The sequence below is a fragment of the Hylemonella sp. W303a genome (assembly GCF_046452315.1).
In the GTDB taxonomy this organism is placed as follows: domain Bacteria; phylum Pseudomonadota; class Gammaproteobacteria; order Burkholderiales; family Burkholderiaceae_C; genus Hylemonella.
In genome coordinates this window covers 56,481-164,952 of sequence record NZ_JBKFDG010000005.1, presented here as the reverse complement: position 1 = coordinate 164,952, position 108,472 = coordinate 56,481, and the positions used below count along the sequence as shown (strand labels likewise).

Genomic DNA, 108,472 nt, shown 5'->3' with positions numbered 1-108,472 from the left:
ATGACCTTGGCCATCAGCGGCAGCGGGCCCACGCCCTCCATGGCCCAGATCACCTCGGTGACGCCCTCACCCCGGGCCTGGAGCGTGAAGGTCACGCGATTGTGCGCCTCGAAGGGTTCGTGCATGTCCAGGGACATCACCACCCGGTGAGGTGCGCTGGACTCGAGGATCACGATGCTGCCGCGTCCCACGGTGCGGGCATCTCCCTCGAAATCGAGCCCCGCGCCGGGGCCGGCAGCCGGACCTCGATAACGGGTGATCATGCCGGGATCCTTCTTCATATAGGGGTTCCAGACATTGAACTGGCGCAGGTCGTTGATCAGCGGATGAATCCGATCGGCCCCCACCTGGATGCGTAGACTGCGCTGGACCTGGAAACTGTCGGGTTGGCGCGAGGCGTAAAACAACACAGCGGCCACGGCCAGCGCGAGCACGGCGGCAATGACCAGCAGCGATTTGACGATCATGAAGCGACTCCTGGAAACGGGCCGGACATCGGCCCTGATCCCACGACGAAGGAGCGCCCCGCAGATCGACACAGCCCCTAAAAAAAAGGCCTCCCCACTGTCAAAGAAAACAGGGGCCGAATTCGCGCACTTCGATGGTCGCCCACTCGGCTGCCGGACAAGCCCGGGCGATGTCCACCGCTTGTTCGCGGTTCGCGCAGTCGAGCAGGAAATAGCCGCCCACCATTTCCTTGGCTTCGGCAAAGGGTCCGTCCAAGACCTGGACCGTGCCATTCCCGGAAACACGACCGACGCGGGTGGCCGTTCGCTGAGAAGCCAGGGACTCCGCGCCGCGCAGCAGGCCGCGGGCTTGCAACTCGGTTGCGTAATGCTGCATGCGCTCGTAAAGCAAGCGGCCTTCGGCCTCGCTTCGGGCCTCTCGTTGCCCGATGGGCTCCAGGATCAACAGCATGTAGTGCATGAGTTACACCAGGTTGGGTGATCGAATGAAATTCAGGCGGTGCGCCAGCCACGCAACAGCACCCATTGCAAGGTGCCCGCGCCCACGACCAAGGCCGCATACGAGGCCATCTGGCCGTCGTGCCCGAACTGCCAGAAACACGCCGCCAGCACGGTCAAGCCCAGCAGCCACTGGGCCAGCATCTGCCCCCACCAAGGCAGCAGGGCCGCGCGGCGTCCCAACAGCAGGCGCCCCAGCAGCGGCAGCAACAAGGCCAATGCAGCCGCTGGCGCGGCGAAATTGAGCCCATGCCAGAGTAGGAGAGAGGATGAATCAGAGGGGTTCATGGTGGACAGCGGTCGGAAGCTGCCGCAAATTTTATAATTCAGGCCTCTCGCGACTCGCATTCACACAAGAACCGTTCCATGGCCGTCTGGGCTCTCGGCATCAACCACACGACCGCGCCGCTGGATCTGCGCGGTCGCTTTGCTTTTGCCCCCGAGCAACTGCCCCCAACCCTGGACAATCTGCGCGAGGCTTTGCGTACCGCGCCACAGGGCCGACTCGCGGAAGCAGCCATCCTGTCCACCTGCAACCGGACTGAGATTTATTGCGCCAGCGAGGAGGCCGACATCACGCCCACCTTGCAGTGGCTGGCGCACAGCGGCGGCATTTCCCCGGACGAGCTGCGCAGTCACACCTACATGCTGCAGGGGGACGAAGCAGCGCGCCACGCTTTTCGCGTGGCCAGCGGCTTGGACTCGATGGTGCTGGGTGAAGCCCAGATTCTGGGCCAGATGAAGGACGCGGTACGTGCCGCGGAAGAGGCCGGCGCTCTGGGTCAAACTCTGAACCAGCTCTTCCAGCGCAGCTTCGCCGTGGCCAAGGAGGTGCGCAGTTCGACCGAAATTGGCGCGCACAGCATCAGCATGGCGGCAGCCGCCGTGCGGCTGGCAGGCAATCTTTTCGAGGATCTGAGGCAGATCCGCATCCTGTTCGTCGGCGCGGGCGAGATGATCGAACTCGCAGCGACTCACTTCGCAGCCAAGAACCCCTTGTCCATCGCCATCGCCAACCGAACCTTGGAGCGCGGCGAAGCCCTGGCCACGCGCTTCGGTGGCGAAGCCATGCGCCTGGCCGACTTGCCGGCGCGGCTGCACGAGTTCGACGCCGTCATCTCCTGCACCGCCAGCACCCTGCCGCTGATCGGCCTGGGCGCGGTTGAACGGGCGCTCAAGCAGCGCAAGCACCGTCCCATGTTCATGGTGGATTTGGCGGTGCCGCGTGACATTGAACCGGAGGTGGGCGAGTTGAGCGACGTCTACCTCTACACCGTGGACGATCTGGCGACCGTGGTGCAAGCAGGACAAGCCCAGCGCCAGGCCGCCGTGGCGCAAGCGGAGGCCATCATCGACACCGGTGTGCGCAATTTCATGCACTGGATGGACCAGCGCGATCCCGCCAATGGCGTGGTCTCGCTCATCCAGCAGCTCAACGCACAGGCGGAGCACTGGCGCGCCACCGAACTGGCCCGCGCGCGCAAGCTCATGGCCAAAGGCGAAAACACGGACGCCGTGCTTGAAGCGCTGGCGCGCGGCCTGACGCAAAAAATGCTGCATGGCGCGCTGGCAGAGCTAAACACCGGCGACAGCGCGGAACGCGAGCGCGCGGCTCAAACCATCCAACGCATTTTCCTGCGCAAAGAGCGGTAACCATTGAAAGACTTCCTGCGCCAGCAGCTGGAGCGGTATGCCCAGCGCCTCGATGAATTGAATTTTTTGCTCAGCCGCGAGGACATCATGGCCGACATGAAGCAGTTCCTCGCTCTGTCGCGTGAGCACAACGAGGTGACTGCTGTCGCGGGACGCTATGCCCAGTACCGGCAGCGCGAAACGGATTTGGTCAACGCACGCGAGATGCTGGTCGAACCGGACATGGCGGACATCGCGCAAGAGGAAATCACCACGGCCACCGCCGACCTGGCACAGCTGGAAGACGAGCTGCAACGCCTGCTGCTGCCCAAGGACCCGGATGACGGTCGCAATGCCTTTCTCGAAATCCGCGCGGGCACGGGCGGGGACGAGTCAGCCCTGTTCGCGGCCGACCTGCTGCGCATGTACACACGCTACGCCGACCAGCGCGGCTGGAAGACGGAAATCATGAGCGAGTCGCCCAGCGAACTGGGTGGCTACAAGGAAGTCGTGCTGCGCATCGATGGCAACAACGCCGAATCCCCTTCGGGCATCGGCGTCTATGGCGAGCTGCGCTTTGAGTCGGGTGGTCACCGGGTACAGCGTGTGCCCGCCACGGAGACCCAGGGTCGCATCCACACCAGCGCCTGCACGGTGGCTGTGCTGCCCGAACCCGACGAGCAGGAAGCCGTGCAGATCAATCCTGCCGAGCTGCGCATCGACACCTTTCGCGCCAGCGGGGCCGGCGGCCAGCACATCAACAAGACCGACTCGGCCGTGCGCATCACCCACCTTCCCACCGGCATCGTCGCCGAATGCCAGGACGATCGAAGTCAGCACCGCAACAAGGCCAGGGCCCTGCAAGTGCTTGCCGCGCGCATCCAGGAAAAGGAACGCAGCGAGCGCGCCGCCAAGGATGCAGCAACTCGCCGTGGATTGATCGGCAGCGGTGACCGCAGCGACCGCATCCGCACCTACAACTTTCCCCAAGGCCGCCTGACGGACCACCGCATCAACTTGACGCTCTACAAGCTCAGCCTGGTGATGGAAGGTGCGCTGGATGACGTGGTGATGGCTTTGCGGCATGCGCGCGAAGCCGAGCAGCTGGCTGAACTCGAAGTCGCTCAGCACTGAACCAACGCCCACCTGATGTGCCCGGGGCGTACCAACTGGGTACAGACGATTTGCCCCACATTCACGGGTACTTTACGTCCCAGGGTTCTAATAGGCGTCATGCAGATACAACAAGCCATCAACACCGCTTGTTCCTCCTTGGGCCTGGATCGGCGTGACGCGCAACTGCTGCTCCTGCACGCGCTCGACAGGCCCCTGGTGGACCGCGCTTGGCTGATCGCGCATGACACGGACGCGCTGGCCACCACGGCCGAGTTGCGGTACATCGAACTGGCACGGCGGCGCGCTTCCGGCACGCCGCTGCCTTACTTGACGGGCAAGATCGAATTTCACGGCATGCCGCTTCAGGTGGATGGACGCGTGCTGATCCCTCGGCCCGACACGGAAACCCTGGTCGATTGGGCCCTCGAATGCCTGCCTGACACCAACCCCAGCGATGGCCGTCCTCGTCAGATCATGGATCTGGGCACGGGCAGCGGTGCCGTGGCCCTGGCCCTGGCCCGATTCCTTGTGCAGACCGGGCGCAGCGGCGACGTCCACGCCCTGGACGTCAGCCCCGATGCGCTGGCCTTGGCCCAGGCCAATGCCGAGCGCCTGGACCTGCGGGTGCAGTTCATGCTGGGCGCTTGGCTGACCGGCATCACGGCACGGTATGACCTCATTGTGTCCAACCCGCCCTACATCGCCGAGGGGGACCCGCACCTTGCTGCCCTGGGACACGAACCGCGACTGGCCCTGATTTCAGGTCCCGATGGCTTGGATGCCATCCGCACCATCATTCGACAAGCGCCAGACAACCTCCGCGAGGGAGGATGGCTCTTGCTGGAGCATGGCTGGGACCAAGCACTGGCGGTACGCGAGTTGCTTGCACGCGCGGGTTTGGTAGAGGTGCAATCGCGCCGTGATCTCGCTGGCATCGAGCGCTGCAGCGGGGGCCGCTGGCCAGGCTGAGACCGGACAACTGCAACTTGAGCGGGCACGCCCGACTGGGGCGTTCGGTGCACGCCGAATTTGACGACTTCGGATCGCATCAATTGAGTCTGGTTTTCAATCCGAATGCGATTTCCTAAGACCTTGGTTTTGCATTTAAGCCATACCGCATGAGAATCGCGCATCCCATTTGCGCATCGGAGGCTTGTCATGCAGGGCAAACAACAAATCATCAACACCCTCAACGAGCTGCTCGCCGGCGAATTGACTGCGGTGGATCAGTACCTTCAGCACGGCGAGATGTATGCCGACATGGGCTTGCACCATTTGGCCACCCAAGCTCTTCATGAATCAGAACACGAGCGCCAGCACGCCCGCGCGCTGATCCAGCGCATCCTGTTCCTGGAGGGCACGCCCGATCTTTCCAAACGCCACGCGCTGAAAATTGGCGCCAATGTGCCGGAGATGCTCAAAGCCGATCTGGCCGTGGAATACAGCGTGACCGCGGATTTGAAGAAGGCGATCGCCATCGCGGAGCAAGCCCAGGATTACGTGACGCGTGAAATGCTGGTCGTCCAGCTCGACGATACCGAGATGGATCACGCTTACTGGCTGGAAAAGCAAATTCGACTGATCGACATGATCGGCCTGGCCAATTACCAGCAAAGCCAGATGGGTGACGCGAGCAGCGGCGCCGCCTCGACTTGAAGGATCCAACCATGCAAGGCAACAAGAAAGTCATCGACGTTCTGAACAAGGTGCTCAAGAACGAGCTCACCGCAATCAACCAGTATTTCCTGCACGCGCGCATGTTCCGCAACTGGGGGCTGGAAAAGCTCAACGACTACCAATACAAGCAGTCCATTCGGGTGATGAAGGAAGCTGACGAATTGATCGAACGCATCCTCTTCCTGGAAGGCCTGCCCAACTTGCAAGACTTGGGCAAGCTACAAATTGGTGAAAATCCAGTTGAATGTCTGCAAAGCGATCTGAAGTGTGAAACCGAAATCCAGCGCCCGCAGTTGTTGGCCGCCATCGCCTTGGCCGAACAGTGCGAGGACTACGTGAGCCGCGAATTGCTCGAAGATTTGCTGGAGCACTGCGAAGAAGCCATTGATTGGCTGGAAACGCAGCAACGCCTGATCAGCGACGTCACCTTGCCCAACTATCTGCAGACGCAGATGGGCGAATCATCCTGACGCATCCACTCCCCAATGACATAGGGGAGTTGCAACCCACGTTTGACTCGCCGAAGAACCAGGGCCGCTGACGCGGCCCTTTTTGCGGCCCATGAAGAGCAAGTGAGCCTTAGAGAGCAGCCATCCAAGTCACTGGCTGTTGTGCTCCGGGCATCTGCAAGGCCTGGCTCAGGTGCGCCAACTTGTGGCCAGGTCGGCACTGTGACCACAATGCGCGGGCACAGTCTTCGCATTTGCCGCATTGCGTAGCCACTCCCAGCTCCAGCTGGATGTCGTCAAACTCGGCCCCTGATCGCGCCGCATGGGCAATCGTGTGGTCGGAGACGCGGTGGCAAACACAGACAATCATGACATCCCATTCCAGAGGAACTGCACAGGCTCTTGAGGCCCAAATCATAACGTACACAAATGATAATGGTTTGTAATACCACCATAAACTGTGCGTCAAACAACCAAAGGCTGCCTTTTTCATGCATCTCAGCAGCTGGCTACCCTGCGAGGATTAGGGGCGGAACTTCCAACTTAGCACTCAATCGAAGAGAGTGCTAATATCTCCTGAACCGCTCTTGAAAGGAGTGCTGGAATGACCGCCATGACTGCTGTATCCACATCCTCGGCCCCCTCCGCCGCCGCGCTGGCTGTTGCCAGCCCGTGGGCCCTCGTGCCTCCCTTGGGTAATCTGGAGGCCTACATCACGGCGGTGAACCGTATGCCCATGCTGACGGCGGAGGAAGAGCAGGAGTACGCCCGCAAGTTCCGCGACAACAATGACTTGGAGGCCGCCAGTAAGCTGGTGCTGTCGCATCTGCGCCTGGTGGTTGCCACGGCTCGCCAGTACATGGGATACGGCTTGCCGCACGGCGACCTGATACAGGAAGGCAATGTAGGCCTGATGAAGGCTGTCAAGCGCTTTGACCCGGATCAGGGCGTGCGCCTGGTGAGCTACGCGCTGCACTGGATCAAGGCCGAGATTCACGAATACATCCTGAAAAACTGGCGCATGGTCAAGGTGGCGACCACCAAGGCGCAGCGCAAGCTTTTCTTCAACCTGCGCTCGAAAAAGCAGGGCTACAAGGCTGCTAGCGCGGCCGATTCCTCCCTGAACGATGGGTTGGAGTCGTCAACGCACCGCGAGACCCTGAGCGAACACGAAATCGACCAGATGGCGCGGGAGTTGAATGTCAAGCGTGAGGACGTCATCGAGATGGAAACCCGTCTGTCCGGTGGCGACGTGATGCTCGACCCCGGTCCGGGCGAGGACGGCGAGGACAGCTTCGGCCCGATTGCTTACTTGACCGACGCAGGCCATGAGCCGACCTCGATGATCGAGGCCCGCCAGCGCGACCGCCTTGCCACCGACGGCATTGCGAAGGCGCTGGACGCTCTAGACCCGCGCAGTCGACGCATCGTTGAAGAGCGCTGGCTGAAGGTCAATGACGACGCCTCGGGTGGCATGACGCTGCATGAGCTCGCAGCCGAGTACGGCGTGAGCGCCGAGCGAATCCGCCAGATCGAGGTGGCGGCGATGAAGAAAATGAAGACGGCTCTGGCAGAGTACGCCTGAGCCCGGGTCGCCAAGCTGCACCCCATTGACGTTGAGTCGAACCGCGCCGCTTGCCGCCCATCCTTTGAAAAAGCCCGGGCCTGCGCTCGGGCTTTTTTTCGTGCGCGCCAATGTCTTCAGGCACCCCATGGAATCTGGGCGATGCACGATGCGCTGCGTTGGGCTCCATCGAATCGATCTTCGGCGCCCCTCGCTGCCTAACTCCGCGAGGTGGGTCGCTCTTACTTCAGAAGTTGGCGGATATCGGCAGTCAAGGATTCCACGCTGCTGCCATAGCGGGCATAAAGGCGCAGGCGTCCTTGTGTGTCATAGAGGTACAAGCCAGCCGAGTGGTCCATGGTGTAACTTCCTGGCGCCTTGCCCTCGACCTTCTTGTAGTAAACCTTGTAATCCTTGGCCAGCGCGGCCAGTTGTTCCGGACTGCTGGCATACAGCGCGAGGAACGCCGGGTCGAAGGCCGCCATGTAATTCTTCATGATGGCGGGCGTATCGCGCTCTGGGTCCACCGTGACGAACAGCACTTGCAGCTTATCGCCCGCGTTCCCACCACCCGTGCTCAAGGCCTGCTTGACAGCGACCATTTCCGTCATCGTCGTGGGGCAGACATCAGGGCATTGCGTGTAGCCGAAGAACATGGCGACGACCTTGCCTTTGAAATCAGCCAGGGTGCGCGGCTGACCATTGTGGTCGGTCAAGGCGAAACCCTTGGCGTAGTCCGCGCCGGTGATGTCGATGGCATTGAATTGCGCCTGCTTCCCCTCAGAACAGGCGCCAAGGATCAGAACGGCGCCCAGCGCGCACAGCAGTTTTCTCATGGTGAATCTCACAACAGGTAATGGTCGAGCAGCAGCGCGGCGAAGAGTGCACTCAGGTGGATGAGCGAGAAGCGGAAGGTCTTGCGCGCCAGGGCATCGGAGTAGTCGCGCCACAGCTTGAAGGCATAAAGGAAAAAGCCCAGGCTCAGAACGCAGGCTGCCGCCAGATACAACCATGAGCTCATCCCGAACACAAAAGGCATCAGACAGGCTGCGAACAGCACCAGGGTGTACAGGAGGATCTGCAGGCGCGTGAACTCATTGCCATGTGTCACGGGCAGCATGGGCAAGCCGGACTGGCGGTAGTCCTCCACTCGGTACAAGGCCAGCGCCCAGAAGTGCGGTGGCGTCCAGAGAAAGATGATCAGGAAAAGGATCAGCGCCTCGGGTCCGACCTCCCCGGTCATCGCGGCCCAGCCCAAGACCGGCGGCATGGCGCCTGACGCGCCGCCAATCACGATGTTTTGTGGCGTCAGGGGCTTGAGAATCACGGTGTAGACCACTGCATAGCCTACGAAGGTGGCGAAAGTCAGCCACATTGTGAGCGGGTTGACCCAGACATAAAGCAGAACTGAACCCACCAAGCACAACAGCGCCGAGAACAGCAGGGTTTGCCAGTCAGCGAGCTCACCTTTGGCTGTTGGTCGCCACGCCGTGCGTTTCATCTTGGCGTCGATGCCTTGTTCCACCAGACAATTGAAAGCGGCTGCGGCCCCGGCCACCAACCAAATGCCCACGCAAGCCAAGATCATCAGGCGTAGCTCACCCCAATTCGGCAGCCCAGGCACGGCCAGCACCATGCCGATCAAAGCGCAAAAGACGATGAGTTGCACGACCCTGGGTTTGGTCAGGGCGTAAAACTGGCGAAAGATGGAGGGCGAACTCGGCGTCGCCACGGACGTGTTCATTCAGATTCCTTGGAGCGGATGCGGGGGAGGGAGGGCATGGAAGCCGACGCCATGCTCCAGACCAGCAGCACCAGCAGGGCAGCGGCGCCGCCGGTGTGCAACAGGGCCGCCAGCAGGGGCCAGCCCAGAACCACGTTCGACAGACCAGTCAAAAACTGCAGCGCCAACAATCCAGCCAGTGCCTGCCCCGTTCGGCGCCAGGCAGGCAACACCCAGAGCCGCCAAGCAAGCCAAGCCAGCAGGGCGATCACCACATAGGCGGCCAAGCGATGGGTGTAGTGGATCGCTGTCAACGCTGCGAAGGTGATGTGTTCGCCCGACCCGGTCAAACCCAGCGCCCGCCACACCTCGAAGCCTTGCGTGAAGTTCATGTCAGGCCATAGTCTGTCCTGACACAGGGGGAACTCGGTGCAAGCCAAAACTGCATAGTTGGTGCTGACCCATCCCCCAAGGGCAATCTGAACGACCAGCGCCACCAGCCCGAGAAACATCCAGATTCGCACGTTCCGCGGCATGGCAGCCGCCTTGGCACGCAGAACACCCTCGTCATGCCACTGCGCGTACCGCACCGCCTGCCAGCTCAGCAGGGCCAACAAGAACAAGGCTCCGAGCAGATGCAGGGTCACGATGGCGGGAAAAAGCTTCATCGTGACCGTCAGCGCACCGAACGCCCCCTGCACGCACACCCAGACCAGGGTCAAAGTGGCCCATCCGGGATGCAACGGCCCCGGCGCTGCGGCCGTCTCTCCATCTGAACCTTGTCCGCGCCGTCCGCGGAGATACACACGCCAAGTCGCCACAGCCAGCACCAGGATCAAGACCCCAACGCCGGTCGCCAGGTAGCGGTGAATCATCTCGACCCAGGCCTTGCCGTGGGTCACCGGCCCCGTGGGCATGACTTCCTGGGCTGCGCTGATCTGCGCGCGCGCGCCGAGCGGGCTGGCTTCACCGTAGCAGCCCGGCCAATCGGGGCAGCCCAGGCCGGAATCAGACAGGCGCGTGAAGGCTCCAAACAAGGTGAGGTCAAAGGTCAGGAACAGCGTCAGCAGCGTCAGGGCTTGCAAACGCTGCAAGGGGCCGGACTTTCCCTCGCGCCGGTGCCGCCGCCAGATCCAAATCAGCGGTAAGGCCGCGATCAGCAGACCCAAGCCCATCAGTTCAAGCACCGGGGCCCAGTCGTACAAAGCCGTGTGGGCAAAAGCATCGTGGTTCATCGCGTTCATGCTCTTACCGCCCCGTTGGCTCCCGGCCTTCCTTGTCCCAGGAGGACGACGCTCGCAACAGCCGCTCCAGGTCACGCTTGGCCTTGGGTGCGGTGTCCATCGTCATCGGCGCGGGAAAGCGCATCATCCAGTTGCCCATGGGATCCACCACGTAGAGGGGGGCCTCAAGCGACTGCCCGGCCACTGGCGTCAGCCATGACGCCAGGACCTCGGGCGCCACGCGCAACACAGTCGCCTGCTGCAAGCCAGCGCTCAAGACCTCGGACACCGGCTGGGCATCGTTGATCAGCCAGACCCAATCCATGCGGTCTTTCTCACGCCCCATGCCCTCACGCAACTGGCGCTGGAAATACAACCTCTGCTGACAAACCTCGTTGCAAGCACCGCCACCGACGCTCACCAGCAGCCATTGACCCTTGAGGCTGTCCAGCGACACAGAGCGTCCCTCCAGATCCACCGCTTGCGCCAAGGGCAGCGGGCGCTGAGGATGGATGAGTTCACCAAAGTTGCGGCGCCCCTCCGGCCGGATCACGTAGTAAGTGAAATAGGAAGCCACCACCGGCGCGGCGCACACGAGCAACACCATGAGCATCTTCCAACGGCCCACGCGCGTGCGGCGCGCCGCCTGCTCACTCTCGGCCAGCGCGGAACCCGGCTCAGGCAGTCCGTGGACGGTCAAACCGAGCACTTGGTCATGATCGGCGTGGCCCTGATCAGCGCGCGGCATCGACGCTGCCGCGGTTGCCGAATCGGAACCGGGGGAAGAAGCGTGAGAGGATTTGGAACCAGCCATATAGAAGAATGATCAAGAAGCAGAGACCGAACCACTGAAACGCATAGCCATAGTGCCGGTCCACGCCGCTGTCGGGCTTTGGCCAGTCGCGCAGCAAGCCATCGGCTAGTGCACGGTCGGGCTCCGCATTGATTTGCTGAAGGGTCAGCCACGCCAGCGGCAAACCAGTTTCCGCGCGAAAAGCGTCCAAATCCAAATTCTGCCGGATTGCACCACGTTCGGTGGCCCCCAACTCGTAAAGCCGTGCCGGTGGCGGCGACAAGATGCCGCTCACTTCCACCTGGCCCATGGGAGTCTGCAGTTCGGGCAAACGGGTTCGGTCCTCGAAGTTGCGAGGCATCCAGCCCCGCTGCACCCAAAGCACACCACCGCCCTCGAGCCTCAAGGGTGTCACCACAAAGAAGCCTGGCCGACCGTGCATCTGGCGGTTATCCAGCCAGACCGTGTGCTCCGCGAGCCAAACACCGCGAACCAGCACCCTGCGATGCAACAATGCCGTGGAGGGCTCGCGCGCGGTCACGGCGTCGGCTTCCGGACGCTGGACATTGATCAGCGGTTCGCTGGCCCGGGCATCTATGGCCGCTTGCAAGGCCTCTTTTTGCGCAGCGCGGCTCAACTGCCAGCGCCCCAACGACGCGGTCACGGCCACGCCCAGTACCGCGGCCACCGTCACCCACCAGAAGCGGGGCCCCAGCATCGGAGGAAATGCGGTCACGCGATAATCCCCGACATGAAATACATCGTCGCCCTGGCCTTTTTGGCCATCCTTGCCAGCCTGGGCTCGGCCCTGTTCTTCATGTTGAGGGACGGTCGCAACGGGCAACCCAAGACAGCCCGCATGGCGCGGGCCTTGGGGTTTCGCGTGGGATTCTCCATCCTGATCTTTCTGTGCATCCTGCTGGCCTGGAAACTGGGCTACATCCATCCGACTGGCATCAACGCCGGTCAATAGAACGTTCGGCAGACTCGCGCAAAAGACAAAAGCCGCTGATCGGCCGTCAGCGGCTTTGGGTGCTTACAGCCTAGATCAGAGCCAGTACACCAGAATGTAAAGGCCCAGCCAGACCACGTCCACGAAGTGCCAGTACCAGGCTGCGCCTTCAAAGCCGAAGTGGCGCTGAGGCGTGAAATGGCCCTTCATCAGACGCAGGGTGATGAAGAGCAGCATCAGCATGCCCACGAACACGTGCAAGCCGTGGAAGCCGGTCAGCATGAAGAAGGTGGAACCATACACACCGGACGAGAGCTTGAGGTTCAGGTCGGTGTAGGAGTGGTAGTACTCATACCCTTGCACGAACAGGAACACCAAACCGAGCAGCACGGTGATCCACATGAAGCCGATGGTCTTGGAACGATTGCCAGCCTGCAGCGCATGGTGGGCAATGGTCAGCGTCACGCCCGAAGTCAGCAGTAGCGCGGTGTTGATCGTGGGCAGCCAGAACGGGCCCATGGTCTGGAAAGGCTCAATGATGCCGGCCGGGGAAGCCGTGGCACCCGGAGCCACGCTGGGCCAGACGGCCTTGAAATCAGGCCAGAGCACGGCATTGTCCAAGCTGCCCAGGGCAGGCACGGAGTGCACTCGCGCCCACCAGAGGGCGGTGAAGAAGGCGCCAAAGAACATGACCTCCGAGAAGATGAACCAAGTCATGCTCCAGCGGTAGGAAATGTCGATCTTGTGGCCGTATTGACCGCCCTCGCTCTCAGCGATGGCATCGCGGAACCACTGGTACAGCACCACCAACCACCAGACCAGTCCCAAGGCCAGGGACCACTTGCCCCAGTCGTGTCCGTTGACCCATTGGCCAGCGCCCAAAATGACGAAGAACAGGCCAATGGACGCCATCACGGGATGGCGGGACGGACCCGGCACAAAGTAGTACGGGGCGCTGCCGTGTGCGGTGGTTGAACTCATGATTACTCCAATCCTTCGCTTGGGTTTTCTTTTGGAATCTGAAAGTTTGCGATCGCTGTAGCCTAGGCAGACACTGCGAATTTCACCGCCAGCATCAAGATGCCGATGAAGATGAAGACACCGATGATGCCTGCGGCGATCAAGTGGTAGGGCTTGAGACGTCCAATATCGTCCTGGAAATCCTTACCACGGCGAATGCCGAGGAAAGACCAGGCCACAGCCTTGGCCGTCGCCCAGAAGGACGACGTCGGTCCCCCACGGTCTTCTTGAATGACGGGGTCACTCATGAGGCCCCCTGCCCTTCTTCGGCCTTGCGAGCTGCGGTGGGCGCCGGTGGGGTCTTGCTGCCGACTTCAAAGAAGGTATATGAGAGGGTGATCGTGGTGACGTCCCGAGACAGCTTGGGGTCGATCACGAAGACCACCGGCCATTCCTTCTTCTCCCCAGGCGCCAGGGTGTACTCATTGAAGCAGAAACATTCCAGCTTGTTGAAATGCGCTGCCGCTTGGCGAGGCGCATAACTGGGGATGGCCTGGGCGGACATGCGCCGATCCTGCACGTTTTGGAACTCGTACATCACCGTGACGAGCTCGCCCGGATGCACCTGCATGGAACTTTGAGCGGGCTTGAACTGCCACGGGCCGCGGGCGTTCGCATCGAATTCAACCGTGATGGTGCGGCTCGTGTCGACCTGGGTGTTACTGGCCACTTGGGGGCGGCTCAAGCCACGCTCGCCAATCGCGAGCACGTTGATGCCGGTGAATTCACAGATGGCCTGATAGAGCGGAACCAAGGCATAGCCAAAGGCAAACATGCCCGCCACGATCACCGTGAGCTTGCCCACCATGCGCAGGTTTTCACGCCGTAGGTTCATCGCCTTGTTCCGCTGACCGATCAGTGCCCGAAGAAGACGAACTTAGCCACGAAACCACAGAAGAAAACCAAGGCCACCGAGGCCAAGATCAGGCCTAGGCGCACATTGGCTCTTTTCTGTTCAGGTGTGGTCGGCATGGCAGCTTCGTCTTTGGGATGCGTGGGTACGCTCAACCGACAATCTTCGTCGCCGTGGCGTCGAGTTTGGGCGGCGTTTCAAAGGTGTGGAAAGGCGCGGGAGAAGGAACTTCCCACTCCAGGCCCTCGGCCGCCTCCCAGGGCTTCTGAACTGCCTTTTCGCCCTTGCCGCGCATGGCGGGCAGCACGACAAACAGGAAGAAGTAGACCTGCGCCAGACCGAAGCCCAAGGCACCCACCGAGGCGATCGCGTTGAAATCAGCGAACTGCATCGGATAGTCGGCGTAACGGCGCGGCATGCCCGCCAGGCCCAAGAAGTGCATCGGGAAGAAGGTGATGTTGAAGGCAATCATCGACCACCAGAAGTGCAGCTTGCCGCGGAACTCGCTGTACATCACGCCGGTCCACTTGGGCAGCCAATAGTAGACGCCCGCAAACATGGCGAACAAGGAGCCCGCCACCAGCACGTAGTGGAAGTGGGCCACCACGTAATAGGTGTCCTGCAGCTGGATGTCGATGGGCGCCATCGAGAGAATCAGACCGGTGAAACCGCCCATCGTGAACACGAAGATGAAGCCCACGGCCCACAGCATCGGGGCTTCGAAGGTCATGGAGCCGCGCCACATCGTCGCCAGCCAGTTGAAGATCTTCACGCCCGTGGGCACGGAGATCAGCATCGTGGCGTACATGAAGAAGAGCTGACCCGTGACCGGCATGCCGGTGGCATACATGTGGTGCGCCCAGACGATGAAGGACAGGATGGCGATCGAGGCGGTCGCATACACCATCGAGGCGTAGCCGAACAGTTTCTTGCGCGCGAAGGCCGGCACGATGGCACTGACGATGCCGAAGGCCGGCAAGATCATGATGTAGACCTCGGGGTGACCGAAGAACCAGAAGATGTGCTGATACATCACCGGGTCACCGCCACCGGCGGGGTTGAAGAAGGTGGTGCCAAAATGGCGATCCGTCAACGTCATGGTGATCGCGCCAGCCAGCACGGGCATCACGGCGATCAGCAGATAGGCGGTGATCAGCCAGGTCCAGCAGAACAGCGGCATCTTCATCAGCGTCATGCCGGGCGCGCGCATGTTCAGGATGGTCACGATGATGTTGATCGAGCCCATGATGGACGAGGCACCCAGGATGTGCATGGCGAAAATGCCGGCATCCATGGAAGGGCCCATCTGCAGGGTCAGCGGTGCGTAGAGTGTCCAGCCAGCTGCGGGGGCGCCACCCGGCATGAAGAAGGACGCCACCAGCATGATGGCCGCAGGGATCATCAGCCAGAAGCTGAAGTTGTTCATCCGCGCGAAGGCCATGTCGGAGGCGCCAATCTGCAGCGGAATCATCCAGTTCGCGAAGCCCACGAAGGCCGGCATGATGGCACCGAACACCATGATCAGGCCGTGCATGGTGGTGAGCTGGTTGAACAACTCGGGGTTCACGATCTGCAACCCGGGCTGGAACAACTCGGCGCGAATCAGCAAGGCCAGCACGCCGCCGATCATCAACATCGTGAAGGCGAACAGCAGGTACAGCGTACCGATGTCCTTGTGGTTGGTCGCGAAGACCCAGCGCCGCCAGCCCGTCGGGGCATGGTGGTGATCGTCATGGTCATGGGCATGACCGGCGTGGTGGGAATGGTCGAGAACGGCGCTCATGATGACTTCCTTCTTCAACTCTTTCTATGTTCTGGCGCGGCTCAGCGCGCGGCCTTCACGTCGGAAGGCTGGACCAGGAAACCCGTCTTGTTCGACCAGGAGTTCTTGGTGTAGGTCATGACGGCGGCAATTTCCGTGTCGCTCAGCTGCCTCCAGGCTGGCATCGCGCCCTTGCCATTCAGCAAAATCGTGAGCTGCTTGCTCTTGTCGGCGTCCAGCACGACCGGCGAGCCATCCAGCGGCTTGAACGGGCCTGCGCCCTTGCCATTGGCCTGATGGCAGACCGCGCAATTCGCGGTGTAAACCTTCTCGCCGCGCGCGACGAGGTCATTCAGCACCCAGACCTTGTTGGGGTCATCGGCCTTGGCAGCCATCGCTTTTTTCTCGGCATCCACCCACTTGGTGTAGTCCTCAGCGGAAACCACCTTCACGTGAATGGGCATGTAGGCGTGCTCCTTACCGCAGAGCTCAGCGCACTGACCGTAAAAATCGCCCGTCTTTTCAGCGCGGAACCACGTGTCTCGAACGAAGCCAGGAATCGCATCCTGCTTGATGCCGAAGGCAGGCACCATGAAGGAGTGAATGACGTCGTTGGCCGTGGTGATGATGCGCACCTTCTTGTCGACCGGAACGATGAGGGGTTTGTCGACCTTCAGCAGGTAATTGTCCGTGGGCGGCGGGTTGCCCGACTCGGACATCTGGCGGTGGCTCACGTCGAGGGTGGACACAAAACCGAGGCCCTCACCCTCACCCTTGAGATAGTCATAGCCCCACTTCCACTGGTAGCCGGTGACTTTGATGGTCAGGTCTGCGTTGCTGGTGTCTTTTTGAGCGACCACGGCCTTGGTGGCGGGCAGGGCCATCAAGATCACGATGATGAAAGGCACGACCGTCCAAGCGATTTCAACGCCCACGGATTCATGGAAATCAGCCGACTTCGCGCCCTTGCTCTTGCGATGCTTGTAGATCGAATAGAACATGACGCCGAAAACGCCGATGAAGATCACCGTGCAGATGATCAGCATCATCCAGTGCAGCCATTGCTGCTCGGCGGCGATCTTGGTCACGGCGGGACCCAGGTTGAGCTGATTGACGGCAGGACCGCCAGGCAGATCATTGACAGCCGCGTGAACGGCGGCGAAACCGGCCGTCGCGGCCCAGACTCCCACGGATGCGCCAGCCGCGAGCAACAGTGAAGCCAGTTTGTCTGCAATGCTCTTCATCATGTTCACTTCTTGAAGGTCTTGAATATTCTCGGATTGCCCGGACTTTAGCGGCAACCGCGCCGGCGCGTGAGCGAAAAAATGCCCGCAGCCCGGACTGTGGCAATCTGCAGCGGCGGATTGTAGCCGAGCCCCCTCGCGGCTCAATTGCGGCGGCGCTGTAGTTGACCGCGCAACTCATCCACGGAAAGCCGCGTTTCGGGGGTGATGGCCAGCCTGCGCTCGGGCTTGAGGGCGTGACCGTAGATGATTTCGAACGTCAGCCGCAGCCGCCCCCCTTGGGCGGGGTCGGCCAGCCGCCCAAGATGGGTCAGGAGGCGCTGATGCCACCCCCTGCCTCGCAAGCCGGGAAAACGCCCCGGGTGCAAATTGCGCCCCAATTCGCGCAACTCGCGCAGAAGCCGCTTGGGGGAATCGAAGGTCAACTCGATGCGTTCCATGTCCATGACCGGCTCGGCAAACCCGGTCGCGACCAACATATCCCCCCAATCGTGCATGTCGGTGTACTCGTGCGCCGGCGGTTGCCACCCGAGGCTGGCGTAAAGCTCGCGCAATTCACGCAGGGTGTCTGGCCCGAAACAGGAGAACATCAGCACGCCATCGACATTCAGTGCCGCGTGCCACGCGCGCATCAAAGCCAGCGGCTCGTCGGCCATGTGCAGGCTCATGTTGGCCCAGAGCAGATCCACGGTCGGGCTCTGCCCAGGCGACCAAGCAGTTGGCCCCGCCACTTTCAACCAGTTTGCCCAAGTCCGCCACCAGGGGCCGCGCGCCGCGCGCCGCGCCCAGGCGGCTTCTTCGGGGATGGCCGCATGCATCGAAACGGGAACGCCAGGGTAGCGCTGGACCAGCTGCTGGTGCACGGATAAGCCGCCGCGCACTGGCTCCCAGTGCAGCCAGTTTCGTGGCTGGCGGACTATCCAGGACAGCCGATCCTCCATGCGCCGAGCCACTTCCTCGTGCAACCAAGCGGATGCGAATCGATCCTCAAGGGTGTGGGGGCGCTGGCGCCAACGCAATGCGGCGACTGGATCGATCGTCGGAGGGCGGGTATCGTTCATGGGCAGCGCGCGAGTATAGAAAGATCGGGTCGCAAGCGTCGCCGCGTCTGCCAAACTCCCTCCATGTTCCGTGACCTGCTGTCCCGACTCGCCTCAGGCCCAAGGCTGCCCAGCCAGTGCGCCATCTGCCGTGCCTGGCCTGCCCAACCTCTGTGCGCGACCTGCCTGCGACGCTTCGCGTCGCCCAGGCCTCGGTGCCGCGCCTGCGCCCTGCCGGTGGCGGAAGGCATGGACGTCTGCGCGGTCTGTCTGCTCTGGCCTCGGTTTGGCGAGCCGACCGGCGGCAAGGCACCGCTGGACCAATTGGACCGCTGCCACGCTGCGGTGGACTACGACTGGCCCTGGAACGATCTGGTCGGGCGCTACAAATTCAGCCCCGAACCCGGCTGGGCCTCCGCACTGGCCGAACTGATGCGCGCCGCGCCCGGTGCCGCAGAGGCGCTGGACAACGCGGACGCCGTGCTACCGCTGCCGCTGACCCCAACTCGCCTGCGCGAGCGAGGTTTCAATCAGGCCCTGCACCTGGCGCGTCGGCTGGCGCCCAGCAAGACCCACTCGGACTGGCTGCAGCGCCTGCGCCACACCCCAGACCAGCACAGCTTGCCTCGCGACGAGCGCCTGCTCAACGTGCAGGACGCCTTCGCCGTGTCCCCCAGTAAACGCCACCGGATTGAGGGCCGGCGCCTGCTTTTGATCGACGACGTCATGACCACCGGCGCCACCTTGAACGCTGCGGCGGCAGTGCTGCGCGAGGCTGGCGCAGCCGAAATTTGCGCCCTGGTGCTGGCGCGCACGCCCCTGGAAGGCGGGTGAACGTTGCCACGGGACGCCAGCGACAATCCGGGTCATGTTCCGCATCGTCTTGGTTCATCCCGAAATTCCGCCCAACACGGGCAATGTCATCCGCCTGGCCGCCAACACCGGCTGCGCCCTGCATCTGATTGAGCCGCTGGGCTTCGCAATGGAAGACCGCCTGCTCAAGCGCGCCGGACTGGATTACCACGAGTACGCCGAAGTACGCCGCCACGCCAACTGGGACGCCTTTTTGACCGCCGAACGGCCGGACCCCGCGCGCATGTATGCGCTCACGACGCGCGGCACACGCGTGGTCCATGACCTGGCCTTCCTGCCGGGTGACTGGCTGGTGTTCGGCGCAGAGACCAGCGGCCTCCCACCCGAGGTGCGGGCTCAATTCGCCACCGAGCGGCAGCTCAAGCTACCCATGCGTGCCGGCCAACGCAGTCTGAACCTCAGCAACGCGGTGGCAGTGACGGTGTTCGAAGCCTGGCGGCAGAACGGTTTCGCGTCCTAGCCGGTCAAGCTGCTGTCGAGCCTGCCGCGCAGCCCACTCGCAGGCTGCGCCAAAAAGAAAAGACCGCGATGGAGTAGCCGGGTTCAGGGGTAGCGGCGCACCAGGGCTTCGGCCACGCAGACCGGCTTGTCCGCGCCCTCTCGCTCCACCGTGACGTTCCAGGCCAGCTGCAGGCCACCATGCTCGATCGATTCGGCGCGTAACAACGTCATGCGTGCGCGCAAGCGGCTGTTCACTGGCACTGGGGCGGTGAAACGGACTTTGTTGAGCCCATAGTTGACGCCCATGCCGGACTCGGCGATCTCAAAAGCCATCTCGAAAAAGCGCGGCAACAAGGACAAAGTCAAAAAACCATGGGCGATCGGTACGCCGAAAGGCCCGGCCTTGGCGCGTTCCTCGTCCACGTGAATCCACTGGTGGTCCCCCGTGGCCTGGGCAAACAGCCGAATCTGTTCCTGCGTGACGGTGAGCCAGTCGCTGACGGCCACTTCCTGACCAACGCAGGCGGCCAGTTCGGCCAGGGTGCGGAATGTTCTGACGGGTGTACTCATGATGGGCCCGGGTCTCCTCTTGATTCAGCCCCTCCAGGGGAGGGTCCACTGTAACGAGAGAACCCGGGCTCAGGCGTCAAGCCAGCGACACAGCTCGGCCCACTGGGCCAGGTCTTTCTCCACCCGACCCGGCGTGACATCAAAGAGCGTCAAGCCCTGGGCGGCGAGATGCACGTAGTTCTGTGTCTCGCGCAGGCTCGCCAGCAAGGGCAGGCCCAGGCCCTCGACGAACTCACGCAAATGTTCGGCGGCCAATGTGCGTCCATGCACGCGCATGCCAACAACGCCCATCCGCAGGTTCCGGGGCGCCAACGCCTTGACTTCGTCGAGGAAGGCGCGGGTCGCGAAGATGTCGAACACACTGGCCTGCAGGGGCACGATGAGTTTGCTGGCGTGCGCCAGCGCGTCCTTGAGGCGCGCGCCGGTGAATCCGGCGGGCGTGTCAAGGACGACATGGGTGACGCCCTTGGGCAGCTTGGCCACCTTGGCCCCGCCCTGAGCCGCATCCACCATGTCCCAACCGACGATGGGCGGCACCGTTGCGGGCCGCAGACTCAGCCACAGGCGTGAAGACTGCTGACGGTCCGCGTCACCCAGCATGACGGCATGACCCCGGCTGGCGTAATACCCCGCGACCTGGGTGGACAGCGTGGACTTGCCCACGCCGCCCTTGGGATTGGCAATCACAACAATCGGCATCGGGCGCTCCCTGCTGTTGATGGCCGCCGATGGCAAGGGCCTGGCGGTCCGCAGTGATGTTAGCGCAGCGCGCCCATCCCACCACAGCCGCCGCCTTCAGGGCCGCTCGTCGCGGGCGCGCCGCTCACTCGCCTCCCAATCGTGGCCTTCCTTGCCCCGATGCGCGGTTTCCTCCCGCAATTGGCGCTCAAGCTCCTCGCGGCTGGTGCGCACGGCCTGGATGTAGTCCTTGAATTCGGCTTTTTCGCGCATGCGGGCGAAGGCATCCACTTGCCGCTCATTGGCCAGTCGGAAGCCATCGGCCATTTCCTTGGCCTCATAGGCACCCACGCCCAACACCTCCAACACATGCCGACCAAGACGCAGCGAGCTTTCGTAGACCTCTCGCTGAGCCACGTGGGCTCCGATCTTGCGCAACTCGTAGTAATGCGAGACGTCGTAGGCGCGCGCGAGCACCTGCAGATGGGGGTAGGCCTGGCGAGCACGTTCAACGATGGTCATGGCGGCCTCTTTGTCGTCCACGGCCACCACCAACACCTTGGCCTGCGCCGCGCCCGCCGCCTGCAGCAAATCAAGCCGTGTCGCATCGCCGTAATAGACGTGGAAGCCGAATTGCCGCATGCTTTCGATGTGCTGCGCGTCGCTGTCCATGATGGTGCTGACGACACCATTGGCCAGCAGCAAGCGGCCCACCATCTGACCGAAACGGCCGAAGCCCGCGATGATCACCGGGCTGTGATCCATCTCGGTGTCGTAATCCCGTTCCGACTCGTTGATGCGCCGCCGCGCGCACCGCGAGACCCAACGGCCATGCGCGATCAACATCAGCGGCGAGAGCACCATCGACAGAATGATGACTGCCGTGTAAACGGAATTGACCTCCGCCTCCATCAAGCCCACCGAAGTCGCGGCGGCGTACAGCACGAAGGCGAATTCCCCGCCCTGAGCCATCAGCACCATGCGTTCCAGGGCCATCTCGTGGCTGCTCTTCACCAGCCGCGCGACCGCATAAATGGCCGCCGACTTGAGCAGCATGTAAGCGACCACGCTGGCTAACACCAGTCGCCATTGCGCTGCGATGACAGTCAGGTCCATCGACATGCCCACGGCGAGGAAGAAGAGCCCCAGCAGCAGGCCCTTGAACGGTTCCACGTCGGCTTCGAGTTGGTGGCGAAAAGAGGACTCGGCCAGCATCACCCCAGCGATGAACGCGCCCATGGCGGTCGAGAGCCCGCCCAGGTCCATCCACAAGGCCGCGCCGAGCACTACGAGCAGGGCCGCCGCCGTCATGACTTCACGGGAGCGTGCGGCGCTCAGCAACACGAAGAGCGGGTTCAGCAACCAGCGCCCCACGGCCAGCAGCACCAAAAATGCGCCCAGGGCCAGGCCGATGTTCAGCACCCTCGCCTGCCAGCCCAACGCCACGTGCCCGCCATCGTGCCCACCTGGAGCGATGAAGGTCACGATGGCCAGCAAGGGCACGATCAGCAGGTCTTCCAGCAGCAGGATGGAAACCACCTTTTGCCCCGCCGGGCTGGCCAGTTGCTTGCGCTCGACCAGCATCTGCATCACGATGGCCGTGGACGTCAGTACAAAGCCGGTGCCCGCCACCCAGGCCTGCGCCCAATCCAATCCAAGCGCAACACCCGCGGGCGTCAGCAGCACCATCGCGAGGCCCACCTGCAGCACACCCAGTCCGAATATCTGCCGCCGCATCTGCCACAGGTGCGCGGGCCGCATCTCCAGGCCGACGATGAACAAGAACATCACCACGCCCAGCTCCGCAGTTTGCAGGATGGTGGCCGGATCATGAATCAACCCGAGCACCGAAGGGCCGATTAACAGCCCGGCGGCCAGATAGCCCAGCACGGCGCCCAGGCCCAGGCGCTTGAACAAAGGCACCGCGATGACCGCCGCCGCCAGGAGCGTGACCACGGGTACCAGATTGGGGCCATGCCCCCCGGTGGCGGCAGCGGCGGCGTGCGCTGCGTCTTGCACCGCAAGGGCGGCACTCATGCCTCGCCCCCAAGCAATTCGACCAATCGATTGCGGTAACTTCTGGCCGCTTCGGCCAACGTCACGGTGTCCAGTTGACCGGTGCCATACACGATGTGCGGCTCCAGCCATTCCATGCCGCAATAGAGGGCGGTCTGACGAATTGGTGCGCCCATCTCATGCACGGTGTGCTGGTTGTAGCCATCCCGACCGTAGGCGGCTTGCGCACCACCGGTGGTGACGGTCCAAAGCAGTCGCTTGCCTTGCAGCGCTTGCACGCGCTGGCCAGCGGCGTCATGCCCGTAAGCCCAGCCGTAGGCCAGCACCTTCTCGAACCACAGGCTCAGCAACGCGGGGGTGTGGTACCAGCGCATGGGGTGCTGCAGCACGATGATTTGGCTCTCGGCCAGCGCCGCCTGCTCCGCCGCCGCGTCGATGTGGAAATCGGGGTAGAGGGTGTAGAGGTCGCGCGTGCGAACGCCCTGCAAATCATCCACCGCTTGCCGCAAGGCCCGGTTGACGCGTGAATGCAGGGGATAGGGATGGGCGTAGATCAGCGTGAGCATGCAGCGTCGATTCTGCATCAATGCCCAGGCTGCTCGCCCACACGGAGAGATGCCGGTTCGGAAACGAACATCGCGCCGCAGCTAGCGACGTCGGCGACGTGCGCAGTGCTCAAAGCACGGTGCAGGCCTGTTCGAAACTCAGACGCCCATTGCGTGCGAACTCTTTGCTGTGGTCGGCGTAGCCCAGGTTCAGCACGAAATTGACGCTGTAGCGACCATCGGGGAAGAACTCGGCGTTGACCTTGGCGGCGTCGAAACCGGCCATGGGGCCACAGTCCAGGCCCAGGGCCCGCGCGGCAAGGATGAAGTAGGCCCCACCCAGCGCGCCATTGAGGCCGGCCATTTTGCCTGCCAGGGCGGGATTGCCTTCGAGCATCTCTTTTGCGCCTGCGCCGTGCCAGATCTGAGGCATGTGTTCATAGAACTTGCTGTCAGTGGCCACCAGCACGGTGACGGGGGCGCTGCGCGTCTTGTCCACATTGCCCGCGGCCATCAGGGGCAACAGGCGGGACTTGGCCTCCGACGTCGTGAGGAACACGTAGCGCGTGGGCTGGGAATTCATGGCCGTCGGCGCCATCCGGGCCAACTCATAGACCTGCTGGAGCAGTTGCGGAGCAACCGGTCGATCGAGGAATCCGTTGGCGGTGCGCGCGGCGAGGAACAGTTGATCGAGCGACTTGGAATCGATGGGATGTGCCATGGATCAGTACCTTGAAGCAGAGTAGCGAGTGCTCGAAATTACCCCCCGCCGCGCGTCACCGCGCGGCGCGTCCTCAGACCAGGCGCAGGTCCACGACGATGTTGCCGCGCGTGGCGTTGGAGTACGGGCAGACTTGGTGCGCGGTGTTCACCAGATCCTGCGCCACGGCGCGGTCCAGGCCCGGCAAGCTCACTGCCAGGCGGGCAGCAATGCCAAAACCCTGGGGAATCGGGCCGATGTCCACTTCGGCGTCGATCGAGGCATCGGCCGGCACGGCAATCTTCTTCATGCTGGCGACGTGCTTGATGGCGCCCATGAAGCAGGCCGAGTACCCGGCGGCAAAGAGCTGCTCGGGATTGGTGGCGCCCCCGGCACCGCCCATGGCCTTCGGCGGGGACAGTTTGACGTCCAGCAGGCCGTCGTCGCTGGTGGAACGGCCTTCACGGCCACCGGTGGTGTGGGCCTTGGCGGTGTAGACGACTTTTTCGAGAACGTTGGGCATGGTGAGCTCCTGGTTGGTGGTGGTGAAAAAACTCAGGCTCGCGCCTGGGCAGCCTGCAGGCGATCGCGCAATTGCTGCACCTGCTGGGTCAGAGATGCGATCTCGCTCAAGGAACACTGCATGGTTTCGAACATGCAAGCGGGAATAGGTTCGGCCTGGGCCTTGAGTCGGCGGCCGGCAGCGGTCAACTGGATCAGCACGCGCCGCTCATCCGCTGCGTCGCGCAAGCGGCTGATGTACCCTGCCGCCTCCAGCCTCTTGAGCAGGGGCGTGAGCGTGCCGGAGTCGAGGTAGAGCCGCTCGCCCATCTCGGAAACGGTCAGACCGTCACGCTCCCACAGCACCAGCATGGCCACATATTGGGGATAAGTCAGGCCCAACAGATCCAAGTGCGGCTTGTAGGCCTTGGACATGGCATGGGAGGCCGAGTACAGCGCAAAGCATAACTGGCGGTCCAGCTGAAGTGCGGCATCTGAAGTGAGCTTGGAGGGCGGCATGGGCTGAATTATTGCTCAAAATTAAATTTTGCGCAATACAAATACCGCACCACCCTTTTCCAGTTAGGGGATCTGCCACTCGAACATGACGCAGCCCGGCACATGGCCGAACTTGCGCCCATTCGTGCAAGGTGGAGCGCGGAGCGGGTTTCAATCCACGCTTGCGCCTGACTCCTGAACCACCTTGCGCCACTTGATCGCCTCAGCGGCGATGAACGCGTCAAACTGCCGCGGCGTTTCGTAGACCGGCTCAGCACCGAGGTCGGCGAGCTTGGCCTTCACCTCGGCCTTGCCCATGACTCTGCCCAAAGCTGTGTGCACCGCGGCGATCACGTTGGCGGGCGTCTGCGCTGGAGCGAACAGACCAAACCAAGAGGTCGCCTCGTAGCCTTTGACAAACTCGCCGATCGCCGGAGTGTCCGGCAACTCGGGAGCGCGCTTTGGCGTCGTCACCGCCAAGGGCACCAGCTTGCCCGCCTTCACGTGAGGCAAGGCGGATGGCATGTTGTCGAACATGATGTCGATCTGACCGGCCAGCAGGTCAGCCATGGCGGGTCCACTGCCCTTGTAAGGCACGTGGATCATGTCCACCCGGGCAAGAGACTTGAAAAGTTCACCCGACAGATGCACCGAGGTACCGCTGCCCGAGGATCCGAAGTTCACCTTGCCCGGATGGGCCTGCGCATAAGCAATCAGTTCGGGCACGGTTTTGTAGGGCTTGTCGGGATGCGCGACCAAAAGATTGGGCACGTTGGCTACACGCGAGATGGCCGCCATGTCCTTGATCGGATCGAAACTCATCTTCTTGTAAAGGAAGGGGTTGATGGTCTGCGTGCCCACCGCGCCCATGTACAGCGTGTAGCCGTCAGGAGCCGACTTGACCAGAAAGGCACCACCGATGTTGCCGCCCGCGCCTGGTTTGTTGTCCACAAGCATGGGCTGTTTCAGCTCTTCGCCCAGGTGCTGGCCCACCACACGCGCCAGGATGTCGGTCGCTCCGCCCGCTGCGAACGGCACGACGATGGTGATGGCCCGGCTGGGATACGGCTGGGCCTGGGCTGTCGCGCCAAAGACAAGCAAGGCCCATGCACTGGTTGCTGCCAGGGTCATCTTGGCCAAGGCACGAAGGCGCTGGATTCCTGTGAAAGTACGGCTCATGGGCTTGTCTCCTTGTAGAAATATCAGACCTTTTCGAGCACGACCGCGATGCCTTGCCCTACGCCGATGCACATGGTGCACAAGGCATAACGTCCCCCACGGCGGTGCAGCTGGTTGACGGCGGTGGTGGCGAGGCGTGCGCCGCTGGCACCCAGCGGATGGCCCAACGCAATCGCCCCGCCCCAAGCGTTGACTCGCGCGTCGTCGTCCTTCACACCCAGCAGACGCAACACGGCCAGGCCCTGTGCGGCGAACGCTTCGTTGAGTTCGATCACGTCCATTTGCTCCAACGTCAGGCCGGTCTGTTCGAGCACCTTTTGCGTGGCCGGTGCCGGGCCGATGCCCATGATGCGCGGCGCCACACCGGCCGTCGCCATGCCGACCACGCGGGCGCGCGGCGTCAATCCGTGGTGAACGGCGGTTTTTTCGTCGGCCAGCAGCAGGGCGCAGGCACCGTCGTTGACGCCACTGGCATTGCCCGCCGTGACCGTGCCCTCGGGCCTCACCACACCCTTGAGTTTGCCCAAGGCCTCGAGACTGGTCTCGCGGGGATGCTCGTCATGCGCCACCACGAGGGGCTCGCCCTTCTTCTGCGGGATCGTCACCGGCGTGATCTCAGCCGCGAGGTGGCCCGCCTTTTGCGCGGCCACGACTTTGAGCTGCGAAGCCAGCGCCATTCGGTCCTGCGCTTCGCGCTCGATCTTGAAATCCACCGCCACGTTTTCCGCCGTCTCGGGCATGGCGTCCACGCCATACTGTTCTTTCATCAACTTGTTCACGAAGCGCCAGCCAATGGTGGTGTCGTAGACGGCGTTGGCGCGGCTGAAGGCTGATTCAGCCTTGGGCATCACGAAGGGCGCGCGGCTCATGCTCTCGACGCCACCCGCGATCATCAGATTGGCTTCCCCGCTCTTGATGGCGCGCGCCGCGCTGCCCACGGCGTCCAAGCCCGAGCCGCAGAGGCGGTTGATCGTCGCGCCCGGCACTTCAATCGGCAGCCCGGCCAGCAGCAGGGCCATGCGCGCCACGTTGCGGTTGTCCTCGCCGGCTTGGTTGGCGCAGCCATAAAGCACGTCGCTCACCGCGGCCCAGTCCACGCGAGGGTTGCGCGCCATCAGTGCCTTGAGGGGCACCGCACCGAGGTCGTCGGTGCGCACGGATGACAGGGCGCCGCCGTAGCGGCCGAAAGGCGTGCGAATGGCATCGCAGATGAAGGCTTGGCGGCTCATGGAGTCTCCTCGTTGTTCTGTCGTGGGATCTGCACTCGACGTTTCAGGCTGTCGCGATGGGCAGACCCACCATCTTTTCCAGTTCGGCGTGGCTCAGGCCCTCCACCTTGTCGACGAGCCGCAGGCCCTCGGGCGTGCAGGCGAAGGTCCCCACATCGGTGTAGACGCGCTTGACGCAGCGCAGGCCGGTCAGCGGGTACGTGCATGCACGCACAAGCTTGCTCTCGCCCTGCTTGGTGAGCAAATCCATCATCACCCAAGTCTGTTTGGCGCCGATGGCCAGGTCCATGGCGCCGCCCACGGCGGGGATGGCGCCAGGTTCGCCGGTGCTCCAGTTGGCGAGATCACCCGATGCGCTGACCTGAAAGGCACCGAGCACGCAGATGTCCAGATGCCCACCGCGCATCATCGCGAAGCTGTCTGCATGATGGAAAAAGGCGCCCCCAGGCAACAAAGTCACCGGCTGCTTGCCCGCGTTGATGAGGTCGTAGTCCCCTTGCCCCGGAGCTGGCGCGGGCCCCATGCCGAGGATGCCGTTCTCGCTCTGCAAGATGATCTCCAGCCCAGGGGGGATGTGGTTGGCCACCAGCGTGGGCTGGCCGATACCCAGATTGACCACCGCGCCGTCGGGGATGTCCAGGGCAACCCGCTTCGCCAGCTCGTCTTTGCTACGTTTTTGATAGCTCATGATCGTCTTCCTCTGATCAGGCTGCCTTCTTGAAGCCGCCGGCCTGGGTCGCCACGCGCGCGATCTTCACGACCTTGCTCACGAAGATGCCGGGCGTGACGATGGCTTCCGGGTCCAGCTCGCCCAGCGCCTTGATCTCGTGCACGGTCGCGATGGTCTGTTTGGCCGCCATGGCCATCACGGGACCAAAGTTGCGGGCGGCCATGCGGTAAGTCAGATTGCCCCAACGGTCGCCGGCCTCCGCCTTGATCAGCGCCACATCACCGTGGATGGGGTACTCCAACACATACTGCCTGCCGTTGATCTCGCGGGTTTCCTTCCTGGATCCGTCTGGATTTTTGGCGATTTCGGTTCCATAGCTGGTGGGGCAGAAAAAGGCCCCAATGCCCGCGCCCGCCGCGCGCATGCGTTCGGCCAGATTGCCCTGCGGCACCAACTCCAACTCCAGGTTGCCGCTGCGGTACAGCTCATCAAACACCCAGCTGTCCACCTGACGTGGAAAGCTGCAGATGATCTTGCGCACACGCCCCGTCTTGAGCAAGGCAGCCAGACCGGTGTCGCCATTGCCCGCGTTGTTGTTGACGACCGTCAGGTCCTTCGCGCCCTGCGCGATCAGGCCGTCGATCAATTCGATGGGAATGCCCGAGGTGCCGAAACCGCCGATCAGCACGGTGGACCCGTCCTTCACATCGGCGAGCGCTTGCGCCACCGAATCAACGATCTTGTCGATCATGCAATTGCTCCTGGCCTGATAGATCCATCCCGATTTCCGAATGCTGAATTTGTTCGTATATAGAACACTTGTTCGTATAATGAATTCTAGATCACCACACGCCCCTCACCCTCATGCCTCCTGTCCAGCCCGTGACACCCGCCGAAACCCAGCGCCCCGGCGACAGTTATGTGCAGTCCTTCGCGCGTGGGCTGGAGGTGATTCGCTCCTTCAGCGCGCAGGCGCCGCAACAGACGCTGAGCGAGGTCGCCGCGCGCACAGGCCTCACACGCGCCGGCGCGCGCCGCATCCTGCTGACCCTGCAGACTCTGGGTTACGTGGACAGTGACGGCAAGCTGTTTCGCTTGACAGCGCGCATCCTTGACCTTGGTTTTGCTTATCTGTCCTCGATGCCCATCTGGAGCTTGGCCGAACCGGTCATGGAGGCGCTGGTTGAAGAGGCGAAGGAGTCCTGCTCCGCTGCCGTGCTGGACGGTTCTGACATCGTCTACGTGCTGCGCGTGCCTACCCACAAAATCATGCGCAACACCCTGGGCATCGGTTCGCGGCTGCCCGCCTATTGCACGTCCCTTGGCCGGGTGTTGCTCGCGGGGCTGGACGATGAGACGGTGCTGCGCTGCCTTGAAGCCCATCCTCCCCGCCCCCTGACCCGTCACACCACCACGGACCCGCAAACCCTGCTCATCAAGATCCAGCAGGTACGCAAGCAAGGCTGGAGCTTGGTCAATCAAGAGTTGGAAGAGGGACTGCTGTCGCTGGCGGCGCCCATCCGCGACCGCGCGGGCCGAACCATCGCGGCCCTCAACCTGAGCGGTCAAGTGAACCGCACCAGTGCCAAGGTCGCGCAGGAGACCCTGCTACCCCCCTTGCTGCGCGCGGCACAAACTCTCAGTGAACGGCTGCGCCTGGGCCAGACGGGATAATCCACCCATGTTCCAGCCCTCCCATGCCGATGTACGGCGTTTCTTCTGCGCCGTGTACGCCAAATCCCGTGCCGGCCAGCCGATGGAAGCCATCGAACAGCTCGCCAGCCAGTGGATCGAGGAACACCCCGAGTACCACGCGGACCTGAGCGACGCGGACGCCGCCGTTGCCAAAGTGTATGAAGGGGGTTACGCGGCGCAACCCGACGGCACGCACGGGGCGTCCATGAACCCCTTCCTGCACCTCTCCATGCACCTGTCCATCAGCGAGCAGAGCAGCATCGACCAGCCCCGCGGCATCCGACAAGCCGTGGAGCTGCTGGCCGCGCGGCGCGGCGATCTGCATGCCGCCCACCACGACACCATGGACTGCCTGGGCAGCATGCTGTGGGAGAGTCAGCGCGCGGGGCGAGCGCCCGATGGCGAGGCCTACATCGCTTGTGTGCAGCGCAAGGCGACGCGGGACTGAAAAGTCGGCCACCGCAGGCCACCGGGCCGTGGCCCCCCGGTCTGAAATTTGGTGGAACAAAAAAGCCGCTCAGTGAGCGGCTTTTTTCAGGGGGACAGGAAACAAGTCAGCGGAAGCGGCTTTCGGGCACGGTCTTCAGGTCCCCAGGAAGGCTGCTGATGTAATTGGCCAGCTCCTTCAACTCGGCGTTGCTGAATTGCTTGGCGATGCCACCCATCACGCCATTGACGCGGCCCCAGGTCGCATGCGGCTCAGTCTTGTAGGACTTGAGCGCCACAAACAGGTAGTCCGCCGGCTGGCCAGCCACCTTCGGGTAACTGCCGTCGATCGGCTTGGCGAAACCTTCACCATGGCAGGAAATGCAGGCGCCCTTGGTCAGCAACTCGGCGACTTTGGCCGAGGAAGCCGGCGCAGCCTTGGCAGCCACCGTCAGGTTCTGGCCGTGCGTGGAGTAGTAAGCCGACAAATCAGCGATGTCTTGCTCAGTGAGGCTCTGAGCAATGCCACGCATCGATGGATGGCGGCGATCACCCTTTTGGTAGGCATTCAGCGCGGCCGTGATGTAGGCGGCGTTTTGACCCGAAATCATCGGTACCTGGTACACCTCGGGGAACGTGGCCTTGTAGCCCGGAATACCGTGGCAGCCAATGCACATGGCGTTCTTTTGCTCGCCTGCCTTGGCGTCCCCCTTGACCCCCTGGGCCGAAGCGGAGGCAGCGGAAAAAGCCGTCACGCCCGCGACAAGCAGGGAAGAAAGCGCCAGCGCCAAATTCTTGAGGTTCTTCATTTTGCGAGGACAATCAGCCTGTGGTTGAATCGTTCGGCGGCGATTATATCTGCGGGCTCCGCGCCCGCGTTCCCACCGCGACCCCAACAGCTTGAGCGCTGTCACGATTTGCCGGCTTGTCCCTTGCACCCATGATCCGCCCATGAAATTCCAAGGCTCCAAGAACTACGTCGCCACGCCGGACTTGATGCTCGCCGTCAACGCCGCCATCACCCTGAAACGCCCCCTGTTGGTCAAAGGCGAGCCCGGCACCGGCAAGACCCTGCTGGCCGAGGAGGCTGCCAAGGCCCTGGGCATGCCCCTCTTGGAATGGCACATCAAGAGCACGACCAAGGCCCAGCAGGGCCTGTATGAGTACGACGCGGTGAGCCGCCTGCGCGACAGCCAGCTTGGGGACGAGAAGGTCAAGGACATTCACAACTACATCGTCAAAGGCGTGCTCTGGCAGGCCTTCACGGCCGATCAGCCCGTGGCACTGTTGATCGACGAGATCGACAAGGCCGACATCGAGTTCCCCAACGACCTGCTGCGCGAACTCGACCGCATGGAGTTCTACTGCTACGAGACGCGCGAACTCGTCAAGGCCAAGCACCGCCCCCTGGTCTTCATCACCAGCAACAACGAGAAGGAACTGCCCGACGCCTTCCTGCGCCGCTGCTTCTTCCACTACATCAAGTTCCCCGACGCGGACACGATGAAGCAGATCGTGGCCGTGCACTTCCCTCATCTCAAGCAGGACCTGCTGAATGCCGCGCTCAAGACTTTCTTTGATCTGCGCAACCTGCCAGGCCTCAAGAAAAAGCCCTCGACCTCCGAGTTGCTTGACTGGCTCAAGCTGCTGCTGGCTGAGGACATCCCCGTCGATGCCCTGCACAGCCAAGACGACAAGGTCATCGTGCCGCCGCTGGCTGGCGCCCTGCTCAAGAACGAGCAGGACGTGAGCCTCTTCGAGAAACTCGTCTTCATGCAGCGCCACAACCGCTGAGCCTCGCAATCGCCACACTGCGGTCAAGCCAAATCCCCATTCGCGCGCCCCACAGCCGGGTCCCGCGACGCACATCACGAACTCACCCTCAAGCAAGAAAACCCATGAACCCCCAATTTCGCCAGGCATTCAAGGAAGGGCTGGCCGATGCCACCGGATTCGTCATCGGGGCGCTGGCAGGTTGGGGCCTGGGCCTGCTGCTCGGCCTGGACTTTTTCGCCACGCCCAACGCCTGGGGTTGGCGCGAAATCGGAGGACTGGTGCTGATTGCGCTGGGCTGCGGCCTCGGCAAAACCGTGGCGCGCCGCTTCATCGCCACGCGCTAACCACCCAACACCCATCTTCACTTTCATCTTCAGGAGCAGCGAGCACCATGGCGTTTGTTGAACCCGTCACCTTCCGCGGCCTGCACGTGCGTCTCGAGCCCCTGGCGCAGCGCCACCACGACGATCTGGTGGAAGCCGTGCAGGACGGGGATCTTTGGAAGCTCTGGTACACCAGCGTGCCCACGCCCGAGGGCATGAAGGCGGAGATTGACCGCCGGCTCGGCCTGCAGGCCCAAGGCAGCATGATGCCCTTCGCCGTGGTGCTGCCCGACGCGGCTTGGGCGGGTGACTTGGCCAACCGCGCGGTCGGCATGACCACTTACATGCACATCGACGCCACGAACCGGCGCGTCGAGATCGGCAGCACTTGGTACCGCCGCGCTGTGCAGCGCAGCCCCATCAACACCGAAAGCAAGCGCCTGCTGCTGGGCCACGCCTTCGAAACGCTGAATTGCATTGCCGTGGAGTTCCGCACCCACTGGTTCAACCAGGCCAGCCGCGCCGCCATCGAACGCCTGGGCGCCAAGCTGGACGGCGTGCTGCGCAGCCACCAAATCAACCCGCATCCGGACGCCAAAGGCACGTTGCGCGACACCTGCGTTTACAGCATCATCGCCAGCGAGTGGCCCTCGGTGAAAGCCCATCTGGACTACCAGTTGAGCAAGCCGAGACTCTGAGGCGCCCCTCTCCCACCACACACGGGGAGCAAGACCATGCTCATTGACTTCTTCTACACCCTGCGCGCCGCCAAGCTGCCGGTGTCGGTCAAGGAGTACCTGACGCTGCTGGAAGCGTTGAAAGAAGGCGTGGTCGGTCCGGCATCGGGAGACGGCGAAGCGGGAGGCTACAAGGTCGATGACTTCTATTACCTGAGCCGCGCCACGCTGGTGAAGGACGAGAAGCATTTCGACAAATTCGACCGCGCCTTTTCAGCCTACTTCAAGGGTGTGGAGCTGCGGGCCGACTTCACGCAGGAGATTCCACTGGAATGGCTGCGCAAGAACCTGGAACTCCACCTCAGCCCCGAAGAGAAAGCCGCGATCGAGAAGCTGGGGTGGGACGAGTTGATGGAAACGCTCAAGAAGCGTTTCGAGGAACAGAAAGAGCGTCACGAAGGCGGCAACAAGTGGATCGGCACCGGCGGCACGTCTCCGTTCGGCGCCAACGGCTACAACCCCCAAGGCATCCGGATCGGCCAGGAGAAGGGCCGCAACAAAAGCGCGGTGAAAGTCTGGGATCAGCGCGCCTACCAGGACTACGACGACGGCCAGGAACTCGGCACGCGCAACATCAAGGTGGCCTTGCGACGGCTGCGTCGCTTCGCGCGCGAAGGCAACGAGCTGGAGCTGGCGCTGGACGACACCATCCGCGCCACGGCAGCCAATGCTGGCTACCTCGACATCAAGCTGGTGCCCGAACGCCACAACAACGTCAAGGTGCTGCTGCTCATGGACGTCGGCGGCACCATGGACGAGCACATCCAGCGCGTGGAGGAACTTTTCAGCGCAGCCAAGGCCGAGTTCAAGCACTTGGAGTTCTACTACTTCCACAACTGTGTCTATGACTTCATGTGGAAGAACAACCGCCGCCGCTTCAGCGAGAAGTTCGCGACCTGGGACATCATCCGCAAGTACAACAAGGACTACAAACTCATCTTCGTCGGCGACGCGACCATGAGCCCCTATGAAATCATCCAGCCCGGTGGCAGCGTCGAGTACCACAACGAAGAAGCGGGAGCAGAGTGGCTGCAACGCCTGACCCATGCGTTTCCCAAGTTCGCCTGGATCAACCCGGAGCCGCAGGGCGCCTGGCAATACCGACAGAGCATCTCGATCGTGCAGCAGTTGATGAACCAGCGCATGTACCCGCTGACACTGCGTGGACTGGAAGAGGCGATGCGGCTTCTGACCAAATAACGAGCACCGTGCCCGTTGCTCCCTTCACCCTCGGGAGGGGGAAGGGCCGGGGATGGGGGAGCCTACAGGCGGCCACTCGGCGGCGGGGAAGGGCATTTAGAATGCCCTTCCCCGCCGCCGTAGTTCAATGGATAGAACGAGCGCCTCCTAAGCGCTAGATACAGGTTCGATTCCTGTCGGGGGCGCCAGCCTCCATCCTCTCAGCCCAACATCGTCGCGCCGATCATGAACCTTCAAGCCACGAAATCGGACCATGGCCTGAACCTGCGCCTGCCCGAGGAATTTGTGCGCCGCCATAGCTTGCAAGACGGCGCCAAGCTCCAAGCCGAGATCGGCAAGGACGGCTCACTCACGCTGAAGCCTGCTGGCTGGGATCGCGCCGCTTTCGCAGCGGAACTCGATGCTTCGCGCGCGGCCTTGCCGGCCAGCCGGGCCGCTCTCGAGTCCCTGCGCGGCGGCCTTTGAGCTCCGCCGCGGGGCCCTCACTCCTGTCGTTTCCCCGGACCGATGATCTACGTCGACACCACCGTGATTGCCGCCCTCCTGATGCAGGAGCCCAATAGCTCGGCCGCCGCCAGTTGGTACACCGCCAGCGAGGACGAGTTGGTCTCCAGCGTCTGGACCATGACCGAGTTCAGCCAAGTGCTGGGCTGGAAACAGCGCGGCCAGCAGTTGAATACCGATAAGGCGCGTGGCGTCTGGGAGAGTTTTCAACGGTTGATTGGCAACGACCTGCGTCTCTTGCCCGTGGACGCACTGGACTACCACCGCGCCTCACAGCTGGCTCAAGATCCCGCCAGCCAACTGAGTGCCTCGGAAGCCCTGCACTTGGCATGCGCCGAACGCGCCCGTGCCCAAGGTGTTGCAACGCTCAATGAGCACCTGGCGCGACAGGCTCAGAAACTCAAGCTCAAGCCGGTACCCCTTACGGCATAAGGGCTGAATCAGGCGCCCCAGCGACGCTGAACAGCGGCAGGGTGATTTCGCGCACGAATCGCTTTTGTATCCACCCGTATCGACCTCTCACATTGTCGACACGAAGGCGAGCGATCAGACTGGCCCTCCGATACAAAGCTACAAACCCATACAAATCGCCCGATGCCAGCCGTGGTGCTAGGCACCCGCATCCGGCACACTGCCGCGGTTGTCGCTTGTCACCCGGCGCCACGCCAGTGTTTGGCGTTTCGGCCTCATGGCGCGCGACCCCTTGAACCAGCGCGGCTCGGCGTCATTCGACTGAGCCGGTTTCATTTGCCACCATGTCCAGAACCGCCAATCCAGCCAAGAAAACCAGCTCTGCCCGCGGCGGCGCAGTGCAAACGCATGCAGAGCACCAGAAGGATGTGATCAATCGGCTGCGCCGCATCGAAGGCCAGGTTCGTGGCGTGATCGAGATGATCCAAACCGAGCGCAGCAACGATGAGTTGGCGCTACAGATGTCCGCCGTGCGCAAGGCGATGGACAAGGCCTTCTACCGCCTCATTGCCTGCCATGTTCAAGAAGCCATGGGTGCGAAGCAAAGCGACACGCGCGTGAAGAAAGAGATCGAGCGGGTCACCCGGCTGCTTGAAAAATTTGGCTGATCGGCGGCTCGTCTGCTTCAAACTGCCGTCGTCGCTCAGGCACTCTGCCCAAAGGAGTGCGCAGATCGCCCTCCGGTCATTCGAGCGTGACTGCATAGAATCACCGAATGGCCAACACCCTGAGCGGCAAACTCGTCGTCGCGATCTCCTCGCGCGCACTCTTTGACTTCGAGGAAGAGAACACCCTCTTCGAGCAGAGCGACGACCGGGCCTACATGAAATTGCAGCTCGAGAAGCTCGATGTCCCAGCCAAGCCCGGCGTCGCGTTCTCGATGGTGCGCAAGCTGCTGGCCTTCAACGATGCGCAAGCGCAACGTGTGGAAGTGGCCATCTTGTCTCGCAATGACCCGGTTTCGGGCATGCGGGTCTTTCGTTCCGCGCAACATTACGGACTGCCCATCGTGCGGGGCAGCTTCACGCGCGGTCAATCGCCTTGGCGCTACCTCAAACCGCTGCGCGCAAATCTCTTTCTATCGGCCAATCCGCAAGATGTACGCGCCGCCTTGAACGAGGGCTTCGCGGCGGCCACCGTCGCGACCCATTCCGCACGGGCGGCGGATAGACACCCGACTGAAGTGCGCATCGCCTTTGACGGCGACGCCGTGTTGTTCGACGACGAAGCGGAGCGGGTGTACCAGTCCTCCGGGCTGACGGCCTTCCAGCAACACGAACAAGACAAGGCGCTCACGCCACTCTCCGCTGGCCCCTTCAAACCCCTGCTCGCTGCCCTGCACCGGCTTCAGCAGGAAGGCACGCCCAGCATGCGCATCCGTACCGCACTGGTCACAGCGCGCAGCGCGCCCGCGCACGAACGGGCTATCCGCACGCTGATGAACTGGAACATTGAGGTGGACGAAGCGATGTTCCTGGGTGGATTGGAGAAAGGGGAATTCCTGCGCGAGTTCGAACCTGATTTCTTCTTCGATGATCAGGTCGGCCACGTGAATTCCGCAGCGGCACATGTGCCAGCGGGACACGTGGACAGCGGCATATCCAACGCCTAAGCCGAGGCCGACACAGGCGCTTGGTACCGTTCCCAGCCCCGCGCCCGCAGTTCGCAGGCGGGGCAGCGGCCGCAACCGTAACCCCAGGCGTGGCGATGGCCGCGCTCGCCCAAGTAGCAGGTGTGGGTGTGCTCCACGATCAGTTCCACCAAGCGCTTGCCGCCCAGTGATTCGGCCAAGCGCCAAGTGTCGGCCTTGTCGATCCACATCAGCGGTGTTTCGATCAACAAACGCTTGTCCATGCCCAAAGACAGTGCCAGTTGCATGGCTTTCATGGTGTCGTCGCGGCAATCGGGATAGCCGGAAAAATCAGTCTCACAGACGCCCGTCACCAGGATCTGCAAATCACGCCGGTAGGCCACCGCTGCCGCCAGCGTCAGAAAGAGCAGATTGCGCCCTGGAACAAAGGTGTTGGGCAGGCCATTGGCCTGCATCTGGAATTCCGTCTCACGCGTCAGCGAGGTCTCACTCACCGCACCAAGCACGGCCAAGTCCAACAGATGGTCTTGGCCCAGCTTGTCCGCCCAACGCGGGTTGGCGCGGCGCAACTCCTCCAGCACGCGCAGGCGGGCTTCCAGCTCCACCACGTGGCGCTGGCGATAGTCAAAGGCGATGGTTTCTACGCGCTCGTAGCGGCTGAGCGCATGGGCCAGGCAGGTGGTGGAATCCTGCCCACCGGAAAAAAGAACAAGTGCTGACGTGTGCATGCATGAATATTAGGTCATGCACGCGATCGCATCGGCCTCACTCGACTTTTCCAGGCTCCTTGATCTGGGTGGGCGAGTACGTCAGAACTTCCTTGGCCACATCGCCAGGTGCATTCAATGGATCCACCTGACGGTTGGTTGCCTGCACGGGGGTCTGGGCCTGCTGCTGAACTGTCGGATTCTGGTTCGGCTGGTTCTGCAAGAAGATTTCCACGACGCGGGCACTCGCACTCCAAACCGAGGCAATGTGACGCGTCAGCATTTCCGAAAGCGGCTCCTTGGGCGGTTCTTCTTTTTCCGGCACCTTGGCGGCTTCTTCCTTGCGCAAGGTCCAGTCGCGCGCGGAGTTGTCCGAACCACTGCCTTGGGACGGATCAGATTGTGTTTGGGCCCCCGCACTGGCTTGGGCCTGCAACGCCGGGTTGATGGCGTTGATCACTCCTGGGCTCGACACCGACGCTTCAGGCGCGGGCGGATTAACGGGTGCGACCGGTGCAACCTTGGCTTGCGGTGCGACCATGACCTCGACACCTGCAGGCCACAGGGGCGGTCGATCCAGTACCGTTCGATCAATATTAGGCAGTTCCATGACTCATTCCCCCACCCCCGACCCGCCACCCGAGAGTAATAGATTTTCCTTTGGCGTATTTCGGTTTACGGCAGCAAACACAAAAGCTTGAGCCCTGAATTTGTAACTTTTCTCGTTTTTTGGAAGCTCTTTGGCAAGCATGAACCTATACGACTCAAAAAGGAAGCAAAAAACAGACCTTTCAATGCAATCAACCAAGATCAGCAGCCGTAATCCGCGTTTGGTCGCGGGTTTACCCTGACCCGATGTTCAGCAGGCGATCTCAACCCCAGGCTGCCGAATCACTCCAGCCGATCGATCCACGCGCAATTGAGCGCAAGCACCCACTAACACCAACACCATCATTCATTCGACCGTGACACTTTTGGCCAGATTTCGAGGTTTGTCGACATCGGTCCCACGCGCCAAGGCGGTGTGATAGGCCAAAAGCTGCAGCGGCACCACATGCAGCAGCGGCGAGAGCGCGCCGTAGTGCTCGGGCATGCGGATGACGTGCAGGCCCTCCCCTCTCTCAATCCGGGTGTCGGCATCGGCGAGCACGTAGAGCACCCCCCCGCGGGCACGCACTTCCTGCATATTGCTCTTGAGTTTTTCCAGCAAGGCGTCGTGGGGCGCGACGGTGACCACCGGCATGTCGGAAGTCACCAGAGCCAGCGGGCCGTGCTTGAGTTCACCGGCTGGGTAGGCCTCGGCGTGGATGTAACTGATTTCCTTAAGCTTGAGCGCGCCTTCCAGCGCGATGGGGTAGTGGAGGCCGCGGCCCAGAAAGAGGGCGTTCTGCATGCGCGCGAAGTCTTCCGCCCAGCTCATCACCTGGGGCTCCAGCGCCAGCACGGCCTGCAGAGCCACGGGCAGGTGGCGCATGGCCTTGAGGTGCTGCGCCTCCTCCACCTCGCTGAGGTGCCCGCGCATCTGGGCCAGCACCAGAGTCAGCAGGAAGAGGGCGGCCAATTGGGTCGTGAAAGCCTTGGTGCTGGCCACGCCGATCTCCACGCCCGCTCGGGTCACGTACGACAGCTTGCATTCACGCACCATGGCGCTGGTGGCGACGTTGCAGATGGTCAAGGTCTGCGTCATGCCCAGGCCTTGCGCGTGGCGCAGCGCCGCCAAGGTATCGGCGGTCTCGCCGCTCTGGCTGATGGTCACCACCAAGGTGCGCGGGTCGGGCACGGAGTCGCGGTAGCGGTATTCGCTGGCCACCTCGACCTGGGTCGGGATCTTCGCGATGCTTTCCAGCCAGTACTTGGCCGCGCAACCGCTGTAATAACTGGTGCCGCAGGCGAGGATGAGCACCTTGTCGATTTCCTTGAAGACTTTGTAGGCGCCGTCGCCGAAAAGCTCGGGTACGACACCTTCAACACCCTCCAAAGTGTCGGCGATGGCGCGCGGCTGCTCGAAGATTTCCTTCTGCATGTAGTGGCGGTAGGGGCCCAGCTCGGCCGCGCCGCTGTGGGCCTGCACGGTGCGCACAGGGCGTTGCGCCGGTTTGTGGTCCTTGCCGACGATCCAGTGCTTGCCCAACTGGATGTCCACGACGTCGCCTTCCTCCAGATAGACGATCTGGTCGGTCACACCGGCCAGGGCCATGGCGTCGCTGGCCAGGTAATTGGCGTCGCCATCTCCGTTTTCCTTCTTGCCCACGCCCAGGATGAGCGGCGACCCGGCACGCGCACCCACAACTCGGTGCGGCTCGTCCTTGTGAAAGACCGCGATCGCGTAGGCGCCGTGCATCTGTTTCGTTGCGGCCTTCACGGCCTCGAACAGATCGCCTTCGTACAAAGAGTCGATCAGGTGCGTGATGACTTCGGTGTCGGTCTGGCTCACGAACACATAGCCGCGCTTTTGCAGCGCGGCGCGCAGTTCCTCGTAGTTCTCGATGATGCCGTTGTGCACCAGGGCCACGCGCGCCGGCCGAGCGGTGGCGTCAGCCCCTGCCCCATGACTGAAATGCGGGTGCGCGTTGTGCACGGCGGGCGCGCCATGCGTGGCCCAGCGCGTGTGGGCGATGCCGGTGTAGCCCTGCACAGCGTCGCGCTGCACCTGCTCCATCAACTCCGCCACCCGCGCCGTGCTGCGCGCGCGCTGCGGTCCGCCGGACGTGTGCACGGCCACGCCGCAGGAGTCATACCCCCGGTACTCGAGGCGCTGCAAGCCCTGCACCAGAACGGGAACGATGTTGCGTTGGGAAACGGCGCCGACGATGCCACACATGAATCTGCTCGCTGATGAGTTGGAATGGCGCGATGGTAGATAAGCCAGAAAGAAATATCTCGTTGATATTCACAGATATATGACCGAAAATTCCATAAAAACCAATATAACTAAAATAATTTCATTCAGTTAATAAAAATGGAATTTATGGACTCGATCAAGCTGGACGCCATCGACCTGCTCCTGCTGGATGCCCTGCAACAAGACAGCAGCCTGAGCAACCAAGCCCTGGCCGAGCGAGCCCACATCTCGCCGCCCACCTGCCTGCGCCGCGTCAAGCGCCTGGTGGAAGAGGGCCTGATCGAACGGCAAATCGCCGTCTTGAGCGCCGACCGGCTCGCGCCCTTGGTGGGCCACGGCCTTCAAGCCATCGTGGAAATCACGCTGGAGCGCCAGGGCGAGGAAGCCCAGACGGCTTTTGAGCAGCGCGTGGTGCACGACCACGCCGTGCAACAGTGCTACCGCGTCTCGCCAGGGCCGGACTTCGTGCTCGTCGTCCAGACGCGCGACATGCCAGACTACCTGGCACTGACCCAACGCCTCTTCACCAGCGACGCCAATGTGCGCAACGTGAAGACCTACTTCAGCACCAAACGCGGCAAATTCGGTGCGCAAATTCCCTTACCCAACAGACCCTGAGCAGTTGCATCGGACGCTGAACCGCCCCGCTCCCTGGATTGCCTGCCACCTCAAGGATGCGCTGGGCCGGGGGAACCCGACGATTTCGATTTGCGCAGCAAATCATATGAGGAGTGGTCCCCCGGCCCAGCGCGTCCGGGAGCGCCCACAGACAAACAGACAGAGCCACCCCGCGACCACAGAAGCCGCTAAAGCAACTCCGCCTGCCGCGGCGGCATGGGCAAGGTGACGCTGACATGGCAGCCCGCGTCCGGCATGGCGTCAATGCGGATCGAACCGCCATGGCGCTGCGCAATCTTGCGCGCCAGCGCCAGCCCCAGGCCCAGGCCCTCGAACTGCTGGGTGCTGTGCAAGCGCTGGAAGACGTTGAACAGTTTGCCGCCCTGCGCCGGGTCAAAGCCCGCGCCGTTGTCGCGCACATGGAGGGTGGCCCATTCCTCGCCGGGAGTCCCTGGGCCGCCGGTTTCGCCCTCGATCACGATGAGGGCGGTCTTGCGCTGACGAGTGAACTTGAGCGCGTTGCCCAGCAGGTGCGAGAACAGAAGGCGCAGCAAGGCGGCGTCGCCACGCAAGGGCGGCAAGGCCGGGTCCACCCGCCACTGCACGGCGCGCAGCGGCGACAACGCGGCACCGGAGGGTTGCGCGGCGGCCGCGACGTCCCAAGCCCGCTGCTCCTGCGCCATGGCAGCGGCCTGCAGTTCCGCGAGCAACACATTGGCGTCCACGGCCACGGGATGCAAGTCGGCCCGGTCCAGCATCGCCCATTCGCGCAGGCCATCGAGCTGCCGGCCCATTTGCTGCGCCGCCTCGGTGATGGTGTCCAGAAAGCGCGTCGCCTCGCCGTTCAGTTCCCCGCTGGCCTCCTCGCGCAGCAGACCAGCGTAAGAAATGATGTGCCGCAAAGGCGCGCGCAAATCGTGCGTCACCACATAGGTGAAGTCGCCCAGGGACGCCCGCACCGCCGCCAGCTCGGCGCGCAGACGCTCGATTTCCCGGTCCGCTTTCACGCTCGCCACCTGCCGATCAAGTTTTCTTCTGGGAGTTTTTGCTCGGCCGCGTCCAACCTGGCACCGAGGCCTGGCGAGCCCGCGCGACCGTCAAGGCACCGGGCGCCGTGTTCTTGGTGATGGTGGAGCCCCCACCCACGGTGCCGCCCGCGCCAATCGTGACAGGCGCGATCAGCACGCAGTTGCTGCCGATGTGCACGTCGTCCTCGATCACCGTGCGGTGCTTGTTGGCACCGTCGTAATTGGCCGTGATGCTGCCCGCGCCGTAGTTGACTCGCGCACCCACCTGCGAATCACCGAGGTAGGCCAGGTGGTTGGCCTTGGCGCCAGCCGCCAGTGTGCTGTTCTTGACCTCGACGAAGTTGCCGATGTGCACCTCTTCACCCAGCTTGGCGCCGGGCCGCAGGCGTGCGTAAGGGCCGATCAACGCGCCCGCGCCGACCTCCACCCGCTCCCCTTCGGACGCGCCGCCCTCGATGTGCGTGTAAGGGTGAATGACCGCGCCGGCCGCGATGCGCGCGTTACCGATCACGCAGTGCGGCCCGATGCGCACGCCCTCGCCCAGCTCCACCTTGCCCGTGAAAACGCAGCCCACATCGATTTCCACGTCTTGCGCGCACCGCAACTCGCCTCGCACGTCCAGCCTTGCTGGATCGGCCAGGCGCACGCCCTGCTCCAGCAGGCCGCGCGCGATGCGCCATTGGTAGGCACGCTCCAGCTCGGCCAGTTGCAGAGGGCTGTTGACGCCCGCGACCTGCGCGGCGTCGTTGATGCGGTGGGCGATGACCGCCACGCCCTGCGCCACGGCGAACTTCACCACGTCCGTCAGGTAGTACTCACCCTGGGCGTTCTGGTTGTCCAACTTCGCCAGCCAAGCCTTCAATTGCTTGGCGGGCGCGGCCATGATGCCGCTGTAAATTTCCTTGATCTCGCGTTGCGCCTCGCTCGCGTCCTTCTGCTCCACGATGGCCTGAACCGAGCCGCCCGCGTCGCGCACGATGCGTCCGTACCCCGTCGGGTCGTCGAAAGCGATGGTCAACAGCGCCAACTTGTCGCCACCACTTGCCGCAATCAGGGCGCGCAAGGTGTCGGCCTGGGTCAAGGGCACGTCGCCCGAAAGCACCACCACCACGCCATCGTCGGGCAGCCGCGGCGCAGCCTGCTGCACGGCGTGCCCCGTGCCGAGCTGCGGCTCCTGACGCACGAATTGGAGCGCCGCCGCCGAATCGCGCGCGGTGACGCCCGCTTCCACCTGTTCGGCGCCGTGGCCCGTCACCACCACAACGCGCCGCGCCTGCAGCGCCGCGGCTGTGTCCAGCACATGTTGGAGCAGCGCTCTCCCGCCCAGGCGGTGCAGGACCTTGGGCAGGCGGCTCTTCATGCGGGTGCCCTTGCCCGCGGCCATCACGACCACGTCCACTGCGATTGAACTTGCAGTTGAACTTGCACTAGAACTTGCGCTTGCGCTTGCCATATCGAAACCCTGCTAACCCCACGTGAGAACAGGCGGCATTATCGGCGCGCGCCCAAGTGCCCCATCAGCCCCCGCGCAAAGGCCCATGAAAAAAGCCGCCAGACTCTCGTCCAGCGGCTGCTCGCACCCGGCAACAACCGGGAGCTTGGGTGTTGATCAGCAGATCAGTCAGCGTATTCGCCAGCCGCCTTGATGATGGCGCCCCACTTGGCGATCTCGGCCGAGACGAACTTCTTGTGCTCAGCCGGTTCCATGCGCTTGTCGGTCACCACCACAGCGCCCAGGCCCGCTTGCTTGCTGATGAACTCGGGGTCCTTCAGGGCCGCCTTCAGCGCGGTGTTGATGCGCTGAACCACGGCGTCTGGCGTGCCCTTGGGCGCGTACAGGCCGTGCCAAATGGTGACTTCAAAGCCCTTGAAGCCAGATTCCTGCAGCGTGGGCAGGTCCTTGAGCGCGGGGGTGGTCAGGCGCTTGGCCGTGGTCACGGCATACGCCTTGACCTTGCCGCCCTCGATCTGCGGCGTGGTGTTGGTGGTCTGGTCGCACAGCAGGTCGATTTGGCCGCCGATCAGGTCGGTGATGGCGGGGGCCGTGCCCTTGTAGGGCACCGTCGTCATCTGAACCTTGAACGCATCCTGCAGCATCAGGCCGCACAGGTGCGAGGCGGCGCCCAGGCCCGCATTGCCCAGGTTGATCTTGCCGGAATTGGCTTTGATCCAGGTTTGCAGCTCCTTGAAGTTCTTCGCCTCCATGGTCGGACGAGCGATCAGCGTCATGGGCACGTCATTGACCATGCCCAGGTAAGTGAAGTCGTTCTCGACGTTGAACGTCAGCTTGCGGTACAGCGCGGGCATAGTGGACATGCCGATGTGGTTCAACAGCAGGGTGTAGCCATCGGGTTTGGCGTTGGCGACTTTGGCCGTGCCAATCGAGCTGCCCGCGCCAGCGGCGTTGTCGATCACGATGGTCGCGCCGCCCAACGGCTTGCGCAGGGCCTCGGCCAGGTCACGTGCCACGCGGTCGGTCGGACCGCCCGCCGTGAACGGCACCACGATGGTGATGGGCTTGTCGCCAGGGAAAGACTGGGCCGAGACGGCCAGAGGGGCGAGCAGGGCCACCGCGGAAGCCGCGCCCAGAACGTGCGCAAACAAGCGTTTCATGTGAATTCTCCTCAAGGGAAAAGGGGGGAAGGGGAACGGAAAAAAGTCCCGAAGTCTAAGGCTTGCGGATTGGCGGAAGTTACTGCGGAAATCACTTAGGGCGACAATTCCCCCATGTCTTCTCCTGAAAAGCCCGCCATGCGCCGCGCGCCCCGTCCCGAGGGCTCGCAGCCACAACGTTCTTCCAGCGGCTCCACGCCCGGTTCCGGTGCACTCGCCACCACCCGATTGAACAAACGCATGGCCGAATTGGGCTTGTGCTCCCGCCGCGAAGCCGATGCCTGGGTCGAAAACGGCTGGGTCAAGGTCAACGGGCGCGTGGCCGAGATGGGGCAGCAGGTCAGCCCCACGGACCGCATCGAGGTCGACAAGCAGGCCCAGAACCAGCAGGCCACGCAGGTGACCATCCTGCTGCACAAGCCCATCGGCTACGTGAGCGGCCAAGCCGAAGACGGCCACGAGCCCGCCGTGGTGCTGGTGCAAGCGCAGAACCGCTGGCGCGAGGACCATGCTCCCCACCGCTTCAATGGCAGCCAGCTTCGGGGCTTGGCCCCGGCGGGTCGGCTGGACATCGACTCCACCGGTCTGCTGGTGCTGACACAAGACGGCCGGGTGGCGCGTCAGCTCATCGGCGAGGATTCAGAGATCGAGAAGGAGTACCTGGTGCGGGTGGTCTACCTCGGCACGCCCGCGGCCGCGAACGCACCGACCGAATTGCAGCCCATCCACGCGAGCGACCCGGTCTCCACGAATGTGCAGGCGGTCTTTCCGTCGGCCATGCTGGCCAAACTGCGCCACGGCCTGAGCCTGGACGGCCAAGCCCTCAAGCCTGCCAAGGTGGACTGGGAAAACCCCGAGCAATTGCGCTTTGTGCTCAAAGAGGGCAAGAAGCGCCAAATCCGCCGCATGTGTGAGCTGGTCGGCCTGAAAGTCGTGGGCCTGAAGCGAGTGCGCATCGGCCGTGTGATGCTGGGCCAACTGCCCCAGGGGCAATGGCGCTACCTGGCGCCGCACGAACGGTTCTGATTTCGGCGCGGCCCCCGGCGTCGGCTCTGTGCGAACCGACGCCGGTACCTCGCCTCCCATTCCCCAACAGGAACCTTCACCGCTTGGGCAGGAGCGCCTGCGCCATCGCCCTCGTTCAATCTCGCACTCGCGTTGAGGAGCGCCCCCCGCGCTTCCCCAAGGCTTGACGCACGGGGTCAGGCCGTGATCAGCGGCGCTTCCAACACTTCGATGCGCGCCTGCGGCCAACCCTCGGCCACCCATTCGGCGCCCGGGGGCAGGCAATGGCGCTGGCCCGCAGCCAGCCAGAGGTCGCCGCCGCGGTCCTGGGCGCTGTGTTCACCCGCACCGCTCTGGGTCAACCAGACCCGGCCTTCCACCACCCGCAGCCAGCGGGGCTGGGAACCGGCCGCGATGCGGGTGGCGGTGCGGGGCGGCAGGGCCCACTGCCACGGTTGTGCGGTTTGATGCATATTCGTCATGGAAACGATGTTCATGGAAACTCCTCTTAGACCGTCAGAAAGCGTCGTCTTGAGGGAAATTCTCCGCAGAGCACGCCTTGGCGTCCAATGAGGAATGCGTCGACCACTGATAACATTCCTGCATGAATCCCATCCGCCAGCGCCCGCTTTCAGTCGGCCCTTTGCGTGCTTTTGAAGCGGTGGCGCGGCGCGCCAGCTTCCGCGCGGCGGCCGAGGAACTGCACCTCACACAGCCGGCCATCAGCCGCCAGATTCGCAGCCTCGAGGAGGAACTCGGCGCGCCGCTGTTCCTGCGTGGCACGCGCCACGTGGAGCTGACTGGCGCGGGCGCCACGCTGCTGCGCGCCATCGCCCCGATGCTGGACCGCCTGGACGCCAGCGTGCGGCACATCCGCACCTCCCAGGGGCGGCGGCACGTGAGCGTGACCACGTTCGCCTCCTTCGCCTCGCTCTGGCTGCTGCCGCGCCTGGCCGACTTCCAGCGCCAGCACCCCGACATCGACATCCGCATCTCCGCCAACGACACCCTGGTCGGCCAGGACGACCCGGAGTTGGACCTGGGCCTGCGCTACTGCCACCCCAACGACGCGCCCGCCAATTCGACCCTCTTGTTCGGCGAAGTGCTGTCGCCCGTGGTCAACCCCTCGTTGCCCTTGCGGCAAGCGCAAGACCTGGCGAGTCACACCTTGATCGAGCAGGACGACCACCGCTCCACCCCCCTGCGGCAGGTCAAGGATTTGGCGCGCCACACCCTGATTGAGCAAGACGACCACCAACCGAGCGCCGAATACCTGAGCTGGCGGCGCTGGCTGCGCGAGTACGCACCGCCAGGCACCGAGCCGCGCGGCTGGATCTACCTCAACTACACCAGCCAGCAGATCCAGGCGGCCATGGCGGGCCAGGGCGTGACGCTGGCGCGCATGGCCATGATCACCGAGGCGCTGGCGCGCGGTGAACTCGTCGAGCCCTTTGGCCCGACCAAGCGACTCACCTCGCCCTACGCCTACTGGCTGGTGCGCTGGCCCAGCCATGGCAAGGAGCACCGCCCCGAAGTCACGGCCTTCGCCGACTGGCTGCTGGCCCAAGCGGCCGAGACCCGCGCCTGTCTGGGGCGGCGGCACGTGAACCTGCGGACATCCGCCGACGTGGCGTCCTTCTGGCTGCTGCCGCGCCTGGCTGATTTTCAGAGCCAGCACCCCGACATTGACGTCCGCGTCCTGGCCAGCGATGCCCCGGGCGAGCAACACCCGCTGGAGCCCGACCTGGACTTGCGCTACGACGTGCCGGATGACGCCCCGGCCCATGCCACGCTGCTCTTCACCGAGACGCTGACCCCGGTTGCCAGTCCCGCGCTGCCCGCGCGGCAGACCAAGGACCTGGCGCGACACACCTTGATCGAACTCGAAGAGGACCCGACTCAGCCCGGGGCCGCGATGTTGAGCTGGCGACGCTGGCTGGGAGAGCACGCGCCTGCGACGCAGCCGCGCCACTGGGCCCGCCTGAACCACGTCAAGTCACAGATCGAGGCGGCCACGGCAGGCGAAGGCATTGCCCTGGCGCGGATGCCCCTGGTCACCGAGGCGCTGACGCGAGGCGAACTGGTGGAGCCCTTCGGCCCTGCCAAGCGCCTGGCAGCGCCCCAGGCCTACTGGCTGGTGCGCACTGCGGGACAAGCCGGGGCAGCACGGCCCGAGGTGCAAGCCCTCATGGACTGGCTACTCGCCCAGGCGGCTCAAACCCGAGCGCGCCTGGAGGCCTGAACGCACCGCCCGAACGGGCCCCAACGCAGGTCCGGCCTCAGGCAGCCAAGGCCTGGCGGCGTGCCAACGCCATCAGCACCAAGGCCAGCAGCACCGTGGCGACGAGGACAATGCCGTAGCCGATGCTGGTGGACTCCAAGCCGAACAGGCCCACCGACAAGCCCGCGGCGATGGCTGGCACGCTGAAAGCCAAGTAGCTCAGCACAAAGAAACCCGACATCAAGGCGGCGCGCTCCTGCGGCGATACCAAAGGCACCAGGCTGCGCACCGAACCATTGAAGCCCGCGCCAAAACCCAGGCCCGCGATCAAGGTGCCCAGAAAGAACAGCGCGGTCGAGTGCAGGTGCATGCCCACCAGCGTCAGCACCAGACCGGCGGCCAACACGATCGCGCCCCCGGCCAGCACCGCCATGGGCGGGTGATTCCGCACCAGCAGGATGGCCACCGCGCCGCTGAGCACCAGGGTCGCGATCAAACCTCCGCCGATCATGGGCGCGTCGATGCCGGTGACGTAGCGCGCCAGCGTGGGCCCCAGCGAGAGGTAAAAACCGCCCAGCGCCCATTGCGCGGTATTCACCGGCAGCACCTTGCCCAGGGTCGCCCGGGCCGCGGCGGGTACGGCAACCTTCGGGCGCATCGACGCCCAGGCACCCGGCCTGCGCTCCACGGTCTCGGGAAGGAAGTAGGCCAGCCCCCCCTGCACGGCGAACAGCACCAGCAACACGTCGAACACCAAGCGCGTCGGCGCGGGCGCGAACTGCACCAGCGCGCTGGCGCCCAGCGCTCCGAGCGCCATGCCCAACATGGGGACCACGCTGTTGATCAGCGGACCGCGCGCACGGTCCAGGTCCAACAAGCTGGCACTCAGCACGCTGGTCGCGATGCCCGTGGCCAGACCTTGCATGACCCGCGCACCGATGAGCCAGGCCAGGGAATCCGCGTGCCAAAACATCAGGGTGGAAACAAACTCGATGCCCAGCGCCAACAGGATCACCTCGCGCCGCCCCCGGTAATCGGACAGGGCGCCAAACATCAACAGAGAAAACAGCTGCGCGAATGCATAACTGGCAAAGGCCACGGTGAGCATCAGCGCCGAAAAGCCCCAGGCCTCGCGGTACAGCGCGTACAGGGGTGAGGGCGCGCTGGACGCCGCCAGAAAAGTGATCGCCATCGACGCCACCAGCCAGAGTGATTGCCTAGGGCCGAGGCGCGCCCGAGTGGGATGCTGGGTGAACTCAACTTCGGCCACGGGTGCGGTAGGCGTGATGGCGGGTGGGGGTGGTGCGGACGGCATGGAAATCCCTAGTACGCTGTTAAAGCAAATTCTTTGCGTTTGCGGAATTGTGATCCTGTTTCGACGCTAACGCAAGTTCTTTGCGTTAGCATGGCCAAATGAATGTCCGACCCCTGCCCCGTCCCGGAGGCCGCAGCGCGCGCGTGCAGGCCGCCGTGCACCAGGCCACCCGCGAGCTGCTGGACCAGCGCGGCCGCGCCGCGCTCACGGTTCCGTTGATCGCCGCGCGGGCGGGTGTCACACCTTCAACCATCTACCGCCGTTGGGGCGACCTCAACGAGCTGCTGGCCGACGTCGCCCTGGAGCAGCTGCGACCCGACAGCCCGCCCGCCGACACCGGCAGCGTCGAGGGCGATCTGCAAGCCTGGGCCGAGCAATATTTCGAGGAAATGTCCTCGGTGGGCATGGCCATGGTGCAAGACGTGCTCTCCGCCCGCATGGGCAGCGAGGACGCCCCAGGCTGCGCCTGCGCGGGCATCACCGCTGGGCAAATCGCCGCCATCGTCGAGCGCGGCATCGCACGGGGCCAATCCGTGCCCTCGGTCGAGGCGGTGATGGATGGCGTGGTCGCGCCCATCGTCTACCGCCTGCTGTTCGGGCCCGCGCCAGCCACGCCGGGCCTGGTGCGCGAATGGGTGACCACCTGCATGACGCGCGCCACGCTCCAGCCTCCAGCCCAGAGTCAGCCCGTTCAACCTGCCGTGGCTTGAAAGCCTGCGGCACCGCCCATAATTCAAGGCTTTGCCCGCCACGGCCGGGGGCATGGCGACATGCGTGCGAGGTGCGCCGCGCTTCGCATGCTGCCGCCCCCGCCAGGCATTACTCCGTGTTCCACGAGCCATCACGACCATCATGAGCCAGAAACATTCCTTCCAGGCCGAAGTGGCCCAGTTGCTGCACCTCGTCACCCACTCGCTGTACTCCAACAAGGAAATCTTCGTCCGCGAGCTGGTCTCCAACGCGTCCGACGCCTGCGACAAGTTGCGCTATGAGGCCCTGAACAACAGCGCGCTTTACGAAGACGCGCCCGAGCTGCGCGTGCGCATCGCGCTGGACAAGAAGGCCCGCACGCTGACCATCACCGACAACGGCATTGGCATGAGCGCGCAGGAAGCGATTGACCACCTGGGCACCATCGCCAAGAGCGGCACCAAGGACTTCATGAGCAAGCTGGGCGCCGACAAGCAGGCCGACGCCAAGGAGCAAGGCCAGCTGATCGGTCAGTTCGGCGTGGGCTTCTACTCGGGCTTCATCGTCGCCGACAAGATCACCGTGGAATCGCGCCGCGCCGGGCTCAAGCCTGAAGAAGGCGTGCGCTGGACCAGCGGCGGCACGGGTGACTTCGAGGTGGAAGCCATCACCCGCGCCGAACGCGGCACCAGCGTCATCCTGCACCTGCGCGAGGACGAGGCCAACAGCGCCGACGAATACCTGAGCGCCTGGAAGATCAAGCAGATCATCGGCAAGTACTCCGACCACATCGCCCTGCCCATCCAGATGCGCAAGGAAGAATGGAAGGAGAGCGAGGAAGAAGGCAAGCCCGGCGAAATGGTGACCACCGACGAGTGGGAAACCGTCAACAAGGCCAGCGCCCTCTGGACCCGCGCCAAGAAGGACATCAGCAAGGAAGAGTACGAAAGCTTCTACCAAGGCATCAGCCACGACTACGAAGCCCCGCTGGCCTGGAGCCACAACCGCGTGGAAGGCAGCACCGAGTACACGCAACTGCTCTACGTGCCAGCCAAGGCGCCCTACGACCTGTGGAACCGCGACAAGAAGGGCGGCCTCAAGCTCTACGTGAAGCGCGTCTTCATCATGGACGAGGCCGAGGCCCTGTTGCCCAGCTACCTGCGCTTCGTCAAGGGCGTGGTGGACAGCGCCGACCTGCCCCTGAACGTCAGCCGTGAACTGCTGCAGGAAAGCCGCGACGTGCGCGCCATCCGTGACGGCAACACCAAGCGCGTGCTGACCCTGCTGGAAAACCTAGCCAAGCACGACGTTCCCGCTGCAGACGCCAGCGAGGAAGACAAGGCCGACGCCGGCAAGTACAGCAAGTTCTACGCGGAATTCGGCACCGTGCTCAAGGAAGGCCTGGGCGAGGACTTCGCGAACCGCGAGCGCCTGGCCAAGCTGCTGCGCTACGCCAGCACCACGAGTGACACCGCCACCGTGAGCCTGGCCGACTACAAGGCCCGCATGAAGGAAGGCCAGGAGGCGATTTACTACATCACCGCCGACACCTTGGCCGCCGCCAAGAACAGCCCCCAACTTGAAGTGTTCAAGAAGAAGGGCATCGAAGTGCTGCTGATGACCGAGCGCGTGGACGAGTGGGCGCTGAGCTACCTGACCGAATTCGACGGCACCCCGCTGCAAAGCGTGGCCAAAGGCGCCGTGGACCTGGGCAAGCTGCAAGACGAAGCCGAGAAGAAGGCCGCCGAGGAAGCCGCCGAGGCTTTCAAGCACGTGCTCGCCAAACTCAAGGAAGCGCTCAAGGACAAGGCCGAGGACGTGCGCGTCACCACCCGCCTGGTCGATTCACCGGCTTGCCTGGTCGTGAAGGACGGCGAAGTGAGCAACCAGCTTGCCCGCCTGCTCAAGCAGGCCGGCCAGAAGACCCCCGACAGCAAACCCATCCTCGAAGTGAACCCCGAACACGCGCTGGTGAAAAAGCTCGACGGCAGCGTGCACTTTCACGACCTCGCTCACATCCTCTACGACCAGGCCCTGCTGGCCGAAGGCGGACTGCCGGAAGATCCGGCGGCGTATGTGAAGCGGGTGAATGCGTTGTTGGTTTGAGTTGCTTCACGTGCCCATGAAAAAACCGCCTTCGGGCGGTTTTTTGTTAGGTGTCCAATTTCTGCGATCGACCCATGCGGACGGTTGGAAGTCAATAGGGCGGACGTTCAACGCGATGCTAGTCAGCTAGCCAGGAATAACCGATGAGTTAGGCTTCTTTGGCATGGGTGTAAAGAAACGCACGTATCTCATGAACAAGGCGCTCTTGGAGGGTGGCTCGATGGCTAGGAAAGGGTACGTCGAGCATACGCTGTACAGAATAGCGACTAGGACGGAGAACAGGCTTTCTGCCGTTGAAATAAAGCTCCCAAAGTGTCTGATGCAGGCGCCTAAGGAAAACGAGGAGCTGTTGTAGTTCACTAATGCTTGTTTGGGCGAAGAGATTCGCGATCTCATCTTGGGTTGCGACGAGCCGGTGCGCAAAGACCTTGTGCCTAAGCGGACGGTACTTCTCTTCGTAGATTTTTCGGCGAATGGATAGATGTTTTTTTAGCCTTCTGAAGTCATTCCCCGTAGGCTCGTAGACCGTCTTCAAGTATTCAGGCAACCATTCATCAGCATTTGCACTTTGGGCACGCTTTCGCTCTGCCAGGGCCTCTTTCGAGAAGATTGGAAGATCCGCGTGCGCTGAAGCCAATAGGCGAGTGACGCTATGGCTACTTGAATCTGGATCAAACACTCGGCCAAGCACAACCAATGTAGATGCTTGAAGGGCTCCCAGAGACGTGTTCCAGAAAAGTGGCGCTTCATTGAGCAAGCGGTGAATCTTCGGATCGCCCGCAGCCACGGTGTGAATAGCGTGCCAGGCGTAGAAGTATTGAATTGCGCTCTCCGCTTCCGTTCGGAAGAGTTCCAATTCATCAGCGAAGTCTAGACGCACAGTCGCCACGCCTGTTCGGGGTACTTGGTGAATGATGAGATCTGCCCGACTTTAGCCGGTTTGGAACTCGGCGACTATGCTCAGAAATGATTAGGCACCGCCCAATACGTGAGTTGATATCTGACCTAGTGCTCCAAGCAGAACCCGGTCTATTTGCCAGTGATGGTCGGCTCCTCTAGCATGGCTCCACCCAATAACAACAACGGAGACAAGACATGCCCTTCCCCACCTGGCAGCGCTTCGCACTGCCTCTGCTGCTGGCCACCCTACTGACCGGCTGCGCACAGAACCCCAGCACCATCAGCGGCGCAGCCGCGACCGAAGCCGCACCCCAAACCAGCCCCTGCCCCAAAGGCACGCCCGACAGCGCGCGTTGTCTGCGTGGGCAAGACTCGGCCGGGGCGTTTTATCTGATCGTGGTGCCCGCGCAATGGAACCAGATGCTGGTGGTGCACGCCCACGGCGGCCCGAGTCTGGGCGAGCCCAAGGCCAGCCGCGCGGACGAAGACATCGAGCGCTGGGCCATCACCGTGCGCGCGGGTTATGCCTGGGCGGGCTCGGTGTTCCGCCAAGGCGGCGTGGCCGTGCGCAGCGCGGCCGAGGACACGGAGCGCGTGCGCCGCATCTTCGTGCAGCACGTGGGCCAGCCCACGCGCACGCTGCTGCACGGCCAGTCTTGGGGCGCCAGCGTGGCGGCCAAGACGGCCGAGCTGTACGCCGGGCCCGGCATGCGCTCGTCTTATGACGCGGTGCTGCTGAGCAGCGGCGTGCTGGCGGGCGGCACGCGTTCCTATGACTTCCGGCTCGACTTGCGCGTGGTCTACCAATTCCTCTGCAACAACCATCCGCGCAGTGACGAGCCGCAGTACCCGCTGTGGATGGGCCTGCCGGTGGACAGCAAGCTCACGCCCGCCGAGCTGAACGCACGCGTGGAAGACTGCCTGGCCACGCGCAAGCCCGCCGCGCAGCGCACGCCCGAGCAAGCGCGCAAGCTCAAGACCCTCGTGGACGTCATCAAGATTCCCGAATCGTCCGTCGCGTCTCACCTGGCCTGGGCCACCTGGCATTTCCAGGACATCGTGCAGAAGCGCACCCAGGGCCGTAACCCCTTCAGCAACGACCAGGTGCGTTACAGCGGCTCGCCCGATGACGCAGCGCTCAACGCCGCCGTGCTGCGCTACTCGGCGGACCCGGCGGCCGTGGCCCGCTTCGGCGAGGACGTGGACCTGACGGGCCGCATCGCCATTCCCGTGCTGACGGTGCACGGCATCGACGACCCGACGGCCTTCGTGGAGTTGGAGAGCGCTTTCCGCCAGACCATGGAACGCGCGGGCAACGGCGCGCGCCTGGTGCAGGTGTTCAGCGACCACAACACCCACAGCTACCTGAGCGACCCGACCTATGTGGCGCTGTTCGACGCCCTGAATCTGTGGGTGGAGCGCGGCGTGAAGCCCACACCAGCCAGCGTGGCCGAGGGGTGCAAACGCGCCGAGGCCACGTTCGGCGCGGGCTGCAAGATCCGCGCGGACTACCAGCCCGCGCCGCTGGAAGCGCGCATGGCCCCGCGCCGTTGAGCCCGCCCTAAGCTCAACGCAGGCGCCAAGCCCGACCTCACGCCAGCGAGGTCGGCCAGGCCTTCAAGGTCAGCAGCGTGGCGCGCACCAGGGCCTGGCGCTGTGGCAAATCTTGCAGACGGTTGGGCGTGTCCATGTTCATCGCGAAGAACACCGGCCCTTCGGGCCATTCGACCCAACCCACCCACCAACCGATCCGTCCTGTCCAGCCGGTCTTGGCGCGCAAGAGCCAGTCCGGTCCGGCCGCGCCCACCATCACATCCTTGACCAGGCGCTGGTGGGCCACTTGGAAGGGCAGCTCGTTCAGGTACAGCCGCTTCAAGAAAGCGATTTGTTCGACGGCCGAAATCGCCAAGTCGCCCTCCACCCAAAAGGGCTGCGCACCGCTGACCGCTGCATTGCCGTAGTCCACGCGACGCAGGTACTCGGTCTCCTTCGCCGCACCGAGTTCACGGGCAAAGCGCTCGTAGACCCAGACGGTGGAGCTGCGCATGGCTGAGCGTAAGGTCTGGTCTTGGTTCCAGGCGGACACGCTGCGCTGCACGCCGTCCCAAGGGATGACGTGAAACTCATCGCGCAGCAGTCCAGCGTCCAGGGCGAACAGGCTGTGCGGAATCTTGAAGGTGGACGCGGGTGAAAAGCGTCGCTGCGTGCGCGCCCCATCGGCCACCCGCAGCGTCTGCCCGCCACCGCGGGCATCCAGCACCGCGATGCAGCCTGACACCCCCGCCTCCTTGAACAGGGCGGCCCAAGCGGGCAGGTCGAGTGTGGAAGTTTGGGAGTGCGCCAGAGGCAGGGTGCCGAGGGCGAGAGAAGAGAGGATGAAATTACGGCGGAGCATGAATGAACAATGAACGTCTTTTCCGAGACGCGCGGGATTATTCAGCATGTTGATTGGCTTTTGCGCCAGATCAACCTGCGGACATCGATGGCACGCACAATCAAGTTGGCAGTGCGCCGAATCACTCGTGCACGCGCCGGAAAGGATTGCCATGCGCAAGTCAACGAATGCTTCCGCTCGGGGTTGGATTCAACCGGTTAATACGGCCCATCTGGCCGCACTCTTCTTCGCCCTGCTTGCGGCCACCCTCACCGGCTGCGCCGTGGAATGGCAGAACCCCCAAGCCGCGCGCCAACTGGCGCGGGAGGAGCAACCGGCGGGTTCGGTCTACCTGGGCTGGCGGGTTTACCAGGATCGCTGCGCCAGTTGCCACGGCGCCGACGCCCGAGGCACGGGCAACGCGCCCAACCTGCTCACGCGCTTGCAGACCTTGGGGCCACGGGATTTCGTGAGCCTGGTGCTGTACCGCTACGACACCACGCTGCAAGGCCCACCCGCTTCGACGCGCGGCACGCGCGACGGTCAAGTGGACAGCGTGATGACCCGCCAAGGCCAGCTCTTGACCATGCCGGCCTGGCAGGACGAACCCCGGGTGAACGCGCACATCCTCGATCTCTACGCCTACCTGTCCGCGCGTTCGCAAGGGCGGCTGGGTACTGGCAAACCCTCCCCCTGAAAGGGGGCGCTGTTCGGGCTTGCGGGGAGATTGCTGGGGCGGCGAACCGCCTGAATCTAGTCTGTGCAGGGGCTGGTTTCCCGATACCGGCGTCGGTAGACTGGGCCACCGACGCTGAATCAGCATCGCTTGAGTCCATCCAGGGAGCCCCAGGGAATGCGCTTGTCAACGCCCACAGACGCGGTCCCCACCGCGCCGCGCCGCAACGACCTGCCGCCGCTGAGCCTCGCCATCGCAGTGGCTTGCGCGCTGGGCTTGACGCTCATCTGGACCATGACCCTGCAACGCATCGCTTACGAACGTGAGCAGGCGGTCGCCGCGGCGATGGAGTCCAACGCCAACCTCGCCATTGCGTTTGAACAGCAAATCTACCGCACGCTGAAAGCCGCGGAACAGGTCGCCAGTTTCGCGCGGGAGCAATACCTTAACCACGGGGACACGCTGGACTTGCAGCGGTGGGAAACACGCGGTGTGATCCGCGAGTCGATGTTCAACATCATCAGCGTGGTCGATGCACGGGGCAACATCGTGCGCAGCAGCCGCCTGCCGCTGAACGTCAACTATGCCGACCGTGAGTTCTTCATCGCGCAGCGCGACATCACACCCGACCTCGCGCACGATGTGTTGCATGTCAGCCAGCCGGTGCTGGGCCGGGTCACGGGCCGCTGGCAGATTCCGATGTCGCTGGGCATGTGGCGCGAGGACGGCCGTTTCGCAGGCGTGGTGGTGGTGTCGGTGGACCCAGCCAAGTTCACCGATTTCCATCGGCAGGCCAACCTGGGCCCGGGCGGCCTGCTGGAGCTGACCGGCTTGGACGGCACGGTGCGCGGGCGCAAGATCGATGATGAACGCAGCTTTGGCATGGATGCCCACGATCTGCCCTGGTTCCAGCGGCGCGCCATCGCCCAGGCTGGCAGCTACGTGGATGGCGGTAGCCTGGACGGCGTGCCCCGTGTCGTCAGCTTTCGCACCATGGCGGACTACCCACTGATGGTGACCGTGGGCACGGCGTTCAAGAGCGAGTTGGCGCCCTCGCAAGCAAGACGCCATGGTTATTTGTGGCTGGCGGGCGGCGTCAGCTCGGGACTGGTGCTGTTCACGGCACTGCTGATGCTGGCCCTGTCGCGTCAGCGCGCGGCCGCCGAGGCCTTGCAGGCCAGCGAAGCCCTGTTCCGGGCGACCTTCCACCAGGCGGCGATGGGCATCGTGCATCTCTCGCCCGAGGGCCGCATCCTGCTGGTCAACGAAAAATTCCGCGCCATGCTGGGCTACGACATGGCCGAGTTGCGTGAACGCACGATCTTTGAAATCGGCGATCCGCAGCGGCAACTGGAGGCGCGCCTGTACCTGCGCAAGCGCCTCTCACTCGACAGTGCCGACGCCTTGCCCGAGATGGAAAAAACCTATTTGCGCAAGGACGGCAGCCTGCTCTGGGTCTGCGAGGCTTTGGGTGTGGTGCAAGACCGGCAAGGTCGTCCGGAACGCGTGGTGGCGGTGGTGCAGGACATCACGGCGCGCAAGGCTCTCGAGGCGCGTCTATCGCACGACGCCCTGCATGACCCGCTGACGGGCCTGCCCAACCGCATGATGTTCCATGACCGGCTGGGCCAGGTGCTGGAGTCGGCGCGGCGGCGTCAGGGCATGGCCGCGGTGCTGTTCCTGGATCTGGACGGCTTCAAGGAAGTGAATGACACGCTGGGGCACGCTGCAGGTGACGAGTTGCTGAAGCAAGTGGCGCGCCGACTGGAAGATTGCATGCGCGCCGAAGACACCGTGGCGCGCATCGGCGGCGACGAATTCGGGGTGGTGCTCGCCGTCGTCGCGCAGGAAGGCGACTGTGAACAGGTGGCCGACAAGATCCTGGAGACGCTGTCACGCCCCTTCGCGCTGCCCGGGCGCGAAGTGCGCATCTCGGCCAGCGTGGGCGGTGCCTTGTTTCCCCTGCACGGTCAAAGCATGGACAGCCTGCTGGCGCGCGCAGACACCGGCATGTACGCAGCCAAGCACGAGGGCAAGGGACGCTTTTGCTGGGAGGATGAGGCACCGGACGCGGGCACCGCGTGACGCGCCCCTTGTTGCCTCCACCTGTCCGCGCGCAACGAGGGGTAGACGCGCGGCGCGCCCTGCTCAGGCCGAGGCCAGCTGCCGCAGCGTGGCGAGCAAAGCGTCGGGAATCTTCAAGCCCTCGGCGAGGGCGCGTTCGGCTTTGCGCTCGCGTTGGTCACCGGGCACGCGCACGCCTTCGTCGGCGCGCATGGCGGCAATGAGGGCTTCGATGCGCTGCGCATAGGCCGTCGTGCCCGCCATGCTGCCGGGGTCGAAGACCAGGAAAAGTTGACCCATGCGCAGGCGGTTGCCCTCGGGTTCGAAGAAGGTGTCCATCTCGGCGCCGAAGCGCGACCCCGTGAGCGTCACCACCAGCACTTCGATGATCAAGGCCAACAAAGCGCCCTTGATGCCGCCGTTGGAGGAGCCAAAGGGCAACATGGAACCGCGCAGTCCGGCTTGGGCGTCGGTGGTGGGTTGACCGTGTTCGTCCAGCGCCCACCCCAAAGGAATGGCCTCGCCCTTTTGCGCGGCCACCATGAGCTTGCCGCGCGCCACCTCGGACATGGCGAAGTCCATGACCATCGGCGGCTGGCGGTGGCCATCCCGGTCAGGACGTGGGAACACGGCCGCCAGGGGGTTGGTGCCCATCAGGGGTCGCTTGCCACCGACCACGGGCATGGCGGCTGGGGAATTGCTCATGGCGATGCCAATCAGCCCGGCACGAGCCGCCGGCTCCAGATGCCAGGCGGCGGCGCCAAAGTGGTAGCTGTTGCAGATGCCGGCCAGGGCCAAGCCCTGGGCACGGGCGCGGGTCATGGCTTCCTGAACAGCCAGCTCGCAAGCGGGAAAGGACAAGCCGTCGGCCGCATCCACCAGCACGGTGGCCGGCTTGGAAGCCAGCACCCGAGGCTGCGCTTGACCATCGACGCGGCCACTGCGCAGGTGTGAGGCATAGAAAGGTATGCGCGAGACCCCGTGCGTGGCCAGGCCTTGGGCGTCGGCGGCGACGAGGGCACGGGCGGTGGAACGGGCTTGTTGGGCGTTCGCGCCTGCGGCGCGCAGGGCTGATTCAGCCAGGGATTCGAGTTCGGCGTAGGAAATCACACCGCATCTTAACCAGGCCACACTCAGACAGGCGACCGCGCGGGCTCCAAGCCATCACTCAAAGCCATCGGCACGGCGTTGCGCCGCCGCTTCGGGCGTGGCCAGCATCTCGATGAGCAGGCGCGCGGCCAGCGGCTGCTCGGAACGTACGGTGATGGCGGCGATGTAGACGGTCGCCAGCTCGAAACTCTTGGGCAACACGCCCGCGCAGTGCACGCCAGGCGTGGCCAGGATTTCGGTCATGTGGGTGCAAACCAGCACGCCACGGGCATCGGCTGGCTCGGCTTCCGTCAGCGCCTGCAACGCGGCGCTGCCGTTGCCGAAGAAGCGCAGCTTGGGCGCCAGCTCGGGCGTGAGGCCCAGACGCTGGACCACTTGCATCAGATGCGTGCCCGCGCGGGTCTTGGCCGGATCGGCGAAGTAAATGGCACGCGCGGCCAGCAGCGCAGCTTTGAGGGCTTCGGGCGTCTCCACGCAGGGCACCGGCTCGCCAGACCGCACGGCCACGCCGGTGCGCACCAGCCCCAGGGCTCGGGCGCTCTCCGGCAGAACACGGCCCGCGACGACGAGCTCTTCGATCAGGGCCTGGGTCAGGATGAGGACATCGCAGGCTTCGCCCGCGAGCAGACGATCGCGCATCAGGCCCACCGCGCCGAAACGGGCCTCGATCGTGCGTCCGGTCTGCCGTTGAAACTCCTCGCGCAGCTTTGCTATCAACCCCCTGGCCGCGCCGCCGCTCAGGACATGGAGTGCACCCATCGCGGGTCTCCTTCTGGGCTTGTTTGTTGTCGGTCGCAACCATGCTAGTGCGGCTGCGCGCGCGCCTCTCCGAGGACTATCCCTGAAAGTCGGACTAGGGAAAGCGTGGGCCAGCGTTTCCCCGGGTTAAACCATCAACGGTTCTTCCTGCATGGCCTCGATCTGCTCTTGCAGCATGCGGGCCTGGCCTTGCCAGTAGTCGGTGCTGCCGAACCAGGGAAAGTTGCGCGGGAAGGTCGGGTCGGCCCAGCGGCGCGCGAGCCACGCGCTGTAGTGGATGAGACGCAGGGTGCGCAGCGGCTCGATCAACGCCAGTTCACGCCGATCGAAGGGACGCATCTGTTCGTAGCCATCGAGCAGGCAGGACATTTGCCCGGTACGCTGCGCGCGGTCCCCCGAGAGCAGCATCCACAGGTCTTGCACGGCAGGCCCCATGCATGCGTCGTCCAGGTCCACGAAGTGAGGGCCAGGGGCCGTGCCCGTCGACGCCTGGGTGGATGAAAGCGAGGCGGTGCCATGCGATGCGGGCGCGCGGGCCGATGACTGGTCCGACTCCAGCGGCGTCCAGAGCACATTGCCCGCGTGGCAATCGCCATGCAGGCGCAGCAGGGCCAGGTCGCGCAGGGGCTCGGTGTAGCGGGCCTGCACCAGGGCCAAGGCGTCCTCACAAGCGCCTTGCCAGGCGGATTGCGCGTCCAGCGGAATCATGCCGCTGTCCAGCAGCCAGCGCAGGGGTTCGAAGCCGAAGCGCTGAGCATCCAGCGCGGGACGCTGAGCAAAGGGCTGACGCGCACCGACCTCGTGCAGGCGCGCGAGGAAACGGCCAATCCATTCCAGCACGTCAGCATCGTCCAGTTCGGGCGCGCGCCCACCGCGGCGGGGACTGACCGAGAAGAAAAAACGCTGCGTGAAGCCAGCGCCCGCGTCAGCTTGCGCGGCGACGTCTTTGCCCCCCTCCACGGTTGCGGCGGCCTCGCAGACATGCAGGCTGCGGCCTTGCAACAGCAGGGGCGCGACCACGGGCACTTCCGCCGCAGTCAACTCAGCGGCGAAGGCATGTTCTTCCAGGATTTGAGCCTCACTCCAACGCCCGGGTCGGTAGAACTTGGCGACCACGCTGCCGCCATCGTCCAGACCGGCCAGGTAGACGCGGTTTTCATAAGAGCTGAGCGCTTGCAGACGCCCATCGCAGGGCAGACCCAGGGCGAGCAGCGCGTCCTGCACCACATCGGGAGTCAAAGCATCGTAGGGATGCGCGGAGGACGGGGAGACGCGGGCAGCATGGGACATGAGGCGGCGATTGTCGGTCATTGCCTTGCGCACGCTTCCCCGCGAGGCGGTGCGGCGGTGTGTTGCGCCGGTCTGTTGCGGCAGAGCGCAGCCTCCGCTTGAAAAGCGCAACCGACTCATATTTCGGGCAGCGCAAATCGCCGAAAAGCGGGGCCCGAGGCCTGCAAAGCCGTTTCCTTGGCGGTTTCACCGAGGGTTTGTCAGGCTTTTTCTGACAAGAGAAACCGATCTACGCCGATTCAAGATCTTGGAGGCGGCCCCTAAAGTTCGCGCACGCAATCACAAAACCGAGATTCCTCTTTTTTTTTGCGTCACAAGGAACCGCCATGCAAAGCAACCCTAACGCCCTCAATCCCTTCAGTCTGATGATGGAGCCCGAGGCCGTGATCCAGGCCATGGAACGCTCCACCGCCCTGCGCTCTCTGCGCCGCCACCAGCTGCGTCCCCTGGACAAGCCGCTGATCCCTTATTCCAGCACCCGCATCAACCCGATGCGCGAGGTGCTCGACGACGAGCAACCCGCCGTGCGCCAGGTGCGCCCCGACGCGATGGGCCTGGGTCACTGATCATTTCACCGCACCGCAGCGGTTGACCGCGCGCCGCGTGGCGTGAGGGACCGCAGCCAGGCGCGGACTTCCGGCCGTTTCTGGTCGGGCCGACACGGAAAGTCGGCATTTGCGTTTATCCTTGGCGGGCCCTGCCGCACTGACTTGCCCCGTCCGCCATGTCGCACACTCACGCACGCCCCCCCGCAGAAGGTTATGCCGGTGATGTCTCGCCCGAGCAGGCTTGGGCCTGGGTGCAAGGCGGAGAAGCTGTACTGATCGACGTACGCAGCGACGCCGAGCGCGAGTGGGTAGGGTATGTGCCGGGCGGCATCGGCCTGGCTTGGAAGCAATGGCCTGGCATGGCCTTGAACCCCGGCTTTGACGCCGACCTGCAGGCCGCAGCGGCGGCCGCGCCCGGTAAGAAGCTGGTGCTGCTGTGCCGAAGCGGCGTGCGTTCTGTCGCTGCCGCGCGGCGAGCCACCGAACTGGGCTTCGTCGCCTACAACATCCTGGAAGGCTTCGAAGGCGATGCCGATGCCCAAGGACACCGAGGCCGCGTGGGCGGCTGGCGCTACCGGGGCCTGCCCTGGAAGCAGTATTAACGCCCCGGCACTCCCGCACCGTCATGTCCTTTCTCGCCATCGACGTCGGCAACACCCGCCTCAAATGGGCCTTGTTCGAGTCCTCACGACCCGGCGCCCGGGCCCTCGCCCAGGGCGCTGAATTCCTGGATCACATCGACAAGCTGGCCGAAACCTCCTGGAGCCGTCTGCCACCGCCCCAAGCCATGCTGGGCTGCGTGGTCGCCAGCGACGCGGTCAAGCACCGCGTGGAGGCGCAGATGGAAGAGCTGTGGGACGTCTCGCCGCAGTGGGTGATCGCCAGCGCGCAAGAGGCAGGTCTGGTCAACGGTTATGACCACCCAGCGCGTCTGGGCCCGGACCGCTGGGTCGCCGTGATCGGCGCCTGGCACCGCATGCGGGCTCTGCCGGGTGCCTTGACGCAACCCCGCCCCATCGTACTGTCCATGGTGGGCACGGCCGTGACGGTGGAGGCCATCGACGCGAGCGGCAAGTTCCTGGGCGGCTACATCCTGCCGGGCCACGGCATCATGCTGCGCGCGCTGGAGTCGGGCACGGCCGGACTGCACGTGCCCACCGGCGAGGTGCGCCCCTTCCCCACCAACACCAGCGACGCGCTGACCAGCGGGGGCACCTTTGCCATCGCCGGCGCGATGGACCGCATGGTGCAGCACGTGCGCGCGCACAGCGGCGTCGACCCCTGGTGCGTGATGACGGGCGGTGCGGGTTGGAAGATGGCGCCCAGTCTCGCATCCCGCTTCGAGCTGATCGACAGCCTGATTTTTGATGGGCTGCTGCAGATCGCGACCCACCGTGGCCTGGGCCAGAAAACAGCGGCCGACGCGCCGCTGATCCAGCCGCGCTTTGCGCTGTGAGGCTTGGGTACCCCGAGGTGTTGATCTTCGATACCCGTGCCCCATGATCGGGACGGGTTCCGGCTTCAACCCTTCTTCAAGAATTCCTCGACCAGGCGCACCCAGAGGGTGGCGCCCAAGGGAATCAAGTCGTCGTTGAAGTCGTAGCTCGGGTTGTGCAGGGTACAGGGCCCCACGCCATGGCCGTGTCCACGGTGCGTGCCTTCTCCATTGCCGATGAAAGCGTAGGCGCCCGGCTTGGCCCGCAGCATGTAGGCGAAGTCTTCCGCGCCCATGGTCGGCTCCTGTCGCAGGACGTTGGCTTCGCCCACGATGCTGGCCATCACGCGGCGAGCGAAAGCGACCTCGGCCTCGCTGTTGATGGTGGCGGGGTAATTGCGCACGAACTCGAAATCGCAGCTCGCTCCGAAAGCCGCGCAGGTGTTGTCCGCGCAGACTTTCATGCGGGCTTCGATCAAATCCAGCACTTCGGGCTCGAAGGTGCGCACAGTGCCTTGCAGCTCGCAGCTGTCGGCGATGACGTTGCTGGCGTGGCCTGCGTGGATCATGGTCACCGAGATCACGCCTGCTTCGACGGGCTTGACGTTGCGACTGATGATGGTCTGGAAAGCCTGAACCAACTGCGCGGCCACGACCACCGGGTCCACCGTGTTGTAGGCCATGGCTGCGTGCCCCCCCTTGCCTTTCACCACGATCTTGAATTCGTTGGTGGAGGCCATCACCGGACCCGGGCTGAGCGCAAAACTGCCGACCGGAAGGCCAGGCCAGTTGTGCATGCCAAAGACGGCATCCACCGGGAACTGCTCGAACAAGCCTTCGCGGATCATGCGGTCGGCACCGGCACCGCCTTCTTCCGCGGGCTGAAAGATGAGGTGGACCGTGCCATCGAAGTTGCGGTTCTGCGCCAGGTGCTGAGCCGCTGCCAAGAGCATGGCCGTGTGGCCGTCGTGCCCGCAAGCGTGCATCTTGCCCGCGTGGCGACTGGCGTGGGCGAAGGCGTTGATCTCCTGCACGGGCAAGGCGTCCATGTCGGCGCGCAGGCCGATGGCGCGCGACGATGTGCCGTTGCGCACGGTGCCCACCACGCCCGTGCCGCCCAATCCCCGGTGCACCGGAATGCCCCATTCGGCAAGCTTGGCCGCCACCAAGTCCGACGTGCGGAACTCCTCGTAGCTCAGCTCGGGATGGGCGTGGATATCGCGCCGGATGCCAGCGATGCCGGCCGCCTGCACGGCGATGGAGTCGATCAGTTTCATGGTGTTCAAACCTCGGGGGGAGAGTCTAGTTCAGCGCCTGCAGGCTGTCACCCTGGCCCGCGCAGGGTTTCAGGACGGCCCAAGGTTCACGCGACGGCAGCGCGACAGCGAATCCGCGAAAATCAACGCCCATGACTGACTCGGACATCAGCGCTCTCAACAGCCAGGTGCTTTGGGCCGTTCTGGCCCTTGCCCTGGTCTTCGGCGTCATCGCGCGACGCACCCGTTTCTGCACGCTGGGCGCCATCTCGGACGTGGTGGCCATGGGCGACTGGCAACACGCCCGCATGTGGGCCCTGGCCGTCGCGACCGCGATGCTGGGATTCAACGCCATGGTGGCGCTGGGCTGGGTCGAGGCGCGCCATACGCTCTATGCCAGCCCTCGGCTGCTCTGGCTCTCCGCCCTCGTGGGCGGCGCCCTGTTCGGCCTGGGCATGAGCTTGGCCTCGGGCTGCGGCAGCCGCAACCTGGTGCGTCTGGGCGGGGGCAACCTCAAATCGCTGGTCGTGCTCTTGGTCTTGGCTGTCAGTGCCTCGGCGACCTTGCGTGGCCTGACCGCGGTGCTTCGGGTAGAGACCGTTGACCGTGTGCGAATTGATCTGCCCGCGGGCCAAGACCTGCCCTCGCTGCTGACCCTGTCGACCGGACTGCCGGTAACGACCCTGGCAGCACTGATCGGCGGCTTGCTGGCCTGCGCGCTGTTGGTTTGGGTAGTGCGCCAACCGCAAGGGCGCACCGGCGAGACGTGGCTCGGCGGACTGGGCATTGGCGCCGTGATCGTTGGCGTGTGGTGGGTGTCGGGGCGCCTGGGTTACGTCCCCGAAGACCCGAACACGCTGGAGCCCGCCTTCCTGGCCACCAACTCGCGCCGCATGGAGTCCTTGTCGATGGTGGCGCCCGTGGCCTACGCTTTTGAATGGATTCAGTTCTTCAGCGACAAGTCCCGCGTGCTGACCCTGGGCATCGTGGCCACCGTGGGCGTGGTGATTGGAGCGCTGATCGATGCGCTGGTGACGCGGGAGTTCCGCTGGGAAGGCTTTCAGGGCGTCGAAGACCTGGGCCATCACCTGCTGGGCGGCGTGCTGATGGGCGTTGGCGGCGTGGTCGCGCTGGGTTGCACGGTCGGGCAAGGCATCAGCGGGGTCTCCACCCTGTCGCTGGGCAGCTTTCTGGCCGTGGCCGGCATCGTCGCAGGTACCTTGCTCGGTTTGCGTTGGCAGCGCTGGCGCATCGAGCGCGCGGGATGAACTCTTGAGTCCAGACCTTGAACCGGACGCTTGGCGGTAGACCGACACAGAACCTCAGCGCGCTCCGGCGGCCAACGCCCAGCCTCTGGGGTTTGATCAGCCCAGGTACTTGCTGATCTCGACCGTGTCGATCTGCGCGGGGTCCATGTAGCGGCGGGCATAGGTCAGATAGATGCCCGAGCTCAGGAACAAGTCGAACAGCACGGGGTCGATGTGCCCTCGGGTCTTGAACTGGTGCAGGATCTGGACCGCCGTCGACAGTGACTTGGCCTTCTGGTAGGGGCGATCCCGCGCGGTCAAGGCCTCGAAGATGTCAGCGATGGCCATGATGCGGGCTGGGATCGACAGCTGCGCCGCCGTCAGTCCACGCGGATAACCCGACCCGGTCAAGGTCTCGTGGTGCGTGCCCGCGTATTCGGGCACGCGCTTGAGGTCGTCGGGCAGGGGCATGCTCTCCAGCATGCGGATCGTCTGGATGATGTGCTCGTTGATCTTGAAACGTTCTTCCGCGTTGAGGGTGCCACGCTGGATAGAAAGGTTGTAAAGCTCACCCCGGTTGTAGAGGTAGCGTGGCGGCTTGAGCTTGAAATCGCCCCCGTCGTCGGTCTTGTGTCGGTCGATCAAGTGGTAGGGCTGGTCGGCCAACAGGTTCTCCCGGGCGGGCAGACCGGCGCGTGGTGTTTTTTCGTGCAGCCTTAGCTCTTCATGTGACAGCCCGAGTCGGTCGTCGAAGTGGCGCAGCCAGGTTTCCTGGGCGATGGCACGCAAACGGGTGACATGCGCCTCGTCCATGCTCTCCCCCCCAAGATTGCACTCGGCCACGAAAGCGAAGTCCTCGTGCAATTGGGCCTGGCGGCGCTCGAAATCAGCGCGAGCCTGCGCGGCCGAGCCCCCGGCGAGCACGGTCTCCAGCTCACGCACCTTGGCGTCGCGCAGCAACACTTCAAATCGGGTTCGTATTTCGTGGATGCGGTTGACGATGGTCTCCAGCTTGGTCGCCTTGTCGACCACGTACTCGGGCGTCGTGACCTTGCCGCAATCGTGCAACCAGGCGCCAATGCGAAACTCGCGCCACTCCTGCTCCGTCTTGAAAGCGAAGTCGGCCAGAGGCCCTTCGCGCACGCGCTCCGCCTCTTCGGCGAGCATGAACGCCAATTCGGGCACGCGCGCGCAGTGGCCTCCGGTGTAGGGGCTCTTGGTGTCGATGGCGCCCGCCAGCATGCGGATCATCGAATCGGTCAGGTTCCTTTGGGCGTCCAGCAACTCATGGTTTTCGAGCGCCATGGCGGTTTCAGCGGCCAATGCCTCGGTGAAACCGATGATCTCCGGATCGAAGGGACAGATGGCCCCCGTGCGCGAATCCTGGGCATTGATCATCAGGATGACGCCGATCACCTTGCCGTCGCGTGGCTTGAGCGGCACCCCGAGCACGGACAAGGGCGAAATGCCTGCCGCTTCTGCCAGACGCCGCAGAGGGTCCAGATCGAGACCGTTCGCGGACGAGACACGTGCATCGTTGATGACCACGGTCGCTCCGGTTCGGGCGACGCGCTGAGCGATCCGGTCACGCGCATCGGCCCCCTCCCCGGACTTTGGCGCTTCCAGGGGCAGCTCCATGCTGCCAGCGGCCATCCGCTCGTGCGTGCTGTACGCCATGCGCAGCGTGTTGGCAGGCGTTCGCACGAACAGGGAAACCGCTTCGCAGTTGGCGATATCGCGCGCGCCAAGTAGCGCACGCTTCATCAGGGCTTGGCGATCGGTGTCACGACCGAGCGCGATGCCGATCTCAACCAGTTTCGCCAATTTGGCGCGCGCCTCGCCCAGCGCCAAGCCCGTGCGCCGCACTTGGTCACCCAGCTGGATGTTTTGGGCTTCGAGCAGCCCCAGCGCATCGCGCACCAATAACTGTGTCTGCACCCGCGCCAGCAGGATGGGTGGACTGACCGGCTTGGCGATGTAATCCGCCGCGCCCAGGGCCAAGCCCTTGCTTTCATCCTCCTCGCTGCTCATGCCCGTGAGGAAAATGACCGGAATCGCCTGCGTCCGCACGTTGGACTTGAGGCGTTCGCAAACTTCGTAGCCAGACAGGCCAGGCATCACCACATCCAGCAAGATCAGGTCCGGCAGTTCGTCCCCACTGGCCAGCGCTGTCAGCGCCTTTTCTCCACTGTTGGCCAATCTCACACGGTAGAAGTCTTTGAGCAGGTCGGCGAGCAAGGACAGGTTGTCCGCCGTGTCGTCCACGACCAAGATCGTCCTTTTTTGCATCGCTTGATCGAAGTGCCCTCCCGATGCGGCGCTTGCCTTGGGGCCATCGGATGTCGTTCTCGTCGCGGTCGATGTCATGACGTCTCTCCTCGGGTCAACAAGAACAGGTCGAGTTGCTGCAAGGCGGCGTCGAAGTCATAGGCCTTCAACGCGGCCTCCCAAGCCTTGAAGTTGTGGCCCAGCGCGCTGGCCAGCAGATCTGCCTCACGCTGCGCGAGGTCCATCGCCTCGGAATCCATCGCCGAGAGGAGTTCACGCAACTGCGCCGCCACCTCGCGCAACCTGCTCGGGTCCACCGGCGTTTGGGGCCTGAGGGTCTCAGGTTCTGGCGGCAGGTGTTCCCGCAAGCTCTTCAGCAGAGGCAGCAGCACCGCTGATAGCCCAGCGACGTGCGTCCGGAGCACGTCGTCTCCAGCTTGCTCATGCAAAGCCCGCTCCAGCGTCGCCGCGGCGGCTTGCACTTGGGTGGCGCCGACGTTGCCTGACACCCCTTTGAGCGTGTGCGCGATGCGCATCGCCGTTTCCTTGTCTTGGGCGTCCAGTGCTTGCGTCAACGCGACGAACTGATCATTTTGTCCTTCAAGGTACTTGCGCAACAAAGACATGTAGCGGTCTGCCCGCTGCATCATGCGCCTGAGTCCCGTTGTCGTGTCCAGCCCCTCGACGTCGGCCAGCTTCAGGAGCGCGGCGGATTCGGCAGCGGCAGTGGCTGCGTCAGACGGCTTCGGGGGTGACGGTCGATGCAGGGACACTGTGGCGGCTGGTGAGGCCGATGCACTTTGATCATTGCCCGACGATGATTGCGGGTCGAGCACCGTATTGGATGTCGTGGCTCGGGCTGGCAACCAATCCAGCAAGGCGCGCCAGAGTTCATCGGGCTCGATCGGTTTGGCGACAAAGTCCTGCATGCCCGCAGCCAGGCAAAGGTCCCGGTCGTGCTGCATGGCATTGGCGGTCATCGCCACGATGGGCAGTTCCGCGGGCGACAGAGTCTTGCGCAATTCCCGGGTGGCGGTGACACCGTCCATCACAGGCATCTGCATGTCCATCAGGACCAGGTCGAAGCGGGGTGTTCCTTTGGTAATTTTCTCGATTGCGATTTTGCCGTTGTCGGCGATGTCCACCAAGAAGCCCGCGCCGATCAATAACTCCTGGGCGACCTCCTGGTTGATTTCGTTGTCTTCCACCACCAGCAAGCGGGCGCCGCGCAAAGAGACCAAACGCTGCTCCAACGCCGAGGGAGCCCCCTCCACCAGGGGAACAATAGGTTCACGCGCGGCTGCGTCATCCAGCAAGCGCACGGTCGTATCAAACAGCACTGAAGGATTCACGGGTTTGATCAGCACGTCTGCGACGCCCGAGTCCTGGATCTGGTGCAGCACTTCCTCCCGGCCAAAGGCCGTGACCATCGCAATCTTGGGCTCGTCCGGCAGTTCCAAGGCACGGATGCGACGAGCGGTCTCGGCGCCATCCATGCCCGGCATTTTCCAATCCAGAAAAACGACCGCGTACGCGTCAGGCTGTCCACTGCGCTTGCGCAAGGCGTCAATTGCATCGGCGCCGTTGGAGACGGTCGTCACCGAGAAGCTCATGCTTTCCAACATCTCCTTGAGCACGAAGCAGGCGGCCTTGTTGTCATCCACCACGAGCACCGCGCGACCGCGGAGATCCCCGCGGGGCCTCAACTCGCGCATGCCGCCTTGGCCTATGCCCAGTCTCGCGGTGAACCAGAAGGTGCTGCCCCGCCCCAGTTGGCTGCTGACACCGACCGTGCCGCCCATGCGCTCAGCCAACTCACGTGAAATGGACAATCCCAGGCCAGTGCCACCATATTCGCGCGTCGTGGAGTTGTCCGCCTGCTGGAAGCTTTGGAAGAGACGACTTTGCTGCTCGACAGTGAGCCCGATGCCCGTGTCATGCACGGCGCAGTACAGCAACACATCATGCTCGGTGCGCTCGCGCACGCGCATCTGAATGGTGACTTCCCCCCGCTCCGTGAATTTGACGGCGTTGTTGGCGTAATTGATCAGGATTTGGACCAGGCGCAGTGAATCACCCACGAGGCGCTGCGGAACGTCGGGCGCAATGTCGAAGATCAGTTCCAAGCCCTTGGCATGGGCTTTTTCGGCGATCAGGTTGGCCATGTTGCTCAAGGCTTTCTCAAGCTGGAACTCCACATGCTCGATGACAAGCTTGCCCGCCTCGATCTTCGATATATCAAGGATGTCGTTGATGACCCCCAACAAGTGCTGCCCCGCCTGCTGAATCTTGCGCAGGTAGTCGTGCTGCCGCTGGCTGAGTTCCGTCTTGAGCATCAAGTGGCTCAAGCCGATGATGGCGTTCATCGGCGTGCGAATTTCATGAGACATGTTCGCAAGGAAATCACTCTTGGCCTGGGCCGCATCCTGCGCGCGGTCGCGCGCGACGCGCAGTTCGCCCTCCATGCGCTTGCGCTCGGTGATGTCCGCGATCACCCAGACACTTCCTCTATCTAGATTGCTCGGATCGATCGCCCGCCCGCGCAGTACAGCATCGAAACGGCTGCCGTCGCGTCGAAGCAAGATGAGTTCTCGGCGAAGCAAGGTTTGCGCAGCGCGGTTTTGCCCATCCTCGACGAGCTCGGTGTACAACGCTCGCCCGACCTCTTGATAGTCCTCTTCATTGACGTACCACTCTCGGGTTGGATGCCCCAGCATGCCCCCAGGCTCCACCCTGAAGATACGCTCCATGCCCGCGCTGCAACGCACGACGGTGCGATTTTTCACGAGTACGATGCCAATGTCCGCGGCGTTGAGAATGGCGTCCTGCTCCTCCTTGGCATTCTTGATTTCCTGCTCGGCGACGAGACGCGCCTGCGTCGACGCTTGCAAGCTACCAAGCGCGCCGATCACCTGACCAATTTCGTCTCGCCAGCGAGCTAGCGGTAGACGCACCTGCTGATCACCTCGGGCGATCTGTTCCAAGGCCATGGTGACTTGGGCCAACGGCTTGGACAGGCGCACACGCATCAGCCCGTAGATGCCCAGGAGCAGCAAAATCGCGATGGCCGCCAGTGCTTCTGTCAGCAGCAGTTCCCTGAGATTGCGTGCATCCAGGGCGTCAATGCGCGACTGGACACCCTGGATGGCGATGTTCCCAAGCTCGGCGATCGCATCGAGGGAGGGGCCGTACTCGCTGGAGAGCTTGACCGCGCTCATCCCGTAGTTGCCACTGGTGCGTCCTGCGGTTTCCAATTCGCGCAGCAGGTTCATGCCGTCCTGCATGAACAGTTCCTCCACCTTGCGCACCGCGGCCCGAAAGCTCTCTGCTTCGACCCCACCTTGTTCCATCACTCGATCCCGTTGCGAGATCAACTCACGCCGCAACGATTCAATCGCACCCCGAAGGTAATGAATGCGCGCCATTTCCTGGGGTAAGAGCGGGCGGTTGCCCGCGAACGCGGCGGTGAACACCGAGGACATCTGCCCTGCGTAGTCGTACAGCGCAGTGGACAGTCGAGCGATGGCGGTCCATTGGAAGAGCAGAGGATCGGAGACACTGACCAGCATCTCAACCTCGGCAATGCCGGGTTCAAGATTGTCCGGCACCTCGATCAAGCTGGTCACCGCGCGCCGGACCTCGGCGTCGCCCCGAGCACCCCGCTGCTTCGCGAGCAAGGCGTCGACGTTTTCCCGCGCCTGGGTCAGCATGCCCCGCGCATTGCGCAGCGCCTGGGTAAGACGAGCCGCCTCGTCTGCCGTGATGAGCCGCACATTGGACACAGCAGTCTGCGCGATCGACAAGGTCGAATCGGTCTCATCGCGTGCCTGGCGCAATGCAGCGTGCATCGCAGCTGATGAACCATCACCGCCCAATAGCGCATTGCTAGGGCCGCGCTCCTTGGAGATATGAACCGTCGTGCGCAACGCGAGGTCCATGAGCCGTGCAACCTCTCTCGCCTTGAGCGCATGCTCATGCTGCTGAAGTTGAGGAATGACTGCACGCCCGACCAGCACGGCGCTGGTGGCAATCACCAAACCCATGCTCAAGCTGACGAGTACCGACACGCGCATGGATATCCCCCATGACGATTCCGAGTGCTTGCGCCAGGACCTGGCAGCACTGCCCCCTAAATCAATGCGGGAAGGAAAGGATGCGCGGGCTCCGGTCTGTCAGTCTTCTTGCCTTTTATGCGCTTGCCGCTCCCCAGCATTGCCCCGAGCTCGATTGAAGCCATTATGTACTGGCGAATCAAGGCGCGTGAAAATCACAAACTTTGCACTTAATCCGCAAACAAAAAAGGCCGCGGCGAATGCCGTGGCCTTTTTTGAGTGGTTTGGTTGCGCGAGGAGGATTTGAACCTCCGACCTTTGGGTTATGAGCCCAACGAGCTACCAGACTGCTCCATCGCGCGGTAGCCTTAGATTATAACTTATTCCGCCTTGCCTTCGCCAGCTTCAGCGGGACGATCGACCAATTCCACCAGAGCCATGGGGGCGTTGTCGCCCACGCGGAAACCCATCTTGAGGATGCGCGTGTAGCCGCCCGGACGTGCCTTGAAGCGCGGACCCAGTTCGTCGAACAGCTTGACCACGCTATCGCGGCTGCGCAGTCGGTCGAAGGCCAGACGGCGGTTGGCCACCGTGGCTTCCTTGGCCAGGGTGATCATGGGCTCGACAACGCGACGCAGTTCCTTGGCCTTGGGGACCGTGGTCTTGATGACTTCGTGCTCGATGAGCGAGTTCATCATGTTGCGCAGCATGGCGAGGCGGTGCTCGCTGGTGCGGTTGAGTTTGCGGAGTCCGTGTCCGTGACGCATGGTGCTTTCCTTTCCTTATATAAAACGGGCAGCCGTGTCAGGTACTGCCCGGTGCACCCAGCCCCGTAGGGCCAGTTTTGGTTCGCTCCCCACCGAGGTGAGGGGCGCCATTCTAGATCAACGCTTCTCGAGCGCGGCCGGCGGCCAGTTTTCGAGCTTCATGCCCAGGGTCAGGCCGCGCGAAGCCAGAACTTCCTTGATCTCGTTGAGCGACTTGCGCCCCAGGTTGGGCGTCTTGAGCAACTCGTTCTCGGAACGCTGGATCAGGTCGCCGATGTAGTAGATGTTCTCGGCCTTCAGGCAGTTGGCCGAGCGCACGGTGAGCTCAAGCTCGTCGACCGGACGCAGCAGGATGGGGTCGAACTGACCGGCATTGCGCTGCGAGGGGGTATCGAAGATCTTCTCGCTGCCATCAAGCTGGGCGAACACGGCCAGCTGTTCGACGAGGATCTTGGCCGAGGCGCGCACGGCATCTTCCGCCGTGATGGTGCCATTGGTCTCGATCTCGATGACAAGCTTGTCCAGGTCAGTACGCTGCTCCACGCGCGCGCTCTCGACAGCATAGCTCACACGCTTGACGGGCGAATAGGAAGCGTCGAGAACGATGCGACCGATGGACTTGCTTTGCTCGTCCGTGTGGCGACGCATGGTGCCCGGCACATAGCCGCGGCCCTTCTCGACCTTGATCTGCATGTCGAGCTTGCCCCCCGCCGACAACGTGGCGATGACATGCTCGGGGTTGATGACTTCCACGTCGTGCGGAGTCTGAATGTCACCGGCAGTGACAACACCTTCGCCGTCCTTGCGGAGAGAAAGCGTCACTTCGTCGCGGTTGTGCAGCTTGAAGACCACGCCCTTGAGATTGAGAAGGATGTTGACGACATCCTCCTGCACGCCGTCAATCGACGAGTACTCGTGCAGAACACCAGCGATGGTGACTTCGGTAGCCGCGTAACCCGGCATCGAGGACAGCAGAACGCGGCGCAGCGCGTTGCCCAGCGTGTGCCCGTAGCCACGCTCGAAAGGTTCCAACGCGACCTTTGCGCGATTCGGACCAAGTTGCTCGACGTTGATGGTTTTGGGTTTCAGCAGACTGGTTTGCATGAAAACTTCCTGTCAATACCCCCGGCTCGTTACACCGGTAAGGCTGGTGAAGCACCCGCAGGGCGTGCGCCCGGCGGGAACGTTGCTCAATGCTCGGCTGATTAACGCGAATACAACTCAACGATCAGCGATTCGTTGATGTCGGACCCAAATTCATCACGATCGGGAGCTTTCTTGAAAGCGCCCTCGGCCTTGTCCACGTTCACTTCCACCCAAGCAGGGAAACCCACTTGTTGTGCGAGTTGCAGAGCTTCAACAACCCGGTTCTGCTTCTTGGACTTTTCACGAACGGCGATCACATCGCCGGCCTGCACCATGTAGGACGGAATGTTCACGGCCTGGCCGTTCACGGTGATCGCCTTGTGCGACACCAGCTGGCGCGCCTCGGCGCGGGTGGAGCCAAAACCCATGCGATAGACAACGTTGTCCAGGCGAGATTCCAACAGGCTCAGCAAGTTGGCGCCGGAGTTGCCCTTGCGCTGGGAGGCCTGCTCAAAGTAACGACGGAACTGGCGCTCCAGCACGCCGTACATGCGCTTGACCTTCTGCTTTTCACGCAGCTGCAGGCCAAAGTCGGACGTGCGTGCGCCAGAAATGCGGCCATGCTGACCAGGCTTGGAGTCAAATTTGGCCTTGTCGCTGATGGAGCGGCGTGCGCTCTTCAGGAAGAGGTCGGTGCCTTCACGGCGGGAAAGTTTTGCCTTGGGGCCGAGATAACGTGCCACTTGAGTTTCCTTTTCTTCAACTTCCGCAGCCTTGAGCTACGGGAGCCACCAACGCATGACGCGGGTGGCGGTGGGCTTGGTTAAAAAAGATGCGCAGGACCTTGCGGACCTGAGAACCAATCAGATGCGACGACGCTTTTGCGGACGGCAGCCGTTGTGCGGCATGGGGGTCACGTCCGAAATCAAGTTGATGCGAATGCCCAGCGCGGCGAGAGCGCGCACCGAGGACTCACGACCAGGACCAGGGCCCTTGATCTCAACATCCAGATTCTTGATGCCTTGCTCGATCGCTGCACGCCCTGCCACTTCAGATGCCACCTGGGCGGCGAAAGGCGTGGACTTGCGGGAGCCCTTGAAACCTTGACCACCGGAAGAGGCCCAGGACAAGGCATTGCCTTGACGATCCGTGATCGTGATGATGGTGTTGTTGAAGGAGGCGTGAACGTGGGCGATACCGTCAGCCACGTTCTTGCGAACCTTCTTGCGCACGCGTTGCGCAGCGGTATTGGCGGGAGCTTTAGCCATGGTGTTCTTTCAATGCCGGTTTATTTCTTCAGTGCAGCGGCGCCCTTGCGCGGACCCTTGCGAGTGCGGGCGTTGGTGCGCGTGCGCTGACCGCGCATGGGCAGGCCACGGCGATGGCGCATGCCGCGGTAGCAGCCGATGTCCATCAAGCGCTTGATGTTCATCGTGGTTTCGCGGCGCAGGTCACCTTCGATCGTGAACTGGGCAATCTGGTCGCGGATTTTTTCCTGATCGGCGTCGGTCAGGTCCTTCACCTTCTTGGAAAAAGGAATGCCGCAAGCCACGCAGATCTTGCGGGCGCGGGTGCGACCGATACCAAAGATGGCGGTCAGGCCAATCTCGGTATGCTGATGCGGCGGAATGTTGATGCCAGCGATACGTGCCATTTTCGTCCTCTTAAACTCTTGCGATCAGCCTTGGCGCTGCTTGTGGCGCGGATCCGTGCAGATCACGCGCACCACGCCGTTGCGACGGATGATTTTGCAGTTGCGGCAAATTTTCTTGACCGAAGCCGAAACTCTCATGATGCTCTCCTAAAACTACTGTGCCTACGCCTTGCGATTCACGTCATTTGGCGCGGAACACGATCCGCGCTCTCGTCAAGTCGTAAGGCGTCAACTCGACCGTTACCTTGTCACCGGGAAGGATGCGGATGTAGTGCATCCGCATCTTTCCAGAGATATGTCCCAACACGATGTGGCCGTTTTCCAGCTTGACGCGAAACGTCGCGTTCGGCAGGTTTTCCACCACCTCGCCCTGCATCTGAATTACATCGTCCTTCGCCATCTCGCATTCTCATGCACCCAGCGTGGGCTTGAAATTGGCTTTCTTCAACAGAGACTCGTACTGCTGGCTCATCAGATAGTTCTGAACCTGCGCCATGAAATCCATCGTCACAACCACCAGGATCAGCAGTGAGGTGCCACCGAAGTAGAAGGGCACGTTGTATTCCAGGATCAGGAATTCAGGCAGCAGGCAGACGAAGGTGATGTAGATCGCTCCAGCCAGGGTGAGGCGCAGGAGAATCTTGTCAATGTACTTGGCGGTCTGGTCGCCCGGACGGATGCCCGGAATGAACGCGCCGCCCTTTTTCAGGTTGTCCGCCGTCTCACGGCTGTTGAACACCAGAGCCGTGTAGAAGAAGCAGAAGAAGATGATGGCAGCTGCATACAGTGCAACGTAGACCGGCTGTCCCGGAGCGAGGCTGGCTGCAATGTCCTTCAGCCACAGCATGGAGTCGCCGCTGCTGAACCAGCTCACCACGGTCGCGGGCAGCAGGATGATGCTGGACGCGAAGATGGGAGGAATCACGCCGGCCATGTTCAGCTTCAAGGGCAGATGCGAGGATTGACCGCCGTAGACCTTGTTGCCAACTTGACGGCGGGCGTAGTTCACCAAGATCTTGCGCTGGCCACGCTCCACGAACACAACGAACCACGTGACGAGAATCACCAACGCCACGATGAAGAGCGCCGCGATGATGCTCATCGAACCGGTGCGTACCAGTTCCAACAAACCGCCAATGGCGCCGGGCAGTCCGGCGGCGATGCCGCCAAAAATCAGGATCGAGATACCGTTGCCCAGACCACGCTCAGTGATCTGCTCACCCAGCCACATCAGGAACATGGTGCCCGCCGTCAGGGTGACGACCGCCGTGAAACGGAAACCCATGCCAGGATCGATCACCAAGCCTGGAGAACTTTCCAGAGCGATTGCGATACCCAGGGACTGGAACACAGCCAGACCCAGCGTCGCGTAACGTGTGTACTGAGTGATCTTGCGACGACCCGCTTCGCCTTCCTTCTTCAATTGCTCAAAGGTGGGAAGCACGTAAGTCAGCAGCTGCATGATGATGGACGCGGAGATATAGGGCATGATGCCCAGCGCGAACACCGTGAAGCGCGACAGCGCACCACCCGAGAACATGTTGAACAGGCTCAGGATGCCACCCTGCTGTCCCTGGAAGAGCTGGGCCAGCTGATCGGGATTGATGCCGGGCACCGGGATGTGCGCGCCAATGCGGTACACCACCAGAGCGAGCAGCAAGAAAACCAGTCGGCGACGCAGGTCGCCGAACTTGCCGGTCTTTGCCAACTGAGCCGCGTTCGTAGCCACTGTTGCTTACTTTCTTCCGTCGATCCGTTGAATCAGCTCGTCCGATCAGGCCACGCTGCCGCCAGCTGCCTCGATGGCGGCCTTGGCACCAGCCGTCGCGCCGATACCGTTCAGCTTGACCGCCTTCTTGATTTCACCAGACTTGATCACCTTGACGACCTTGGCGAGCTCACCCACCAGGCCAGCTTGCTTCAGAGCAAGCAGGTCCACGCTGGCTGCACCCAACTTGTCCAAAGCGCTCAGCGTGATCTCGGCGTTGTACTTCAGCAGCGCCGACTTGAAGCCGCGCTTGGGCAGACGACGATGCATGGGCATCTGGCCGCCTTCGAAGCCCACCTTGTGGTAGCCGCCAGAACGCGACTTCTGACCCTTGTGGCCACGACCGGCGGTCTTGCCCAGGCCGGAGCCAATGCCACGGCCAACGCGACGCTTGGCGTGCTTGGCGCCAGCCGCGGGTTTGATGCTGTTGAGTTCCATCATCGGCCTCTAGAAATTTCGATTAAAGAACCTTGACCAGATAGCTGATCTTGTTGATCATGCCGCGCACCGCGGGCGTGTCCTGCAGCTCGCTCACGCTGTTGAGCTTGCGCAGGCCCAAGCCACGCACGGTCGCACGGTGCGATTCCTTGGTGCCGATGGGGCTGCGGACCAATTGAACCTTGACGGTTTGTTGAGTTGCCATGTCAGACTCCTAGTGCGCTCAAGCGGTGAACAGTTCTTCAACTGTCTTACCGCGCTTGGCCGCTACTTCGGCCGGCGTGCTGCTGTTGTTCAGCGCATCCAGCGTGGCGCGCACCATGTTGTAGGGATTGGTCGAGCCATGGCTCTTGGCCACGATGTCGGTGATGCCCATCACCTCGAAGATGGCGCGCATCGGGCCACCAGCGATGATGCCGGTACCCTTGGGAGCCGGCGCCATCATCACGGAGGCGGCACCGTGGCGGCCCATCACCTTGTGATGCAGCGTGCCGTTCTTCAGGGACACCTTGAGCATGTTGCGACGGGCTTCTTCCATGGCCTTTTGCACGGCGGCAGGCACTTCCTTGGATTTGCCCTTGCCCATGCCAACGCGGCCATCGCCATCGCCCACCACGGTCAACGCGGCGAAGCCCAGAATACGGCCACCCTTGACCACTTTGGTCACACGGTTGACCGCGATCATCTTCTCGCGCAGACCGTCCTCGGGACCCTCGGCCCCTTTGCCCTGCATTTTTGCTTGAACCTTAGCCATGTTTGCTTCCGATCTGCTTAGAACTGCAAGCCCGCTTCACGCGCGGCATCCGCCAGCGCCTTGACGCGACCGTGGTATGCGAAGCCAGAACGGTCAAAGGCGACCTTCTCGACGCCTGCCTTCTTGGCTTTCTCGGCGATGCGCTTGCCGATCAGTTGCGCGGCAGCGGCGTTGCCGCCCTTGCCTGCGCCACCCAGGGACTTGCGCACATCGGCCTCGGCGGTGGAAGCGGAGGCCAGCACCTTGGCACCGTCTTCCGAAATCACGCTGGCGTAAATGTGCAAGTTGGTGCGATTCACTGTCAGACGGGCCACGCCTTGCTGTGCAATGCGAATCCGGGTCTGACGCGCCCGACGAAGACGCTGCTCTTTTTTGGTCATCATGATGAGTATCCTTTTGAGCCTTACTTCTTCTTGGTTTCCTTGATCACCACCGTCTCATCCGCATAACGGATACCCTTGCCCTTGTACGGCTCGGGCGGGCGGATCGCACGGATTTCGGCGGCAACCTGGCCAACGCGCTGACGATCAGCACCCTTGATGATGATTTCGGTCGGGGCCGGCGTGGCCACGGTGATACCTTGGGGCATCTGGACATCCACAGGATGCGAGAAGCCCACCGACAGATTCAGCTTGGCACCCTGCGCCTGGGCCTTGTAGCCCACACCAATCAGGGTCAATTTCTTTTCAAAACCCTTGCTGACGCCCAGCACCATGTTGTTCACCAGCTGACGCAAGGTGCCGCTCATGGCGTTGGCTTCACGGCTGTCGTCAACGGGCGTGAAGCTGAGCTTACCGCCTTCGTTGCTCACCTTCACCAGCGCGGACGGTGCCAGCGACAACGTGCCGCCAGAACCCTTGACGTTGATTTGGTCGGCCTTGATGGAGACTTCCACGCCGTTGGGAACGGCGATGGGCATTTTTCCGATACGCGACATTTCAGTGACTCCTCGACATCAGGCCACGTAGCACAGCACTTCGCCACCGACACCGGAGGCGCGCGCCTTGCGATCGGTCATGACACCCTTGGGGGTGGTCACGATGGCCACGCCCAGGCCGTTTTGGACCTGAGGAATGGCGTCACGGCCTTTGTACACGCGCAGGCCGGGACGGCTCACGCGCTCGATACGCTCAATCACCGGGCGACCGGCGTAGTACTTCAGCGCGATTTCAAGCTCGGACTTGCCATCGATGGACTTCACTTGGAAGCCGTCGATGTAGCCTTCGTCCTTCAACACCTGGGCGATGGCCACCTTCACCTTGGAAGAGGGCACCGACACGGTGGTCTTGGCGACCATCTGCGCATTGCGAATGCGCGTCAGCAGGTCGGCGATGGGATCACTCATGCTCATCTTGAATCTCCTGCTTACCAGCTCGCCTTGGTCACGCCAGGGATTTCACCGGCGAAGGCCATTTCACGGATCTTGGCGCGGGCCAGCCCAAACTGACGGAACGTGCCACGCGGACGACCGGTGATTTCGCAACGGTTGCGCTGACGCGTCGGGTTGGCATTGCGCGGCAGCTTCTGCAGATCCAGGCGTGCGGCAGCGCGTTCTTCATCGCTCTTCTTGGAATCAGAAGCGATGGCCTTGAGTTCCGCGTACTTCTTGGCGTACTTGGCGACCAGTTTTTCGCGCTTGATTTCGCGCTCGATCAAAGCTGTTTTAGCCACGGGTCACCTCAGTTCTTGAAGGGGAATTTGAAACCAGCGAGCAGCGCCTTGCACTCCTCATCGGTCTTGGCCGTCGTCGTGATGCTGATGTTCAGACCACGCAGGGCATCCACCTTGTCGTATTCGATTTCAGGGAAGATGATCTGCTCTTTGACGCCGATGTTGTAGTTGCCGCGACCATCGAAGGCACGACCAGAGATACCACGGAAGTCACGCACGCGCGGCAGAGCCACGGTGACGAAACGATCCAGGAATTCATACATCTGCACACCGCGCAGGGTGACCATGCAACCGATGGCCTGACCTTCGCGGATCTTGAAGCCAGCGATGGCCTTCTTGGCCTTGGTCACGACGGGCTTCTGGCCGGCGATCTTGGTCAGATCACCAACTGCGTTGTCCATCACCTTCTTGTCAGCGACAGCTTCGGACACACCCATGTTCAGGGTGATCTTGGTCAGGCGCGGCACCTCCATGGGCGACTTGTAGCCGAACTTCTTGGTCAGTTCGGGAACAACCTTCTCGCGGTAGATTTCTTGGAAACGAGCCATGATGAGTACCTTTAGGCGACCTTGATTTCTTCGCCGCTGGACTTGTAGACACGCACGCGCTTGCCATCGGCCAGCAACTTGATGCCCACGCGGTCAGCCTTGCCCGTCGCGGCATTGAAGATCGCCACGTTGGATTGATGGATCGGCATGGATTTCTCAACGATGCCACCAGTCGTGCCCTTGACGGGGTTGGGCTTGGTGTGCTTTTTCACCAGGTTCACGCCCTCGACCACGACATGGCTGTCGTCCTTGCGCAGCGCGACCTTGCCACGCTTGCCCTTGTCACGCCCAGCCAGGACGATGACTTCGTCGCCTTTGCGAATCTTGTTCATGACGAGTCCTTCAGAGAACTTCGGGCGCCAGGGACACGATCTTCATGAAGCGCTCGGTGCGCAGTTCGCGCGTGACCGGGCCGAAGATGCGGGTGCCAATGGGCTCCAACTTGTTGTTGAGCAGCACGGCGGCATTGCCGTCGAACTTCACGAGCGAGCCGTCGCCACGGCGGATGCCCTTGGCGGTACGAACCACAACCGCGCTGTAAACCTCGCCCTTCTTGACGCGGCCACGCGGAGCAGCTTCCTTGATGCTCACCTTGATGATGTCGCCGACACTGGCGTAGCGACGCTTGGAACCGCCGAGCACCTTGATGCACAAAACGGACTTCGCGCCGGTGTTGTCGGCAACTTCCAACCGAGATTCTGTCTGGATCATTTCAATATTCCCAACTTGCACCAGCACCGAGCCGCGCGAAATGCGTCAACCCTTGCCGGACAGTCTTGGGCCCGTCGTCAACGCCACGCACCACGCGCAACGCCTCAGTTTGGGCAGATGCCAGACTCCATCGATTAACCGAAAACCAGTTCGGCGCATCTAGGTGTCTGGCGGGAAGTCCACCTGAAAAATCAGGCAGAGCCGGCTATTATGCACGAGATTTGAGGCAGCGTCAAACACCGCCCAGCAGTTGACGCTAAACCGTCGTCAACCTACGCCACGCAGGTCGGCTGCCGAGGATTGAACACGAGCGCCTGCGGCGCCCATTGCGCCCATTGCATTGGCACCGGCCGTCAAACCGGCCAGTCGCGGTAACTGCGCGCCAAGGCTTCGAAGCCGGCCAACTGCGGATCCCCCCCGGTTTCCTCCGTGAGGATTTGGGCCACGCGAGGCGCCACGCGCCCCGCCAGCTCCGCGTCCAGAAACAGCAGGCGCGACCGCCGCGCCAAGACGTCCTCGACCGTCAGTGCATACTCATACCGCGCAGCGAACCGCACCATGGCCTCGGTCAAGCCCGGCGCGAGTTCATTTCCTGCGCCCGGTAACGCGGCCAGAGCAGCAGCTTCCGCACCATAGAGGTGCGGGCCGGGCGCCGCAGCCATCCCCGGACCCAGTGACGCCTGCAAAGCCGGCGCGCCCACCAAACGCAAGTCTGCGCTCATCCCTTCGTTGCGACGCGGCAGCACGCCCGAGGTCACGCAACGCGCCAGCACGTCCTCGGCCATGGCGCGGTAGGTGGTCCACTTGCCGCCTGTCACCGTCACCAAACCGCTGCTGGCCTGCAGCACCGTATGTTCGCGACTCAGGCTACCGGTGTTCGAATCATCGCCCACCGGACGCACCAGCGGCCGCAACCCTACCCAAATGCTCAGCACGTCGGCGGGCTTGGGCGGACGCACGAGGTAACGCGCCGCTTCGCCCAGGATGAAATCAAGTTCAGAGCGCAAGGGCCGGGGCTCACGAGGCAGATCGCGCCGAGGCGTGTCCGTGGTGCCGAGCACCAGTTTGCCCTGCCAGGGCACCGCGAAAAGCACACGACCGTCGGCGGTCTTGGGCACCAACAGAGCATGATCACCAGACAGGAAGGACCGGTCGACCACCACATGCACACCCTGGCTGGGCGACACCATGGGCGTCACCGCCTTGCCTTGCCCGCCGCCATCCATCTGGCGCACGTCGTCCACCCACACACCGGTGGCGTTGACCACGCAACGCGCCTTGACCTCGTACACCGCGCCTCCGATGGCGTCGCGACACTGCAAACCCGTCAAGCGGCCAGCTTCATGCCGCAACTCAGTGACCGGGCAATAGTTGAGCAGCAAAGCACCCTCGCGCGCCGCCGTGCGCGCCAGTGCGAGCGCGAGACGCGCATCGTCAAATTGGCCATCCCAGTACTGCACGCCACCACTCAGACCTCTGGGTTGCAGACGGGGCAAGGCCGCCAGGGTGTCTCGCCGGCCCAGGAAGCGCGTCGGGCCCAAGCCCGCTTGACCGGCCAGCAGGTCATAGAGTTTCAGGCCGATGCCATAAAACGGCGTCTGCCACCACGCATAGGACGGCATGATGAACGACAACCGTGACGCCAAATGGGGCGCGTTGGCCAGCACGGTGCTGCGCTCGTGCAAGGCCTCGCGCACCAGGGCGACATTGCCCTGGGCGAGGTAGCGCACCCCCCCGTGCAAGAGCTTCGTGGAACGCGACGATGTGCCGCCGGCGAAGTCATGCGACTCCAGCAACACGACCGAATAGCCACGTGCCGCAGCGTCAAGCGCCACGCCCAGACCGGTGGCGCCACCGCCGATCACGGCCAGATCCCAGGTGGGAGACTGGGCCAAACGGTCGAACAACTGGGGGCGCGAAGTGGGATTCGGAAGTACAGACTCACTCATAGCTTTACAACAATACTGGGAACCAAGATACCCGGATCATCCCTCATTCCAGCCCCCTTTTTGATCCCGGCCGACCGTCGGCGAGGGTCTGGCGCCCCAAGGTGCGCGCGCCAGACCGGGTGCATCAACGCACTTTGCCGTCCTTCCAAGCCTGGAGCAGCTTGTCGTAGTTGATGGTCTTGCCCGTGGGCTTTTCATTCGCCAGCTTGGCCCAGGGCGCGGCATTGCTGCTGAGCCACTTGGCGGGATCGCCCTTGGGGTTGAGCTTGGGCGCGCAGCGCGCCATGCCCGCGCGCTCCAGGCGAGCCATGACTTGGTCCATTTCTTCAGCCAGGGTGTCCATCGCGGCCTGCGGCGTCTTCTCGCCTGTCACGGCCTGGGCCACGTTCTTCCACCAGAGTTGGGCCAACTTCGGGTAGTCGGGGACGTTGGTGCCGGTGGGCGACCAGGCCACGCGCGCCGGGCTGCGGTAGAACTCCACCAGGCCGCCCAGCTTGGGCGCCGCCTGCGTCATGGCCGCGGACTGAATGTCGCTCTCGCGGATCGGTGTCAGGCCCACCATGGTCTTCTTGAGCGACACGGTCTTGGCTGTCACGAACTGGGCGTAGAGCCAGGCCGCCGCCGTGCGGTTGGCGTCGTGGCCCGAGAAGAAGGTCCACGAACCGACATCCTGGTAACCGTTCTGCATCCCGTCCTTCCAGTACGGACCGTTGGGGCCGGGAGCCATGCGCCACTTGGGCGTGCCATCGGCGTTCACCACGGGCAGCCCAGGTTTGGTCATGTCGGCGGTGAAGGCGGTGTACCAGAAGATCTGCTGCGCGATCTGGCCTTGCGCGGGGACCGGGCCAGCTTCGCCAAAGGTCATGCCCGTGGCTTCCTTGGGCGCGTACTTCTTCATCCAGTCCACGTACTTGGTCAGCGCGTACACGGCGGCCGGCGAGTTGGTGGCGCCGCCCCGCGACACCGACGCACCCACGGGCGTGCACTTGTCCGCCGCGACGCGGATGCCCCACTCGTCAATTGGCAAGCCGTTGGGCGCGCCGATGTCCGCGGTGCCGGCCATGGAGAGCCAAGCGTCTGTGAAGCGCCAACCCAGGCTGGGGTCCTTCTTGCCGTAGTCCATGTGCCCGTAGATGGGCTTGCCGTCGATGGTCTTCACGTCGTTGGTGAAGAACTCGGCGATGTCCTCGTAGGCGCTCCAATTCAGCGGCACGCCCAGGTCATAGCCGTACTTGGCTTTGAACTTGTCCTGCAGGTCCTTGCGCGCGAACAGGTCGGCGCGGAACCAGTACAGGTTGGCGAACTGCTGGTCAGGCAATTGGTAGAGCTTGCCGTCCGGCGCGGTCGTGAACTTGGTGCCAATGAAATCCTTGAGGTCCAGGCCTGGGTTGGTGTATTCCTTGCCCGCACCGGCCATGTAGTCGGTGAGGTTCATCACCTTGCCGTAGCGGTAGTGCGTGCCGATCAGGTCCGAGTCGCTGATCCAGCCGTCGTAGATGGACTTGCCCGACTGCATCGAGGTCTGCAGCTTTTCGACCACGTCGCCTTCCTGGATCAGGTCATGCTTGACCTTGATGCCGGTGATTTCCTCGAAGGCCTTGGCGAGGGTTTTGGATTCGTATTCGTGGGTGGTGATGGTTTCCGACACCACCGAGATTTCCTTCACGCCCTTGGCTTGCAGCTTCTTGGCGGCATCGATGAACCACTTCATCTCGGCCATCTGACGCTCCTTGTTGAGCGTCGAGGGCTGGAACTCCGTGTCCACCCATTTCTTGGCCTCGGCCTCGCCCGCCATGGCCGGACCGGCCAGGAGGGCGATGGCCAAAGCCACCGCGGTGTATCCCGTCTTCATCATGTCTGTCTCCTCGTTGTCACTTCCCCTGAAGGTTCACGATCACGTCCGACGCAGGGGAAGCAGGGCGCCAGACGAAAACAACCATCACCCCTTTCGCATCACCCACAGCAAGAGCAACATCGACAGCACGAAGCTGATCCACACCGAAGGCTCCGACGAAAGATTCAGCCACTCCGCGAGCTTGCCGCTGAGGCCCACAAAGCCCAGGTTCACGTAGGCTGCCAGCAGCAGGCCGATGAACAAACGGTCGCCGCGCGTGGTGGCGAGCGGCAAGAATCCACGGCGCCGAGTCGTGGGCGAGCGGATTTCCCACACCGTCATGCCCACCAGCAGCAAGACGATAGAGACGAAGAAAACCGCCACGGGCGTGGTCCAGGCCATCCAGTCAAACATGGCTCCCCCCTGTAGCGCCTGCGGCGCTTCTCCCCCCCCTGCGGGGGACGCACCCAGTGGCCCGGCAAAGCCGGTTCCACGGGTGCCCTGGGTTTTGCGTCCTGAGTCGTCGCTGCGATATGGGATTCATGCCTTGTCCCTCTTCTGCTCAGACGCGGCCCATCGCGAAACCTTTCGCGATGTAATGCCGCACGAACCAGATCACGATGGCGCCCGGCACGATAGTCAGCACGCCAGCCGCCGCCAGCACGGCCCAGTCCATGCCCGAGGCGGACACCGTGCGCGTCATCGTCGCCACGATGGGCTTGGCGTTGACGCTGGTCAGCGTGCGCGCCAGCAGCAGCTCCACCCAACTGAACATGAAGCAGAAAAAGGCCGCCACACCAACCCCCGCCTTGATGAGCGGCAGGAAGATGGTCAGGAAGAAGCGCGGAAAGCTGTAGCCATCGATGTAGGCCGTCTCGTCGATCTCGCGTGGGATGCCGCTCATGAAGCCCTCCAGGATCCAGACCGCCAGCGGCACGTTGAACAACAGGTGCGCCAACGCTACAGCGATGTGCGTGTCCATCAGTCCCACCGTGGTGTAAAGCTGGAAGAAAGGCAGCAGGAACACTGCCGGTGGCGTCATGCGGTTGGTCAGCAACCAGAAGAACACGTGCCGGTCGCCCAGGAACTGGTAACGCGAGAACGCATAAGCCGCGGGCAGCGCCACGGTGACGGAAATCACCGTGTTGATGAAGACGTAGATCAGGCTGTTGATGTAGCCCGAGTACCAAGACGGATCGGTGAAGATCGTCTTGTAGTTCGCCAGCGTGAAGTCCTGCGGGAAGAACGAGAAGCTCGACAGGATCTCCTCGTTGGTCTTGAAGCTCATGTTGACCATCCAGTAGATGGGCAACACCGCGAACACCAGATACGCGATCAGCAACAGCGTGCGCTTGCGCAAGCGGGGTTCATGCATGGCCAGCCTCCTGCTTGTCCGAAGTTCCCACGCCCTGCATCCAGTTGTACAGGATGAAGCACAGCAACAAGATGATCAGGAAGTAAATCAGCGAGAACGCCGCCGCCGGCCCCAGGTCGAACTGGCCCACGGCCTTCTGCGTCAGGTACTGCGAGAGAAAGGTGGTCGCGTTGCCCGGCCCGCCGCCGGTGAGCACGAAGGGCTCGGTGTAGATCATGAAGCTGTCCATGAAGCGCAGCAGCACCGCGATCATCAGCACGCCGCGCATCTTGGGCAGTTGGATGTAGCGGAACACGGCGAACTTGCTGGCCCCATCGATGCGGGCCGCCTGGTAATAGGCGTCGGGGATGGAGCGCAAGCCGGCGAAACACAGCAGGGCCACGAGCGGCGTCCAGTGCCAGACGTCCATGACCAGCACCGTGACCCAGGCATGGGTGGGGTTGCCGGTGTAGCTGTAGTCCAGGCCCAGGTAGTCGAGCGCCGCCCCCAGCAACCCAATGTCCGCGCGGGCGTAGATCTGCCAGATGGTGCCCACGACGTTCCAGGGAATCAGCAGGGACAAGGCCATCACCACCAGCACGGCCGAGGATTTCCACCCCTGGGCCGGCATGGCCAGCGCGAGCGCGATGCCCAGCGGCAACTCAACCGCCAGCACAGCCAGCGAGAACACCAGTTGGCGCAGCAGCGCCTCGTGCAACTCGGGGTCGCGCATCACCGCGGCGAACCATTCGGTTCCCACGAAGACGCGTCGCTCGGGCGAAATGATGTCCTGCACGGAGTAGTTCACCACCGTCATCAGCGGCAGGATGGCCGAGAAGGCCACGCACACGATCACCGGCAGGATCAGGAACCAGGCCCGCTGGTTCACCGGTTTGGTCACAGCGCTCATGGCAGCAGTTCCTCCCGAACATAAAAGCAGGTGTGCGCACCCAGCAGCTGCACCCACAGGGTTCCGCCAGGCGGGGGCGGAGGCGGCGCTTCGTTGGACAGTCGTACCTTGAGCGCAGCCCCCTGGCTCAACTCGACCGTCAGCATCAGGTGCGTGCCGACGTCCTGGACCTGGCGCACCTGGGCCGGCAAGGCACCGGCCGTCCCGGGGGGGACCACGGCCAAGTACTCTGGCCGAATGCCCAGCTTGACCGGCCCTTGCGGCAGGGCCCGCTCAGCGGGCAGCGGCAGCGTCTGGCCCGCGAGCAGCAGATGGCCATCGCGCACCTCGGCGGCGACGAAGTTCATGCCCGGCGAGCCGATGAAATGGCCCACGAAGGTGTGCTGTGGCCGTTCGAACAGCGCGTCCGCCGGTCCGACCTGCACGGCCTTGCCACGGGTCATCACCACCACTTGGTCGGCGAAGGTCAAGGCCTCCACCTGGTCATGCGTGACGTAGATCAGCGTGAGCTTGAGCTCGTGGTGGATTTGCTTGAGCTTGCGCCGAAGCTGCCACTTCAGGTGCGGGTCGATCACCGTCAACGGCTCATCGAACAGGACGGCCGACACATCGGGGCGGACCAGCCCCCGACCCAGCGAAATCTTTTGCTTGGCGTCCGCGGACAGGCCGGCGGCGCGGCGGTTGAGCTGACCGCTCAGGTCCAGCATCTCGGCGATGGCGCCGACCCGCTGTCGGATCTGCTCACGCGGTACGCCGCGGTTGCGCAGCGGGAAGGCCAGGTTCTCGGCGACGGTCATGGTGTCGTAGATCACCGGGAACTGGAACACCTGGGCGATGTTGCGCTCCTGCGGGCTGGCCCGGGTCACGTCCCGGCCGTCGAAGAGCACCCGCCCCTGCGAGGGCACCAGCAGCCCCGACATGATGTTGAGCATGGTGGTCTTGCCGCAACCCGAAGGGCCGAGCAAGGCGTAAGCGCCGCCATCCTCGAACGCCATGGTCAGCGGCAGCAAGGCGTAATCACTGTCCTCGCGGGGGTTGGGCCGGTAGGCATGCGCCAAATCGAGTTCGATGCGTGCCATCTCAATGCCCCCCGGCCCGTCGCGGCGCGACGCACAACTGGCCCGCCGCATCGAACAGATAGGCCTGCGCGGGACTGAAGCACACGGTCAGCGTCGCGCCCAGCTCAAAGTAGTGGACGCCGGTGAGCTGCATCACCAGCTCGCCGACCTGGGTGGCCACATGCACATAGGTGTCTGAGCCCGAAATCTCCGCCAGCTCCAGCCGCCCCGGCACGGACACATCGCCGTCGCGCGGCGCCACCCGCAAGGCGCTGGCCCGCAGGCCCAGCGTGACGGCGCCCACCGGTCGGTCCGCAGGCAGGGGGAACGCAAAACCCGGACCACCGCGCAGGCGCAGGCCCTCGGCCGTGACGTCTGCCGTCAGCAAGTTCATGGGCGGATCACTGAATGCGCGAGCCACCCGCAAGGACGACGGCCGGTGAAAGACGTCCACCGTGGGCCCGTATTGCAGCAGTTCGCCCTTGTCCAGCACGGCCGTGTAGCCGCCCAGCAGCAGGGCCTCGGCGGGCTCGGTGGTGGCATACACCACGGTCGCGCCCTCGGACGCGAAGAGCTGGCTCAGTTCTTCGCGCAGCTCTTCGCGCAGCTTGTAGTCCAGATTGACCAGGGGTTCGTCCAACAGCATCAGCGGCGCCTGTTTGGCCAAGGCGCGGGCCAGGGCCACGCGCTGTTGCTGGCCGCCGGACAGCTCGGCGGGCAGGCGATCCAAGAAGGATTCGATGTGCAGCTTGGCCGCGAGTTCACGCACCCGGGCGTCCACGCCGGCCTGCTTGCGCAAAAGCATGGGCGAGGCGATGTTGCGTGCCACGGTCATCGACGGGTAGTTGATGAACTGTTGGTACACCATGGACACATCGCGCTTGCGCACCGGCACGCCCGTCACATCCTGGTCGTCGACCAGCACGCGGCCGGAGGTCGGCGCATCCAGACCCGCCATCAGCCGCATCAGGCTGGTTTTGCCCGCCTGCGTCGCCCCCAGCAAGACCGTCACGGCCCCGCTGCGCAACGCCAAGCTCATCGGCTTGAGCCAGGTTTCGGCGCCCACGTTCTTGCCTACGCCATCCAGTACCAGCCGCATCCCGCCCCCTTTCATGAACGAGGTCACTGCCGGCGCCACGATGCAAAGCAAGGTGGTCGGCAACTGCTCGCAATTTTTCGATTGTTATTCTTTTGCTTTCGTTTTCTGTACAGGTTTTCCCTGGAGCTATTCCTTTTCGCTCGTTTATAGTGGCCCGCTCAAAATTGAACGACCCGCATGGAGAACCACACCCCCCGTCAGCTGCGACTGATCGAATTCGTGCGCACACGCGGTTCGGCCACGGTGGAACAGCTTGCCGAGGAGCTGGGCGTGACCTTGCAAACCGTGCGGCGCGACATCCAGCGCCTGGCGGAAACCGGCACGCTGGCGCGCTTCCATGGCGGTGCCCGCGTCCCCAGCTCCACGACCGAGAACATCGCGCACCAGCAACGCCAGCAACTGCACGCGCAGGGCAAGGCGCGCATCGCGCGCGCCATCGCGCGGCAAGTGCCCAATGACTGCTCGCTCATCCTGAACATCGGCACCACGACCGAGGCCATCGCCCAGGCCCTGCTGCAGCACACGGGTTTGCGCGTGATCACCAACAACCTCAACGTGGCCCACATCCTGTGCGGCAACCCCAGCTGCGAAATCATCGTGGCCGGTGGCATGGTGCGGCCCCGAGACCGCGGCATCGTGGGCGAGGCGGCCGTGGATTTCATCCGCCAGTTCAAGGTGGACATCGCGCTGATCGGGATTTCGGCCATCGAAGCCGACGGCTCGCTGCGCGGTTACGATTACCGGGAGGTCAAGGTGGCCCAGACCATCATCGCGCAATCGCGCGAGGTCTGGCTGGCCGCCGACACCAGCAAGTTCAACCGCCCCGCCATGGTTCAGGTCGCGACCTTGTCGCAGATCGACCGGCTGTTCACTGATGCCGAACCCCCAGCTCCTTTCCCAGCCCTGCTGAACGACGCGGATATCCAACTGGAAATCTGCACCTGATCCACCTCGTCACGACCCAAGCTACCCATGACCTACCTGCTGGCACTCGACCAAGGCACTTCCAGCTCCCGCAGCATTGTCTTCAACGAACGGGGACAAATCGTCGCGCTCGCGCAGCAGGAATTGCCGCAGATTTATCCGCAACCCGGTTGGGTCGAGCACGACCCCATGCAGATCTGGCAGACCCAGCTCGCCACCGCGCGCGACGTGCTGCGCAAAGCCAACATCAGCGCCTCGGCGGTGCACGCCATCGGCATCACCAACCAACGCGAGACCACGGTGGTGTGGAACCGCAAGACCGGACGGCCCATCCACCACGCCATCGTCTGGCAGGACCGCCGGGCGGAACCGGCCTGTGCCCGGCTGCGCGAGCAAGGCCACGCGCCGCTGATCCACGCGCGCACGGGTTTGCTGGTCGACGCTTATTTTTCGGGCATGAAGCTGCAGTGGATCCTGGACCACGTACCCGGCGCGCGGCAGCAGGCCCTGGCCGGTGAACTGGCCTTTGGCACCGTGGACAGCTGGCTGATGTGGCAGTTGACGGGCGGCGCCATGCATGCGACGGACGTGAGCAATGCCTCGCGCACCATGCTGTTCAACGTGCACACCAACCGCTGGGACCCGGAGCTGCTGGCCCTGCTCGACATTCCTTCGCAGCTGATGCCCGAAGTCCGTCCGTCCAGCGCCGACTATGGCCAAGTCAGTGCCGACCTGCTGGGGCATGCCATCCGCATCGGCGGCGTCGCTGGCGATCAGCAAAGCGCCCTGTTCGGCCAGGCTTGCTTCCGCGCGGGCATGGCGAAAAACACCTACGGCACGGGCTGCTTCATGCTCATGCACACCGGCACCACCTTCCAAGCGTCCAACAATGGTTTGTTGACCACCAGCGCGGCGCAGGCCAGCCCACAGGCCGAATTCGCCATCGAGGGCAGCGTCTTCGTTGGCGGCGCGGTGGTGCAGTGGCTGCGCGACGGACTGAACGCCATCAAGGCCAGCGGCGAAGTGCAGGGCCTGGCGGAGAGCGTGCCCGATGCGGGCGGCGTGATCCTGGTCCCCGCATTCACCGGCCTGGGCGCGCCCTACTGGAAAGCGGACGCGCGCGGCCTCATCACCGGCCTGACGCGGGGCACGACCTTGGCGCACATCGCGCGCGCCGCGCTGGAGAGCATCGCATTCCAAAGCACCGCCCTGTTGGAAGCCATGAGCCGGGACGCCGTGTCCGCGGGCGGCAGAGCGGTCAGCGAATTGCGCGTGGACGGCGGCGCCTGCGCCAACGACCTGCTGATGCAGATCCAGGCGGACCTGTTGGGCATCCCCGTGGTGCGGCCAGAGGTCATCGAGACCACCGCCCTCGGGGCCGCCTACCTGGCGGGCCTGAGCACGGGCCTGTACGCGAGCACGGACGAACTCAGCCAGCTCTGGCGCGCTGAGCGCACCTTCCTGCCCACGCTCGGACGCGCGCAAGCCCGCGCCCGCATGGACCAGTGGGAACACGCGGTGCGCCAGGCAACGGCGGACTGAGACGACCCGCCGCTGCGGCGACAATCCTTCTTTTTGAACCGGCCTCGGCCCGCGAGGCCACGCCAGGAAGGAAGCTCCGGATGATTGACCCCCGCACCGCCATCGCATTCATCGGCGGCGGCAACATGGCCAGCGCCATCATCGGCGGCCTGCTGCAGCAAGGCACGCCCGCTGCGTCCATCGACGTGGTCGAGCCGCTGCCCGCCGCACGTCAGGCGCTGGTCGACAAATACCAGGTGCGCGCGCATGAACAGGCCGGCGAATTCCTGCGGAACGCCGGTCTGGTGGTCTGGGCCGTGAAGCCGCAGATCTTCAAGGAAGTGGCCCTGGCGCTTGCCCCCACTGTGGGCCAAGCCCTGCACCTGAGCGTGGCCGCGGGTATCGCCAGCGACAGCATCGCCCAGTGGTTGGGCAATGAACGCATCGCACGCGCCATGCCCAACACGCCGGCCCTGATCGGGCTGGGCATGACCGGGCTGTACGCCCGCCCCACGGTCAACGCCGCCGAGCGCCAGCAGATCGAACGCATCGCCACCGCGGTAGGTGACGCCGTCTGGGTGGAACGCGAGCAGTTGCTGGAGGCCGTGACCGCCGTCTCAGGTTCCGGCCCTGCCTACTTCTTCTACGTGCTCGAAGCCATGACGGACGCCGGCGAGGCGCTGGGCCTCAGCCGCGAGCAGGCCTACCGCCTGGCCGTGCAGACCGCTCGCGGCGCGAGCGAGCTCGCGAGACAATCCGACGAACCTGCCGAGCTGCTGCGCCAGCGCGTCACCTCCAAGGGCGGCACCACGCACGAGGCCATCAGCACGCTGGAAGCGGGGGGCCTGAAACCATTGTTCGCGAAAGCCATGCAGGCCTGCGCCCGACGGGCCCGGGAATTGGGCGAAGAGTTCGGAAAGGGTTGAAGCCGGTCCAGAACAGGTCACTTCTTCACAACCAACCTTTGAATCACGGGTGATAGCATTTCAGCACATTGGTTACTAGACCTTCCTCACCTCTGCACACCCATCATGAAATCAAGCTGTTTTCTTGCCCTGGCTTGCACTTTGGCGCTTGTTTCCGGTTATGCCCATGGACAAAACCTGCAAAGCGAGATCTCCAGCCCTGTAAGGAACAGAGATGCCACGGAAGTTCTCCCTCAGTTTTCCGGACAGTACGTCGTCACAGACAGCCGCCTGGATCGACTGAAAGTGGCATCGGTTGAATTACTGATCGAGAAGGAAGTACCCACACTAAGGTTTCTTGCGGCGGATGGAGCACTCTTGACGGCTATACAGGCTAACGATTGCGCTGGTGATTTGGTCAACAAGAACACTGGGCGGATGTATCTCGCATGCTTCGGACCGAAGCCTAGCGCTGGCTTGCCTCAGTTTTTTACGTTCTCCCTTGTCCCACCAGACTACGTGGAAAAATCAGGTGGCTTGATACCGGCATATAGCCCGATGCCTGTCAGTGATGGTTACTTGGTCCGATACCACTTGGGACCAGATCGCTCTTTGACTAAGGTGCTGGCACTACGCCGGGTCTCAACGCCATAGTTGCTGGAATCTCATATCAAACCCAGCACCACCCCCGCGAACACGGTGAAGCCCAGCCAGTGGTTGAGGCGGAAGGCACGAAAGCACCCCTCGCGCGTGCGATCCCGAATCAGCCGGTGGTGCCAGACGACTTGCGCGACGGCGACCAGCAGCGTCGCGCCCCAGACCCAGGGGTGCAGGCGGTCGATCAGCAGCACGGTCCAAATCAGCAAGTACAGCAGGTAGAAGGCCGTGATCGCCACCACGTCGAAACGCCCCAGGGTGATGGCCGAGGTCTTCATGCCGATCTTCAGGTCGTCGTCGCGATCGACCATGGCGTACTCGGTGTCGTAGGCCAGCACCCAAAAGAGGTTGCCGATCAGCAGGGCCCAGGCCAACGGTGGCACCGCACCCAGCACGGCCGACAAACTGAACCCGTGGCCACCTGACACGGCGGCGAAGGCCATCGGAATCCCAAAGCTGAAAGCCACGCCGAGCACGGCCTGCGGCATGGACACGTAGCGCTTGGCGTAGGGATAGATCAAGGTCACGGCCAGCGCCGCGAAGGACCAGGCGATGGTCACGGCATTGGTGGTGAGCACCAGGCCAAAGGCCAGCAAGGCCAGCGCCGCGCCCAGAGCCAGCGCTTCCTTCACGGACACTGCGCCACTCGTCACCGGGCGTTGCGCGGTGCGCTTGACGTGCCGGTCGAAATCACGGTCGGCCACGTCGTTCACGCAACAGCCCGCGCTGCGCATGAGGATGGTGCCCAGCACGAACACCGTCAGCAAATGCCAGCCCGGCCAGCCCCCCGCCGCCGCCCACAGCGCCGACAGCGAAGGCCAGAGCAACAACAGCCAACCCGCCGGACGGTTCCAGCGGATCAGATCGAGGTACAGCGACCAGCGCGAGGGCTGGGTGGATGGGGGGGTGATTGAGGACATGTCAGGAATTGGAAGGCTGAGAAACCGTAGCGAGCGGTCTCAGCTTGCGTCGAGCATCGCAGCCGTACTGTACGTACGGCGAGAAGCACAGGCGCGAGATGGGATCGCGCAGTAGGTTGATCAGTCTTCCAAGAGGGAGCGCAGCATCCAGGCCGACTGCTCATGCACGGTGAGGCGCTGGGTCAGCAAATCGGCCGTGGGCTCGTCGTTGGCCTTCTCGGCCAGGGGAAAGATGGCACGCGCCGTGCGCGCCACCGCCTCATGGCCCTGGACCAGGATGCGCACCATCTCCAAGGCCTTGGGCGGCGTGGCCGGAACGTCGGGCACCGAGGCCAGCTTGCCGAACTGCGCGTAGGAACCCGGCGCTGCGTGCCCCAGCGAGCGGATGCGCTCGGCCACCGGGTCCACCGCGTTCCACAGCTCGGTGTACTGCGTCATGAACATGGTGTGCAGGGTGTTGAACATGGGACCCGTCACGTTCCAGTGGAAGTTGTGCGTGGTCAGGTACAGGGTGTAGGTGTCGGCCAGCAACCGGGACAAGCCCTCGGCGATGGCGGCGCGGTCCTGTTCGCTGATGCCGATGTTGATGGCGGGTGCCGTGGTCTTGGCCATGTCTGAACTCCTAATGGTCGATGAAGAATGAGTCCGGTGAAGCCGGCCTATGCAGGTGATGGTCCAGGCGGCGGATTCAAGGTGTGATTCAAGCCGCCTGGGCCTCGACCTGGCGCAGGTCCGACAGGCGCGTGACCCCGGGCAGCGCGCAGGCGTAGATGGCATTGCGCAAAGCGGCAATCGCCGCGTAGCGCGTGAAACTGCGCCGCCAGACCAGCACCACGCGGCGCAGGGGCGCGTCCCCTTCGAAAGGCAGGTAGCGGATCAGGCTCTCGTCAGCGCCGATGCGGCTCTTGGCCTGGCCGTCTTCGAGTGCGCCTTCGGGCACCGACAGGCGCGGCACCAGGGTCACACCCATGCCGGCGGCCACCATGTGCTTGATGGTTTCCAGCGAGGAACCCTCGAAGCTCTTCTGGATGCCTTCGGTGTTGCTGGAGAACCGGGCGAACTCCGGGCAGACCTCGAGCACGTGGTCACGGAAGCAATGCCCCGTGCCCAACAAGAGCATGGTTTCGGACTTGAGTTCCTGCGTCGTCACGCGCTTGCGCTGAGCCAGCGGATGGCCCACCGGCACGGCCGCGAAAAAGGGCTCGTCGTACAGCGGCGCAACGGCCAGCCCGGTGTCGGGGAAGGGCTCGGCCAGGATCGCGCAGTCGATTTCACCGGTACGCAGCATCTCCAGCAACTTGCCGGTGAAGTTCTCTTGCAGCACCAAGGGCATCTGCGGCGACAGGCGGATGTTCTGCCGCACCAGGTCGGGCAAGAGGTAAGGACCGATGGTGTAGATCACGCCCATGCGCAGGGGCCCGGCCAGCGGGTCCTTGCCGCGCTTGGCGATTTCCTTGATGTTGGCGGCCTGCTCCAGCACGGACTGCGCCTGGCGCACGATGTCCTCGCCCAGGGGCGTGACCGTGACTTCGTTGGCGCTGCGCTCGAAGAGCTTGACGTCCAACTCCTCCTCGATCTTCTTGACCGCGACCGACAAGGTGGGTTGCGACACGAAGCAGGCCTCGGCCGCGCGACCGAAGTGCTTTTCCCGGGCCACCGCCACGATGTATTTGAGTTCGGTCAGGGTCATGATCTAGCCATTCCATCCATCCAATAGACCGATACTATCAAGAGGGCCTGAATTGGGCATGACGATGGCCGCACCAGGCGTCGCGCGCCGGGTGCAAACCGCCGCGTCGGTTCAGGGCAGCACGGTCACGCGCAGTTGCAAAAGGCGCGCCGGCTGGCCGGCGGTGTCGCTGCGGTAGGAGCCGCGCTCGGGCTCGGTGCCGCTCTTGGCCAGGGTGACCCACTGACCCAGCGGCGCGAGCACGGTGGTGCGCAGCTGGCCCGACTGCTGCGCGGGCAGTTCTTTGCCGGGCTGCTGGCTGACGTTCTCGCCCAGCCATTGCACTTCGACCTCGGCTTGGCGGCCACCCGACCAGACGGGCCGCATTTGCAGGGTTTGGCCGCTTTGGAACCAGATCAGCTCCTGCTTCACGCCAGCGCCGTCGTTCTGGCCTGCGTCCTGCACTTCCTTGATCCAAGTCTGCGGCTGGGCCGTGGTCTGCCCCACGCGGGTCACGTCCCCATTGCGCACCTGCACCTGTTGGGCCGGCTGCAAGGGCACGGTGGGCTGGGTGCCCACGCTGTAGCCTGCTGCGGCCGCGTCGATTTGGCGCAGTTCCAGCAGCACGTTGCGGGCCGGCAGCGACTGCGCGGTGGCCAGGCCCATGGCCCAGAACAGCAAGCCGCCGAGGGCGCTCACTCTCAGGGTTGAACTCATGCGCGAACAAGTACCCATCACGACCTCTTTTCCTTGCGGTTCCATCCTTGCGATTCCATCAACGTGCTTCACGCATCACCGCCGCGGGCAGCTTGCGCGCCTGGATGCGTTGCGCGGTCTGCTGCGCCTGCGCTTGCTGGGTGTAAGGCCCTGCCACGACCCGCAGCAGGGTCTCCCCCCGGTTGTTCTGCACATTCTCCAGCCCCGCCTCGATGCCCATGGACCTCAGCTGCGTGAGCACGCGGTCGGCGTTGTCGGGCTGGCGGAACACCCCCGCCTGAACGACCCAGCTGGAGGCGGCCCCGGGGCGAGCGGTTGAGGTGCGTGAGGAGGTCGCCGCTGCAGGCGACGCGCTGGCGCTCAAGACACCCTCCTGAGACTGCGCAGCACGCTTGGCCTGCGCCGCCTGCGAGGCGGCGCGCAATCGGGCCGAGGGTTGCGGCTTCTCGCCTTCGGTGGATTCCACCGGCGTGGCCCGTCGAGGCATGGAAGGCGTGACGGGCGACGGAACGCGCGCAGGCGCAGGCGCGGCCACCGCCGGCGCTGTCGTCGGGGCCGCTTGCGTGACCGCGCCACTGGCCACGTTGCCGGGGCGCACGCCAGCGGGTGCAGCCGACGTGTCCGCCTGAGCCAACGGGCGCCCACGCGGCGCCGTTGTCGGGGGTGACGGGGGCCGCGAGGACGGCAGCGTCACGGACTGCAAGGGCACCAGATCCGAAGCAGCCGATGCAGCACCGTTGCCCGGGCCAGTGCTGGGGGCGGCGCCTGCAGCGGGGTTGGTGAAGGGCGCCGGCAGCGGCGCGTTCAGCGGTGCGGGCGCCACGGGATTGGCGGCAAAGGACGTCACGGGAACGAGGTCGGCACCCGGCCGACCGGAGCGTGTCGTGGCATCGAAAGCGGGCTCAAAGGCCACGACGGGCCGGGTGGCGGCATCGTCGGCGGGTGGGGTCGAGCGAGCCGACACCGCAGGAACGGCTGAAGCGTTCGCAGGCACGGGCGGCACGGAAGCCGGACCCGCGGGCGGAGTCAGCGGAGTCAGGGCTGCGGTGGCGGGCGTCGTGGGCGCCAAGCCTGTCACGCGGCCCGAGGCACTTTGCGCCCCCGACGCCGTGGGTGCGGATGGCGTGAGGGGCAAGAGCGTGCCGCCGTCTGCGGGTGCCGGGTTGCGGCTCATCGCCGAGGCCAGCTTGGCCCAGGCCTGCCCGCCCAAGCGATGCCAGTCCTGCGTGGCCGCCACGGGCGCCAGCACGGCCCCGACGACCAGCAGATTGGCCACCACTTGCCACGCGAAACGACGGGGACCGGGCGCGACCGCCGTGAGCCGCCCCACGGTGTCGACCACGCCCGAACTTTTGCGCAGCACCTCGGAAATCTTGTCGTTGTAGTGCCCGTAGAGCCAGACGTTGGCATAGAGTCCGGGCACGATGTAAGCCGCCGAGAGGAACCACAGACCCAGCATCCAGGCCAGCGCGCTGGAGTAATCGAACACCAGCTTGCCCACGCCGAACACCAGCAGCCCGGCGGCGGCGAGCACGCCCACATAGGCCAGCGCCCAGTTCCACATCTTGCGGTAGATCAGCCAGTTGAAGGTGAACAGGCTGGCCGCCCAGTTCCAGCTCAGCCCGGTCTGCCCGGCTTCGTCGAAGCGCAGAAAGCGCGGCAAGTGGTAACCCTGGCCGCGCACGCCGATGGCGGCACGGTAGAACAGTGCGGTGTCACCTGCGGCGAGGGGATGGAAGGGGTCGGCGCTCATGAGGGCAAAGGCGATCGAACGGTGGCCGCCGCACCGGGCGACGGACCGGCACGGCGGCGCTGGGCAAGTCTAAATCAGCTCGCGGCGCTCAGGTATCTTTTTGCCCCCGGTGCGCGGGGTGACAGCCGGGCCACCCACGCCCTGCACCCGCGCGGCTGCGGCCTTGATTCAGGCCTTGAGGTAATCCACCCGCCCGCCCAGCCAGCGGGACACGTGGCGCTCGGCCAAGGCGGGATGCTGGGCGAGCATCAGCGCGGCGGTCTGCCGCGCCCACTCCAGCACCTCGCCGTCGGTGGCGAGGTCGGCGAAACGCAGCAAGGCCGCGCCGGACTGGCGCGCCCCCAGGAATTCGCCGGGGCCGCGGATCTCCAGGTCACGCCGCGCGATCTCGAAACCGTCATTCGTCTCGGCCATGGCCTTGAGGCGCTCGCGCGCGGTCTGGCCCAGGCGCGGCGCGTCGCCCGTTGAGTACAGCAGCACGCAGGCTGAGGCCTGAGCGCCCCGACCCACGCGCCCGCGCAGCTGGTGCAGCTGCGACAAGCCAAAGCGCTCCGCGTGCTCGATCACCATCAGCGTGGCGTTGGGCACGTCCACCCCGACTTCGATCACCGTGGTGCTGACCAGCAAGCCCATGCGACCCGCCACGAATTCGGCCATCACGGCCTGCTTCTCAGCGGCGGGCAAGCGGGAGTGCAGCAGGCCGACCTGGACGCCGCCAGCGCCGCCAGGCTGTCCCACGACGGGGGACGTGCCCTGGGGGGACGTTGGCCCGCGCTGCGCCGCAGCAGGGTTGCCGTCGTTCAACGCGGCAGTCAACTCGGCGTGCGTCGCCGTGGCGTTGGTCAGGTCCACCGCCTCGCTTTCCTCAATCAAGGGGCAAACCCAGTAGACCTGCCGACCCTCGGCCAGTTGGGCCCGAATGCGCGCGATCAGCTCGGGGCGGCGCTGCTCAGAAATCACGCGGGTCACGATGGGGCTGCGCCCCGGCGGCAGCTCGTCCAGCGTGGACACATCCAAGTCGGCGTAGTAGCTCATGGCCAAGGTACGCGGAATGGGCGTGGCGCTCATCATCAGCATGTGGGGTTCAAAGGGCCCCCCCGCTCCGCCGCTGCGCGGGTCGCCATCGGCCATCACCTTCTCGCGCAACGCCAGTCTTTGCGCCACGCCGAAGCGGTGCTGTTCGTCCACGATGGCCAGGCCCAGCCGATGGAAGCGCACTTTCTCCTGGATCACGGCGTGCGTGCCGACGATGAGCTGGGCCCCGCCCGCCTCGGGCGGGCGCTCAATCGCTTCCAGTGTTTCGCGCCGTTCCTTCGTCTTTTGCCCGCCCGCGAGCCAGGCCACGCGCACGCCCAGGGGCGCCAGCCAGTCCACCAGTTTCTTGACGTGCTGGCTGGCCAGGATCTCGGTGGGCGCCATCAGCACGCATTGGTACCCGGCATCGATGCACACCGCCGCAGCCAGCGCCGCCACCACGGTCTTGCCACTGCCCACGTCACCTTGCAGCAGGCGGTGCATGGGCGAGGGGCGGGCCAGGTCGCGCGCGATTTCCTCGCTCACGCGGCGCTGGGCCCCGGTGAGCGCGAAGGGCAGCACGGCCAGCAGCTGCTCATGCAAACCATCGGCACCTCCTTCGGATGCCGCGACGCCAGCGTCCTCCTTGGGTGACCCCTTCGCGGTCAACGCAGGGTCGAGCGGGTTCACTTGCCGCGCCTTCAGCACCGGCGCGCGTCGCAGCGCCTGGGCCTGGCGAGCCTGCAACTGCGACAGCTGCTGGGCCAACAACTCCTCGGCCTTGAGGCGCAACCAGGCCGGATGGCTGCGGTCTTGCAAGGCCGCCAGCGAGACCTCCGGCTGAGGATGGTGCAAGTAGTCGAGCGCGGCATGCAGCGGCCAGTCGGCCAGCACGCCTGGCCCGCCCGGCCAGAGTTGCAGCGCCTGCGGGGGCAGGGTCTCGTCCAGCACCAGCTTGTCCAGCGCCCGGCCCACGGCCTTGCGCAGGTACGCCTGCGGCAAGCCCGCCGTCGTCGGGTAGACCGGCGTCAGGGCCTGGGCCAGGGGCGCGCCCGCCTGCACGGCCTTGCATTCGGGGTGCACCATCTCGCGGCCCAGAAAGCCCCCGCGCACTTCCCCTCGCACCCGCACGCGCTGGCCCACGCTCAACAGTTTTTGCTGTGAAGGGTAAAAGTTCAAGAAGCGCAGCAGCAGCGTGTGGCCAGTGTCGTCTTCGATGCGCGCGATCAACTGGCGGCGCGCACGCACCTCCACCCGGCTCTCGCGCACCACGCCCTCGGCCTGGGCCAGGTCGCCGTCGCGCAGCTCGGCGATCGGCGTCAGTCGCGTCTCGTCCTCGTAGCGCAAGGGCAGGTGCAAGGCCAAGTCCATGTCGTTGTCCAGGCCGAGGCGGCGCATCGCCTTTTGCGGCGCGCTCATCGGCTTGTCGGACTGGGCCTGAGCTGCCTTATGCTCGCTGACTTTTCCCTTTGCGCTTGGCATGAACGGGATTGTGGCGCAGGCCCGCGGGAGGTCACGGGCGCCGTCCAATCGCCGCAAGGAATCGCGCAAATATGTAACCGGCACAGCTCTTGCGTGGTGCTCGGCGTGAGCACCCCACTCACGCGCAGACTCGACAACTCGAAGCGTTACCCGCCACAGGGAGGGAACGAACCAGTGAAGACAACACAATGGACAACAAGAAGACAAAGCTGCAAACCGACATCTATCTGCCCTATATGCGTGACGTCGCGCGCTGCGAGCAATCGCTGCGCGAACTCAACCAGATGTGGCGCATGATCGAATCCTCCGCCAAGATGAACTGCCCGCGCGAGGCGCAGACCATCCTGCCCATCATGGCCGCCACGCGCGCGGGCTTCGGTCGGCTCGAACAGGAACTGGTGGACAGCCTGGCCGGGGAAAAAGTGGCCAATGTGCTGGCCGCCATCGGCGCCAAGGCGCATTACGTGATCGACATCATGGTGCGCAACCTCTACGAGCGCACCGCCGACGTGGGCTTTCTCGCGACCGACCGCGAGCTGTGCGCCTTCGTCGCCGCAGCCCAACAGGCCACGCAAGGCCCGGACGAGGACGACATCGACGCCATCCGCGCGCGCCTGTTCGCCTACCGCAGCAAGTACACGGTCTATGACGAGATCATGCTGCTCGACCTCCAGGGCAACGTGCTGGTGCAGCTGGACCCGGACTCCCCCGTAGAAGGCAGCGCCGACGCCCTGATCCGACAAACGCTGGACAGCGACAACTTCGTCGAGACCTTCCGCGCCAGTGACCTTCGCCCCGGCAAGACGCAGGCGCTGATCTACTCGCGCCGCATGCACCACCCCGACACGGGTGCGGTGGTCGGCCTGCTCTGCCTGTGCTTTGATTTCGAGAACGAGATGCGTCGCATCTTCCGCTCGCACCGCGACCCGGAAGGCCGCTCCAACATGCTGCTGCTCGACGGCGAGGCCCGCGTGATCGCCAGCGCGGACGAGCACTGGATCGCCCTCGGCACCACGGTGCCCGTCAACCTCGATGGCACGCCGCATCTGCAAATCCATCAAGGCCGCGAGTACCTGATCCGCACCTTCCACGCCGAGGGTTACCAGGGCTACATGGGCCCGCAGGGCTGGCGCGGCCAGTTGATGATCCCGGTGGACCTGGCTTTTTCGGGTGGCACGCGCAGCACCTTGTCGTCGCTGGCCCCGGCGCAAGCGACAGGCCTGCTGCAGCACGCGCGCAACTTCAGCCCGCCGCTGCACGAAATCATCACCGCCACCGAAACCATCCGCCGCGTGGTCTGGAACGGCCAGGTCATCACCGCCGACCAGCAGGACATCTTCGTGGACGACGGCAGCCCCAAGCGCCGACGCTCCGACGCCAATGGCGGCGAGCAAAAGGAAAAGCTCAAGACCATCCTGGACCAGATCAGCGAAACCGGCTCGCGCAGCAACGCGCTGTTCTCGCAGTCCATCCGCGACCTGTACGAAACCGTGCTGGAAACCAAGCAGCAAGACAGTGAGTTTCTGTCCCAACTGTTGGTGGACCTGCTGGACCGCAACCTCTACGAACGCGCGGACGATTGCCGCTGGTGGGCGCTGACACCCGAGCTGCGCGCGGCCCTGGCCAAGCCCGTGATCGCGCAGGACGAAGCGCGCAAGCTGCAAGACATCCTGGCTTACATCCACGGTCTGTACACGGTCTACACCCAACTCTTTGTGTACGACCGCCAGGGCAAAGTGATCGCGCGCTCACGCCGCGCCAACGACCACGGCCACGCGGGCGACGAGTCCGTGGACGCGGCCACGCTGGCGCGCGTGCGCGCTTTGGCCGATGATCAGGCCTACCACGTCAGCGCTTTCGAGCCCACGCCGTTTTATGGCGGCAAGCCCACTTACATCTACCACGCGGCCGTGCGCGCGCCCGCGCAAACCGGGCCCAACGGGGTGGAGGTGGCGGGGGAAGTGGTCGGCGGCATCGGCATCGTCTTCGACGCCGCCACCGAATTCGAAGCGATGCTGCGCAGCGGCCTGGCCCAGCGCCAGGGCACCGGTTACTTCACGAACCGCGCGGGCCGCATCATCGCCAGCACCGACCCCGCGCACCCCGTGGGCCAGCGCCTCGAAGACGCCACCCTGCTCACCTTGCTGCGCGAGTTGCCCAAGGGCAAGAGCGTCTCGCGCATCGTCGAACACGACGGCCACTACGCCGTCATGGGCTGCGCCGCGGGCCAGGGCTACCGCGAGTTCAAGGTGAGCGATGGTTACTCGGAAGACGTGCTCTCCGTGGTGTTCCAGCCCTTGGGGGCGGTGCAACGCCATGCCCACGCGCAGCGCGCGGACCAGGCCATCGAAGGCAGCGGCTTTGGTGGCGATGGCCGCCAGCGCAAGACCTACGCCACCTTCCACTGCGGCGGTGACCTGCTCGCGCTGCCCGCCGTGCATGTGGTGGAGGCTCTGCCCGCCAGCGCGCTGTCGGCCCGCATGGGCAGCGGCGGCCCCGGCGCAAGTTCGGGCGCGGGTGCGGGTTCGGGTGCGTCCACCCGTGGCGCCACCGGACCGAAGTACCAGGGCCGCATCGGCATGCTGGCGCCGCAAGGCAATGACCGCATCGGCCACTTCGTCTGGGTGTTCGACTTGTCGTGGCTGCTGCACCAGCGCCCGGGCACGCTGGACGACAACAGCCAAATCATCATCGTGCGCAACGGCATGCACACGGCGGGCATTCTGGTCGACGGCCTGCACGCCGTGCCCGAGTTCGCCGATGAGCAGCTCATGCCCTCGCCCTTTGGGGCGGAGCAGAAGCTGATGAGCCACTTCATCCGCGCCAACGGGGGCAACCTGCTGATCCAACTGCTGGACCCAGCCGCCCTGCTGGCACGCGTGACGGGCGGCGCGGCGGACGCAGCACCCGCACCGACCCCGCACGCGGAAGCGGCCAATCTGGGCAGCGGCAAGGAGTTGGCGCGCGCGGCTTGAGGATTCGAAGCGATGGCGCGCATCGCCAGGACCAGGCACCGCTGGCGCGCGAGGCGAGGCGAGATGCGATTCGATCCGGCGCGATGCGATGCGACAATGCGGGCCTGTTTCACTTGGAACGGGCCCGTCCGGCCCTCAAGCACATGCCTCATGCCTCTGGCGCCGCGCGCCGCGCCTTCACCCTTAGCGATTTCGACTTCGCTCTGCCCCCCGAACTCATCGCCCAGCACCCCGCACCTGAACGCAGCGCCTCACGCCTGCTCGATGGGCGCGACCCCACCCCCGGCGCCTTGCCGGTGGACCGCATCTTTCGCGAACTGCCCGCACTGCTGATGCCCGGAGACCTGCTCGTCTTCAACGACACCAAGGTGGTCAAGGCCCGCCTGTTTGGCCACAAGCCAGCGCCCACCCGAGGCGGCAGCGCGCCCATCGGCGGCAAGCTGGAACTGCTGATCGAACGCGTGCTGACGGACCACGAAGTCGTGGCCCACATGAAGGTCAGCAAGAAACCCGCAGTGGGCACCGTGCTGCAGATGACCGGCGGCTACACCGCCACGCTGCTGGGCCGCTGGCCCGATGAAGACGGACAGCTGTTCCGCCTGCGTTTCAGCGACGAACCGCATGCCCTGATGGAGCAGCATGGCCACGTTCCTCTGCCGCCGTATATCGAACGTCACCCCGGCCGGGGTGACGGGATAGACCACGGCGACAGCCCCGAAGACCTGGCGCGTTACCAGACCGTCTTCGCCGCCAAACCCGGCGCCGCCGCCGCGCCCACCGCTGCCTTGCACTTCGACGCAGGCGTGCTGGCGGCGCTCGACGCACGCGGCGTGCGGCGCGCCAACGTCACCCTGCACGTGGGCGCGGGCACCTTCTCACCCGTGAAGACCGAGAACCTGGCCGAACACCGCATGCACCGCGAGTTGTACGAGGTGCCCGCCGCCACGCAGCAAGCGATTGCGGAAACGAAAGCCCAGGGCGGCCGCATCGTCGCCGTGGGCACCACCACCATCCGCACGCTGGAATCCTGGGCCCAAACAGGCGCGGCCAGCGGCGACACCGACATCTTCATCACCCCGGGTTTTGAATTCAAGGTGGCCGACCTGCTGATCACCAACTTCCATCTGCCCAAGTCCACGCTGATGATGCTGGTCAGCGCCTTCGCGGGCTACGAACACATCATGGCGCTGTACCGGCATGCGATCGCGCAGCGCTATCGGTTTTTCAGCTATGGGGATGCGATGGTGTTGGAGCGGGTGGGGTAGTTTTCGCTCGCGACATTCCGCTTGCGGCCAGAAGCGGACACCGACTCTGGAACCCGGAATCGGTCGCTCCGAACAGCAACTACGAACTGCTTAAACTGAGGGCGATGGCGGCAGTGAACTGCCTCGCTTTTGCGGTCCATTTCATTAGGAGTCGAGATGCAGAATTCCCCCGAAGAACGACTCATGAAACTTGAGCAAGACCTCAAGTACATGGCCTCTGTGGTGTCTCGGCAGTCCGGTGAACTCCAAGCGCTTCAGGCTGCCTTTTATGGCTTCCTGATAATTGCGGGAGGAATTCCTGAGATCAATCGACAGATCGATCTCGAACTTGAGAAATGTGGTGCTTCCAACTTGGGATCCTCGACGAATCAAGACCGAGTCGATGGGTTTGATGAGACTGCAAACCTGATTCGCCTCGCAATGGCGTCAGTAGCCGCTAGTCCGCCACAGCAAGTGTCACCGGGATCAAAAGATTTAGGAGTACAAGATTGAGCACCCCTCGTCTCGGTAACCAGCACAGCCCGCCACCTAATCCCCCCGTCAAGGGGACATCCCGCGAGAGGCCCCCCCTTACGTCGAACTTTAGCCAGCAGTCCACATGCCATGACGCCCGATCGGTACCAAAAGCTGCTCCGTGAGTTTGATGCCCTCATTTCCCATGCCCGGGCAATCTCTGATCGGCTGGTTGGGCGCCCTATCAAGCAGAAGTCTCTTTCGTACTCGGATGCCATCTACACCAAGTTGATTTGCCACGGCATTAGCCTTCGCAAGCTGTCGCCCTCCCTCGACCCCAGACAGATACCGGAACTCTGGGATGTCGCCTCAGCCTGTGCAGTAGCCCGCGCACTCATCGAAGCGTACGACGCACTTGCGTATATCGGTGTGCATCAGGTTGAGTCTCCAGAGCGTGAGTTTCGGATCTTGCTTTGGGAACTCCATGACCAGCAGCGCCGTCTCGCGATGCTAGAGAAGATCGGGTCTGCCGATCCGCGGGTGGCCGATATTCAAAAGCGAGTGGGCGATCTCACCGCGGAATTGACCGCTAACTCGTTTTATTCCTGTGCCCCAAAGGAGGTAAGAGGCAAGGTGTCCCGTGGGGAGGCTCCGGCTATGCACCTAAGCCAGCGAGATTTGAATGCTGCCAGCGGGATCAATCACGACTACTACGTTGCTACGACTATGTGGCTATCGCAGTATGTTCATACCTTCCCTTTGTCACTGCACCAGTTGATGCACTTCCGCGCGGGTGAGTCCGATGCTCTTCACGTATCGTCCATGCCGTTGCAATATTCAATGCCGTTCTTGGCAAAGGCCATTGAAGGCATAGTCGAAGTTTGGCCTGAGGGAGAGATTGAACCCAGTGAAGAGGTCGAATCCATTTTGCGGTCGTGGCTCGAGATTGCGAAAAACGGGGTACGCAATGCAGGCTAACAATTCCGTCGAGAGGGACGATTTACAAGCTACGCTTGCAAATTCCCTCTGCCGCTTCGCAGCTCCGGTCATGCCTCACGTTAAACGTTGCATGTCCGCTTTTCGACCTGCGGAGCGTCAGCTATGGGTCGGAAGCACGCAAACTAACTATCTGACCGCCCCGGGCAAGCCCGCGCGGCATGCGAGCTGAGGGCCTTCACGTTGCGCACCCCTTTGCCTGCCTTTCACGCGTGTTGGCCTCACGGGTGCGGCGTGTGACGCTGCCGTTCACGGTGACAGCAAGCACCCTCTCTGAACGCCATGCATGCCGTCTTGTGGGGATCTCCCGCAGGCGCCACAGTCATGCGCGGCTTGGCGGGATCGCACGGGGTTGAGCTTTACGCGCTTATGCCGGAGTTGATGCGGTTGAGAACTGCCGCCGGTAAGTAGTGGGTGCGATGTTGAATGCTGCGGCGAAGTGCTGTCGCAGTGACACGGCCGAACCAAACCCCGCGTTGAGGGCCACGGTCTCGATGGACTGATGGCTCGTTTCCAGCAGGTGCTGTGCCAGGGCCAGCCGTTGGTGCAGCAGCCATTGCCCGACCGTGGTGCCGGTGGCTTGACGGAAACGGCGCGTGAAGGTGCGCCGACTCATCAGGGCGCGCTGCGCCAGATCGTCCAGGGCGTGCGCTTGGTGCAGGTGCTGGCTCAACCACGCCAACAAGGGCTGCAAGCGGTCGGATTCGGCGGCCATGGGCACGGGTTGCTGGATGTACTGGGCTTGCCCACCCTCGCGGTGGGGGGCCACGACCATGCGACGCGCGGCCTGGTTCGCCGCTTGGGCGCCGTAACGCACGCGCAGCAGGTGCAGGCAGCAGTCGATGCCAGCGGCCGTCCCGGCCGAGGTCAGGATGTCGCCATCGTCCACGTACAGCACGTCAGCCTGTAGCCTGACCGCTGGGAAGCGCTGGGCGAAGACGGAGGCCAGGTGCCAGTGGGTGGTGGCGGGGCGTTGGTCCAGCAACCCCGCCTCGGCCAGCACAAAAGCGCCCAGGCACAAGCCGACGAGGGTCGCGCCACGGCGATGGGCTTGACGCAGCGCTTGCAGCAAGGCCGGGGGCACCGGCTGGCCGTCCTGGTGCCAAGAAGGCACCACCACGATCTGCGCGCGGCGCAACACCTCCAGACCATGGGCCGTGTGGATGGTGAAACCGGCATTGGTTCGCAATGGGCCCGGTTCCGGCGCGCACACCCGCAAGCGAAAACGCGCTTGACCGGTGCTTGTTTGGTCTTCGCCAAACACCAGGCAGGGCACGGACAAATGGAACGGACTGATGCCGTCAAAAGCCACCACGGCAACGGTTTCGGGGGCAGGCGCGCGCATGGCCCAATTCTATCGATCAATGGCATTCGGGCTGCTGTTCTGAATGGCGACCTGTGCCCAGAATTCGCCTGTCCCTTGAACTTTGGAGTGATTCATGAGCAAGTCCACGCTGCGCCGCGCCCTGGTGGTGATTGATGTCCAGAACGAATATTTCGAAGGCGGAGGGCTGCCCATTGCCCACCCGCCCATTTCGCAGACCTTGCCCAATGTGTTGCGCGCCATGGATGCGGCGCGTACGGCGGGCGTGCCCGTGGTGGTAGTGCAGCATCAGGCGCCTGCCGGTGCCCCGGTCTTTCAACTCGACACCCACAATGGGCAGTTGCACCCGGAAGTGGCGCGCCGCGAGGCCAACCATCGCATCACCAAGACCTTGCCCAGCGCATTCACCGGGACCGATCTGGCCGACTGGCTGGCACAACACCACATCACCACCCTCACGGTGGCGGGCTACATGACGCACAACTGCAATGCTTCCACGGTCTTCGAGGCCATGCACCGTGGCTTGCAGGTGGAGT

General features: G+C 63.8%; 115 protein-coding genes and 2 tRNA genes (2 of these 117 only partly in view). 40 read left to right on the top strand and 77 right to left on the bottom strand.

All coding sequences use genetic code 11. The annotated features are described in order from the left end of the window. The 3 genes from ACLBKS_RS11290 to ACLBKS_RS11280 all read right to left on the bottom strand — a co-directional run. On the bottom strand, positions 1 to 467 hold the 5' portion of the coding sequence (locus tag ACLBKS_RS11290; RefSeq protein WP_410192901.1) for an SRPBCC family protein. The gene continues 88 nt to the left of window position 1, outside the view; only the first 467 of its 555 coding nucleotides appear in the window; it begins with the start codon at positions 465 to 467; its stop codon lies off the left edge, out of view. Positions 468 to 567: 100 nt separating this feature from the next. Beyond that, positions 568 to 927, bottom strand: coding sequence for a YciI family protein (locus ACLBKS_RS11285; protein ID WP_410192900.1), 360 nt, complete (start codon positions 925 to 927; stop codon positions 568 to 570). Positions 928 to 959: 32 nt separating this feature from the next. Then, complete coding sequence (locus ACLBKS_RS11280; RefSeq protein WP_410192899.1) at positions 960 to 1,253, bottom strand: hypothetical protein; 294 nt, start codon at positions 1,251 to 1,253, stop codon at positions 960 to 962. A gap of 78 nt (positions 1,254 to 1,331) precedes the next feature. Here ACLBKS_RS11280 and hemA point away from each other — a divergent pair, with 78 nt between their 5' ends. From hemA to bfr (ACLBKS_RS11255), 5 genes are all read left to right on the top strand, one after another. After that, on the top strand, positions 1,332 to 2,618 hold the full coding sequence (gene hemA / locus ACLBKS_RS11275) for a glutamyl-tRNA reductase (protein ID WP_410192898.1): 1,287 nt from the start codon (positions 1,332 to 1,334) through the stop codon (positions 2,616 to 2,618). Between the two features lie 3 nt (positions 2,619 to 2,621). Continuing rightward, positions 2,622 to 3,731 carry a peptide chain release factor 1 gene (gene prfA, locus ACLBKS_RS11270; protein WP_410192897.1) on the top strand — a complete coding sequence of 370 codons (1,110 nt, stop codon included), beginning with the start codon at positions 2,622 to 2,624 and terminating at the stop codon, positions 3,729 to 3,731. A gap of 99 nt (positions 3,732 to 3,830) precedes the next feature. After that, positions 3,831 to 4,682: a peptide chain release factor N(5)-glutamine methyltransferase gene (gene prmC / locus ACLBKS_RS11265; RefSeq protein WP_410192896.1), complete on the top strand. Its 852-nt coding sequence runs from the start codon at positions 3,831 to 3,833 to the stop codon at positions 4,680 to 4,682. 189 nt (positions 4,683 to 4,871) lie between these two features. Then, complete coding sequence (gene bfr / locus ACLBKS_RS11260) at positions 4,872 to 5,369, top strand: bacterioferritin (RefSeq protein WP_410192895.1); 498 nt, start codon at positions 4,872 to 4,874, stop codon at positions 5,367 to 5,369. Between the two features lie 11 nt (positions 5,370 to 5,380). Then, the gene (gene bfr / locus ACLBKS_RS11255; protein ID WP_410192894.1) at positions 5,381 to 5,860 is read left to right on the top strand and encodes a bacterioferritin; all 480 of its coding nucleotides are present in this window, start codon (positions 5,381 to 5,383) and stop codon (positions 5,858 to 5,860) included. Between the two features lie 109 nt (positions 5,861 to 5,969). On the opposite strand, the gene ACLBKS_RS11250 is transcribed toward bfr (ACLBKS_RS11255), so the two are convergent. Continuing rightward, positions 5,970 to 6,209 (bottom strand): bacterioferritin-associated ferredoxin, encoded by a 240-nt coding sequence (locus ACLBKS_RS11250; protein WP_410193044.1) that lies wholly within the window; start codon positions 6,207 to 6,209, stop codon positions 5,970 to 5,972. A 234-nt stretch (positions 6,210 to 6,443) separates the two neighbouring features. On the opposite strand from ACLBKS_RS11250, the gene rpoH reads away from it, so the two are divergent. After that, complete coding sequence (gene rpoH, locus ACLBKS_RS11245) at positions 6,444 to 7,424, top strand: RNA polymerase sigma factor RpoH (RefSeq protein ID WP_410192893.1); 981 nt, start codon at positions 6,444 to 6,446, stop codon at positions 7,422 to 7,424. Between the two features lie 221 nt (positions 7,425 to 7,645). On the opposite strand, the gene ACLBKS_RS11240 is transcribed toward rpoH, so the two are convergent. From ACLBKS_RS11240 to ACLBKS_RS11220, 5 genes are read right to left on the bottom strand one after another with little or no spacing between them, the layout of a single operon-like run. Then, complete coding sequence (locus ACLBKS_RS11240) at positions 7,646 to 8,239, bottom strand: SCO family protein (RefSeq protein WP_410192892.1); 594 nt, start codon at positions 8,237 to 8,239, stop codon at positions 7,646 to 7,648. Positions 8,240 to 8,247: 8 nt separating this feature from the next. Further along, the gene (gene cyoE, locus ACLBKS_RS11235) at positions 8,248 to 9,147 is read right to left on the bottom strand and encodes a heme o synthase (protein ID WP_410192891.1); all 900 of its coding nucleotides are present in this window, start codon (positions 9,145 to 9,147) and stop codon (positions 8,248 to 8,250) included. Further along, on the bottom strand, positions 9,144 to 10,361 hold the full coding sequence (locus ACLBKS_RS11230) for a COX15/CtaA family protein (protein WP_410192890.1): 1,218 nt from the start codon (positions 10,359 to 10,361) through the stop codon (positions 9,144 to 9,146). The genes cyoE and ACLBKS_RS11230 overlap by 4 nt, the downstream gene beginning before the upstream one ends. A gap of 13 nt (positions 10,362 to 10,374) precedes the next feature. Continuing rightward, positions 10,375 to 11,163: an SCO family protein gene (locus tag ACLBKS_RS11225; protein ID WP_410192889.1), complete on the bottom strand. Its 789-nt coding sequence runs from the start codon at positions 11,161 to 11,163 to the stop codon at positions 10,375 to 10,377. Beyond that, positions 11,084 to 11,860, bottom strand: coding sequence for an SURF1 family protein (locus tag ACLBKS_RS11220; protein WP_410193043.1), 777 nt, complete (start codon positions 11,858 to 11,860; stop codon positions 11,084 to 11,086). The genes ACLBKS_RS11225 and ACLBKS_RS11220 overlap by 80 nt, the downstream gene beginning before the upstream one ends. A 33-nt stretch (positions 11,861 to 11,893) precedes the next feature. Between ACLBKS_RS11220 and ACLBKS_RS11215 the strand changes: the two genes are divergently transcribed. Then, positions 11,894 to 12,115: a twin transmembrane helix small protein gene (locus tag ACLBKS_RS11215; protein ID WP_410192888.1), complete on the top strand. Its 222-nt coding sequence runs from the start codon at positions 11,894 to 11,896 to the stop codon at positions 12,113 to 12,115. Positions 12,116 to 12,190: 75 nt separating this feature from the next. Here the strand turns inward: ACLBKS_RS11215 and ACLBKS_RS11210 are convergent, their stop codons facing one another. From ACLBKS_RS11210 to ACLBKS_RS11180, 7 genes are all read right to left on the bottom strand, one after another. After that, complete coding sequence (locus ACLBKS_RS11210; protein WP_410192887.1) at positions 12,191 to 13,075, bottom strand: cytochrome c oxidase subunit 3; 885 nt, start codon at positions 13,073 to 13,075, stop codon at positions 12,191 to 12,193. 62 nt (positions 13,076 to 13,137) lie between these two features. Beyond that, positions 13,138 to 13,362, bottom strand: coding sequence for a DUF2970 domain-containing protein (locus ACLBKS_RS11205; RefSeq protein WP_410192886.1), 225 nt, complete (start codon positions 13,360 to 13,362; stop codon positions 13,138 to 13,140). Then, positions 13,359 to 13,949 (bottom strand): cytochrome c oxidase assembly protein, encoded by a 591-nt coding sequence (locus tag ACLBKS_RS11200; protein WP_410192885.1) that lies wholly within the window; start codon positions 13,947 to 13,949, stop codon positions 13,359 to 13,361. The genes ACLBKS_RS11205 and ACLBKS_RS11200 overlap by 4 nt, the downstream gene beginning before the upstream one ends. 20 nt (positions 13,950 to 13,969) lie before the next feature. Further along, entirely contained in the window at positions 13,970 to 14,086 is a 117-nt protein-coding gene (locus ACLBKS_RS11195) for a cytochrome oxidase small assembly protein (protein ID WP_410192884.1), read from the bottom strand. Between the two features lie 32 nt (positions 14,087 to 14,118). Further along, positions 14,119 to 15,750, bottom strand: a complete 1,632-nt coding sequence (ctaD, locus tag ACLBKS_RS11190) for a cytochrome c oxidase subunit I (RefSeq protein ID WP_410192883.1) — start codon at positions 15,748 to 15,750, stop codon at positions 14,119 to 14,121. 41 nt (positions 15,751 to 15,791) lie between these two features. Beyond that, complete coding sequence (coxB, locus tag ACLBKS_RS11185; RefSeq protein ID WP_410192882.1) at positions 15,792 to 16,973, bottom strand: cytochrome c oxidase subunit II; 1,182 nt, start codon at positions 16,971 to 16,973, stop codon at positions 15,792 to 15,794. Positions 16,974 to 17,116: 143 nt separating this feature from the next. Continuing rightward, the gene (locus tag ACLBKS_RS11180) at positions 17,117 to 18,034 is read right to left on the bottom strand and encodes a class I SAM-dependent methyltransferase (RefSeq protein WP_410192881.1); all 918 of its coding nucleotides are present in this window, start codon (positions 18,032 to 18,034) and stop codon (positions 17,117 to 17,119) included. A 63-nt stretch (positions 18,035 to 18,097) separates the two neighbouring features. Here ACLBKS_RS11180 and ACLBKS_RS11175 point away from each other — a divergent pair, with 63 nt between their 5' ends. Then, on the top strand, positions 18,098 to 18,847 hold the full coding sequence (locus ACLBKS_RS11175; RefSeq protein ID WP_410192880.1) for a phosphoribosyltransferase family protein: 750 nt from the start codon (positions 18,098 to 18,100) through the stop codon (positions 18,845 to 18,847). A 34-nt stretch (positions 18,848 to 18,881) separates the two neighbouring features. Continuing rightward, positions 18,882 to 19,346 carry a tRNA (uridine(34)/cytosine(34)/5-carboxymethylaminomethyluridine(34)-2'-O)-methyltransferase TrmL gene (gene trmL, locus ACLBKS_RS11170; RefSeq protein WP_410192879.1) on the top strand — a complete coding sequence of 155 codons (465 nt, stop codon included), beginning with the start codon at positions 18,882 to 18,884 and terminating at the stop codon, positions 19,344 to 19,346. Between the two features lie 83 nt (positions 19,347 to 19,429). On the opposite strand, the gene ACLBKS_RS11165 is transcribed toward trmL, so the two are convergent. From ACLBKS_RS11165 to ACLBKS_RS11115, 11 genes are all read right to left on the bottom strand, one after another. Then, complete coding sequence (locus ACLBKS_RS11165) at positions 19,430 to 19,897, bottom strand: MaoC family dehydratase (protein ID WP_410192878.1); 468 nt, start codon at positions 19,895 to 19,897, stop codon at positions 19,430 to 19,432. A 69-nt stretch (positions 19,898 to 19,966) separates the two neighbouring features. Beyond that, the gene (locus tag ACLBKS_RS11160) at positions 19,967 to 20,596 is read right to left on the bottom strand and encodes an AAA family ATPase (protein ID WP_410192877.1); all 630 of its coding nucleotides are present in this window, start codon (positions 20,594 to 20,596) and stop codon (positions 19,967 to 19,969) included. Between the two features lie 96 nt (positions 20,597 to 20,692). After that, a complete protein-coding gene (locus ACLBKS_RS11155; RefSeq protein WP_410192876.1) occupies positions 20,693 to 22,612 on the bottom strand; it encodes a monovalent cation:proton antiporter-2 (CPA2) family protein in 1,920 nt (639 codons plus the stop codon). Then, positions 22,609 to 23,157: an NAD(P)H-dependent oxidoreductase gene (locus ACLBKS_RS11150; protein WP_410192875.1), complete on the bottom strand. Its 549-nt coding sequence runs from the start codon at positions 23,155 to 23,157 to the stop codon at positions 22,609 to 22,611. Before ACLBKS_RS11150 ends, ACLBKS_RS11155 begins: the two co-directional genes overlap by 4 nt. Before the next feature lie 109 nt (positions 23,158 to 23,266). After that, a complete protein-coding gene (locus ACLBKS_RS11145) occupies positions 23,267 to 23,857 on the bottom strand; it encodes a malonic semialdehyde reductase (RefSeq protein WP_410192874.1) in 591 nt (196 codons plus the stop codon). A gap of 73 nt (positions 23,858 to 23,930) precedes the next feature. Further along, positions 23,931 to 24,359 (bottom strand): organic hydroperoxide resistance protein, encoded by a 429-nt coding sequence (locus ACLBKS_RS11140; RefSeq protein ID WP_410192873.1) that lies wholly within the window; start codon positions 24,357 to 24,359, stop codon positions 23,931 to 23,933. A 32-nt stretch (positions 24,360 to 24,391) separates the two neighbouring features. Next, the gene (locus ACLBKS_RS11135) at positions 24,392 to 24,856 is read right to left on the bottom strand and encodes a MarR family winged helix-turn-helix transcriptional regulator (protein WP_410192872.1); all 465 of its coding nucleotides are present in this window, start codon (positions 24,854 to 24,856) and stop codon (positions 24,392 to 24,394) included. Between the two features lie 150 nt (positions 24,857 to 25,006). Next, positions 25,007 to 26,014 carry a Bug family tripartite tricarboxylate transporter substrate binding protein gene (locus ACLBKS_RS11130; protein WP_410192871.1) on the bottom strand — a complete coding sequence of 336 codons (1,008 nt, stop codon included), beginning with the start codon at positions 26,012 to 26,014 and terminating at the stop codon, positions 25,007 to 25,009. 23 nt (positions 26,015 to 26,037) lie between these two features. Continuing rightward, entirely contained in the window at positions 26,038 to 27,243 is a 1,206-nt protein-coding gene (pcaF, locus tag ACLBKS_RS11125) for a 3-oxoadipyl-CoA thiolase (protein ID WP_410192870.1), read from the bottom strand. A gap of 43 nt (positions 27,244 to 27,286) precedes the next feature. After that, the gene (locus ACLBKS_RS11120) at positions 27,287 to 27,931 is read right to left on the bottom strand and encodes a 3-oxoacid CoA-transferase subunit B (protein WP_410192869.1); all 645 of its coding nucleotides are present in this window, start codon (positions 27,929 to 27,931) and stop codon (positions 27,287 to 27,289) included. 16 nt (positions 27,932 to 27,947) lie between these two features. Further along, positions 27,948 to 28,664, bottom strand: a complete 717-nt coding sequence (locus ACLBKS_RS11115; RefSeq protein ID WP_410192868.1) for a 3-oxoacid CoA-transferase subunit A — start codon at positions 28,662 to 28,664, stop codon at positions 27,948 to 27,950. Positions 28,665 to 28,777: 113 nt separating this feature from the next. On the opposite strand from ACLBKS_RS11115, the gene ACLBKS_RS11110 reads away from it, so the two are divergent. After that, on the top strand, positions 28,778 to 29,587 hold the full coding sequence (locus ACLBKS_RS11110; protein ID WP_410192867.1) for an IclR family transcriptional regulator C-terminal domain-containing protein: 810 nt from the start codon (positions 28,778 to 28,780) through the stop codon (positions 29,585 to 29,587). Positions 29,588 to 29,594: 7 nt separating this feature from the next. Continuing rightward, complete coding sequence (locus ACLBKS_RS11105) at positions 29,595 to 30,056, top strand: DUF1841 family protein (RefSeq protein ID WP_410192866.1); 462 nt, start codon at positions 29,595 to 29,597, stop codon at positions 30,054 to 30,056. 106 nt (positions 30,057 to 30,162) lie between these two features. Here the strand turns inward: ACLBKS_RS11105 and ACLBKS_RS11100 are convergent, their stop codons facing one another. Next, positions 30,163 to 30,843: a c-type cytochrome gene (locus ACLBKS_RS11100; RefSeq protein WP_410192865.1), complete on the bottom strand. Its 681-nt coding sequence runs from the start codon at positions 30,841 to 30,843 to the stop codon at positions 30,163 to 30,165. Between the two features lie 142 nt (positions 30,844 to 30,985). Here ACLBKS_RS11100 and ACLBKS_RS11095 point away from each other — a divergent pair, with 142 nt between their 5' ends. From ACLBKS_RS11095 to ACLBKS_RS11055, 9 genes are all read left to right on the top strand, one after another. Then, complete coding sequence (locus ACLBKS_RS11095) at positions 30,986 to 31,828, top strand: AAA family ATPase (RefSeq protein WP_410192864.1); 843 nt, start codon at positions 30,986 to 30,988, stop codon at positions 31,826 to 31,828. A 104-nt stretch (positions 31,829 to 31,932) separates the two neighbouring features. After that, the gene (locus ACLBKS_RS11090; RefSeq protein ID WP_410192863.1) at positions 31,933 to 32,154 is read left to right on the top strand and encodes a hypothetical protein; all 222 of its coding nucleotides are present in this window, start codon (positions 31,933 to 31,935) and stop codon (positions 32,152 to 32,154) included. A 47-nt stretch (positions 32,155 to 32,201) separates the two neighbouring features. Next, positions 32,202 to 32,831 carry a GNAT family N-acetyltransferase gene (locus ACLBKS_RS11085; protein WP_410192862.1) on the top strand — a complete coding sequence of 210 codons (630 nt, stop codon included), beginning with the start codon at positions 32,202 to 32,204 and terminating at the stop codon, positions 32,829 to 32,831. A 36-nt stretch (positions 32,832 to 32,867) separates the two neighbouring features. Next, entirely contained in the window at positions 32,868 to 34,070 is a 1,203-nt protein-coding gene (locus tag ACLBKS_RS11080) for a vWA domain-containing protein (RefSeq protein WP_410192861.1), read from the top strand. A gap of 113 nt (positions 34,071 to 34,183) precedes the next feature. Beyond that, positions 34,184 to 34,258 (top strand) — tRNA-Arg (locus tag ACLBKS_RS11075). A gap of 37 nt (positions 34,259 to 34,295) precedes the next feature. Next, on the top strand, positions 34,296 to 34,535 hold the full coding sequence (locus ACLBKS_RS11070; protein WP_410192860.1) for an AbrB/MazE/SpoVT family DNA-binding domain-containing protein: 240 nt from the start codon (positions 34,296 to 34,298) through the stop codon (positions 34,533 to 34,535). 42 nt (positions 34,536 to 34,577) lie between these two features. After that, on the top strand, positions 34,578 to 35,006 hold the full coding sequence (locus ACLBKS_RS11065; protein ID WP_410192859.1) for a type II toxin-antitoxin system VapC family toxin: 429 nt from the start codon (positions 34,578 to 34,580) through the stop codon (positions 35,004 to 35,006). A 323-nt stretch (positions 35,007 to 35,329) separates the two neighbouring features. Next, positions 35,330 to 35,653 carry a metal-sensitive transcriptional regulator gene (locus ACLBKS_RS11060; protein ID WP_410192858.1) on the top strand — a complete coding sequence of 108 codons (324 nt, stop codon included), beginning with the start codon at positions 35,330 to 35,332 and terminating at the stop codon, positions 35,651 to 35,653. A 107-nt stretch (positions 35,654 to 35,760) separates the two neighbouring features. After that, positions 35,761 to 36,657 carry a 5'-nucleotidase gene (locus ACLBKS_RS11055; protein ID WP_410192857.1) on the top strand — a complete coding sequence of 299 codons (897 nt, stop codon included), beginning with the start codon at positions 35,761 to 35,763 and terminating at the stop codon, positions 36,655 to 36,657. Here the strand turns inward: ACLBKS_RS11055 and queC are convergent. The 3 genes from queC to glmS all read right to left on the bottom strand — a co-directional run bounded on the left by queC (position 36,654) and on the right by glmS (position 40,164). Beyond that, on the bottom strand, positions 36,654 to 37,364 hold the full coding sequence (gene queC, locus ACLBKS_RS11050) for a 7-cyano-7-deazaguanine synthase QueC (RefSeq protein ID WP_410192856.1): 711 nt from the start codon (positions 37,362 to 37,364) through the stop codon (positions 36,654 to 36,656). The genes ACLBKS_RS11055 and queC overlap by 4 nt on opposite strands. Positions 37,365 to 37,401: 37 nt before the next feature. Beyond that, positions 37,402 to 37,953, bottom strand: a complete 552-nt coding sequence (locus tag ACLBKS_RS11045; RefSeq protein WP_410192855.1) for a hypothetical protein — start codon at positions 37,951 to 37,953, stop codon at positions 37,402 to 37,404. 345 nt (positions 37,954 to 38,298) lie between these two features. Then, positions 38,299 to 40,164 carry a glutamine--fructose-6-phosphate transaminase (isomerizing) gene (gene glmS, locus ACLBKS_RS11040; RefSeq protein ID WP_410192854.1) on the bottom strand — a complete coding sequence of 622 codons (1,866 nt, stop codon included), beginning with the start codon at positions 40,162 to 40,164 and terminating at the stop codon, positions 38,299 to 38,301. A gap of 147 nt (positions 40,165 to 40,311) precedes the next feature. On the opposite strand from glmS, the gene ACLBKS_RS11035 reads away from it, so the two are divergent. Then, entirely contained in the window at positions 40,312 to 40,803 is a 492-nt protein-coding gene (locus tag ACLBKS_RS11035; protein ID WP_410192853.1) for an Lrp/AsnC family transcriptional regulator, read from the top strand. 188 nt (positions 40,804 to 40,991) lie between these two features. Here ACLBKS_RS11035 and ACLBKS_RS11030 read toward each other — a convergent pair whose 3' ends face one another. From ACLBKS_RS11030 to ACLBKS_RS11020, 3 genes are all read right to left on the bottom strand, one after another. Beyond that, positions 40,992 to 41,810: a sensor histidine kinase gene (locus ACLBKS_RS11030; protein ID WP_410192852.1), complete on the bottom strand. Its 819-nt coding sequence runs from the start codon at positions 41,808 to 41,810 to the stop codon at positions 40,992 to 40,994. Positions 41,811 to 41,826: 16 nt separating this feature from the next. Beyond that, complete coding sequence (glmU, locus tag ACLBKS_RS11025) at positions 41,827 to 43,215, bottom strand: bifunctional UDP-N-acetylglucosamine diphosphorylase/glucosamine-1-phosphate N-acetyltransferase GlmU (protein WP_410193042.1); 1,389 nt, start codon at positions 43,213 to 43,215, stop codon at positions 41,827 to 41,829. Between the two features lie 233 nt (positions 43,216 to 43,448). Then, positions 43,449 to 44,444 carry a tripartite tricarboxylate transporter substrate-binding protein gene (locus ACLBKS_RS11020; RefSeq protein WP_410192851.1) on the bottom strand — a complete coding sequence of 332 codons (996 nt, stop codon included), beginning with the start codon at positions 44,442 to 44,444 and terminating at the stop codon, positions 43,449 to 43,451. A gap of 114 nt (positions 44,445 to 44,558) precedes the next feature. Here ACLBKS_RS11020 and ACLBKS_RS11015 point away from each other — a divergent pair, with 114 nt between their 5' ends. Continuing rightward, positions 44,559 to 45,470, top strand: a complete 912-nt coding sequence (locus ACLBKS_RS11015; RefSeq protein ID WP_410192850.1) for a pseudouridine synthase — start codon at positions 44,559 to 44,561, stop codon at positions 45,468 to 45,470. 176 nt (positions 45,471 to 45,646) lie between these two features. Here ACLBKS_RS11015 and ACLBKS_RS11010 read toward each other — a convergent pair whose 3' ends face one another. Beyond that, on the bottom strand, positions 45,647 to 45,946 hold the full coding sequence (locus ACLBKS_RS11010; protein WP_410192849.1) for a DUF2917 domain-containing protein: 300 nt from the start codon (positions 45,944 to 45,946) through the stop codon (positions 45,647 to 45,649). Positions 45,947 to 46,053: 107 nt separating this feature from the next. Here ACLBKS_RS11010 and ACLBKS_RS11005 point away from each other — a divergent pair, with 107 nt between their 5' ends. Next, positions 46,054 to 47,691: a LysR substrate-binding domain-containing protein gene (locus ACLBKS_RS11005; RefSeq protein ID WP_410192848.1), complete on the top strand. Its 1,638-nt coding sequence runs from the start codon at positions 46,054 to 46,056 to the stop codon at positions 47,689 to 47,691. A gap of 37 nt (positions 47,692 to 47,728) precedes the next feature. Here ACLBKS_RS11005 and ACLBKS_RS11000 read toward each other — a convergent pair whose 3' ends face one another. Continuing rightward, entirely contained in the window at positions 47,729 to 48,985 is a 1,257-nt protein-coding gene (locus tag ACLBKS_RS11000) for an MFS transporter (protein WP_410192847.1), read from the bottom strand. A 98-nt stretch (positions 48,986 to 49,083) separates the two neighbouring features. Here ACLBKS_RS11000 and ACLBKS_RS10995 point away from each other — a divergent pair, with 98 nt between their 5' ends. Continuing rightward, a complete protein-coding gene (locus ACLBKS_RS10995) occupies positions 49,084 to 49,695 on the top strand; it encodes a TetR/AcrR family transcriptional regulator (RefSeq protein WP_410192846.1) in 612 nt (203 codons plus the stop codon). Positions 49,696 to 49,837: 142 nt separating this feature from the next. Beyond that, the gene (htpG, locus tag ACLBKS_RS10990) at positions 49,838 to 51,781 is read left to right on the top strand and encodes a molecular chaperone HtpG (protein ID WP_410192845.1); all 1,944 of its coding nucleotides are present in this window, start codon (positions 49,838 to 49,840) and stop codon (positions 51,779 to 51,781) included. A 148-nt stretch (positions 51,782 to 51,929) separates the two neighbouring features. Here the strand turns inward: htpG and ACLBKS_RS10985 are convergent, their stop codons facing one another. Continuing rightward, the gene (locus ACLBKS_RS10985) at positions 51,930 to 52,670 is read right to left on the bottom strand and encodes a hypothetical protein (RefSeq protein WP_410192844.1); all 741 of its coding nucleotides are present in this window, start codon (positions 52,668 to 52,670) and stop codon (positions 51,930 to 51,932) included. A gap of 206 nt (positions 52,671 to 52,876) precedes the next feature. Between ACLBKS_RS10985 and ACLBKS_RS10980 the strand changes: the two genes are divergently transcribed. Then, positions 52,877 to 54,235, top strand: coding sequence for a hypothetical protein (locus tag ACLBKS_RS10980; protein WP_410192843.1), 1,359 nt, complete (start codon positions 52,877 to 52,879; stop codon positions 54,233 to 54,235). Positions 54,236 to 54,272: 37 nt separating this feature from the next. Here the strand turns inward: ACLBKS_RS10980 and blaOXA are convergent, their stop codons facing one another. Next, positions 54,273 to 55,076, bottom strand: coding sequence for a class D beta-lactamase (gene blaOXA, locus ACLBKS_RS10975; protein ID WP_410192842.1), 804 nt, complete (start codon positions 55,074 to 55,076; stop codon positions 54,273 to 54,275). Positions 55,077 to 55,227: 151 nt separating this feature from the next. Between blaOXA and ACLBKS_RS10970 the strand changes: the two genes are divergently transcribed. Together ACLBKS_RS10970 and ACLBKS_RS10965 are read left to right on the top strand one after the other, a co-directional pair. Beyond that, entirely contained in the window at positions 55,228 to 55,752 is a 525-nt protein-coding gene (locus tag ACLBKS_RS10970) for a cytochrome c (RefSeq protein ID WP_410192841.1), read from the top strand. A gap of 156 nt (positions 55,753 to 55,908) precedes the next feature. After that, positions 55,909 to 57,816 carry a diguanylate cyclase domain-containing protein gene (locus ACLBKS_RS10965; RefSeq protein ID WP_410192840.1) on the top strand — a complete coding sequence of 636 codons (1,908 nt, stop codon included), beginning with the start codon at positions 55,909 to 55,911 and terminating at the stop codon, positions 57,814 to 57,816. 63 nt (positions 57,817 to 57,879) lie between these two features. On the opposite strand, the gene ACLBKS_RS10960 is transcribed toward ACLBKS_RS10965, so the two are convergent. From ACLBKS_RS10960 to ACLBKS_RS10950, 3 genes are all read right to left on the bottom strand, one after another. Further along, positions 57,880 to 58,905 carry an Ldh family oxidoreductase gene (locus ACLBKS_RS10960; RefSeq protein WP_410192839.1) on the bottom strand — a complete coding sequence of 342 codons (1,026 nt, stop codon included), beginning with the start codon at positions 58,903 to 58,905 and terminating at the stop codon, positions 57,880 to 57,882. A 54-nt stretch (positions 58,906 to 58,959) separates the two neighbouring features. Beyond that, positions 58,960 to 59,664, bottom strand: a complete 705-nt coding sequence (locus ACLBKS_RS10955) for a molybdate ABC transporter substrate-binding protein (protein WP_410192838.1) — start codon at positions 59,662 to 59,664, stop codon at positions 58,960 to 58,962. Between the two features lie 126 nt (positions 59,665 to 59,790). Then, complete coding sequence (locus tag ACLBKS_RS10950) at positions 59,791 to 60,954, bottom strand: serine/threonine protein kinase (RefSeq protein WP_410192837.1); 1,164 nt, start codon at positions 60,952 to 60,954, stop codon at positions 59,791 to 59,793. Between the two features lie 326 nt (positions 60,955 to 61,280). Here ACLBKS_RS10950 and ACLBKS_RS10945 point away from each other — a divergent pair, with 326 nt between their 5' ends. The 3 genes from ACLBKS_RS10945 (at position 61,281) to ACLBKS_RS10935 (ending at position 62,958) form a co-directional block, all read left to right on the top strand. Then, the gene (locus ACLBKS_RS10945; protein WP_410192836.1) at positions 61,281 to 61,520 is read left to right on the top strand and encodes a hypothetical protein; all 240 of its coding nucleotides are present in this window, start codon (positions 61,281 to 61,283) and stop codon (positions 61,518 to 61,520) included. 158 nt (positions 61,521 to 61,678) lie between these two features. Further along, positions 61,679 to 62,104, top strand: coding sequence for a rhodanese-like domain-containing protein (locus ACLBKS_RS10940; protein ID WP_410192835.1), 426 nt, complete (start codon positions 61,679 to 61,681; stop codon positions 62,102 to 62,104). 23 nt (positions 62,105 to 62,127) lie between these two features. After that, positions 62,128 to 62,958: a type III pantothenate kinase gene (locus ACLBKS_RS10935; protein ID WP_410192834.1), complete on the top strand. Its 831-nt coding sequence runs from the start codon at positions 62,128 to 62,130 to the stop codon at positions 62,956 to 62,958. A gap of 65 nt (positions 62,959 to 63,023) precedes the next feature. Here the strand turns inward: ACLBKS_RS10935 and ACLBKS_RS10930 are convergent, their stop codons facing one another. After that, a complete protein-coding gene (locus ACLBKS_RS10930; protein ID WP_410192833.1) occupies positions 63,024 to 64,214 on the bottom strand; it encodes a M20 aminoacylase family protein in 1,191 nt (396 codons plus the stop codon). Positions 64,215 to 64,345: 131 nt separating this feature from the next. Between ACLBKS_RS10930 and ACLBKS_RS10925 the strand changes: the two genes are divergently transcribed. Then, positions 64,346 to 65,461 (top strand): YeeE/YedE family protein, encoded by a 1,116-nt coding sequence (locus ACLBKS_RS10925; protein WP_410192832.1) that lies wholly within the window; start codon positions 64,346 to 64,348, stop codon positions 65,459 to 65,461. A gap of 96 nt (positions 65,462 to 65,557) precedes the next feature. Here the strand turns inward: ACLBKS_RS10925 and ACLBKS_RS10920 are convergent, their stop codons facing one another. From ACLBKS_RS10920 to ACLBKS_RS10785, 28 genes are all read right to left on the bottom strand, one after another. Then, positions 65,558 to 67,729 carry an HD domain-containing phosphohydrolase gene (locus tag ACLBKS_RS10920; RefSeq protein WP_410192831.1) on the bottom strand — a complete coding sequence of 724 codons (2,172 nt, stop codon included), beginning with the start codon at positions 67,727 to 67,729 and terminating at the stop codon, positions 65,558 to 65,560. A gap of 74 nt (positions 67,730 to 67,803) precedes the next feature. After that, positions 67,804 to 71,781 carry a response regulator gene (locus ACLBKS_RS10915; protein WP_410192830.1) on the bottom strand — a complete coding sequence of 1,326 codons (3,978 nt, stop codon included), beginning with the start codon at positions 71,779 to 71,781 and terminating at the stop codon, positions 67,804 to 67,806. Positions 71,782 to 72,045: 264 nt separating this feature from the next. Then, positions 72,046 to 72,122: transfer RNA gene (locus ACLBKS_RS10910), tRNA-Met, on the bottom strand. Positions 72,123 to 72,140: 18 nt separating this feature from the next. Further along, the gene (rplQ, locus tag ACLBKS_RS10905) at positions 72,141 to 72,527 is read right to left on the bottom strand and encodes a 50S ribosomal protein L17 (protein ID WP_410192829.1); all 387 of its coding nucleotides are present in this window, start codon (positions 72,525 to 72,527) and stop codon (positions 72,141 to 72,143) included. Between the two features lie 117 nt (positions 72,528 to 72,644). Continuing rightward, positions 72,645 to 73,631, bottom strand: a complete 987-nt coding sequence (locus ACLBKS_RS10900; protein WP_410192828.1) for a DNA-directed RNA polymerase subunit alpha — start codon at positions 73,629 to 73,631, stop codon at positions 72,645 to 72,647. A 101-nt stretch (positions 73,632 to 73,732) separates the two neighbouring features. After that, positions 73,733 to 74,356: a 30S ribosomal protein S4 gene (gene rpsD / locus ACLBKS_RS10895; RefSeq protein ID WP_006297861.1), complete on the bottom strand. Its 624-nt coding sequence runs from the start codon at positions 74,354 to 74,356 to the stop codon at positions 73,733 to 73,735. A 120-nt stretch (positions 74,357 to 74,476) separates the two neighbouring features. Then, positions 74,477 to 74,881, bottom strand: coding sequence for a 30S ribosomal protein S11 (gene rpsK, locus ACLBKS_RS10890; protein ID WP_006297863.1), 405 nt, complete (start codon positions 74,879 to 74,881; stop codon positions 74,477 to 74,479). A gap of 20 nt (positions 74,882 to 74,901) precedes the next feature. Next, positions 74,902 to 75,267: a 30S ribosomal protein S13 gene (rpsM, locus tag ACLBKS_RS10885; protein ID WP_006297865.1), complete on the bottom strand. Its 366-nt coding sequence runs from the start codon at positions 75,265 to 75,267 to the stop codon at positions 74,902 to 74,904. A 24-nt stretch (positions 75,268 to 75,291) separates the two neighbouring features. After that, positions 75,292 to 75,405, bottom strand: coding sequence for a 50S ribosomal protein L36 (rpmJ, locus tag ACLBKS_RS10880; protein WP_006297867.1), 114 nt, complete (start codon positions 75,403 to 75,405; stop codon positions 75,292 to 75,294). Positions 75,406 to 75,448: 43 nt separating this feature from the next. Beyond that, a complete protein-coding gene (gene infA, locus ACLBKS_RS10875; RefSeq protein ID WP_006297869.1) occupies positions 75,449 to 75,667 on the bottom strand; it encodes a translation initiation factor IF-1 in 219 nt (72 codons plus the stop codon). A 9-nt stretch (positions 75,668 to 75,676) separates the two neighbouring features. Further along, positions 75,677 to 76,996 (bottom strand): preprotein translocase subunit SecY, encoded by a 1,320-nt coding sequence (gene secY, locus ACLBKS_RS10870; RefSeq protein ID WP_410192827.1) that lies wholly within the window; start codon positions 76,994 to 76,996, stop codon positions 75,677 to 75,679. Positions 76,997 to 77,041: 45 nt separating this feature from the next. Beyond that, positions 77,042 to 77,473: a 50S ribosomal protein L15 gene (gene rplO / locus ACLBKS_RS10865; RefSeq protein ID WP_039853045.1), complete on the bottom strand. Its 432-nt coding sequence runs from the start codon at positions 77,471 to 77,473 to the stop codon at positions 77,042 to 77,044. 22 nt (positions 77,474 to 77,495) lie between these two features. Further along, a complete protein-coding gene (gene rpmD / locus ACLBKS_RS10860; protein ID WP_006297873.1) occupies positions 77,496 to 77,678 on the bottom strand; it encodes a 50S ribosomal protein L30 in 183 nt (60 codons plus the stop codon). Positions 77,679 to 77,696: 18 nt separating this feature from the next. After that, entirely contained in the window at positions 77,697 to 78,227 is a 531-nt protein-coding gene (rpsE, locus tag ACLBKS_RS10855; protein WP_039853008.1) for a 30S ribosomal protein S5, read from the bottom strand. Positions 78,228 to 78,244: 17 nt separating this feature from the next. Beyond that, on the bottom strand, positions 78,245 to 78,610 hold the full coding sequence (gene rplR / locus ACLBKS_RS10850) for a 50S ribosomal protein L18 (RefSeq protein ID WP_410192826.1): 366 nt from the start codon (positions 78,608 to 78,610) through the stop codon (positions 78,245 to 78,247). A 20-nt stretch (positions 78,611 to 78,630) separates the two neighbouring features. Beyond that, entirely contained in the window at positions 78,631 to 79,164 is a 534-nt protein-coding gene (gene rplF / locus ACLBKS_RS10845; protein ID WP_410192825.1) for a 50S ribosomal protein L6, read from the bottom strand. 18 nt (positions 79,165 to 79,182) lie between these two features. Next, complete coding sequence (rpsH, locus tag ACLBKS_RS10840) at positions 79,183 to 79,578, bottom strand: 30S ribosomal protein S8 (protein ID WP_410192824.1); 396 nt, start codon at positions 79,576 to 79,578, stop codon at positions 79,183 to 79,185. Positions 79,579 to 79,592: 14 nt separating this feature from the next. After that, positions 79,593 to 79,898, bottom strand: a complete 306-nt coding sequence (gene rpsN, locus ACLBKS_RS10835) for a 30S ribosomal protein S14 (protein WP_410192823.1) — start codon at positions 79,896 to 79,898, stop codon at positions 79,593 to 79,595. A gap of 8 nt (positions 79,899 to 79,906) precedes the next feature. Further along, the gene (rplE, locus tag ACLBKS_RS10830; protein WP_006297879.1) at positions 79,907 to 80,446 is read right to left on the bottom strand and encodes a 50S ribosomal protein L5; all 540 of its coding nucleotides are present in this window, start codon (positions 80,444 to 80,446) and stop codon (positions 79,907 to 79,909) included. A gap of 11 nt (positions 80,447 to 80,457) precedes the next feature. Beyond that, a complete protein-coding gene (rplX, locus tag ACLBKS_RS10825; RefSeq protein ID WP_410192822.1) occupies positions 80,458 to 80,778 on the bottom strand; it encodes a 50S ribosomal protein L24 in 321 nt (106 codons plus the stop codon). 10 nt (positions 80,779 to 80,788) lie between these two features. Next, complete coding sequence (gene rplN, locus ACLBKS_RS10820; RefSeq protein ID WP_006297881.1) at positions 80,789 to 81,157, bottom strand: 50S ribosomal protein L14; 369 nt, start codon at positions 81,155 to 81,157, stop codon at positions 80,789 to 80,791. Positions 81,158 to 81,510: 353 nt separating this feature from the next. Beyond that, entirely contained in the window at positions 81,511 to 83,106 is a 1,596-nt protein-coding gene (locus ACLBKS_RS10815) for an FAD-dependent oxidoreductase (protein ID WP_410192821.1), read from the bottom strand. A gap of 124 nt (positions 83,107 to 83,230) precedes the next feature. Then, positions 83,231 to 84,958 carry an ABC transporter substrate-binding protein gene (locus ACLBKS_RS10810; protein WP_410193041.1) on the bottom strand — a complete coding sequence of 576 codons (1,728 nt, stop codon included), beginning with the start codon at positions 84,956 to 84,958 and terminating at the stop codon, positions 83,231 to 83,233. An 87-nt stretch (positions 84,959 to 85,045) separates the two neighbouring features. Continuing rightward, positions 85,046 to 85,354 carry a DUF2160 domain-containing protein gene (locus ACLBKS_RS10805; protein ID WP_410192820.1) on the bottom strand — a complete coding sequence of 103 codons (309 nt, stop codon included), beginning with the start codon at positions 85,352 to 85,354 and terminating at the stop codon, positions 85,046 to 85,048. Between the two features lie 148 nt (positions 85,355 to 85,502). Next, positions 85,503 to 86,315 carry a carbohydrate ABC transporter permease gene (locus ACLBKS_RS10800; protein WP_410192819.1) on the bottom strand — a complete coding sequence of 271 codons (813 nt, stop codon included), beginning with the start codon at positions 86,313 to 86,315 and terminating at the stop codon, positions 85,503 to 85,505. Next, on the bottom strand, positions 86,308 to 87,204 hold the full coding sequence (locus ACLBKS_RS10795; protein WP_410192818.1) for a carbohydrate ABC transporter permease: 897 nt from the start codon (positions 87,202 to 87,204) through the stop codon (positions 86,308 to 86,310). The genes ACLBKS_RS10800 and ACLBKS_RS10795 overlap by 8 nt, the downstream gene beginning before the upstream one ends. Further along, positions 87,201 to 88,283 (bottom strand): ABC transporter ATP-binding protein, encoded by a 1,083-nt coding sequence (locus ACLBKS_RS10790; RefSeq protein WP_410192817.1) that lies wholly within the window; start codon positions 88,281 to 88,283, stop codon positions 87,201 to 87,203. The genes ACLBKS_RS10795 and ACLBKS_RS10790 overlap by 4 nt, the downstream gene beginning before the upstream one ends. Position 88,284: 1 nt before the next feature. After that, on the bottom strand, positions 88,285 to 89,361 hold the full coding sequence (locus ACLBKS_RS10785; protein ID WP_410192816.1) for an ABC transporter ATP-binding protein: 1,077 nt from the start codon (positions 89,359 to 89,361) through the stop codon (positions 88,285 to 88,287). Positions 89,362 to 89,538: 177 nt separating this feature from the next. Between ACLBKS_RS10785 and ACLBKS_RS10780 the strand changes: the two genes are divergently transcribed. From ACLBKS_RS10780 to proC, 3 genes are all read left to right on the top strand, one after another. Further along, positions 89,539 to 90,306 carry a DeoR/GlpR family DNA-binding transcription regulator gene (locus tag ACLBKS_RS10780; RefSeq protein ID WP_410192815.1) on the top strand — a complete coding sequence of 256 codons (768 nt, stop codon included), beginning with the start codon at positions 89,539 to 89,541 and terminating at the stop codon, positions 90,304 to 90,306. 27 nt (positions 90,307 to 90,333) lie between these two features. Beyond that, positions 90,334 to 91,827: a glycerol kinase GlpK gene (gene glpK / locus ACLBKS_RS10775; protein WP_410192814.1), complete on the top strand. Its 1,494-nt coding sequence runs from the start codon at positions 90,334 to 90,336 to the stop codon at positions 91,825 to 91,827. A gap of 80 nt (positions 91,828 to 91,907) precedes the next feature. Next, a complete protein-coding gene (gene proC / locus ACLBKS_RS10770; RefSeq protein WP_410192813.1) occupies positions 91,908 to 92,732 on the top strand; it encodes a pyrroline-5-carboxylate reductase in 825 nt (274 codons plus the stop codon). 644 nt (positions 92,733 to 93,376) lie between these two features. Here the strand turns inward: proC and ubiA are convergent. From ubiA to recG, 6 genes are all read right to left on the bottom strand, one after another. Beyond that, positions 93,377 to 94,288: a 4-hydroxybenzoate octaprenyltransferase gene (gene ubiA / locus ACLBKS_RS10765; protein ID WP_410192812.1), complete on the bottom strand. Its 912-nt coding sequence runs from the start codon at positions 94,286 to 94,288 to the stop codon at positions 93,377 to 93,379. Positions 94,289 to 94,408: 120 nt separating this feature from the next. After that, positions 94,409 to 94,900: a Dps family protein gene (locus ACLBKS_RS10760; RefSeq protein ID WP_006297893.1), complete on the bottom strand. Its 492-nt coding sequence runs from the start codon at positions 94,898 to 94,900 to the stop codon at positions 94,409 to 94,411. A gap of 88 nt (positions 94,901 to 94,988) precedes the next feature. Further along, a complete protein-coding gene (locus ACLBKS_RS10755; RefSeq protein ID WP_410192811.1) occupies positions 94,989 to 95,978 on the bottom strand; it encodes a hydrogen peroxide-inducible genes activator in 990 nt (329 codons plus the stop codon). A gap of 111 nt (positions 95,979 to 96,089) precedes the next feature. Then, positions 96,090 to 96,674 carry a hypothetical protein gene (locus ACLBKS_RS10750; RefSeq protein ID WP_410192810.1) on the bottom strand — a complete coding sequence of 195 codons (585 nt, stop codon included), beginning with the start codon at positions 96,672 to 96,674 and terminating at the stop codon, positions 96,090 to 96,092. A 58-nt stretch (positions 96,675 to 96,732) separates the two neighbouring features. Then, positions 96,733 to 98,427: an SPOR domain-containing protein gene (locus tag ACLBKS_RS10745; protein WP_410192809.1), complete on the bottom strand. Its 1,695-nt coding sequence runs from the start codon at positions 98,425 to 98,427 to the stop codon at positions 96,733 to 96,735. Positions 98,428 to 98,595: 168 nt separating this feature from the next. Beyond that, the gene (recG, locus tag ACLBKS_RS10740; RefSeq protein WP_410192808.1) at positions 98,596 to 100,923 is read right to left on the bottom strand and encodes an ATP-dependent DNA helicase RecG; all 2,328 of its coding nucleotides are present in this window, start codon (positions 100,921 to 100,923) and stop codon (positions 98,596 to 98,598) included. Positions 100,924 to 101,111: 188 nt separating this feature from the next. On the opposite strand from recG, the gene ACLBKS_RS10735 reads away from it, so the two are divergent. From ACLBKS_RS10735 to ACLBKS_RS10720, 4 genes are all read left to right on the top strand, one after another. After that, positions 101,112 to 103,898, top strand: coding sequence for a chemotaxis protein CheW (locus ACLBKS_RS10735; RefSeq protein ID WP_410192807.1), 2,787 nt, complete (start codon positions 101,112 to 101,114; stop codon positions 103,896 to 103,898). Positions 103,899 to 104,041: 143 nt separating this feature from the next. Continuing rightward, positions 104,042 to 105,163 (top strand): tRNA preQ1(34) S-adenosylmethionine ribosyltransferase-isomerase QueA, encoded by a 1,122-nt coding sequence (gene queA, locus ACLBKS_RS10730; protein WP_410193040.1) that lies wholly within the window; start codon positions 104,042 to 104,044, stop codon positions 105,161 to 105,163. Between the two features lie 156 nt (positions 105,164 to 105,319). After that, positions 105,320 to 105,655 carry a hypothetical protein gene (locus ACLBKS_RS10725; protein WP_410192806.1) on the top strand — a complete coding sequence of 112 codons (336 nt, stop codon included), beginning with the start codon at positions 105,320 to 105,322 and terminating at the stop codon, positions 105,653 to 105,655. A gap of 111 nt (positions 105,656 to 105,766) precedes the next feature. After that, entirely contained in the window at positions 105,767 to 106,594 is an 828-nt protein-coding gene (locus ACLBKS_RS10720; protein ID WP_410192805.1) for a hypothetical protein, read from the top strand. A gap of 385 nt (positions 106,595 to 106,979) precedes the next feature. Here the strand turns inward: ACLBKS_RS10720 and ACLBKS_RS10715 are convergent, their stop codons facing one another. Continuing rightward, entirely contained in the window at positions 106,980 to 107,957 is a 978-nt protein-coding gene (locus ACLBKS_RS10715) for a GlxA family transcriptional regulator (protein ID WP_410192804.1), read from the bottom strand. Between the two features lie 94 nt (positions 107,958 to 108,051). On the opposite strand from ACLBKS_RS10715, the gene ACLBKS_RS10710 reads away from it, so the two are divergent. After that, positions 108,052 to 108,472 carry the 5' portion of a cysteine hydrolase family protein gene (locus tag ACLBKS_RS10710; protein WP_410192803.1) on the top strand. Its footprint extends 227 nt past the window's final position, so only the first 421 of its 648 coding nucleotides appear in the window; the start codon lies at positions 108,052 to 108,054; its stop codon lies off the right edge, out of view.

Excerpts from the sequence above, each read along its gene's own strand:
- ACLBKS_RS11285 (WP_410192900.1), bottom strand. The coding sequence starts at position 927 with ATGCACTACATGCTGTTGATCCTGGAGCCCATCGGGCAACGAGAGGCC.
- ACLBKS_RS11280 (WP_410192899.1), bottom strand. The coding sequence starts at position 1,253 with ATGAACCCCTCTGATTCATCCTCTCTCCTACTCTGGCATGGGCTCAAT.
- hemA (WP_410192898.1), top strand. The coding sequence starts at position 1,332 with ATGGCCGTCTGGGCTCTCGGCATCAACCACACGACCGCGCCGCTGGAT.
- prmC (WP_410192896.1), top strand. The coding sequence starts at position 3,831 with ATGCAGATACAACAAGCCATCAACACCGCTTGTTCCTCCTTGGGCCTG.
- bfr (WP_410192895.1), top strand. The coding sequence starts at position 4,872 with ATGCAGGGCAAACAACAAATCATCAACACCCTCAACGAGCTGCTCGCC.
- bfr (WP_410192894.1), top strand. The coding sequence starts at position 5,381 with ATGCAAGGCAACAAGAAAGTCATCGACGTTCTGAACAAGGTGCTCAAG.
- ACLBKS_RS11250 (WP_410193044.1), bottom strand. The coding sequence starts at position 6,209 with ATGATTGTCTGTGTTTGCCACCGCGTCTCCGACCACACGATTGCCCAT.
- rpoH (WP_410192893.1), top strand. The coding sequence starts at position 6,444 with ATGACCGCCATGACTGCTGTATCCACATCCTCGGCCCCCTCCGCCGCC.
- ACLBKS_RS11240 (WP_410192892.1), bottom strand. The coding sequence starts at position 8,239 with ATGAGAAAACTGCTGTGCGCGCTGGGCGCCGTTCTGATCCTTGGCGCC.
- cyoE (WP_410192891.1), bottom strand. The coding sequence starts at position 9,147 with ATGAACACGTCCGTGGCGACGCCGAGTTCGCCCTCCATCTTTCGCCAG.
- ACLBKS_RS11230 (WP_410192890.1), bottom strand. The coding sequence starts at position 10,361 with ATGAACCACGATGCTTTTGCCCACACGGCTTTGTACGACTGGGCCCCG.
- ACLBKS_RS11225 (WP_410192889.1), bottom strand. The coding sequence starts at position 11,163 with ATGGCTGGTTCCAAATCCTCTCACGCTTCTTCCCCCGGTTCCGATTCG.
- ACLBKS_RS11220 (WP_410193043.1), bottom strand. The coding sequence starts at position 11,860 with ATGCTGGGGCCCCGCTTCTGGTGGGTGACGGTGGCCGCGGTACTGGGC.
- ACLBKS_RS11215 (WP_410192888.1), top strand. The coding sequence starts at position 11,894 with ATGAAATACATCGTCGCCCTGGCCTTTTTGGCCATCCTTGCCAGCCTG.
- ACLBKS_RS11210 (WP_410192887.1), bottom strand. The coding sequence starts at position 13,075 with ATGAGTTCAACCACCGCACACGGCAGCGCCCCGTACTACTTTGTGCCG.
- ACLBKS_RS11205 (WP_410192886.1), bottom strand. The coding sequence starts at position 13,362 with ATGAGTGACCCCGTCATTCAAGAAGACCGTGGGGGACCGACGTCGTCC.
- ACLBKS_RS11200 (WP_410192885.1), bottom strand. The coding sequence starts at position 13,949 with ATGAACCTACGGCGTGAAAACCTGCGCATGGTGGGCAAGCTCACGGTG.
- ACLBKS_RS11195 (WP_410192884.1), bottom strand. The coding sequence starts at position 14,086 with ATGCCGACCACACCTGAACAGAAAAGAGCCAATGTGCGCCTAGGCCTG.
- ctaD (WP_410192883.1), bottom strand. The coding sequence starts at position 15,750 with ATGAGCGCCGTTCTCGACCATTCCCACCACGCCGGTCATGCCCATGAC.
- coxB (WP_410192882.1), bottom strand. The coding sequence starts at position 16,973 with ATGAAGAGCATTGCAGACAAACTGGCTTCACTGTTGCTCGCGGCTGGC.
- ACLBKS_RS11180 (WP_410192881.1), bottom strand. The coding sequence starts at position 18,034 with ATGAACGATACCCGCCCTCCGACGATCGATCCAGTCGCCGCATTGCGT.
- ACLBKS_RS11175 (WP_410192880.1), top strand. The coding sequence starts at position 18,098 with ATGTTCCGTGACCTGCTGTCCCGACTCGCCTCAGGCCCAAGGCTGCCC.
- trmL (WP_410192879.1), top strand. The coding sequence starts at position 18,882 with ATGTTCCGCATCGTCTTGGTTCATCCCGAAATTCCGCCCAACACGGGC.
- ACLBKS_RS11165 (WP_410192878.1), bottom strand. The coding sequence starts at position 19,897 with ATGAGTACACCCGTCAGAACATTCCGCACCCTGGCCGAACTGGCCGCC.
- ACLBKS_RS11160 (WP_410192877.1), bottom strand. The coding sequence starts at position 20,596 with ATGCCGATTGTTGTGATTGCCAATCCCAAGGGCGGCGTGGGCAAGTCC.
- ACLBKS_RS11155 (WP_410192876.1), bottom strand. The coding sequence starts at position 22,612 with ATGAGTGCCGCCCTTGCGGTGCAAGACGCAGCGCACGCCGCCGCTGCC.
- ACLBKS_RS11150 (WP_410192875.1), bottom strand. The coding sequence starts at position 23,157 with ATGCTCACGCTGATCTACGCCCATCCCTATCCCCTGCATTCACGCGTC.
- ACLBKS_RS11145 (WP_410192874.1), bottom strand. The coding sequence starts at position 23,857 with ATGGCACATCCCATCGATTCCAAGTCGCTCGATCAACTGTTCCTCGCC.
- ACLBKS_RS11140 (WP_410192873.1), bottom strand. The coding sequence starts at position 24,359 with ATGCCCAACGTTCTCGAAAAAGTCGTCTACACCGCCAAGGCCCACACC.
- ACLBKS_RS11135 (WP_410192872.1), bottom strand. The coding sequence starts at position 24,856 with ATGCCGCCCTCCAAGCTCACTTCAGATGCCGCACTTCAGCTGGACCGC.
- ACLBKS_RS11130 (WP_410192871.1), bottom strand. The coding sequence starts at position 26,014 with ATGAGCCGTACTTTCACAGGAATCCAGCGCCTTCGTGCCTTGGCCAAG.
- pcaF (WP_410192870.1), bottom strand. The coding sequence starts at position 27,243 with ATGAGCCGCCAAGCCTTCATCTGCGATGCCATTCGCACGCCTTTCGGC.
- ACLBKS_RS11120 (WP_410192869.1), bottom strand. The coding sequence starts at position 27,931 with ATGAGCTATCAAAAACGTAGCAAAGACGAGCTGGCGAAGCGGGTTGCC.
- ACLBKS_RS11115 (WP_410192868.1), bottom strand. The coding sequence starts at position 28,664 with ATGATCGACAAGATCGTTGATTCGGTGGCGCAAGCGCTCGCCGATGTG.
- ACLBKS_RS11110 (WP_410192867.1), top strand. The coding sequence starts at position 28,778 with ATGCCTCCTGTCCAGCCCGTGACACCCGCCGAAACCCAGCGCCCCGGC.
- ACLBKS_RS11105 (WP_410192866.1), top strand. The coding sequence starts at position 29,595 with ATGTTCCAGCCCTCCCATGCCGATGTACGGCGTTTCTTCTGCGCCGTG.
- ACLBKS_RS11100 (WP_410192865.1), bottom strand. The coding sequence starts at position 30,843 with ATGAAGAACCTCAAGAATTTGGCGCTGGCGCTTTCTTCCCTGCTTGTC.
- ACLBKS_RS11095 (WP_410192864.1), top strand. The coding sequence starts at position 30,986 with ATGAAATTCCAAGGCTCCAAGAACTACGTCGCCACGCCGGACTTGATG.
- ACLBKS_RS11090 (WP_410192863.1), top strand. The coding sequence starts at position 31,933 with ATGAACCCCCAATTTCGCCAGGCATTCAAGGAAGGGCTGGCCGATGCC.
- ACLBKS_RS11085 (WP_410192862.1), top strand. The coding sequence starts at position 32,202 with ATGGCGTTTGTTGAACCCGTCACCTTCCGCGGCCTGCACGTGCGTCTC.
- ACLBKS_RS11080 (WP_410192861.1), top strand. The coding sequence starts at position 32,868 with ATGCTCATTGACTTCTTCTACACCCTGCGCGCCGCCAAGCTGCCGGTG.
- ACLBKS_RS11070 (WP_410192860.1), top strand. The coding sequence starts at position 34,296 with ATGAACCTTCAAGCCACGAAATCGGACCATGGCCTGAACCTGCGCCTG.
- ACLBKS_RS11065 (WP_410192859.1), top strand. The coding sequence starts at position 34,578 with ATGATCTACGTCGACACCACCGTGATTGCCGCCCTCCTGATGCAGGAG.
- ACLBKS_RS11060 (WP_410192858.1), top strand. The coding sequence starts at position 35,330 with ATGTCCAGAACCGCCAATCCAGCCAAGAAAACCAGCTCTGCCCGCGGC.
- ACLBKS_RS11055 (WP_410192857.1), top strand. The coding sequence starts at position 35,761 with ATGGCCAACACCCTGAGCGGCAAACTCGTCGTCGCGATCTCCTCGCGC.
- queC (WP_410192856.1), bottom strand. The coding sequence starts at position 37,364 with ATGCACACGTCAGCACTTGTTCTTTTTTCCGGTGGGCAGGATTCCACC.
- ACLBKS_RS11045 (WP_410192855.1), bottom strand. The coding sequence starts at position 37,953 with ATGGAACTGCCTAATATTGATCGAACGGTACTGGATCGACCGCCCCTG.
- glmS (WP_410192854.1), bottom strand. The coding sequence starts at position 40,164 with ATGTGTGGCATCGTCGGCGCCGTTTCCCAACGCAACATCGTTCCCGTT.
- ACLBKS_RS11035 (WP_410192853.1), top strand. The coding sequence starts at position 40,312 with ATGGACTCGATCAAGCTGGACGCCATCGACCTGCTCCTGCTGGATGCC.
- glmU (WP_410193042.1), bottom strand. The coding sequence starts at position 43,215 with ATGGCCGCGGGCAAGGGCACCCGCATGAAGAGCCGCCTGCCCAAGGTC.
- ACLBKS_RS11020 (WP_410192851.1), bottom strand. The coding sequence starts at position 44,444 with ATGAAACGCTTGTTTGCGCACGTTCTGGGCGCGGCTTCCGCGGTGGCC.
- ACLBKS_RS11015 (WP_410192850.1), top strand. The coding sequence starts at position 44,559 with ATGTCTTCTCCTGAAAAGCCCGCCATGCGCCGCGCGCCCCGTCCCGAG.
- ACLBKS_RS11010 (WP_410192849.1), bottom strand. The coding sequence starts at position 45,946 with ATGAACATCGTTTCCATGACGAATATGCATCAAACCGCACAACCGTGG.
- ACLBKS_RS11005 (WP_410192848.1), top strand. The coding sequence starts at position 46,054 with ATGAATCCCATCCGCCAGCGCCCGCTTTCAGTCGGCCCTTTGCGTGCT.
- ACLBKS_RS11000 (WP_410192847.1), bottom strand. The coding sequence starts at position 48,985 with ATGCCGTCCGCACCACCCCCACCCGCCATCACGCCTACCGCACCCGTG.
- ACLBKS_RS10995 (WP_410192846.1), top strand. The coding sequence starts at position 49,084 with ATGAATGTCCGACCCCTGCCCCGTCCCGGAGGCCGCAGCGCGCGCGTG.
- htpG (WP_410192845.1), top strand. The coding sequence starts at position 49,838 with ATGAGCCAGAAACATTCCTTCCAGGCCGAAGTGGCCCAGTTGCTGCAC.
- ACLBKS_RS10980 (WP_410192843.1), top strand. The coding sequence starts at position 52,877 with ATGCCCTTCCCCACCTGGCAGCGCTTCGCACTGCCTCTGCTGCTGGCC.
- blaOXA (WP_410192842.1), bottom strand. The coding sequence starts at position 55,076 with ATGCTCCGCCGTAATTTCATCCTCTCTTCTCTCGCCCTCGGCACCCTG.
- ACLBKS_RS10970 (WP_410192841.1), top strand. The coding sequence starts at position 55,228 with ATGCGCAAGTCAACGAATGCTTCCGCTCGGGGTTGGATTCAACCGGTT.
- ACLBKS_RS10965 (WP_410192840.1), top strand. The coding sequence starts at position 55,909 with ATGCGCTTGTCAACGCCCACAGACGCGGTCCCCACCGCGCCGCGCCGC.
- ACLBKS_RS10955 (WP_410192838.1), bottom strand. The coding sequence starts at position 59,664 with ATGGGTGCACTCCATGTCCTGAGCGGCGGCGCGGCCAGGGGGTTGATA.
- ACLBKS_RS10950 (WP_410192837.1), bottom strand. The coding sequence starts at position 60,954 with ATGTCCCATGCTGCCCGCGTCTCCCCGTCCTCCGCGCATCCCTACGAT.
- ACLBKS_RS10945 (WP_410192836.1), top strand. The coding sequence starts at position 61,281 with ATGCAAAGCAACCCTAACGCCCTCAATCCCTTCAGTCTGATGATGGAG.
- ACLBKS_RS10940 (WP_410192835.1), top strand. The coding sequence starts at position 61,679 with ATGTCGCACACTCACGCACGCCCCCCCGCAGAAGGTTATGCCGGTGAT.
- ACLBKS_RS10935 (WP_410192834.1), top strand. The coding sequence starts at position 62,128 with ATGTCCTTTCTCGCCATCGACGTCGGCAACACCCGCCTCAAATGGGCC.
- ACLBKS_RS10930 (WP_410192833.1), bottom strand. The coding sequence starts at position 64,214 with ATGAAACTGATCGACTCCATCGCCGTGCAGGCGGCCGGCATCGCTGGC.
- ACLBKS_RS10925 (WP_410192832.1), top strand. The coding sequence starts at position 64,346 with ATGACTGACTCGGACATCAGCGCTCTCAACAGCCAGGTGCTTTGGGCC.
- ACLBKS_RS10920 (WP_410192831.1), bottom strand. The coding sequence starts at position 67,729 with ATGCAAAAAAGGACGATCTTGGTCGTGGACGACACGGCGGACAACCTG.
- ACLBKS_RS10915 (WP_410192830.1), bottom strand. The coding sequence starts at position 71,781 with ATGCGCGTGTCGGTACTCGTCAGCTTGAGCATGGGTTTGGTGATTGCC.
- rplQ (WP_410192829.1), bottom strand. The coding sequence starts at position 72,527 with ATGCGTCACGGACACGGACTCCGCAAACTCAACCGCACCAGCGAGCAC.
- ACLBKS_RS10900 (WP_410192828.1), bottom strand. The coding sequence starts at position 73,631 with ATGCAAACCAGTCTGCTGAAACCCAAAACCATCAACGTCGAGCAACTT.
- rpsK (WP_006297863.1), bottom strand. The coding sequence starts at position 74,881 with ATGGCTAAAGCTCCCGCCAATACCGCTGCGCAACGCGTGCGCAAGAAG.
- rpsM (WP_006297865.1), bottom strand. The coding sequence starts at position 75,267 with ATGGCACGTATCGCTGGCATCAACATTCCGCCGCATCAGCATACCGAG.
- rpmJ (WP_006297867.1), bottom strand. The coding sequence starts at position 75,405 with ATGAGAGTTTCGGCTTCGGTCAAGAAAATTTGCCGCAACTGCAAAATC.
- infA (WP_006297869.1), bottom strand. The coding sequence starts at position 75,667 with ATGGCGAAGGACGATGTAATTCAGATGCAGGGCGAGGTGGTGGAAAAC.
- rplO (WP_039853045.1), bottom strand. The coding sequence starts at position 77,473 with ATGGAACTCAACAGCATCAAACCCGCGGCTGGCGCCAAGCACGCCAAG.
- rpmD (WP_006297873.1), bottom strand. The coding sequence starts at position 77,678 with ATGGCAACTCAACAAACCGTCAAGGTTCAATTGGTCCGCAGCCCCATC.
- rpsE (WP_039853008.1), bottom strand. The coding sequence starts at position 78,227 with ATGGCTAAGGTTCAAGCAAAAATGCAGGGCAAAGGGGCCGAGGGTCCC.
- rplR (WP_410192826.1), bottom strand. The coding sequence starts at position 78,610 with ATGATGACCAAAAAAGAGCAGCGTCTTCGTCGGGCGCGTCAGACCCGG.
- rplF (WP_410192825.1), bottom strand. The coding sequence starts at position 79,164 with ATGTCGCGTATCGGAAAAATGCCCATCGCCGTTCCCAACGGCGTGGAA.
- rpsH (WP_410192824.1), bottom strand. The coding sequence starts at position 79,578 with ATGAGCATGAGTGATCCCATCGCCGACCTGCTGACGCGCATTCGCAAT.
- rplE (WP_006297879.1), bottom strand. The coding sequence starts at position 80,446 with ATGGCTCGTTTCCAAGAAATCTACCGCGAGAAGGTTGTTCCCGAACTG.
- rplX (WP_410192822.1), bottom strand. The coding sequence starts at position 80,778 with ATGAACAAGATTCGCAAAGGCGACGAAGTCATCGTCCTGGCTGGGCGT.
- rplN (WP_006297881.1), bottom strand. The coding sequence starts at position 81,157 with ATGATCCAGACAGAATCTCGGTTGGAAGTTGCCGACAACACCGGCGCG.
- ACLBKS_RS10815 (WP_410192821.1), bottom strand. The coding sequence starts at position 83,106 with ATGAGTGAGTCTGTACTTCCGAATCCCACTTCGCGCCCCCAGTTGTTC.
- ACLBKS_RS10810 (WP_410193041.1), bottom strand. The coding sequence starts at position 84,958 with ATGAAGACGGGATACACCGCGGTGGCTTTGGCCATCGCCCTCCTGGCC.
- ACLBKS_RS10805 (WP_410192820.1), bottom strand. The coding sequence starts at position 85,354 with ATGTTTGACTGGATGGCCTGGACCACGCCCGTGGCGGTTTTCTTCGTC.
- ACLBKS_RS10800 (WP_410192819.1), bottom strand. The coding sequence starts at position 86,315 with ATGCATGAACCCCGCTTGCGCAAGCGCACGCTGTTGCTGATCGCGTAT.
- ACLBKS_RS10795 (WP_410192818.1), bottom strand. The coding sequence starts at position 87,204 with ATGAGCGCTGTGACCAAACCGGTGAACCAGCGGGCCTGGTTCCTGATC.
- ACLBKS_RS10790 (WP_410192817.1), bottom strand. The coding sequence starts at position 88,283 with ATGGCACGCATCGAACTCGATTTGGCGCATGCCTACCGGCCCAACCCC.
- ACLBKS_RS10785 (WP_410192816.1), bottom strand. The coding sequence starts at position 89,361 with ATGCGGCTGGTACTGGATGGCGTAGGCAAGAACGTGGGCGCCGAAACC.
- ACLBKS_RS10780 (WP_410192815.1), top strand. The coding sequence starts at position 89,539 with ATGGAGAACCACACCCCCCGTCAGCTGCGACTGATCGAATTCGTGCGC.
- glpK (WP_410192814.1), top strand. The coding sequence starts at position 90,334 with ATGACCTACCTGCTGGCACTCGACCAAGGCACTTCCAGCTCCCGCAGC.
- proC (WP_410192813.1), top strand. The coding sequence starts at position 91,908 with ATGATTGACCCCCGCACCGCCATCGCATTCATCGGCGGCGGCAACATG.
- ubiA (WP_410192812.1), bottom strand. The coding sequence starts at position 94,288 with ATGTCCTCAATCACCCCCCCATCCACCCAGCCCTCGCGCTGGTCGCTG.
- ACLBKS_RS10760 (WP_006297893.1), bottom strand. The coding sequence starts at position 94,900 with ATGGCCAAGACCACGGCACCCGCCATCAACATCGGCATCAGCGAACAG.
- ACLBKS_RS10755 (WP_410192811.1), bottom strand. The coding sequence starts at position 95,978 with ATGACCCTGACCGAACTCAAATACATCGTGGCGGTGGCCCGGGAAAAG.
- ACLBKS_RS10750 (WP_410192810.1), bottom strand. The coding sequence starts at position 96,674 with ATGAGTTCAACCCTGAGAGTGAGCGCCCTCGGCGGCTTGCTGTTCTGG.
- ACLBKS_RS10745 (WP_410192809.1), bottom strand. The coding sequence starts at position 98,427 with ATGAGCGCCGACCCCTTCCATCCCCTCGCCGCAGGTGACACCGCACTG.
- recG (WP_410192808.1), bottom strand. The coding sequence starts at position 100,923 with ATGCCAAGCGCAAAGGGAAAAGTCAGCGAGCATAAGGCAGCTCAGGCC.
- ACLBKS_RS10735 (WP_410192807.1), top strand. The coding sequence starts at position 101,112 with ATGGACAACAAGAAGACAAAGCTGCAAACCGACATCTATCTGCCCTAT.
- queA (WP_410193040.1), top strand. The coding sequence starts at position 104,042 with ATGCCTCATGCCTCTGGCGCCGCGCGCCGCGCCTTCACCCTTAGCGAT.
- ACLBKS_RS10725 (WP_410192806.1), top strand. The coding sequence starts at position 105,320 with ATGCAGAATTCCCCCGAAGAACGACTCATGAAACTTGAGCAAGACCTC.
- ACLBKS_RS10720 (WP_410192805.1), top strand. The coding sequence starts at position 105,767 with ATGACGCCCGATCGGTACCAAAAGCTGCTCCGTGAGTTTGATGCCCTC.
- ACLBKS_RS10715 (WP_410192804.1), bottom strand. The coding sequence starts at position 107,957 with ATGCGCGCGCCTGCCCCCGAAACCGTTGCCGTGGTGGCTTTTGACGGC.